This window comes from Paracoccus sp. NFXS7 (assembly GCF_040148865.1).
GTDB lineage: Bacteria > Pseudomonadota > Alphaproteobacteria > Rhodobacterales > Rhodobacteraceae > Paracoccus > Paracoccus marcusii.
Genome location: NZ_JAKEKV010000002.1, coordinates 110,847 through 221,066, shown reverse-complemented (window position 1 = coordinate 221,066; position 110,220 = coordinate 110,847). Strand labels below are relative to the sequence as shown.

The 110,220-nt window shown below is 69.1% G+C and carries 113 protein-coding genes, 1 tRNA gene and 2 riboswitches (1 of these 116 cut by a window edge); of the genes, 61 read left to right on the top strand and 53 right to left on the bottom strand.

Annotated features, from left to right (window positions below):
• Positions 1-903: a LysR substrate-binding domain-containing protein gene (locus tag LZ686_RS05780; protein ID WP_349547242.1), complete on the top strand. Its 903-nt coding sequence runs from the start codon at positions 1-3 to the stop codon at positions 901-903.
• A gap of 514 nt (positions 904-1,417) precedes the next feature.
• On the opposite strand, the gene LZ686_RS05775 is transcribed toward LZ686_RS05780, so the two are convergent.
• From LZ686_RS05775 to LZ686_RS05760, 4 genes are all read right to left on the bottom strand, one after another.
• Positions 1,418-2,815 (bottom strand): FAD/NAD(P)-binding protein, encoded by a 1,398-nt coding sequence (locus LZ686_RS05775; RefSeq protein ID WP_349547241.1) that lies wholly within the window; start codon positions 2,813-2,815, stop codon positions 1,418-1,420.
• A gap of 33 nt (positions 2,816-2,848) precedes the next feature.
• A complete protein-coding gene (locus LZ686_RS05770) occupies positions 2,849-2,983 on the bottom strand; it encodes a hypothetical protein (RefSeq protein WP_255351417.1) in 135 nt (44 codons plus the stop codon).
• 26 nt (positions 2,984-3,009) lie between these two features.
• Positions 3,010-3,609, bottom strand: a complete 600-nt coding sequence (locus tag LZ686_RS05765; protein ID WP_330449242.1) for an RBBP9/YdeN family alpha/beta hydrolase — start codon at positions 3,607-3,609, stop codon at positions 3,010-3,012.
• 86 nt (positions 3,610-3,695) lie between these two features.
• Positions 3,696-4,178 (bottom strand): Lrp/AsnC family transcriptional regulator, encoded by a 483-nt coding sequence (locus tag LZ686_RS05760; protein WP_349547240.1) that lies wholly within the window; start codon positions 4,176-4,178, stop codon positions 3,696-3,698.
• A 194-nt stretch (positions 4,179-4,372) separates the two neighbouring features.
• Here LZ686_RS05760 and LZ686_RS05755 point away from each other — a divergent pair, with 194 nt between their 5' ends.
• The 8 genes from LZ686_RS05755 (at position 4,373) to LZ686_RS05720 (ending at position 9,547) form a co-directional block, all read left to right on the top strand.
• Entirely contained in the window at positions 4,373-4,837 is a 465-nt protein-coding gene (locus LZ686_RS05755; protein ID WP_349547239.1) for an RrF2 family transcriptional regulator, read from the top strand.
• Positions 4,838-4,985: 148 nt separating this feature from the next.
• On the top strand, positions 4,986-5,198 hold the full coding sequence (locus LZ686_RS05750) for a hypothetical protein (RefSeq protein WP_304614938.1): 213 nt from the start codon (positions 4,986-4,988) through the stop codon (positions 5,196-5,198).
• Positions 5,199-5,215: 17 nt separating this feature from the next.
• A complete protein-coding gene (locus LZ686_RS05745) occupies positions 5,216-5,341 on the top strand; it encodes a hypothetical protein (RefSeq protein WP_349547238.1) in 126 nt (41 codons plus the stop codon).
• A gap of 23 nt (positions 5,342-5,364) precedes the next feature.
• Positions 5,365-6,339 (top strand): sulfate ABC transporter substrate-binding protein, encoded by a 975-nt coding sequence (locus LZ686_RS05740; protein WP_349547237.1) that lies wholly within the window; start codon positions 5,365-5,367, stop codon positions 6,337-6,339.
• A complete protein-coding gene (gene cysT / locus LZ686_RS05735) occupies positions 6,336-7,175 on the top strand; it encodes a sulfate ABC transporter permease subunit CysT (protein ID WP_349547236.1) in 840 nt (279 codons plus the stop codon). Before LZ686_RS05740 ends, cysT begins: the two co-directional genes overlap by 4 nt.
• Positions 7,168-8,028, top strand: coding sequence for a sulfate ABC transporter permease subunit CysW (cysW, locus tag LZ686_RS05730; RefSeq protein ID WP_349547235.1), 861 nt, complete (start codon positions 7,168-7,170; stop codon positions 8,026-8,028). Before cysT ends, cysW begins: the two co-directional genes overlap by 8 nt.
• 13 nt (positions 8,029-8,041) lie before the next feature.
• Positions 8,042-8,761 (top strand): sulfate/molybdate ABC transporter ATP-binding protein, encoded by a 720-nt coding sequence (locus LZ686_RS05725; protein ID WP_349547234.1) that lies wholly within the window; start codon positions 8,042-8,044, stop codon positions 8,759-8,761.
• A gap of 159 nt (positions 8,762-8,920) precedes the next feature.
• Positions 8,921-9,547 carry a TetR/AcrR family transcriptional regulator gene (locus tag LZ686_RS05720; protein ID WP_052715251.1) on the top strand — a complete coding sequence of 209 codons (627 nt, stop codon included), beginning with the start codon at positions 8,921-8,923 and terminating at the stop codon, positions 9,545-9,547.
• Here LZ686_RS05720 and LZ686_RS05715 read toward each other — a convergent pair whose 3' ends face one another.
• Complete coding sequence (locus LZ686_RS05715; RefSeq protein ID WP_349547233.1) at positions 9,548-9,985, bottom strand: DUF1810 domain-containing protein; 438 nt, start codon at positions 9,983-9,985, stop codon at positions 9,548-9,550. It abuts the gene before it with no gap.
• A 162-nt stretch (positions 9,986-10,147) separates the two neighbouring features.
• Between LZ686_RS05715 and LZ686_RS05710 the strand changes: the two genes are divergently transcribed.
• From LZ686_RS05710 to LZ686_RS05680, 7 genes are all read left to right on the top strand, one after another.
• Positions 10,148-10,630 carry a DUF421 domain-containing protein gene (locus LZ686_RS05710; RefSeq protein ID WP_349547232.1) on the top strand — a complete coding sequence of 161 codons (483 nt, stop codon included), beginning with the start codon at positions 10,148-10,150 and terminating at the stop codon, positions 10,628-10,630.
• 65 nt (positions 10,631-10,695) lie between these two features.
• Positions 10,696-11,622: a LysR family transcriptional regulator gene (locus LZ686_RS05705; protein ID WP_148911120.1), complete on the top strand. Its 927-nt coding sequence runs from the start codon at positions 10,696-10,698 to the stop codon at positions 11,620-11,622.
• A gap of 105 nt (positions 11,623-11,727) precedes the next feature.
• Positions 11,728-12,717: a tripartite tricarboxylate transporter substrate binding protein gene (locus tag LZ686_RS05700; protein ID WP_349547231.1), complete on the top strand. Its 990-nt coding sequence runs from the start codon at positions 11,728-11,730 to the stop codon at positions 12,715-12,717.
• Positions 12,718-12,802: 85 nt separating this feature from the next.
• Positions 12,803-13,303 carry a tripartite tricarboxylate transporter TctB family protein gene (locus tag LZ686_RS05695; RefSeq protein ID WP_045982583.1) on the top strand — a complete coding sequence of 167 codons (501 nt, stop codon included), beginning with the start codon at positions 12,803-12,805 and terminating at the stop codon, positions 13,301-13,303.
• 9 nt (positions 13,304-13,312) lie between these two features.
• Entirely contained in the window at positions 13,313-14,806 is a 1,494-nt protein-coding gene (locus LZ686_RS05690; protein ID WP_349547230.1) for a tripartite tricarboxylate transporter permease, read from the top strand.
• A gap of 3 nt (positions 14,807-14,809) precedes the next feature.
• A complete protein-coding gene (locus LZ686_RS05685) occupies positions 14,810-15,670 on the top strand; it encodes a shikimate dehydrogenase family protein (RefSeq protein WP_349547229.1) in 861 nt (286 codons plus the stop codon).
• Positions 15,667-17,544, top strand: a complete 1,878-nt coding sequence (locus LZ686_RS05680) for a bifunctional sugar phosphate isomerase/epimerase/4-hydroxyphenylpyruvate dioxygenase family protein (RefSeq protein ID WP_349547228.1) — start codon at positions 15,667-15,669, stop codon at positions 17,542-17,544. Before LZ686_RS05685 ends, LZ686_RS05680 begins: the two co-directional genes overlap by 4 nt.
• A gap of 27 nt (positions 17,545-17,571) precedes the next feature.
• Here the strand turns inward: LZ686_RS05680 and LZ686_RS05675 are convergent, their stop codons facing one another.
• From LZ686_RS05675 to LZ686_RS05655, 5 genes are all read right to left on the bottom strand, one after another.
• Entirely contained in the window at positions 17,572-17,772 is a 201-nt protein-coding gene (locus LZ686_RS05675) for a hypothetical protein (protein WP_127897629.1), read from the bottom strand.
• A 127-nt stretch (positions 17,773-17,899) separates the two neighbouring features.
• Entirely contained in the window at positions 17,900-18,883 is a 984-nt protein-coding gene (locus tag LZ686_RS05670) for a Csu type fimbrial protein (RefSeq protein ID WP_349547227.1), read from the bottom strand.
• Complete coding sequence (locus LZ686_RS05665; protein WP_349547226.1) at positions 18,826-21,225, bottom strand: fimbria/pilus outer membrane usher protein; 2,400 nt, start codon at positions 21,223-21,225, stop codon at positions 18,826-18,828. Before LZ686_RS05665 ends, LZ686_RS05670 begins: the two co-directional genes overlap by 58 nt.
• Before the next feature lie 25 nt (positions 21,226-21,250).
• Positions 21,251-21,964, bottom strand: a complete 714-nt coding sequence (locus tag LZ686_RS05660; RefSeq protein WP_349547225.1) for a fimbrial biogenesis chaperone — start codon at positions 21,962-21,964, stop codon at positions 21,251-21,253.
• Positions 21,965-21,975: 11 nt separating this feature from the next.
• A complete protein-coding gene (locus LZ686_RS05655) occupies positions 21,976-22,467 on the bottom strand; it encodes a Csu type fimbrial protein (protein WP_349547224.1) in 492 nt (163 codons plus the stop codon).
• 331 nt (positions 22,468-22,798) lie between these two features.
• Between LZ686_RS05655 and LZ686_RS05650 the strand changes: the two genes are divergently transcribed.
• Positions 22,799-23,695, top strand: a complete 897-nt coding sequence (locus tag LZ686_RS05650; RefSeq protein ID WP_347917712.1) for a GAF domain-containing protein — start codon at positions 22,799-22,801, stop codon at positions 23,693-23,695.
• Between the two features lie 15 nt (positions 23,696-23,710).
• Here LZ686_RS05650 and cobF read toward each other — a convergent pair whose 3' ends face one another.
• From cobF to cbiE, 6 genes are all read right to left on the bottom strand, one after another.
• On the bottom strand, positions 23,711-24,451 hold the full coding sequence (gene cobF / locus LZ686_RS05645; protein ID WP_349547223.1) for a precorrin-6A synthase (deacetylating): 741 nt from the start codon (positions 24,449-24,451) through the stop codon (positions 23,711-23,713).
• Positions 24,448-25,113 (bottom strand): energy-coupling factor ABC transporter permease, encoded by a 666-nt coding sequence (locus LZ686_RS05640; RefSeq protein WP_252928663.1) that lies wholly within the window; start codon positions 25,111-25,113, stop codon positions 24,448-24,450. The genes cobF and LZ686_RS05640 overlap by 4 nt, the downstream gene beginning before the upstream one ends.
• 31 nt (positions 25,114-25,144) lie before the next feature.
• A riboswitch (cobalamin riboswitch) is annotated at positions 25,145-25,359 on the bottom strand.
• 21 nt (positions 25,360-25,380) lie between these two features.
• Entirely contained in the window at positions 25,381-26,718 is a 1,338-nt protein-coding gene (locus tag LZ686_RS05635) for a cobyrinic acid a,c-diamide synthase CobB (RefSeq protein ID WP_349547222.1), read from the bottom strand.
• Positions 26,715-27,482 (bottom strand): precorrin-4 C(11)-methyltransferase, encoded by a 768-nt coding sequence (gene cobM / locus LZ686_RS05630; RefSeq protein ID WP_349547221.1) that lies wholly within the window; start codon positions 27,480-27,482, stop codon positions 26,715-26,717. Before cobM ends, LZ686_RS05635 begins: the two co-directional genes overlap by 4 nt.
• Positions 27,479-27,802, bottom strand: coding sequence for a cobalamin biosynthesis protein (locus LZ686_RS05625; RefSeq protein ID WP_349547220.1), 324 nt, complete (start codon positions 27,800-27,802; stop codon positions 27,479-27,481). The genes cobM and LZ686_RS05625 overlap by 4 nt, the downstream gene beginning before the upstream one ends.
• Entirely contained in the window at positions 27,784-28,980 is a 1,197-nt protein-coding gene (gene cbiE / locus LZ686_RS05620; RefSeq protein ID WP_349547219.1) for a precorrin-6y C5,15-methyltransferase (decarboxylating) subunit CbiE, read from the bottom strand. Before cbiE ends, LZ686_RS05625 begins: the two co-directional genes overlap by 19 nt.
• Between cbiE and LZ686_RS05615 the strand changes: the two genes are divergently transcribed.
• Positions 28,979-29,716, top strand: a complete 738-nt coding sequence (locus LZ686_RS05615) for a cobalt-precorrin-6A reductase (protein ID WP_349547218.1) — start codon at positions 28,979-28,981, stop codon at positions 29,714-29,716. The two genes, cbiE and LZ686_RS05615, sit on opposite strands and share 2 nt — an antisense overlap.
• Here the strand turns inward: LZ686_RS05615 and cobJ are convergent.
• From cobJ to LZ686_RS05580, 7 genes are read right to left on the bottom strand one after another with little or no spacing between them, the layout of a single operon-like run.
• Positions 29,692-30,420 carry a precorrin-3B C(17)-methyltransferase gene (cobJ, locus tag LZ686_RS05610; protein WP_349547217.1) on the bottom strand — a complete coding sequence of 243 codons (729 nt, stop codon included), beginning with the start codon at positions 30,418-30,420 and terminating at the stop codon, positions 29,692-29,694. The two genes, LZ686_RS05615 and cobJ, sit on opposite strands and share 25 nt — an antisense overlap.
• Complete coding sequence (gene cobI, locus LZ686_RS05605) at positions 30,417-31,154, bottom strand: precorrin-2 C(20)-methyltransferase (RefSeq protein ID WP_349547349.1); 738 nt, start codon at positions 31,152-31,154, stop codon at positions 30,417-30,419. The genes cobJ and cobI overlap by 4 nt, the downstream gene beginning before the upstream one ends.
• Positions 31,154-31,783 (bottom strand): precorrin-8X methylmutase, encoded by a 630-nt coding sequence (locus tag LZ686_RS05600; protein ID WP_349547216.1) that lies wholly within the window; start codon positions 31,781-31,783, stop codon positions 31,154-31,156. The genes cobI and LZ686_RS05600 overlap by 1 nt, the downstream gene beginning before the upstream one ends.
• A complete protein-coding gene (cobG, locus tag LZ686_RS05595; protein ID WP_349547215.1) occupies positions 31,783-32,871 on the bottom strand; it encodes a precorrin-3B synthase in 1,089 nt (362 codons plus the stop codon). Before cobG ends, LZ686_RS05600 begins: the two co-directional genes overlap by 1 nt.
• Positions 32,868-36,041, bottom strand: coding sequence for a cobaltochelatase subunit CobN (cobN, locus tag LZ686_RS05590; protein WP_349547214.1), 3,174 nt, complete (start codon positions 36,039-36,041; stop codon positions 32,868-32,870). The genes cobG and cobN overlap by 4 nt, the downstream gene beginning before the upstream one ends.
• Positions 36,041-37,084 carry a cobalamin biosynthesis protein CobW gene (gene cobW, locus LZ686_RS05585; RefSeq protein WP_349547213.1) on the bottom strand — a complete coding sequence of 348 codons (1,044 nt, stop codon included), beginning with the start codon at positions 37,082-37,084 and terminating at the stop codon, positions 36,041-36,043. The genes cobN and cobW overlap by 1 nt, the downstream gene beginning before the upstream one ends.
• 2 nt (positions 37,085-37,086) lie before the next feature.
• Positions 37,087-37,497, bottom strand: a complete 411-nt coding sequence (locus LZ686_RS05580; protein WP_349547212.1) for a DUF1636 family protein — start codon at positions 37,495-37,497, stop codon at positions 37,087-37,089.
• 95 nt (positions 37,498-37,592) lie between these two features.
• A riboswitch (cobalamin riboswitch) is annotated at positions 37,593-37,818 on the bottom strand.
• 40 nt (positions 37,819-37,858) lie between these two features.
• Between LZ686_RS05580 and cobO the strand changes: the two genes are divergently transcribed.
• The 3 genes from cobO (at position 37,859) to LZ686_RS05565 (ending at position 40,680) form a co-directional block, all read left to right on the top strand.
• A complete protein-coding gene (gene cobO / locus LZ686_RS05575) occupies positions 37,859-38,488 on the top strand; it encodes a cob(I)yrinic acid a,c-diamide adenosyltransferase (RefSeq protein WP_349547211.1) in 630 nt (209 codons plus the stop codon).
• A 101-nt stretch (positions 38,489-38,589) separates the two neighbouring features.
• The gene (gene otsB, locus LZ686_RS05570) at positions 38,590-39,312 is read left to right on the top strand and encodes a trehalose-phosphatase (protein WP_349547210.1); all 723 of its coding nucleotides are present in this window, start codon (positions 38,590-38,592) and stop codon (positions 39,310-39,312) included.
• Positions 39,313-39,321: 9 nt separating this feature from the next.
• Entirely contained in the window at positions 39,322-40,680 is a 1,359-nt protein-coding gene (locus LZ686_RS05565; protein WP_045981574.1) for an alpha,alpha-trehalose-phosphate synthase (UDP-forming), read from the top strand.
• 246 nt (positions 40,681-40,926) lie between these two features.
• On the opposite strand, the gene aroQ is transcribed toward LZ686_RS05565, so the two are convergent.
• From aroQ to LZ686_RS05540, 5 genes are read right to left on the bottom strand one after another with little or no spacing between them, the layout of a single operon-like run.
• The gene (gene aroQ / locus LZ686_RS05560) at positions 40,927-41,355 is read right to left on the bottom strand and encodes a type II 3-dehydroquinate dehydratase (RefSeq protein ID WP_042250123.1); all 429 of its coding nucleotides are present in this window, start codon (positions 41,353-41,355) and stop codon (positions 40,927-40,929) included.
• 39 nt (positions 41,356-41,394) lie between these two features.
• A complete protein-coding gene (locus LZ686_RS05555; RefSeq protein WP_349547209.1) occupies positions 41,395-42,861 on the bottom strand; it encodes an asparaginase domain-containing protein in 1,467 nt (488 codons plus the stop codon).
• Between the two features lie 34 nt (positions 42,862-42,895).
• Positions 42,896-43,951, bottom strand: coding sequence for a histone deacetylase family protein (locus LZ686_RS05550; RefSeq protein WP_349547348.1), 1,056 nt, complete (start codon positions 43,949-43,951; stop codon positions 42,896-42,898).
• 8 nt (positions 43,952-43,959) lie between these two features.
• Entirely contained in the window at positions 43,960-44,502 is a 543-nt protein-coding gene (locus LZ686_RS05545; protein ID WP_127897650.1) for a DUF924 family protein, read from the bottom strand.
• Positions 44,503-44,513: 11 nt separating this feature from the next.
• Positions 44,514-45,446 (bottom strand): pirin family protein, encoded by a 933-nt coding sequence (locus LZ686_RS05540; RefSeq protein WP_349547208.1) that lies wholly within the window; start codon positions 45,444-45,446, stop codon positions 44,514-44,516.
• Between the two features lie 153 nt (positions 45,447-45,599).
• Between LZ686_RS05540 and LZ686_RS05535 the strand changes: the two genes are divergently transcribed.
• Complete coding sequence (locus tag LZ686_RS05535) at positions 45,600-47,096, top strand: VOC family protein (RefSeq protein WP_349547207.1); 1,497 nt, start codon at positions 45,600-45,602, stop codon at positions 47,094-47,096.
• A gap of 67 nt (positions 47,097-47,163) precedes the next feature.
• On the opposite strand, the gene LZ686_RS05530 is transcribed toward LZ686_RS05535, so the two are convergent.
• The 3 genes from LZ686_RS05530 to LZ686_RS05520 are packed head-to-tail and all read right to left on the bottom strand — an operon-like array spanning position 47,164 to position 49,420.
• Complete coding sequence (locus tag LZ686_RS05530; protein WP_349547206.1) at positions 47,164-47,919, bottom strand: VOC family protein; 756 nt, start codon at positions 47,917-47,919, stop codon at positions 47,164-47,166.
• Positions 47,916-48,470 (bottom strand): NADPH-dependent FMN reductase, encoded by a 555-nt coding sequence (locus tag LZ686_RS05525; RefSeq protein ID WP_349547205.1) that lies wholly within the window; start codon positions 48,468-48,470, stop codon positions 47,916-47,918. The genes LZ686_RS05530 and LZ686_RS05525 overlap by 4 nt, the downstream gene beginning before the upstream one ends.
• Positions 48,471-48,487: 17 nt before the next feature.
• Positions 48,488-49,420 (bottom strand): ring-cleaving dioxygenase, encoded by a 933-nt coding sequence (locus tag LZ686_RS05520; RefSeq protein ID WP_295167589.1) that lies wholly within the window; start codon positions 49,418-49,420, stop codon positions 48,488-48,490.
• A gap of 120 nt (positions 49,421-49,540) precedes the next feature.
• On the opposite strand from LZ686_RS05520, the gene LZ686_RS05515 reads away from it, so the two are divergent.
• The gene (locus LZ686_RS05515; RefSeq protein WP_127897656.1) at positions 49,541-50,515 is read left to right on the top strand and encodes a LysR family transcriptional regulator; all 975 of its coding nucleotides are present in this window, start codon (positions 49,541-49,543) and stop codon (positions 50,513-50,515) included.
• Complete coding sequence (locus LZ686_RS05510; RefSeq protein ID WP_045981566.1) at positions 50,512-50,700, top strand: hypothetical protein; 189 nt, start codon at positions 50,512-50,514, stop codon at positions 50,698-50,700. Before LZ686_RS05515 ends, LZ686_RS05510 begins: the two co-directional genes overlap by 4 nt.
• 19 nt (positions 50,701-50,719) lie before the next feature.
• Here the strand turns inward: LZ686_RS05510 and LZ686_RS05505 are convergent, their stop codons facing one another.
• Positions 50,720-52,324, bottom strand: a complete 1,605-nt coding sequence (locus LZ686_RS05505; protein ID WP_349547347.1) for an alpha-glucosidase — start codon at positions 52,322-52,324, stop codon at positions 50,720-50,722.
• Positions 52,325-52,441: 117 nt separating this feature from the next.
• Between LZ686_RS05505 and glgB the strand changes: the two genes are divergently transcribed.
• Genes glgB through LZ686_RS05475 form a run of 6 tightly spaced genes read left to right on the top strand, consistent with a single transcriptional unit; the run spans position 52,442 to position 63,696 of the window.
• Positions 52,442-54,625 (top strand): 1,4-alpha-glucan branching protein GlgB, encoded by a 2,184-nt coding sequence (gene glgB / locus LZ686_RS05500; RefSeq protein WP_349547204.1) that lies wholly within the window; start codon positions 52,442-52,444, stop codon positions 54,623-54,625.
• Between the two features lie 22 nt (positions 54,626-54,647).
• Positions 54,648-55,907, top strand: coding sequence for a glucose-1-phosphate adenylyltransferase (gene glgC / locus LZ686_RS05495; RefSeq protein WP_148911153.1), 1,260 nt, complete (start codon positions 54,648-54,650; stop codon positions 55,905-55,907).
• Positions 55,907-57,331, top strand: coding sequence for a glycogen synthase GlgA (gene glgA / locus LZ686_RS05490; RefSeq protein ID WP_502921987.1), 1,425 nt, complete (start codon positions 55,907-55,909; stop codon positions 57,329-57,331). Before glgC ends, glgA begins: the two co-directional genes overlap by 1 nt.
• Positions 57,328-59,412: a glycogen debranching protein GlgX gene (gene glgX, locus LZ686_RS05485; protein ID WP_349547202.1), complete on the top strand. Its 2,085-nt coding sequence runs from the start codon at positions 57,328-57,330 to the stop codon at positions 59,410-59,412. The genes glgA and glgX overlap by 4 nt, the downstream gene beginning before the upstream one ends.
• Complete coding sequence (locus tag LZ686_RS05480; RefSeq protein ID WP_349547201.1) at positions 59,409-61,283, top strand: amylosucrase; 1,875 nt, start codon at positions 59,409-59,411, stop codon at positions 61,281-61,283. The genes glgX and LZ686_RS05480 overlap by 4 nt, the downstream gene beginning before the upstream one ends.
• The gene (locus LZ686_RS05475; protein WP_148911157.1) at positions 61,261-63,696 is read left to right on the top strand and encodes a glycogen/starch/alpha-glucan phosphorylase; all 2,436 of its coding nucleotides are present in this window, start codon (positions 61,261-61,263) and stop codon (positions 63,694-63,696) included. The genes LZ686_RS05480 and LZ686_RS05475 overlap by 23 nt, the downstream gene beginning before the upstream one ends.
• Before the next feature lie 37 nt (positions 63,697-63,733).
• Here the strand turns inward: LZ686_RS05475 and LZ686_RS05470 are convergent, their stop codons facing one another.
• Together LZ686_RS05470 and LZ686_RS05465 are read right to left on the bottom strand one after the other, a co-directional pair.
• Positions 63,734-65,089: an NCS1 family transporter gene (locus tag LZ686_RS05470; protein ID WP_045981559.1), complete on the bottom strand. Its 1,356-nt coding sequence runs from the start codon at positions 65,087-65,089 to the stop codon at positions 63,734-63,736.
• 33 nt (positions 65,090-65,122) lie between these two features.
• Positions 65,123-65,821, bottom strand: a complete 699-nt coding sequence (locus LZ686_RS05465) for an aspartate/glutamate racemase family protein (protein WP_349547200.1) — start codon at positions 65,819-65,821, stop codon at positions 65,123-65,125.
• A 130-nt stretch (positions 65,822-65,951) separates the two neighbouring features.
• On the opposite strand from LZ686_RS05465, the gene LZ686_RS05460 reads away from it, so the two are divergent.
• Positions 65,952-66,626, top strand: a complete 675-nt coding sequence (locus LZ686_RS05460) for a GntR family transcriptional regulator (protein ID WP_139597903.1) — start codon at positions 65,952-65,954, stop codon at positions 66,624-66,626.
• Here LZ686_RS05460 and LZ686_RS05455 read toward each other — a convergent pair.
• The 7 genes from LZ686_RS05455 to LZ686_RS05425 form a co-directional block, all read right to left on the bottom strand.
• Positions 66,623-67,360 carry an ABC transporter permease gene (locus LZ686_RS05455; RefSeq protein WP_273744163.1) on the bottom strand — a complete coding sequence of 246 codons (738 nt, stop codon included), beginning with the start codon at positions 67,358-67,360 and terminating at the stop codon, positions 66,623-66,625. The genes LZ686_RS05460 and LZ686_RS05455 overlap by 4 nt on opposite strands.
• A complete protein-coding gene (locus tag LZ686_RS05450; protein WP_127897667.1) occupies positions 67,357-68,292 on the bottom strand; it encodes an ABC transporter ATP-binding protein in 936 nt (311 codons plus the stop codon). The genes LZ686_RS05455 and LZ686_RS05450 overlap by 4 nt, the downstream gene beginning before the upstream one ends.
• Positions 68,289-69,428: an ABC transporter permease gene (locus LZ686_RS05445; RefSeq protein ID WP_349547199.1), complete on the bottom strand. Its 1,140-nt coding sequence runs from the start codon at positions 69,426-69,428 to the stop codon at positions 68,289-68,291. The genes LZ686_RS05450 and LZ686_RS05445 overlap by 4 nt, the downstream gene beginning before the upstream one ends.
• Complete coding sequence (osmF, locus tag LZ686_RS05440) at positions 69,428-70,333, bottom strand: glycine betaine ABC transporter substrate-binding protein OsmF (protein ID WP_349547198.1); 906 nt, start codon at positions 70,331-70,333, stop codon at positions 69,428-69,430. Before osmF ends, LZ686_RS05445 begins: the two co-directional genes overlap by 1 nt.
• 185 nt (positions 70,334-70,518) lie before the next feature.
• Positions 70,519-71,103, bottom strand: coding sequence for a DUF1190 domain-containing protein (locus LZ686_RS05435; protein WP_252928086.1), 585 nt, complete (start codon positions 71,101-71,103; stop codon positions 70,519-70,521).
• A 19-nt stretch (positions 71,104-71,122) separates the two neighbouring features.
• Positions 71,123-72,349, bottom strand: a complete 1,227-nt coding sequence (locus LZ686_RS05430; RefSeq protein WP_349375588.1) for a glutathionylspermidine synthase family protein — start codon at positions 72,347-72,349, stop codon at positions 71,123-71,125.
• 126 nt (positions 72,350-72,475) lie between these two features.
• Positions 72,476-72,551: transfer RNA gene (locus LZ686_RS05425), tRNA-Lys, on the bottom strand.
• Positions 72,552-72,646: 95 nt separating this feature from the next.
• Between LZ686_RS05425 and dapF the strand changes: the two genes are divergently transcribed.
• From dapF to dxs, 6 genes are all read left to right on the top strand, one after another.
• Positions 72,647-73,474 carry a diaminopimelate epimerase gene (gene dapF, locus LZ686_RS05420; RefSeq protein WP_349547197.1) on the top strand — a complete coding sequence of 276 codons (828 nt, stop codon included), beginning with the start codon at positions 72,647-72,649 and terminating at the stop codon, positions 73,472-73,474.
• Positions 73,471-74,724 carry a tRNA (N(6)-L-threonylcarbamoyladenosine(37)-C(2))-methylthiotransferase MtaB gene (gene mtaB / locus LZ686_RS05415; RefSeq protein WP_349547196.1) on the top strand — a complete coding sequence of 418 codons (1,254 nt, stop codon included), beginning with the start codon at positions 73,471-73,473 and terminating at the stop codon, positions 74,722-74,724. Before dapF ends, mtaB begins: the two co-directional genes overlap by 4 nt.
• Before the next feature lie 122 nt (positions 74,725-74,846).
• Entirely contained in the window at positions 74,847-75,758 is a 912-nt protein-coding gene (locus LZ686_RS05410) for a histone deacetylase family protein (RefSeq protein ID WP_349547195.1), read from the top strand.
• The gene (locus tag LZ686_RS05405; RefSeq protein ID WP_045982791.1) at positions 75,758-75,994 is read left to right on the top strand and encodes an exodeoxyribonuclease VII small subunit; all 237 of its coding nucleotides are present in this window, start codon (positions 75,758-75,760) and stop codon (positions 75,992-75,994) included. The genes LZ686_RS05410 and LZ686_RS05405 overlap by 1 nt, the downstream gene beginning before the upstream one ends.
• Positions 75,994-76,857 (top strand): polyprenyl synthetase family protein, encoded by an 864-nt coding sequence (locus tag LZ686_RS05400; RefSeq protein ID WP_349547194.1) that lies wholly within the window; start codon positions 75,994-75,996, stop codon positions 76,855-76,857. The genes LZ686_RS05405 and LZ686_RS05400 overlap by 1 nt, the downstream gene beginning before the upstream one ends.
• Before the next feature lie 26 nt (positions 76,858-76,883).
• Positions 76,884-78,809 carry a 1-deoxy-D-xylulose-5-phosphate synthase gene (dxs, locus tag LZ686_RS05395; RefSeq protein ID WP_349547193.1) on the top strand — a complete coding sequence of 642 codons (1,926 nt, stop codon included), beginning with the start codon at positions 76,884-76,886 and terminating at the stop codon, positions 78,807-78,809.
• A 27-nt stretch (positions 78,810-78,836) separates the two neighbouring features.
• Here dxs and fliP read toward each other — a convergent pair whose 3' ends face one another.
• Genes fliP through fliF form a run of 4 tightly spaced genes read right to left on the bottom strand, consistent with a single transcriptional unit; the run spans position 78,837 to position 81,935 of the window.
• The gene (gene fliP / locus LZ686_RS05390; RefSeq protein WP_405045252.1) at positions 78,837-79,544 is read right to left on the bottom strand and encodes a flagellar type III secretion system pore protein FliP; all 708 of its coding nucleotides are present in this window, start codon (positions 79,542-79,544) and stop codon (positions 78,837-78,839) included.
• Positions 79,544-79,801 carry a FliM/FliN family flagellar motor switch protein gene (locus LZ686_RS05385; protein ID WP_349547192.1) on the bottom strand — a complete coding sequence of 86 codons (258 nt, stop codon included), beginning with the start codon at positions 79,799-79,801 and terminating at the stop codon, positions 79,544-79,546. The genes fliP and LZ686_RS05385 overlap by 1 nt, the downstream gene beginning before the upstream one ends.
• The gene (locus LZ686_RS05380; RefSeq protein WP_349547191.1) at positions 79,789-80,361 is read right to left on the bottom strand and encodes a hypothetical protein; all 573 of its coding nucleotides are present in this window, start codon (positions 80,359-80,361) and stop codon (positions 79,789-79,791) included. Before LZ686_RS05380 ends, LZ686_RS05385 begins: the two co-directional genes overlap by 13 nt.
• On the bottom strand, positions 80,358-81,935 hold the full coding sequence (fliF, locus tag LZ686_RS05375; protein ID WP_046000673.1) for a flagellar basal-body MS-ring/collar protein FliF: 1,578 nt from the start codon (positions 81,933-81,935) through the stop codon (positions 80,358-80,360). Before fliF ends, LZ686_RS05380 begins: the two co-directional genes overlap by 4 nt.
• Before the next feature lie 117 nt (positions 81,936-82,052).
• Here fliF and LZ686_RS05370 point away from each other — a divergent pair, with 117 nt between their 5' ends.
• The 13 genes from LZ686_RS05370 to LZ686_RS05310 all read left to right on the top strand — a co-directional run bounded on the left by LZ686_RS05370 (position 82,053) and on the right by LZ686_RS05310 (position 92,986).
• Entirely contained in the window at positions 82,053-82,529 is a 477-nt protein-coding gene (locus tag LZ686_RS05370) for a flagellar basal body-associated FliL family protein (protein WP_349547190.1), read from the top strand.
• The gene (locus LZ686_RS05365; protein WP_046000675.1) at positions 82,526-82,876 is read left to right on the top strand and encodes a hypothetical protein; all 351 of its coding nucleotides are present in this window, start codon (positions 82,526-82,528) and stop codon (positions 82,874-82,876) included. The genes LZ686_RS05370 and LZ686_RS05365 overlap by 4 nt, the downstream gene beginning before the upstream one ends.
• Positions 82,869-83,411, top strand: coding sequence for a MotE family protein (locus LZ686_RS05360; protein ID WP_349547189.1), 543 nt, complete (start codon positions 82,869-82,871; stop codon positions 83,409-83,411). The genes LZ686_RS05365 and LZ686_RS05360 overlap by 8 nt, the downstream gene beginning before the upstream one ends.
• Positions 83,412-83,422: 11 nt before the next feature.
• Positions 83,423-84,289: a flagellar motor stator protein MotA gene (gene motA, locus LZ686_RS05355; protein WP_349547188.1), complete on the top strand. Its 867-nt coding sequence runs from the start codon at positions 83,423-83,425 to the stop codon at positions 84,287-84,289.
• A complete protein-coding gene (locus LZ686_RS05350) occupies positions 84,289-84,564 on the top strand; it encodes a hypothetical protein (RefSeq protein ID WP_052714842.1) in 276 nt (91 codons plus the stop codon). The genes motA and LZ686_RS05350 overlap by 1 nt, the downstream gene beginning before the upstream one ends.
• Complete coding sequence (locus tag LZ686_RS05345) at positions 84,561-86,660, top strand: flagellar biosynthesis protein FlhA (protein WP_046000676.1); 2,100 nt, start codon at positions 84,561-84,563, stop codon at positions 86,658-86,660. Before LZ686_RS05350 ends, LZ686_RS05345 begins: the two co-directional genes overlap by 4 nt.
• Positions 86,657-87,415: a flagellar biosynthetic protein FliR gene (locus tag LZ686_RS05340; protein ID WP_349547187.1), complete on the top strand. Its 759-nt coding sequence runs from the start codon at positions 86,657-86,659 to the stop codon at positions 87,413-87,415. The genes LZ686_RS05345 and LZ686_RS05340 overlap by 4 nt, the downstream gene beginning before the upstream one ends.
• Positions 87,416-87,425: 10 nt before the next feature.
• Positions 87,426-88,487: a flagellar type III secretion system protein FlhB gene (gene flhB, locus LZ686_RS05335; RefSeq protein WP_148911171.1), complete on the top strand. Its 1,062-nt coding sequence runs from the start codon at positions 87,426-87,428 to the stop codon at positions 88,485-88,487.
• Entirely contained in the window at positions 88,481-88,852 is a 372-nt protein-coding gene (locus LZ686_RS05330; protein ID WP_045982803.1) for a hypothetical protein, read from the top strand. Before flhB ends, LZ686_RS05330 begins: the two co-directional genes overlap by 7 nt.
• Positions 88,853-88,920: 68 nt before the next feature.
• Entirely contained in the window at positions 88,921-89,964 is a 1,044-nt protein-coding gene (gene bioB, locus LZ686_RS05325; RefSeq protein WP_046000679.1) for a biotin synthase BioB, read from the top strand.
• Positions 89,965-89,979: 15 nt separating this feature from the next.
• Complete coding sequence (locus tag LZ686_RS05320; protein WP_349547186.1) at positions 89,980-91,113, top strand: 8-amino-7-oxononanoate synthase; 1,134 nt, start codon at positions 89,980-89,982, stop codon at positions 91,111-91,113.
• Positions 91,110-91,760 carry an ATP-dependent dethiobiotin synthetase BioD gene (gene bioD, locus LZ686_RS05315; protein ID WP_349547185.1) on the top strand — a complete coding sequence of 217 codons (651 nt, stop codon included), beginning with the start codon at positions 91,110-91,112 and terminating at the stop codon, positions 91,758-91,760. The genes LZ686_RS05320 and bioD overlap by 4 nt, the downstream gene beginning before the upstream one ends.
• Positions 91,757-92,986 carry an adenosylmethionine--8-amino-7-oxononanoate transaminase gene (locus tag LZ686_RS05310; protein WP_349547184.1) on the top strand — a complete coding sequence of 410 codons (1,230 nt, stop codon included), beginning with the start codon at positions 91,757-91,759 and terminating at the stop codon, positions 92,984-92,986. Before bioD ends, LZ686_RS05310 begins: the two co-directional genes overlap by 4 nt.
• Here LZ686_RS05310 and LZ686_RS05305 read toward each other — a convergent pair.
• The 3 genes from LZ686_RS05305 to leuC are packed head-to-tail and all read right to left on the bottom strand — an operon-like array spanning position 92,972 to position 96,007.
• Positions 92,972-93,985: an endonuclease/exonuclease/phosphatase family protein gene (locus tag LZ686_RS05305; RefSeq protein ID WP_349547183.1), complete on the bottom strand. Its 1,014-nt coding sequence runs from the start codon at positions 93,983-93,985 to the stop codon at positions 92,972-92,974. The genes LZ686_RS05310 and LZ686_RS05305 overlap by 15 nt on opposite strands.
• Positions 93,976-94,581: a 3-isopropylmalate dehydratase small subunit gene (leuD, locus tag LZ686_RS05300; RefSeq protein ID WP_046000684.1), complete on the bottom strand. Its 606-nt coding sequence runs from the start codon at positions 94,579-94,581 to the stop codon at positions 93,976-93,978. Before leuD ends, LZ686_RS05305 begins: the two co-directional genes overlap by 10 nt.
• Before the next feature lie 7 nt (positions 94,582-94,588).
• Positions 94,589-96,007, bottom strand: coding sequence for a 3-isopropylmalate dehydratase large subunit (leuC, locus tag LZ686_RS05295; protein ID WP_045982810.1), 1,419 nt, complete (start codon positions 96,005-96,007; stop codon positions 94,589-94,591).
• Between the two features lie 357 nt (positions 96,008-96,364).
• On the opposite strand from leuC, the gene rsfS reads away from it, so the two are divergent.
• The 6 genes from rsfS (at position 96,365) to LZ686_RS05265 (ending at position 101,922) form a co-directional block, all read left to right on the top strand.
• Positions 96,365-96,730: a ribosome silencing factor gene (gene rsfS, locus LZ686_RS05290; protein WP_045982838.1), complete on the top strand. Its 366-nt coding sequence runs from the start codon at positions 96,365-96,367 to the stop codon at positions 96,728-96,730.
• A gap of 9 nt (positions 96,731-96,739) precedes the next feature.
• Positions 96,740-97,207, top strand: coding sequence for a 23S rRNA (pseudouridine(1915)-N(3))-methyltransferase RlmH (rlmH, locus tag LZ686_RS05285; protein ID WP_045982811.1), 468 nt, complete (start codon positions 96,740-96,742; stop codon positions 97,205-97,207).
• 94 nt (positions 97,208-97,301) lie between these two features.
• Complete coding sequence (gpmI, locus tag LZ686_RS05280) at positions 97,302-98,816, top strand: 2,3-bisphosphoglycerate-independent phosphoglycerate mutase (protein ID WP_349547182.1); 1,515 nt, start codon at positions 97,302-97,304, stop codon at positions 98,814-98,816.
• Complete coding sequence (locus tag LZ686_RS05275; RefSeq protein ID WP_295167721.1) at positions 98,813-99,982, top strand: murein hydrolase activator EnvC family protein; 1,170 nt, start codon at positions 98,813-98,815, stop codon at positions 99,980-99,982. Before gpmI ends, LZ686_RS05275 begins: the two co-directional genes overlap by 4 nt.
• Before the next feature lie 16 nt (positions 99,983-99,998).
• Positions 99,999-101,420 carry a S41 family peptidase gene (locus tag LZ686_RS05270; RefSeq protein ID WP_127897689.1) on the top strand — a complete coding sequence of 474 codons (1,422 nt, stop codon included), beginning with the start codon at positions 99,999-100,001 and terminating at the stop codon, positions 101,418-101,420.
• Positions 101,421-101,424: 4 nt separating this feature from the next.
• Entirely contained in the window at positions 101,425-101,922 is a 498-nt protein-coding gene (locus LZ686_RS05265) for an RNA pyrophosphohydrolase (protein WP_273744184.1), read from the top strand.
• Here the strand turns inward: LZ686_RS05265 and bluB are convergent.
• From bluB to LZ686_RS05245, 4 genes are all read right to left on the bottom strand, one after another.
• Complete coding sequence (gene bluB / locus LZ686_RS05260) at positions 101,919-102,593, bottom strand: 5,6-dimethylbenzimidazole synthase (protein WP_349547181.1); 675 nt, start codon at positions 102,591-102,593, stop codon at positions 101,919-101,921. The genes LZ686_RS05265 and bluB overlap by 4 nt on opposite strands.
• Positions 102,590-103,858 (bottom strand): lytic murein transglycosylase, encoded by a 1,269-nt coding sequence (locus LZ686_RS05255; RefSeq protein WP_045982817.1) that lies wholly within the window; start codon positions 103,856-103,858, stop codon positions 102,590-102,592. The genes bluB and LZ686_RS05255 overlap by 4 nt, the downstream gene beginning before the upstream one ends.
• A gap of 118 nt (positions 103,859-103,976) precedes the next feature.
• Positions 103,977-104,309: a DUF8846 family protein gene (locus tag LZ686_RS05250; RefSeq protein ID WP_349547180.1), complete on the bottom strand. Its 333-nt coding sequence runs from the start codon at positions 104,307-104,309 to the stop codon at positions 103,977-103,979.
• A 3-nt stretch (positions 104,310-104,312) separates the two neighbouring features.
• Positions 104,313-105,059: a DUF421 domain-containing protein gene (locus LZ686_RS05245; RefSeq protein ID WP_349547179.1), complete on the bottom strand. Its 747-nt coding sequence runs from the start codon at positions 105,057-105,059 to the stop codon at positions 104,313-104,315.
• A 113-nt stretch (positions 105,060-105,172) separates the two neighbouring features.
• Here LZ686_RS05245 and LZ686_RS05240 point away from each other — a divergent pair, with 113 nt between their 5' ends.
• The gene (locus LZ686_RS05240) at positions 105,173-105,643 is read left to right on the top strand and encodes a YbaK/EbsC family protein (protein WP_349547178.1); all 471 of its coding nucleotides are present in this window, start codon (positions 105,173-105,175) and stop codon (positions 105,641-105,643) included.
• 52 nt (positions 105,644-105,695) lie between these two features.
• Positions 105,696-106,532, top strand: a complete 837-nt coding sequence (locus LZ686_RS05235) for an aldo/keto reductase (protein WP_349547177.1) — start codon at positions 105,696-105,698, stop codon at positions 106,530-106,532.
• Here the strand turns inward: LZ686_RS05235 and LZ686_RS05230 are convergent.
• Positions 106,520-107,314 carry a hormone-sensitive lipase gene (locus tag LZ686_RS05230; protein ID WP_349547176.1) on the bottom strand — a complete coding sequence of 265 codons (795 nt, stop codon included), beginning with the start codon at positions 107,312-107,314 and terminating at the stop codon, positions 106,520-106,522. The two genes, LZ686_RS05235 and LZ686_RS05230, sit on opposite strands and share 13 nt — an antisense overlap.
• 61 nt (positions 107,315-107,375) lie before the next feature.
• Here LZ686_RS05230 and kynU point away from each other — a divergent pair, with 61 nt between their 5' ends.
• The 3 genes from kynU to LZ686_RS05215 all read left to right on the top strand — a co-directional run.
• Positions 107,376-108,563: a kynureninase gene (gene kynU, locus LZ686_RS05225; protein WP_349547175.1), complete on the top strand. Its 1,188-nt coding sequence runs from the start codon at positions 107,376-107,378 to the stop codon at positions 108,561-108,563.
• Between the two features lie 70 nt (positions 108,564-108,633).
• Positions 108,634-109,698 carry an efflux RND transporter periplasmic adaptor subunit gene (locus tag LZ686_RS05220; RefSeq protein ID WP_148911184.1) on the top strand — a complete coding sequence of 355 codons (1,065 nt, stop codon included), beginning with the start codon at positions 108,634-108,636 and terminating at the stop codon, positions 109,696-109,698.
• Positions 109,695-110,220 carry the beginning of an efflux RND transporter periplasmic adaptor subunit gene (locus LZ686_RS05215; protein ID WP_349547174.1) on the top strand. It continues 575 nt past the right edge of the window, so only the first 526 of its 1,101 coding nucleotides appear in the window; it begins with the start codon at positions 109,695-109,697; its stop codon lies off the right edge, out of view. The genes LZ686_RS05220 and LZ686_RS05215 overlap by 4 nt, the downstream gene beginning before the upstream one ends.

Genomic DNA, 110,220 nt, shown 5'->3' with positions numbered 1-110,220 from the left:
ATGATTATGCATCCCGGCATCAAGCTGCGCCATCTGCGGGTCTTTCTGGACATCGCGGCCCGCGGCAGCCTGACCGCGTCGGCGCGGGCGCAGGGCATCACCCAGCCCGCGCTGAGCCGCACCCTGGCCGAGCTGGAGACCCTGCTGCAGGTGCCGCTGTTCCGGCGCGAGCGGCGGCGGCTGGTGCTGACCGATGCGGGCACGCTGCTGCGCACCCATGCCGCGGCTGCGCTGCAAATGCTGGAGAGCGGGGTCGCCGCGCTGCATCCGGTCGCGGGGACGGACAGGTTGCGGGTGGGCATCCTGCCCACGGCGGCCACGCGGCTGTTCCCGCGCGTGGCGCTGCGCTTTCGCGAGATGCATCCGCATGTGACCCTGTCGGTCGAGACGGGGCCGCATCCGCATCTGATCCGCCTGCTGCGCGAGGGCGGGATCGACCTGATGATCGGGCGCATGCCGGCCGCCGCCGACATGGCGGGCCTGCGCTTCGATCACCTCTACGAGGACCAGATCGCGCTGGTGTCCCGCGCCGGGCATCCGTGCTGGGGCCAGCCGGTGCGTGATGTCCTGTCGATCTGCCCGGTGATCCTGCCGCCGCAGGACGCGCTGATCCGCCGGGCGGTCGACGATTACCTGCAGGCCCGCAACCTGGCCGGGCTACATCCCGCGTTCGAGACCGCGGCCCTGGCGGTGGGTCGGGGCATCCTGGCGGCATCGGACGCGCTGTGGTTCATCTCGCAAGGCGTGGTCGGGGACGAGCTGGACCGGGGCGCGCTGATCCAGTGGCCGACCGATGCAGGGTTCCTGACCGGCGCAGTCGGCCTGACGCGCCGGCAGGTCGGGCCGGAGAATGCGATGCTGGACGTGCTGACGCGCCTGGCGACAGACGGGGCACGGACCTAGGCAGGATCGCGGGCGTCATGATTGTGCATGTCTTGCGGCGATGTCCCACGGCATGGGGCATGGTCGACGACGGCACGCGCCGGTGGCCTGCAACCCTCGACCTCATTGACCGCCCCCTGCGCATCAATGTTCTGAGGTGCTGCGACTGCGATTGCGGTCCACCGGCGGTCTTTGCGCTGTTTGTTGGAAGGTTCGGTGCTGTCAGCGCGGTACGCAATGCCTTTGGCTGCATCGTCATCTGGTGCGCTGCGCGATCGAGGCCGATTTTTCCCAGTCTATCGCGGAGCACGGCACAACTGGCGGTTCGGACGCTTCCTCAAGCCAGGCTTGCTTGTGGCTTTGTCTGTCGTGACTTGGCCGTACGGCACCACGATCTGTCTTTGTCCATGCCGGGCAAAACGGCCAGTCACCTGCCGACAGGTTCGCCCTTGCAGACCCACAAACGAGATGTCCGATACGAGGGCCTCCCCCCTGAGCAGTCCATGCCGCAGGGCGACGGGCCCTACCGTGGGTTTCAGGGTGCCGCTGTGGCCGCTTGCCGGTGCGGGGCCACGTCGCGGATCAGCGCAACGGCCAGCGTTTGGGCCTGGTCGCGGATGTCGGGGATGGCGGTGATCTCCCAGAAGGCTGCGCGGGATGCAGGCCCGATGACGCGGATGCGGGGGTCCGGGCGGCCGTCGGCGCCGATCAGGGCGCAGTCGGCCGCGACATCCAGACCGATCCGCACGGGATCGATGCGGGCGCGGCCGGTGGCCAGCAGGTCGGCGACCAACGGCGTCGCGTTGGCCCGCGGGTCGCGGCGGATGCCGCGGCAGTCGACGATGCGCGCCGCATCGAGCGTCAGGATACGATCGGCCCCGCGCGGGCGCCAATGCGCGCGCAGGATCGCGCCGTCCCGGCTGGCCCCGTCGAAGCGGCCCGCCAGCTGCCGCATCTGGCCGCTGTCCAGCGCGCGATGCAGGATGGCCGCGCTTTCCGGGGGCAGGCGGTGGCGGTGCACCTCCCACCAGGGGGCGGCGTGGCGCAGGAAGCGGGCGCGGTCCGCCACGGACATGGCACGCCACAGGGCCGGCAGGTGCGGGCGGGCGCCGTCGACCGCGTCGCGCCAGGTGCCGCCCTGCGCCTCGGCCCTGGCGGCAAGATCGCGCAGCCAGGACAGGACAAAGCTGACGGGCGCGCCCAGGGGCACCTCGGCCCGGGTGATCGACAGGGGCGCGCCCGTGGCATGCACACGCGGCAGTTGGGCACGACGTGACAGGGCCACGATTTCCCCGCGGTGGCCGTGGGACAGCAGGCTGATGGCCTGGTCCACCATCGACAGGCCGGACCCGATGATGACCACGCGCCCGCCCTGGGGCGGGGGGTCGGCCTGCTGCCAGGCGCCGTGGACCAGGCCTGTCGGGTCCGGTTCGGGCAGGGCATGGCCGGTGGCCAGCACGGCCCGGTCGGCGGGAACGACCTGGCCGTCGTCCAGATGCGCCGCGACCCTGGCCCGCGTGGTGACCAGCCGGATGCATGTCGCGCGCAGACAGCGCAGCCGTCCGTCGGCCGACAGCGGCGCCAGCAGGTCGGTCATGTAGGCGCCATAGGTCGCGCGGCCCACGAAGCAGGCGCCCGTCGCGCCGTCTCCGCGCGCGGCCAGCCAGCGGCGGAAATGGTCGGGATCGTCGGGAAAGGCGCTCATGTTGGCGACGCGGGTGTTCAGCAGATGGCCCGGATCGATGGTCGAGTAGGCGACGCCACAGCCCAGCATGTGCCGCCCCTCGATCACGGTGACACGCAGGGGCGTGGCCGGGTCGCGCAGCAGATGGGCGGCCAACAGGACGCCGCTGGCGCCGCCGCCGATGATGACGACATGGGGCAGATGGGCCGCATGGGGCGCAGACGTGTCGGCCAGGGGGATGGTCTTCATGGCGGGCTCCTTCGCTTGGCTGCGGGGGCGGTCCTAGAGGGCGGCGATCAGCAGCCCCGTCCACAGGGCCAGGCTGGCACCGATCAGCGTGGGGACGATGCGGTCGGGGCGGTCGGTGTCGCGGGGATGGGTGCGGCGCAGATAGGCCTCGGTCTGGATGTCGAACATGGCAACCTCGGGTCCGGTGATGGGGGTCAGGCCAGCCGTCGGGCGGGCAGGGACAGGGGGGCGGGGCGCGCGCCGAACAGGCGCCGCAGGACCCCGGGTCGTGCGGTGCGCGCCAGCAGGTCGTCGCGCAGCGACTTGCCCGCGGGCCAGGGGCCAAAGCCCGATGCCGCATTGACATGGCCCGCATGGCCGATGTCGTGCAGGTGCGCGCCCCAATGCGCCGCCAGCTGTCGGCTGTGGTCGAAAGCCATCCACGGGTCGTTGCGGCTTGCCACCAGCGTCGCGGGCACGTCGAACCGTTCGCGCGGCAGGGCACCGAAACCGCGGGTGCGGTCCGAGGTGGCCGGATCGGCAGGCGCGACCAGCAGCGCGGCGCGCACCCGCAGCCCGGGCCAGCGGGCCAGCAGATGCGCGATGGTCACCGCGCCAAGCGAATGGCCGACCAGGATGCTGTCGGGATGGGCCATGATGTGGACGGCCAGCGTGGCCTCCCAGACCTCGCGGACGGGACGGCCCGTGTCACCCATGTCCAGCAGCATCGCGTTGGGATCGGTGCGCGCCCACCAGTCCTGCCAGTGCGGCGCAGGAGAGCCGTCGAGGCCGGGGACGATCAGGGTCTTGGTCATCGGATGTCTCCTTTTATCTCGCATAAGACTACAAGGATGGTCGTGTATTGCGATTCCAAAGATCACCCCGAAAAGGGAACAGGGTTCTATCGGTCGCGGGTGTTGACGGGATAGGCGGTGGTGTGGCGCAGCCGTTCCATCGCGAATTGCGATGTGACGTTCTTGATCGCTACGGCGTCGGTCAGCGCCCTGTAGAAGCGGTCATAGGCGGCCATGTCCGGCACCGCCACGCGCAGCAGATAGTCGATGTCGCCGGCCATCCGCCAGGCTTCCATGACCTCGGGCAGGGCGTCGATGGCGCGGGCAAAGGCCGTGCGCCAGTCGGTGCCGTGGTCCGGCGCCTCGATGCCGACGAAGACGGTCAGGCCGAATCCCAGCATCGCCGGATCGGCTAGCGCCACGCGCCCGGTCAGCACGCCGTTGGCCTCCAGCTTCTGGATACGCTTCCAGCAGGGGGTCTGGGACAGGCCGACCTTGTCGGCAATCTGCGCGATGGGGGTGGTGGCGTCGGCCATCAGCGCCGCGACGATCTTGCGGTCGATCAGATCCAAGGGCGGATTTTGGGTCATCAGGCGATTCCTTTCGCCGTCAGCATGCCTCAATAGGATATAAAGTCTAGCGCTTTTGTCGTTATTATTGGGCGCGTCCGCGACCGAGGAGCAACAAGCGCGGGTAAAAACCCCGTGGATTGGTCGTCTTTTCTTTTCCACGGCGGCGATCCGCCTTATATCCGATGGACACCAACGCATTCCGGGGCCCGGCCATGATCACCCAAAAGATGAAGTACGCGCTGAAGGCCCTTCTGGTGCTGGGCGACGAGGCACGCAGCCCGCGTCCCGAAGCCTTGACCATCGAGGCCATCGCCAAGCGGTCGGGCACCCCCAAGCGGTTCCTGGAGCAGATCCTGCTGGAGGTGCGCAATGCCGGTGTCGTGGCCTCGATCCGTGGACGGTCCGGGGGGTACATGCTGATCAAGCGCCCCGAGGATGTGTCGATTTCGGAACTGCTGCGGCTGATCGACGGACCGATCGCGCCGCTGCCGTGCCTGTCGCGACGCGCCTATCAACGCTGTGAGGATTGCACCGATGAAGCCGCCTGCCGCCTGCGTCGCGTGTTTTCTGAGGTGTTCTGGTCCTATCTCATCCTGATCGAATCCCTCAGCCTGGCCGACATGCTGGGCACGCCCGATGTGGCGCAGGCGGTGCTGCAGGACAGCGCGCCCGCCTGAGCCGACCGCGATCGGGCGGTTTCGAAGAATAATCATCTCTTTTCACGACCGAATTAGGCGTGTTTCTTCTGTTGATAAACACGAGTTTCCCTGTCGTTATTACGGTATCGAACCGCCGCATGCGGCCCGAACCGAAAGGGATGACCCGATGACCTCGACCCAACCCCTGACCCAAGGCCGCCCGGCGCTGTGCGCCGTGACGTTGATCGACCGCCGCACCGGCCGCCCGCACCGCGTGAACGGTGCGGCCCTGGTCGCGCTGAGCCGCGACCCCCACGGCGCCGCGGCCGAACTGCTGGCCGGTCGCGACGCCCGCCTGTGGGATGCCCGCATCCAGCCGCTGCCCGCCAGCGCCCGCTGACCCGGACAGGCCGGCCCATGGCCCCGATCGCAGCCAGCATCCCCGCGCAGACCGCCGGCCCGGACGCGGCCACGGCCCCCCAGACCCGGCGCACCGCGCCTGGCTGGTGGCTGACCGGCCGTCTGACGCCTACCGGCATCTGACCCATCCCATCACGAGGACCATCATGTTCATCCGCCCCGCCATCCTGTCGCTGCTGCTGCTGGCCCCCGCCGCCCAAGCGCAGGATCTGCTGAACGTCAGCTATGACCCCACGCGCGAGCTCTATCGCGACGTCAATCAGGCCTTTGCCGCCCATTGGCAGGCCCAGGGCCATGATGCCCCCCGGATCGAGACCAGCCACGGCGGGTCGGGCGCGCAGGCACGATCCGTGATCGACGGCCTGAACGCGCAGGTGGTGACGCTGGCACTGGCCAGCGACATCGACCAGATCGCCGCCGCCGGAAAGCTGCCGGCCGACTGGCAGTCGCGCCTGCCGCACAATTCCAGCCCCTATACCTCGACCATCGTGTTCCTGGTGCGCGACGGCAATCCCAAGGGCATCCAGGATTGGGGCGACCTGACCGCCGAGGGGGTCGAGGTGATCACGCCAAACCCCAAGACGTCAGGCGGGGCGCGCTGGAACTATCTGGCGGCCTGGGCCTGGGCCCAGAAGAACGGCCACGATCCGGCCGAGTTCGTGGGCCAGATCTTTGCCAACGTGCCCGTCCTGGACACCGGCGCGCGCGGCTCGACCACGACCTTTGCACAGCGCGGCATCGGCGACGTGCTGCTGGCTTGGGAGAACGAGGCCTATCTGGCGCTGGCCGAACTGGGCGAGGATCAGTTCGACATCGTCGTGCCCAGCCTGTCGATCCTGGCCGAGCCGCCGGTCGCCCTGGTCGATGGCAACATCGCCGACGACGCGCAGCGCGAACTGGCTAGCGCCTATCTGGACTACCTCTATACCCCCGAAGGGCAGGCCCTGGCCTTCAAGCACTATTACCGTGCATGGGACGCCAGCGCCGCCGACCCCGAGGACGTGGCCCGTTTCCCGAAGCTTGAGCTGGTGAGCATCGACGACTTGGGCGGTTGGGCCAAGCTGCAGCCGGAACATTTCGGCGATGGCGGAATCTTCGACCAGATCTATGTGGCGAAATGAGCGGCCGACCCCTCATCAGCCGCACGGCGATGCCCGGTCTCGGCCTGTCGGCCGGGATCACCCTGTTCATGCTGACGCTGGTGGTGTTCCTGCCCATCGGCGCGCTGCTGTGGCAGGGCGCCCAGTTCGGGCCCGCCGCCATCTGGGACACAATCAACCGCGAGCGGGTCTGGGCGGCGCTGTGGCTGTCCTTTCGGCTGTCCTTCCTGGCGGCCTGCTTCAACCTGATCTTCGGGGTGATCCTGGCCTGGGTTCTGGTCCGCTACCGCTTTCCGGGGCGGCGCATCATCGATGCCGCCGTCGATCTGCCCTTTGCCCTGCCCACCGCGGTGGCGGGCATCGCGTTGACCGCGCTTTACGCGCCGAACGGAGTGCTTGGCAGCCTGGCCGGTGATCTGGGCTGGCGTATCGCCTATACGCAATGGGGCATTTGGCTGGCCTTGGTCTTCGTAGGACTGCCCTTCGTCACCCGCACCGTCCAGCCGGTGATCGAGGAGATCGAGACCGAGGTCGAGGAAGCGTCCGCCACGCTCGGCGCGTCACGCTGGCACACCCTGCGCCATGTGATCGCACCGATGCTGATGCCCGCCGCGCTGACCGGGTTCGCGCTGTCGCTGGCGCGTGCGGTCGGCGAATACGGGTCGGTCATCTTCATCGCGGGCAACATCCCGCTGCGCACCGAGATCGCCCCCCTGCTGATCGTGATCCAGCTGGAGGAGTACAATTACGGCGCCGCCGCCGCGATCGGCCTGGCGATGCTGGCCATCAGCTTCGCCATGCTGCTGGCGATCAACCTCATCCAGATCTGGTCACGCCGGAGGATCGGTCATGTCTGACGCCACCCACGCCTTCCGCCGCGCGACCGAGGAGGCCCCCCTGGCCCGGTGGGCGCTGATCGCCGTCGCGGTGGGGGGGCTTCTGCTTCTGGTCGGGGCGCCGCTGGTCGCGGTCTTTGCCGAGGCCCTGTCGCGGGGCTGGGCCGCCGCGGTGGAAGGCCTGGCCAGCCGCGACGCGCAGGCCGCGATCCGCCTGACGCTGCTGATCACCGCCATCGCCGTGCCGCTGAACGCGGTCTTCGGCATCGCGGCCGCCTGGTTCATCACCAAGTTCGACTTTCGCGGCAAGGCCTTCCTGATCACGCTGATCGACCTGCCCTTCAGCGTCAGCCCGGTCGTGGCGGGGCTGTGCATCGTGCTGCTGTTCGGGGCGAATTCGGCCATCGGCGGCTGGCTGGTGGCCAGCGGATACCCGATCGTCTTCGCGGTGCCGGGCATCGTCCTGGCCACGGTCTTCGTGACCTTCCCCTTCGTCGCGCGCGAGCTGATCCCCGTGATGATCGAGCAGGGCCGCGCCGAGGAGGAGGCCGCGCTGACGCTTGGCGCGTCGGGCTGGCGGGTGTTCCGCACGGTGACGCTGCCCAACATCCGGTGGGCGCTCCTCTACGGCACGCTGCTCTGCACCGCCCGCGCGATGGGCGAGTTCGGCGCCGTGGCGGTCGTCTCGGGCAAGATCCGCGGTCAGACCGCGACCATGCCGATCACCATCGAGATGTTTTACAACGAATACCTGTCGGTCGCGGCCTTTTCCATGGCGGCGCTGCTGACGGGGTTCGCGCTGCTGACGCTGATGCTCAAGACCGCGCTGGAACTGCGCCATGCCGACGCGCTGTCGGCCACCCGCCGCCATTAGGGAAGGAAAACCCATGCATATCCAGATCGACGAGATCGCCAAGGAGTTCGGGACCACCACCGCGCTGCACCCGGTGTCGCTGTCCATCCCCTCGGGCGCGCTGGTGGCGCTGCTGGGGCCGTCGGGTTCGGGCAAGACCACGCTCTTGCGCATCCTGGGCGGGCTGGAATTCCCGACCTCGGGGCGGGTGCTGTTCAACGGCCGGGACGCCACCGGCATGACCGTCCAGGACCGGCGCGCGGGCTTCGTGTTCCAGTCCTATGCCCTGTTCCGCCACATGACGGTGTTCGAGAACATCGCCTATGGCCTGCGCGCCCGGCCCCGCGCCAGCCGCCCCCCCAAGGGCGAGATCGAGCGGCGGGTGCTGAAGCTGCTGGACCTGATCCAGCTGCCCCAGATCGCCGACCGCTATCCGACGCAGCTGTCGGGCGGCCAGCGCCAGCGCGTGGCCCTGGCTCGCGCCCTGGCGATCGAGCCGCGCATGCTGCTTCTGGACGAGCCCTTCGGCGCGCTGGACGCCAAGGTCCGCAAGGAGCTGCGCCAGGGTCTGCGCGACATCCATGACGAGACCGGGCTGACCACCATCTTCGTCACGCATGACCAGGACGAGGCGATGGCGCTGGCCGATCTGGTCGTCGTCATGTCCATGGGCCGGATCGAGCAGATCGGAAAGCCCCAGGACATCCGCACCCGCCCTGCCACCGCCTTCGTGCGCGAATTCGTCGGCGTGTGACGGACGCCCGCCGCGGGTCGATGTCCTGTCGGTGGCGGGTGGTCAGGTGTCGCGAATGCCGCTGCCGCCTCTTGCGAAATGCGGCCAACTCTGCTTGCAGTTGCGCAGACAAAATGCGGTTCGCGATGCTGCGATGACGGACAGGACACAGAGGCTGCGATGACCGGGACGACCCTGCGTGGCAACGTCTATGCGAACGCCATCGAGGCGCTGACAGAGCTTGCGGCGCGCAACGGCGCGGTCCCGTCGATCCAGGAGATCGCCGACCACATGGGCGTGTGCCGGGACCGGATCGACCAGCTGTTTCCCAGCATCCAGCATCTGTTGGTCGCGATGGCCGAAAGCGCGATGATGGTGCTGAACCAGACGCTGATCGACTGTGTCGCGGCCGCCCGCCGCGACGATCCGGTCGCGCAGTTCCTGGCCATCGCGAACGGCTATGTCGAATGGGCGCATCGCCATCCCCGCGAGTTCCGGATCGTCGGGTCGATGCCCGCCGGCAATTTCGAAGGCAACGAACGCCTGATGCGCTATGAGGCGTCGATCCACGAATTGATGATCAGGCTGCTGCAGCGGGCGCAGGCATCCGGGCTGATCGCGCGGGACCAGGATCTGGTGACCTTCGTTTCTGTCGCGCACACCTTTGCCTATGGGGTGGCCAGCAAGATGCTGTTGGGCGATCTGGCCCGCTGGAACCCCGGATCGTCCGACATCGAGGCCGCCCGGACCAACATGCGCGTCTTCATCCTGCACCTGTTGCGCCCGTCGGGTCAGGCGGTCGCGTGACTAGGCGTGCAGCCGCCGCGCCGTCACGGGGCAGGGCCGACCGTCGAAGAAAGTGTCCAGAATCGTCGTGAAGAACGCGGGGCCATCGACGGCGAACAGCGTGGCCGACGACCGCAGCTTGCCCGCGTCTATGGTGCCGAAGATCGCCTCGGCCGACCGGTCGTCATGGGCCAGAACGGCCTGCGCGCAGGCGACCAGGCGCGGACCAAGCAGCGGGTGCGCCAAGTACCGCCGCGCCTCGTCGCGGTCCGCTATGCCGTACAGGCGGGACATCGCCGACTGTCCCAATCCGCGCAGTTGCGGAAAGATGAACCACATCCAGTGGCTTTCCTTGCGGCCCCGCTCCAGTTCGGACAGCGCGACGGCATAGACGCGGTCCTGCGCGGCGACGAACCGATCGAGGCTTTCGGGGTCCTGTGCGGGCGAATGACGGGTCATGGGGGTGCTGCCTTTGGGTTTCGGACGGGACATCAGGACAACGCCCCGACCGGCCTGCCGGGTTCACCTGGCCCGGGCGGATGTTCGATGGGCATCGGCCTAAGGCGAACCGATCCGTTCCCGCCACGTTGGACCCTGCAACGTGATGATGGAGGGGATCGGATGGATTGGGGCGCAATGTTCTTTCAGGGCTGGGAAGGCATCGTGCGGACGCTGCTTGTCGGCACCTTGGCCTATGTCGTGCTGGTGGCTTTTCTGCGCATCGCCGGCAAGCGCAGCCTTGCCAAGCTGAACGCCTTCGATTTCGTAGTGACGGTCGCCCTGGGCTCGATCCTGGCCAGCATCCTGCTGCAGGAATCCATCGCGCTGGCCGAAGGGGCCACGGCGATCGGCCTTCTTCTGCTGCTGCAGTTCATCGTCACCTATGGGTCGGTCCATTCCGCCACCTTCGCCCGGCTGATCCGGTCCGAGCCGAGCCTGCTGGCCCGCGACGGCCGGTTCTGCAGCGCCACGATGACCCAGCAGCGGCTGACCGAGGACGAGATCATGGGCGTCGTCCGGTCGGCCGGGGCGCGCGACATCGCCGAGGTCCGCTTCGTCATCCTGGAGGCCGACGGCACCATCAGCGTGTCGCTGCAGTCGTGAGGGCGACCGGCGCGGGGCGCGATCGGAACCTTGCAATGCGCGCCTTTCCGCCCGAAGCATAAGCGATGAGAGAGCTTACCCTGCGCCAGGTCGAGGTCGTGCGCGCCGTCATGATCGCCGGCACGATCCAGGGTGCCGCCGATCTGCTGAACGTGTCCGCACCCGGGATCAGCCGGCTGATCAAGCATACCGAAAGCGGCCTTGGCATCCGGCTGTTCGAACGCAAGGCCGGGATCTTCGTCCCCGCGACCGAGGCGCATGCGATCTTTGCCATGCTGGAGCAGGTCCACCGGCAGATGGACAACCTGAACGTTGCGGTCAGCGCATTGCAGAAGGGGCATCAGTTTACGCTGTCCTTCGCATCCGCGCCCTCGATCGCGCAATTCATCGCGGCGCGGGTCATCCGCGGGCTGCGGCAGCGGTTCCCCGATCTGGACATCGACCTGGACATCCTCAAGATCGAGGAGACGCTGGACTATCTGCTGCTGGAAAAGGGCGAGGTGGTGATCATGTCGTCGCACCTGGACAATCCCGGCATCCAGTGCACCCCCATCGGCGAGGGCCGGATCGTGGCCATCATGCCCGAGGGGCACGTGCTGGCGCAGAAGCTGGCCGTGTCGATCCACGATCTGGTCCAGTATCCGTTCATCGGCGTCGATCCGTCCGACCCCTATGGCAAGACCCTGGCGCGGCCCTTCGACGATGCCGGCCTGACCCCACGTCACGCGATGCGCGGGCGGTTCGCCCAGACCATCGTCAGCCTGGTGCGCCACGGCCTGGGCGTCGCGGTCATCGACGAATTCTCGGTGGCCGAGGTGTACATGGCCGGGCTGGTCCGCCGGCCGCTTGTCGAGCCCGCGACGATCACCGCCTGGTCGGTGCAGAAACGGGGGCGCCAGCTGTCCAGCTTTGCCGAACAGACCGTGACCCTGTTCCGCCGCGAACTGGGCCGGGCGCGGGCACGCGAGAGGTGGGACCAGCCAGCCGATTAACGTCAGGTTACGTTCCGCGTTCAATCGGTATTTGCGGTTAGCCCTGCGATCTGAGATGCATGGGCGACGGCCCAGGAGGATGGGCGCTGATCTGAGGGAGGAACGATGCGACATTTTGTTTACGGCGCGGCCGTGGTGCTGGGTCTGGCGATGCCTGCGATGGCCGAATACCCCGAACGCGACATCCAGGGCATCATCCAGTGGGGTGCCGGCGGGTCGACCGACACGGTCAGCCGTTCTGTGACGCCGCATGCCGAGGAGATCCTGGGCGCCAAGGTGATCCTGCAGAACGTGACCGGCGGCGTCGGGGCCATCGGCCTGAACCAGGCAGACCGCGGGGATGCCGACGGCTATACCCTGCTGTTCGGGGCCGAGAACCCGCTGCTCTACAAGGTCATGGGTCTGGGAGAGAAGGACTACTCGGACTTCGTGCCGATCAACGTCATCGCGCGCGGCATCCCCATCCTGGTCGCCCAGCCCGATGCGCCCTTCGACACCTTCCCCGAGATGATCGCCTATATCAACGAGAACCCGGGAGAGGTCCGTTTCGGTTCGACCGGGCCGGGCGGCCTGCCGTCTGTGGTCACGGCGATGATCAACGACAAGACCCCGATCGAGGTGACCGCCGTGCCCTATGACGGCGACGGCCCGGCGCTGACCGCGCTGCAGGGCGGGGCGATCGACGTGATGCCCGCCGTGCTGGGCGCCGCGCTGGAGCCGGTGCGGGCCGGCAACCTCAAGGCAATCGCGATCTTCGACACCGAAGGCGTGCCGCAGCTGCCCGACGTCCCGGCGATCACCGACACGAACCCGGAATTCGCCGACCTGCTGCCCTGGGGTCCGTTCTTCGGCATCTTCGTCAAGGCGGGCACCCCTGACGAAATCGTGGCCAAGCTGACCGACGCCTATGGCCAGGCCACGCAGAACGCCGACTTCCTGTCGATGATGGAGGGACGCGGCTTCCGCATGCTGTCGCTGACCGGCGCCGAAGCCCAGGAGTTCCTGGACGGCTGGCAGAGCCAGACCGCCTGGATCCTGTACGACGCCGAGATCGCCAAGAACTCGCCCGAAGATTTCGGCATCAGCCGTCCCTGATCCGTCCCGATCATCGCCGCCCCGTCCGACCGGGGCGGCATCCCAAGGTCCGCGCAAGTCACAGGTCCGACGGAGGGACCCATCCATGGAACCGACCCCCAAACGTCGTCCGGGCGAACTTGTCTTCAACATCGCCGTCATGCTGGCCAGCTTCGGCCTGCTCTATTCCGCCTACGGCATCTCGGGCTTCGAGGCGCTTTCGGCCCCCGGCGCGGTGCCGATGGCCACCACCGCGATCATGGCGGTCTGCGCGATCATCATCCTGGTCCAGACGCTGCGCAAGGGCACGGGCGGCGGGCAGACCATGGCCGCCGACATCCTGCCGCTGATCGTGATCGTGACCATCGCGATGATCGCCGCTTATGCGGTGCTGCTGCGGCCGCTTGGCTTCCTGCCGACCTCGGTGCTGTTCCTGCTGGTGATGATCCGCTTTCTGTCGCGGCGCGGATGGGGTTTCTGCCTGGCGGTGTCGGTGGGCACCGTCTTCGTGATCTGGATCATCTTCCGCCTGATCTTCGCCGTCCTGATGCCCCAGGGCATCATCCCCGAGGGACGCATCGTCTCTGCCATCACGTCGCTGTTCTGAGGGCGCATCATGGACATCCTGTCGAACCTGCTGATCCCGATCGTCAATCTTGACCTGCTGATGCTGATCGCCGTGGGGACCTTCGCGGGCATCTATGTCGGCGCGATCCCCGGCCTGTCGGTGACGATGGCCGTGTCGATCCTGATCTCGTTCACCTTCTCATGGGAGGTCTATCCGGCGCTGGCGCTGATGATCGGCATCTATATGGGCGGCGTCTATGGCGGGTCGCGCACCGCGATCCTGCTGAACATCCCCGGCGCACCATCGGCCATCGCCACCGCGCTGGACGGATTTCCCATGGCCCAGCAGGGCCGCGCCGGAGAGGCGATCGGCATCGTGACCGTGGTCTCGTTCATCGGCGGCTTCATCGGCATCTTCGCCCTGGGCGCCTTTGCACCGCTGCTGTCGGATTTCGCCATCGGGTTCCAGCCGCGCGACTTCATGCTGCTGGCGATCATGGGCATTCTGCTGGTCGGATCGCTGTCGGGCGACAGCCTGGTCAAGGGCATCTTCGCGGGCGCCCTGGGCATCGGCGTGGGCGCGGTGGGCATGGACCCGCTGACCATCCAGGACCGGTTCGTCTTCGGCATCTCGGAACTGCGGGGCGGGATCTCGTTCGTGGCGGTGATGATCGGCCTTTTCGGCGTGTCCGAGGCGCTGATCCAGCTGCACAGCATCCACACCCCGGCCGTGCGTCAGAAGATCACCGGCATCATCCCCAGCTGGTCCAAGGTGCGTCGGCACCTGCCGCTTGGCCTGCAGACCTCGACCATCGGCACTGTCGTGGGGGCCCTGCCGGGCACCGGCGGCGACATCGCCGCGCTGATGGCCTATGACCACGCCAAGCGCGTCACCCGCAACCCCGAGACCCCCTTTGGCAAGGGCGCCATCGAAGGGCTGGTCGCCCCCGAGACCGCCAACAACGCCGCCGTGGGCGGGGCGTTTATCCCCATGCTGACGCTTGGCATCCCGGGCGACGCGGTCACCGCGATCATGATCGGCGCGCTGTTCATCCACGGCCTGAACCCCGGCCCGATGCTGATGATCGAACAGCCCGACATGTTCTGGTTCATCGTCAGCTCGCTGGCGCTGGCCAACGTGTTCATGCTGATCCTCGGCCTGACCGGGATCCGCCTGTTCGTGCGCATCGTCGAACTGCCGCGTACGGTCCTGCTGCCGGTCATCATGGTGCTGTCGATCGTCGGCGCCTATGCGGTCAACAACAGCCTGACGGATGTCTACTGGATGCTGGGCTTTGGCGTGCTGGGCTATTTCATGCGGCTTTACGGCTATCCGCTGGCGCCCATCATCCTGGGGGTGATCCTGTCGCGGCTTCTGGACGACAACTGGCGCCGGGCCATCATCAGCGAGCGCGAGGATTTCGGCGCGATGGTGATGGGCATCTTCACCAGCCCGCTGTCGCTGTGCCTGTTCCTTGCGGTCGTGATGATCCTTGTCACCAACACGCGGTGGTGGGCCCGGCGGCGCGCCCGCAAGGCCTGAGCAATGAAAGACCTGACCATGACCGACACGATCCTGCTGGGCCTGATCGGCGACAACATCGCGGCCTCGCAGTCGCCCCGCCTGCACCGCTTGGCGGGCCTGCAGAACGGGCGCCGGGTGCGCTATGACAGCCTGATCCCCGCGGTCGAGGGGCTGGACTTCGACGCCCTGTTCGCCCGCTGCGCGGCGGGGGGCTATCGCGGCATCAACGTCACTTATCCCTACAAGGAGGTCGTGGCGGGGCGGCTGCGCATCGACGATCCGCTGGTCAGGGCGATCGGGGCCTGCAACACGGTGCTGTTCGACCCGGAAGGGCCGCGCGGCTTCAACACCGACTATTCCGGCTTTGTTGCGGCCTATCGGCGCGTGCGGGGCGAACGGGCGCCGGGGGCCGTGCTGATGATCGGCGCGGGCGGTGTGGGGCGCGCGGTGGCCTTCGGCCTGATCGCCTTGGGCGCAACCGAGATCCGGCTGGCCGATCGCGACGCGGCCAAGGCAGACGGCCTGGCCGATGCGCTGCGCCACGCCGCGCCGGGGCTGGTCGTGCGGACCGGCACCGATGCGGCGGCGCTGGCGCCCGGCGCGCAGGGGCTGATCAACTGCACCCCCGTCGGCATGGTCGGCTATGGCGGCACGCCCTTGCCCGCCGATCTGATGATGGGGGCGGAGTGGGTCTTCGACGCGGTCTATACCCCGGTCGACACGCCGTTCCTGCGCGATGCGGGGGCAGCGGGTCTGGACGTCATCTCGGGATACGAGCTGTTCGTGGGGCAGGGCGTGGATGCCTGGGCCATCTTCACCGGCCTGCCCTTGGACGAGGCGCGCCTGCGCGACGATCTGGCGGCCGGGCGGGACGCGCGATGAAGACCTCGATCGCCACCGTGTCGCTGTCGGGCAGCCTGACCGCCAAGCTGGCCGCCATCGCCGAGGCCGGGTTCGACGGCATCGAGATCTTCGAGCAGGATTTCCTGGCCTCGGACTTCACCCCGGCCGAGGTCGGGCGCATGGTCCGCGACCACGGGCTGGAGATCACGCTGTTCCAGCCCTTCCGCGACTTCGAGGGCCTGCCCGAACCGCATCGCAGCCGCGCACTGGCCCGGGCCGAACGCAAGTTCGACCTGATGAACCAGCTGGGCACCGACCTGATGCTGGTCTGTTCGACCGTCCATCCGGCGGCCATCGGCGGCATCGACCGCATGGCGCGCGATTTCCGCGACCTGGGCGATCTGGCGGCCCGCCACGGCATCCGCGTGGGCTTCGAGGCGCTGTGCTGGGGCCGCTTCGTGAACGACCACCGCGACGCCTGGGAGGTGGTGCGCCGCGCCGACCACCCGAATGTCGGCCTGATCCTGGACAGTTTCCACACGCTGGCGCGCCGGATCGACCCGGCCTCCATCCGGGCCATTCCGGGCGACCGGATCTTCTTCGTGCAGCTGGCCGATGCGCCGGCCATCGACATGGACCTGCTGTACTGGTCGCGGCATTATCGCAACATGCCGGGCGAGGGTGATCTGGACGTGACCAGCTTCATGCAGGCGGTTGCGGCGACGGGCTATGCCGGACCGCTGAGCCTTGAGATCTTCAACGACCAGTTCCGGTCGGGCCTGCCGCGCATGGTGGCCAAGGACGGGCATCGCAGCCTGATCGCGCTGATGGATCAGGTGCGGCGTGTCGAACCGGCCGCCGCCCCCGACCTGCCGCGCTTTCCCGCCCCGGCCCCGGTCGAGCGGATCGAATACATCGAATTCGCCACCAGCGCGGCCGAGGCCCCCACGCTGGAGACGCTGCTGTCCACCCTTGGCTTTGCGGCAGGGGGGCGCCATGTCTCCAAGCCGGTGACGGTCTGGCGTCAGGGCGGCGTGAACGTGCTGGTCAATTCCGACCCCTCGGGCTTTGCCCACAGCGCGTACGTGACCCACGGGACGACCGTGTCGGAAATCGCGCTGATGGTCCCCGATGCCCGCGCCGCGTATCAGCGCGCGACCGCGCTTCTGGCGCGGCCGCTGGTCCAGGAGACGCCGCCGGGACAGCTGGCAATTCCCGCGATCCGGGGCGTCAGCGGCAACGTGATCCGCCTGCTGGATGCCACGTCGGACCTGGCAGGCATCTGGCAGGTCGATTTCCGTGCGACGCCCGCGCAGGCCGGGGCCGGGATCACCGGGATCGACCATATCGGCCAGACCATGGCCTATGATGAGATGCTCAGCTGGTCGCTGTTCTACACGTCGATCTTCGACGCGCAGAAGGCGCCCATGGTCGATGTCGTGGACCCCGACGGGCTGGTGCGCAGCCGGGCGGTCCAGTCGGGCGGGCTGCGGGTGACGCTGAACGGGGCCGATGCGCGCCATACCCTGGCCGGCCGGTTCATCGAGGACAGCTTCGGCGCCTCGGTCCAGCATGTAGCCTTTGCCAGCGACGACCTGTTCGCCACCGCCGCCGCCTTGGCGGAACGCGGTTTCGCCACGCTGCGGATCGGCGCCAACTACTATGACGACATCCAGGCCCGGTTCGGGCTTGATCAGGGCTTCGTTGACCGGATGCAGGCGGCATCGATCATGTATGACGAGGATGAAGGCGGACAGTTCTTCCAGCTGTACAGCGAACCGCGCGCCGACGGCTTCTTCCTTGAGATCGTCCAGCGGCAGGGCAACTATGCGGGCTATGGCGCGCCCAATGCCCCGTTCCGCATCGCCGCGCAGAAACGCGCCGCCCGTCCCGCCGGAATGCCGCGCCACTAGCGTCGCGGCGGCCGCGGCTCACAGGCGTCAGCGCAGCGCGACGTTGCGCAGCAGCTGGATCTGCGTGACCGTCTCGACCACCCGATAGGTGGTCGCGCGGTTGCGATGCAGCACCGTCAGCGAGGTCAGGCCACCCACCGTTTCGTGCGTTTCAAAGTCCGTGTCGCGGTCGAAATCGATAGCCCGCGGTTGCAGCGTGTCGGGATCGGTCAGGATCATTCGGGGCATGGCATGTCCGTCTTCGCAAAGGCTGGGCACTGTCGGTCGGCGCAGGTAAACTGCATCGTTCATCCTTTGGTTGCATCATGCCAGCCCGGATCAGCCAATTTTCGCCGCTGCCCGATCCTTGGACAGATCAATAGGTGACCGTGACCACGACGGTATCGGAATAGGCACCGGGCGGGGGCGTCGGCTGCGGGGGCACGCGGCCATGGACCGTCACGGCGCGCGAGACCCCGGTCCCCGCATCCGTCGTGGCCAGGCCGTCCGCGATCAGCCCCCATGGCTGTGTCCGGGCCGCGTCGCGATACAGCTGATAGCCCACGCGATGTCCCGCCAGATCGCGCATCTGCCGGCCGCCGATCCCCGCCGCCTGCTGCCCGTGACCCAGCCCCAGGCTGTAGCTGGTTCCCGCGGTGCAGGTCACGCGCACCTGGCTGGTCGCATCGACCGGCCGGTCCAGCAGGCCATGCTGACCAAAGTCCAGATCGTCGGCGACGACGCGGCAGTTCGGGCGAACCTGGGCCTGCACCATGAAGGTGAACCCGGTGACGCGCGTGTCGCATCCCAGAACCGGCCGGCATGTCTCGGTCGTGGCGCGGACATCCAGCGGCTGACGCGAAAATGTCGCGCTGTAGGCACCCGGAACGGCCGCGTTCTGCGCGCCGGGGACGCGGGCATAGACCGGCACGTTCATGCCCGTCGTCGTCAGCAGCGACAGGACCGAGCTGCCCGTCAGGACCACGGGCTGCCCGCCATGCGTTCCCTGACTTCCTCCGAAGATCGTCGTGTGGGTCGGGTTCTGGTACAGGTCATAGGCCAGGCTGCTGCCCGACGGCCCCCCAAGGCGGCGCAGGCTGCCGAACAGGCCCGCCGAACCGTCGCCCAGTTCGATCGTCACCGTGATCGAGTTCAGCAGCCCCAAGAAGGTCGAGCAGTTGACCGCGATGTTGCCCGTAGCGGTGGTCGGGCTGCTACCCAGGACATCGACGGGCCCCAGCACGATGTTGCTGGCCGAGAAGGTACAGCTTTGCGCCCGGACCGGCGCGGCCAACCCAAGGGTCAGCAGACCTGCGGCCAGGAACAGCAGGATGGCACGCCGGAAGGGGGCAGGGGCCATAGGCATGGCACCTTCTGCAGATGGGTCAGCACACCGGGTTCGTCGACATAGGCGACCTCGGCGCGGCAGCGCCGCCCGTCGGGATAGGACACCGCGATCACATTGGTCTCCTGCATGCCGGACAGGAACGTCTCTCCGTCAAATCCGACCAGGTTGTCGCCGCCGTCATCGTTCAGCACCACCCGTCCTCCGACCTCCAGCGGCTGGCCCTGGCCGTCGACCAGCCCGATCAGCGCCTCGCGCGTGCTGGTCTGCACGCCAAAGGTGACCGTCGCCCCCGACCGGTGGGCCGGGCGGACGACCCGCTGCGTGGCATCGGCGGCCGCATCCAGCGGCAGCCCAAGCGGGTCGATGGAGATCGCGTTGCCCTCGTAGGCGCGCAGGTCGGGGACCAGAATGCGGCCCGACCGCCCGGTGCGGCCGACGGTGCGGTTCTCGGCGCTGACCTCGACCCCGGGTGCGCCGGCATCGACGACGGCAAAGGCGTCCTGGACCGGGCGCGACAGAAAGACGCCACCGCCCGACGCGACGATCGCTCCGTCGACCCGCAGGCCCACGGCCTGGGCGCCCGACTGGCTGCGCGCCGCGACCTCGACCCGACCCAGCTGGTTCTCGTATCCCGCATCGGCCCGGATCGAGCGCCCGTCCCCCTGGTCCGCCTGCACCCGCCAGTTCCAGCGCGGGATGTCGCCCGCGCGTTGGCCGCTGATCTGCGCATAGTGACGCCATCCGCCCTGGCGGCGTTCGGACTGCATCCCGGCATAGTGCCGGGTTCCCAGGGGGATCTGCAGCTGGACCCCCGCGGTCGTGTCGCGCCGCGATCCGCGCAGCGATGTCGCGCTCAGCGTCACGCTGCTGTCGCCCCACAGCCTCCGGCTGAAGGACAGGCCCAGGGCGGTTTCGCGGGAGACCGGGCCGGGCGCACGGATGTCGGAAAGAAACAGGCTGGCGCCGCTGCCGATCCGGCTGTCCAGCGGCATCGACAGGCTTACCTGGGCGATCTGGCGGGGAAAGCCGTATCGGTCGGTGCGCGCGCCCCGTGGGGTGGCCGACACGGCGGCGACGTCATCGAACCGCCCCTGGGTCCGCATCAGCCGGCCTGACAGGGCGGCGGGGCCGATCGACAGGCTGGTCGACAGATCCAGCAGCGCGCCGCTGCCCCTGTCGGACCGGCTGCCGGCCAGGCCAAGGCTGGCCGTGCCCAGATGGCCGATCCGGACCACCGCCCCCGCCCCCGCCATCTGCAGGCCGCGCCCGCCTTCGGCATGGGCCGACAGGGTCAGCGCGTCGGTCACGCCATAGCGCAGCGTGCCCACGCCGAAGATGTCGTCGCCATAGCGATCGCCTGGCGTGCCGATGCCCAGCCTGGGCCGCCCCACGGACAGCGCGAAATCGGCAAGCCCCGGTTTCAGCAGCAGGTCCGACATCAGGAAGGGCAGATCGACCTGCGTCTCGCGGCCCGTCACGTCGCGCACGACGACGCGCGCCACCCCCGACCCCCCGCTCAAGGGCAGGTCGCGGATGCTGAACGGGCCGGCGGGCACCTCGGCGGAATAGGCCCGGATCGAATCCGAGAAGACCTCGACCGTCGAGGGCAGGGCCGCGCTGCCCTCGAACCCGGCCAGCGGGATCGTGACCAGATCGGGCTGCAGGCCGAAATTGCGCTCGACCATGGCGCCGCCCATGCGGACCGGCCTGGCCCAGGAGGGACCGCGTGACGCGATGTCCCCGACCTGGACCTGCATCGCGCGCCCGGGGAACGAACTGCGCCAGCTCGTCTCCAGCCGCCGGTACCGGTGCGATCCGTCCCCGTCCGGCGCGACGACGAATGCGTGGTTCAGCACCCCCAGGGGCATGAACAGCCGCCCGTCGACGCTGCCCGAGACCAGCTGGCCGCCGGCCCCCGCATCGCCGCGCCAGGTCTCGACGTTCAGCCCATAGTTCAGCACCACGCCATAGCCCTGATCGACCGCGGGTCCGGCATCGTCGCCGGGCGGGGTGTCCTCTGCCGGGGTACCGGCGTCAAGTTCGTGGGGCGCTGCGATGTCGGGCGGGACGATGAAGCGGATCGTCTGGTCGGGCGCGACCAGACGCCAGCCAAGGCCGGGGATCTGGTCCAGCCTGACCTCTCCGGTCACGGCATCACCGGCCAGGATGCCGCTGGTGCGCAGGTCCTCGGCATCCGCGCTGAGGACGCCGTCGCCCACGTCGGTGAAGCGGGCGATCAGGTTCCTGGGCTGGCCGTTCACGAACACCTCCAGGTACAGGTCCTGCCCCGCCTCGGGTGGCGGGATGTTCTGGGCCCCCGCCGGTCCGCAGCACAGCGACGCAAGGACGGTCATGACCAGCCACCCTCGGCCGATGCGCTCAGCGCATGGGGACATCGACGTCCAGCGCCCCCAGGTTGGTCGCGGTCGACAGCCGCGCCGAACCGCCCAGCTGCCCTGCCGGCGCGATCGGCCATTCCATCGACGATCCGCCCAGCACGTATCCCAGCAGGCCGGGATGGCGCACCGTGGCGCCGTTCGGCGCGCTCAGCGTGACGTCGGCGATGCGCAGGCGGCTGTCCCCGGTGTTCTGGGCCACCAGATGTGTCGCGCCCCCCGATCGGCGCAGCGACCAGCGGACATCGGCGGACCGTACCCCGGCATCGGCAAAGAACACCGGGATGCGCAGTTCGGGGGCAAAGGCCACGGCGCCCGCCTGTCTGCGCGACTGGTCCGGGATCTCGTTCAGGATGACGCGATAGGCCTCCTCTCCGCTGACCGGGGTGCGCGCGACGCGGACGACGCGGATCGTCTGCGTCGCGCCGGGTGCAAGCTGGATCGCGGGCGGGCTGACCACGACATCCGCGCTGCGTTCCAGGCTGTCCTGGGCACCGGGCTGCAGCCAGCGGAAGACGCGCGACTGGACGGTGATCGGCTGGCTGCCTTCGTTGCGCAGGGTCAGGGTGGTCGCCGCCCCGGGCGCCGGAACCTCCAGCAGCACCGGAGAGACCCTCAACCCCTGCGCCGCGGCCCCCACCGCCAGGCCAAGCGACATCGATACGGCCAGAAGGCCGCCTGCAAGGAATCCACGCATGGTCTGGCCTTTCAGTAGGTGACGGTCACCGTGACGGTATCGGTATAGGTTCCTGGCGCAGGCGTCGCCTGTGCCAGGACCCGGCCGAAGACCGTGAAGGATTGCGCGTCGCCCGTCCCCGTCGCGGGCTGGGTGTCCGCGCCCACGGCATTGCCCCAGTTCGTCACCCGCCCGGCGTCCTGGAACAGGGCATAGGCGATCGTCTCTCCGCCCGACGTCATCTGGCGCACGCTGGTCGTGGCCCCTGCGCCCAGCCCTTCGTTCAGGCCGATGTCATAGGGGGTGGTGTCGGTGCAGGTGACCTCCATCGTGGCCGCGGCATCGACATCCGTGCCAAGCACGCCCTGGGTCCCGAAATCCAGCGTCTCGGTCGAGGTGATCTCGCATTCGGCGACGATGGTGATCCGGACGTCGAAGCTGTCCGTCGTCACCGTCTGCGCCAGGGGCGCCGTCGCCGAAAGGGCGATCACGCCTAAGATCGTCGGAAAAATTTCCTGTGTCATGATGGTTCATATGCTCCAAAATTCGAGAACGCCGATCCGAAGTTTTGCAGACTAAGCAAAAAGCACATCTTAAAGGTGTATTAAGAAGTATCGGGCACAGTGATTTCGCGTCAAACTAAACCTTCCAGTGTGTAACCTTGATTTTGCTCAAATTCCCCATATCCGCGGATCGCCCCGCGGACCCATGCCTTATCCCTGGCCGCGGCGGTCATTGCCGTCGCAGTCCGGGTATCGAAAGAATTCGGTCATGACCTTGAACTGGAAACGTGCGGGTGACCCTGGCGCCGGATCCGCCGCCACAGATGGCACCCCGCGACGGGACTTGTCCGGCATGGACGTTCCGCCGACCGATTCGGGCCTGATCCGTCTCTACGAAAACGGCGTGCTGCGTCCGACGCGGACGCCGGTCTTCGACCGCGTCGTCGAGCAGGCGCGGCGGATATTCTCATGCCAAGCCAGCCTGCTGACGATCATCGACGAGGCGAACGACCGCCAGTTCTTCAAGGCCGAGGCGGGCCTGATGCTGACCGCGGACGAGGATCGCGTCACGTCGCTTGCCTATTCCTTCTGTCGGATCGTCGTCGCGAATTCCGCGCCGCTGGTCATCGCGGATGCCCGGATCGACCCGCGGTTCAGCGGGCATCTGGCAATCGGCAGGTTCGGCGTGGTCGCCTATCTGGGCGTGCCGGTCAAGGATGAGACGGGCAGGGCCATCGCCGCCCTCTGCGTCGCCGAAAGCAGGCCGCGGGACTGGACGTCGGCCAATGTCGAGGTGCTGCAGGCCTTTGCGGAAGGTGTCTCGACCCAGATCAAGACGATGGTCCTGTCCGAACGGATGCGGACCGCCATCGGTCAGGAACCGGGCGGCGCCTCGGCCCTGCCACAGCCGACCAGCGCGGTCCTGACCTATCACCATGCCCCCGACGGGACCGAGACGATCGACGCGGCGACCGCGGAGACGCAGCAGATCTGGGGCATCCCGGCCGCCGAATACATGGCGCGGTTCGGCGATGTCTTCGCCTTCTGCATGGTCGAGGATTATCCGCTGGCCCGCGCATCGTTCGGAAACTCTGCCGCTGGAATGATCCCGTGGCACCATCGCTGGCGCATCCGTCTGCCTGACGGTCAGGTCAAGTGGCTGGAGGGGCATGGGCTTCCCGCATCCGGTCGGAACGGCGGGCTGACATGGGACTGCACGATCAACGACGCGACCCGCCTGACATCCTGACGTCCCGCGCGCCGGTCACGCTGCATCGTCGCGGGCCAGCAGATAGCAATCCATGATCCAGCCATGCGCGGCCCGGGCGGCGGCGCGTGCCGCCTCGATCCGCGGTCCGGCCTCGGTCAAGGGGCCCGCCTCCAGCAGTTGTTCGGGCATGCCCAGATAGGCGCCCCACCAGATCTGCAGGCCCTTCGGGGGCAGCGTCGCAAAGGCGCAGGTGCCGTCCAGCATCACCACGACCCGGTCGGCGTCGCCGGGAAAGCCCGCGTCGCGCAGCCGCCGCCCGGTGGTGATCCGCACCTCGGATCCCAGGGCGTTCAGCGGAATGGCATGGGCAGCGCACAGGGCCTGGATCGCGGTGATTCCCGGGATCACCCGTGCGCGCCAGTCCAGACGCGCGGCAATGCGCAGGCTGCTGTCATAGAGCGACGGGTCGCCCCAGACCAGCATCGCCACCGTCCCGCCCTGCGGCAGCGCCGCCGCGACGGCCGCCGCCCAAGCTTGCGCGATGGCATCATGCCATTGGTCGACGGCCTCCAGATAGGGCAGGTTTGCATCGCGCACCGGCAGGTCGATCTGGGCCACGGCGCCGCCGGGGCGGTGGCGGTCCAGCATCGCGCGGCGCAGATGGGCCAGATCCTCCTTCCCGGCGCCCTTGCGGGGGATCAGGACCAGATCGGCCTCCTGCAGGGCGCGGACGCCCTGCAGGGTCAGGTGGTCGGGATGGCCCGTGCCGGCCCCGATCAGCACCAGATCGATCATGCGTAGAGCCGGGGCGTCACCAGCCCGCTGCCGCGCAGGCCGCGCGCCGCCTTGGCGCCCGCCAGCGCGGCCAGATCGACCAGCGGCTCGACCACGATGACCAGCAGATAGGCCGCGCCGAAGGACAGGACCCCCGCCGTCGCACCGGCGCCCTGACCATAGAACGCCCAGAACGCGACCCAGGCCACGATGCCCCCCTGATAGGCCGCCGACAACGCCAGCGCCTGACCATAGCGCAGGTCCACATAGGCGGTGTCCGGCGCAATCACCCGCCGCGCCACCGCCTGCAGCGCGAATAGCGGCACCAGCAGTGTGGTCACGTTCATCCCGTATTGCGGCAGATCGAACGGCGCGAAGAACAGTCCCTGGATCAGCAGGCCCAGGGCCAGCCCGATCGCCGCCGGCGCCGCGCCCAGGATCAGGAACAGCGTCGATCCCAGGATCAGGTGCACCTCGGACACGCCCACGGGCGCGGTGGGCAGGACCTGGAAGAACACGAAGGTCGCGGCCGTCGCCAGCGCCCCGCGCGCCGCCAGCGACGCCCCGCCCTGCGCGCGCAGGGCCTGGGCCGCCAGCCTCAGCGCGTAAAGCCCGGCCGTGGCGGCCGTGGCATAGCCCAGTATCAGCTTGGCGCCGGTGACGACGCCCTCTTCGATGTGCATGTCATCCTCCTGTGGCCGTCCACCCGACGGCATGGGGTTGCCTGACATGGCCGGTTTCCTGGCTTGCGGGTCCGGGCGCGGCGTCGGCCTTCCCGGATCGCTCCAGTGGCATGGGTGACGCGCGCTCTCCGCATACAGTCGCGGGGGCGGCCGGGGCTTCGGGTGCCGCGATTGGGTCCACCCTTCCCCGTTCCCGATGAAGCCCGGCGTTTCACGCCTGACGGGCACCATTCAGACGGTCAGATAGACGGGATCGCAGGGCCTGCGTCAAGTCGCGGCCGGGGCGATCAGGTGAAAGAACGTGCCGGTCACATGCCCGCCCCCGGACATCGTCCGGTGGCTGCCGGTTTCCTCCACCGCGGCGCCGGTCGCGTCGGTCACGCGCGCCAGGGGTGCATCGGGCTGGGACAGGATCGAGGCATAGTGGAATTCATGCCCCCGCAGCGCCGTGCGACCCAGTCCCGGCAGGGCGGTCAGCGGATCGGCGCGGCGGTACCCCAGATGCATCCGGCGTTTGGCATAGCTGGTCTCCAACCCCAGAAGCCCCAACATCTGGTGTCGCTTTCCAGCAGCGTCCACCAGACCTGCCCCAAGCGCCATGTATCCCCCGCATTCCCCATGCACCGGCCGCGTTCCCGCAAAGCGGTGCATGGCCGTGCGGAACCCGTCGCAGGCGGCCAGCCGGGGCGCGTGCAACTCCGGGTATCCGCCTGGCAGCCAGCAGCAGTCGGCGCTGTCATCTGGCCCCTCATCCGCCAGCGGAGAGAAGGGCAGGATCGTGGCCCCCGCCCGCCGCCACGCCTCCAGCACATGCGGATAGACGAAGCTGAAGGCCGCGTCGCGGGCCAGCGCGATCCGCCCGCCGGGGGGCGTCAGCGGTCGGGGCGCAGGCGCCTCGGGCAGGGCGCGATGCGCGGCGGCTGCGATGATCGCCTCCAGATCGCAATGCGCCGCGATGAAATCGCCCGCATGGTCCAGGATGGCCTGCAGGCCCGCCGTCTCCTCGGCCTGGATCAGGCCCAGATGGCGTTCGGGAAGGGTGATGGTGCCCTGACGCGGCAGGCTGCCCAGCACGCGGATGCCCGCCTCATCCATCCCCTCGCGGATCAGCCGGTCATGGCGCGGCGAGGCCACGCGGTTCAGCACCACCCCCGCGAAGGGCAGGTCGGGGCGCAGCGTGGCAAAGCCCCGCGCCGTGGCCGCCGCCGACTGTGCCTGCCCGCTGACATCCAGGATCAGCACCACCGGCCAGCCCATCATGTGGGCGATCTCGGCGCTGGAGCCGATGCCGGTTTCCCCCTTCGTCGCGACCCCGTCGAACAGGCCCATCGACCCCTCGGCCAAGACCAGATCGGCGTTCGCCTGGCCGGTCGCATGAGCGATCAGGCGCCCCGGCTCCATCGCCCAGGCATCCAGGTTGAAGCTGGCCCGCCCCGAGGCCGCGAAGTGGAACCCCGGATCGATGTAGTCGGGCCCCGACTTGAAGGGCTGCACCACCAGCCCGCGCCTGCGCAGCGCGGTCAGCAGGCCCAGCATCAGCATCGTCTTGCCGGTCCCCGATGCGGGGGCCGAGATCATCAGGCCCGGCGTCAGGGGGCGCGTCATTCAGGAAACCTCGGCGCGTTGCCCACGGGGCGATAGCGGCGGTCGTAATCGGCGGCGTAAAGACGGCTGTCTTCGAACCCCTCGCCCGCCAGCGCGGGCCCGACCAGGATCAGCGCGGTCCGGTCGATGCCCTGCGCGTGCACGGTGGCCAGCGTCGCGCGGATCACCCGCTGGTCCGGCCAGCTGGCCCGCCAGACCACCGCCACCGGGCAATTAGGGCCGTAATGCGGGGTCAGATCGGCCACCACCCGATCCAGCGCGTGGATCGACAGGTGGATCGCCAGCGTCGCCCCGGTCGCGGCGAAGGCCGCCAGCGTCTCGCCCTCGGGCATGGTCGAGGCGCGCCCCGGCGTGCGGGTCAGCACCACCGACTGCGCCAGACCGGGCAGGGTCAGCTCCGCCTGCAGTGCGGCGGCGGCGGCGGCAAAGCTGGGCACGCCCGGCGTCACGTCGAAGGGGATGTCTAGCGCCCGCAACCGGCGGATCTGTTCGCCCATCGCGGACCAGACCGACAGATCGCCCGAATGCAGCCGCGCGACATCCTGGCCCGCGACGTGCGCCGCCTGCATCTCGGTCATGATCTCATCAAGCGACAGCGGCGCGGTGTTCACGATGCGTGCGCCGGGCGGGCAATGGGCCAGCAGGGCGGCGGGCACCAGCGACCCGGCATAGAGGCAGACCGGGCAGGCCGCGATCAGGTCGCGGCCGCGGAGCGTGATCAGGTCGGGCGCGCCGGGGCCTGCGCCGATGAAATGGACGGTCATGGAACCTCTGCGATGGCGATGGTGACGGGACCGAAGGTCCGACGCGGATGGGTCAGGCGGCCGCCCGCCCCAATGGCGGCGGCCTCGGCCACCGATCCGGTGCCGAAGGCGGCCAGGATTCGGGGCGATTGCGTGGGCGTGGCGATGCCCGCCACGGCGACCAGATGCAGCGGCAGGCTGTGTGCATCGGCCAGCGGACGCAGTTCGGGCGCGCATTCGGGAATGGTGGCCAGCGCGTCAGCACCGCCTGCGGCCTCCAGCGCGGCCAGCAGCGCGGGCAGGGGGGTGCCGGGGCGGCAGCCTATTCCGGCGATGCGCATGTGACGCTCCATTGCACGATCGGGCGGGCGGGGGTCCAGCCGCGCATCCGGCCCAGGGGGGCGGCCTCGGCGATGTCGATGCGCAGCAGCCGGCCGCCGTGATCCGCGTGCCAGCGGGTCAGCAGCGATTCCGTCTCCAGCGTCACGGCATTGGCGACCAGCCGCGCGCCGGGGGGCAGGCGTGCCCACAGCGCCTCCAGCAGCGCCTGCGACGCGCCGCCGCCGACAAAGATCGCATCGGGGGTGTCGGAGGGCAGCGCCTCGGGCGCCGACCCTTCGATCACCGTGATCCGCCCGCCCAGGCCGAAGGCATCGATATTGGCGCGGATGGTGGCGATCCGGTCGGCGCGCGGCTCGACCGTCACGGCGCGGCCCCCGGCCAGAGCCCATTCCACCGCGACCGATCCCGAACCGCCGCCGATGTCCCACAGCACCTCTCCCGCGCGCGGGGCCAGGGCCGCCAGGGTCAGCGCGCGGATGGGCGATTTGGTGATCTGCCCGTCATGGGTGAAGAGCGCGTCCGCCCGCCCCGGCACCGCAGGCAGGCCGAAGCCGCGCGGCAGATCCGCCCCGTCGATGGCCACAGCCACCGGCGCCGCGCAGGTCAGCGCAAAGCCGTCGGCCTGGGTAATGCGGACCCGTTCGGACGGCCCGCCAAGACGCTCCAGCACCGTCAGCCACGCGGCCCCCGTGCCCTGTTCGACCAGCCATCGGGCCAGCGCGGCGGGCGCGTCGCCATCGCGCAGCGTCGCGATGATCCGGCAGCCGCGCGCCAGATGCGGGCGCAGCCGCGCGAAGGGCGCGGCATGCAGGCCCAGGGTCACCACCTCCTCCAGCCGCCAGCCAAGGCGCGCTGCGGCCAGCGACAGCACCCCCGGCGCGGGCAGGGCGTGCCATTCGTGGTGCTCCAGCGCCGCCGCGATGCTGCCCCCCGCGCCGCACCAGAACGGATCGCCCGAAACCAGCGCCGCCACCCGCCGCCCCCGCAGCGCCAGCAGCGGCGCCAGGTCGAAGGGCACCGGCCAGGCCCGCCCCCGCGCGCCCACCCCCGCCAGCGCCAGGTGGCGCGGGCCGCCAAAGACGATCTCGGCCGCCGCCAGCGCGCGCAGGCTTGCGCCGGGCAGGCCGTCCGGTCCATCTTCGGTGATCCCGATGATCGTCAGCCAAGGGTCAGACATGCGACGCATCCTGCTGCTGGGCGGCACGAGTGAGGCCAGCCGCCTGGCCGCCCTGCTGGCCCGCGCCGGTGTCGCGGCGGTCTTCTCCTATGCCGGACGGACCGAGGCGCCCATCGTCCAGCCCCTGCCCACCCGGATCGGCGGCTTCGGCGGGGCCGAGGGGATGGCGCGCTATCTGCGGGACCAGGACATCGGCGCGGTCATTGATGCGACCCATCCCTTTGCCGCCCAGATCAGCCGCAATGCGGATGCCGCCTGCCGCGCGGCGGGGGTGCCGATGCTGATGCTGCGCCGCCCCGCCTGGCCGGTCGATCCCGGTTGGAGCCGCGTCCCGGACATTGCGGGCGCGGTCGCGGCGCTGCCCTGCGCGCCCACCGGCGTGTTCCTCGCCATCGGCAGGCAGACCCTGGCGCCCTTTGCCGCCCTGCCGCATCGCTGGCTCTTGCGGCTGGTCGATGCGCCCGATGCGCCCCCCTTGCCCGGCGCGCGGGTCGTGCTGGCGCGTGGCCCCTTCACGGCCAAGGGCGACCGGGCGCTGATGCAGGCGCATGGCATCACCCATCTGGTCGCCAAGAACAGCGGCGGTGCGGGGGCCAGCGCAAAGTTGGACGCGGCGCGTGATCTGGGCGTGCGGGTCGTGTTGATCGACCGACCGGCCGCGCCGGACCGGCCGCAGGTCGCCACGCCGGAACAGGCGCTGGACTGGCTGCATCAGACCGCCCCCCGCGGGGTATAGACCCACCGCCCCACGTGCCGCGTGGCGCGGTTGCCGACCAAGACGACGGTGCGCATGTCGGCCATCTCGGGCGTGGCCTCGGCCAGCGTGACCACGCGCAGCGCCTCGTCCGGCGTGGTGACGGCGCGGGCAAAGATCATCAGGCGCTCGGGTTCGCATTCCTCGCGCAGCACCTCCAGCACGCGGGCAAAGCCTGCGGGTCGACTGGCCGAGCGCGGGTTGTAGAAGGCCATCGCGAAATCGCCCCGCGCCGCATGGCGCAGGCGGTGTTCGATCAGCGCCATGGGCTTGAGGTTGTCCGACAGGTTGATCGCGCAGAAATCATGGCCCAAAGGCGCGCCCGCCCGCGCCGCCGCCGCCAGCATCGCGGTGATGCCGGGCAGGATGCGGATGTCCGGATCGCCACCGTCGGCCTCCAACGCCTCGAACAGGGCGGAGGCCATGGCGAAGACGCCCGGATCACCCGAGGAGACGATGACCACCCGCCCGCCCTGCGCCGCCAGCGACAGGGCATGGCGGGCGCGGTCCAGCTCCACTCGATTGTCGCTGGCGTGCAGCGTCAGGCCGGGTCGCGTCGCCACCCGCGCGACATAGGGGATGTAGCCGATCACGTCGGTTGCCTGGTCCAGCGCGGCGGCGACTTCGGGCGTCACCATGGCGTCCGACCCCGGCCCCAGCCCCGCGACGGCGATCCAGCCGCTCATTCCGCCACCCGCGCCATGGGGCGCCGCCCGTGACCATGGACCAGCAGGATCGCGAAGTAGGGGCAGTCGTCATCGGCCACCTCGCGCAGCGGCTGGATGCGCTGGCCGGGCATGGTGCCGCGTTCGATCAGCCAGGCGTCCGCCAGACGCCCAGATGCCGCCAGCGCGCGGCGCAGCTTTGGCAGGTTGCGGCCGGTCTTCATCACCACCAGCGCGTCGCTGCCCTGCATGTGGCGGATCAGGTCCGCCTCGGGCAGGGTGCCCATCAGCACGGTCAGCACGTCATCGCCCCACGTCATCGGCTGGCCCACCGCGTTCCAGCAGCCGACCATGCCGGGAATGCCGGGGATCACCTCGACCTCGGCCAGTCCCTGCAGGCGCACCTGCAGATGCATGAAGCTGCCATAGAGGAACGGATCGCCCTCGCACAGGACCACCACGTCGTCGGTCTGGGCCAGCTGCGCCAGGCGCGCGGCCCAGAGGTCATAGAACCCCGCCAGCGCGTCGTTGTAGTCGGGATGATCGAAGGGGATCTCGGTCGTGACCGGATACTCCATCGGATATTCGACCGCATCGGCGGTCAGCATCCCCTGGACGATGCGCCGCGCCTGACCGGGCCTGCCGGGCTTCCTGAAATAGGCGATGTGGCGCGCGGCGCGCACCGCCCGGTCGGCCCGGACCGAGATCAGGTCCGGATCGCCCGGCCCCAGACCTGCGCAGATGATGCGTCCCATCATTCCCTCCGGCTGGCCAGCGCGTTGATCGCGGCGACGGTGATGGCCGACCCGCCCAGCCTGCCGCGGACGACGACCGACGGCGCGGGCGGCGCCGCCATCAGCGCGTCCTTGGACTCCGCTGCGCCGACGAAGCCCACGGGACAGCCGATGATCGCGGCGGGGCGGGGGCAGGCGGGGTCCTCCAGCATGTTCAGCAGGTGAAACAGCGCGGTGGGCGCATTGCCGATGGCCACGACCGCCCCCGCCAGATGCGGCCGCCACAGCTCCAGCGCGGCGGCGCTGCGGGTGTTGCCCAGGTCGCGCGCCATGTCCGGCACACGCGGGTCGCGCAGGGTGCAGATCACCGCGTTGTCGGCGGGCAGGCGGGCGCGGGTGACGCCCTCGCTGACCATATGCGCGTCGCAGAGGATCGGCGCACCGGCGGCCAGCGCCGCGCGGGCGGCGGTCGCCATGCCAGGGGTGAAGGCCACGTCGCGTTCCAGCCCCACCAGGCCCGCGGCATGGATCATGCGGACGACGACGGGTTCCTCGTCCGCGTCGAAACGCGCCAGATCGGCCTCGGCCCGGATGGTGGCGAAGGACTGGCGATAGATCGCGGCGCCGTCCCTTTCGTAGTCATGGGGCATCACAGAACCTTCGGCAGTTGATCGGGGTGCAGGCCGCGCAGGGCGGCGGGGTCATGGGCGCGGCCATGGCGGATCAGGTCGAACCCCTCGGGCGTCGCGGTCAGCGTAAGGTCGGCGGCACGCGGCCAGCCGCAGCCCTTGGCGCAGCCGCTGACATGCAGCACCGCATCCGCCGGGATCAGCGGCGCCAGCGCCCGCGCCAGGGGGCGCGTCGCGGCACGCCCCTGCGGGCAGGCGGGCGCGCCGGGACAGGCGCGCAGACGATTGCGCGGATCGCGGGGGTCCAGGATCAGACCCTCCAGCGCGGGCAGGTGGCGGACCCCCTCGACCAGCAGCATCCGCCACGGCGTCAGGCGCAGCGGTGCCAGGCGCCCAAGGCGACGCAGCGTGTCGGGGGTGATCTGGCCGAATTCCAGCGCGACCAGCAGGCCTTGCGGATGCGGCCCCGGCTGCGGCGGCGCTGCGGGTCGGGGGGCGGGCAGGGTGGCGCCGGGGGGCTGCACCCGCGCGGTCAGCGCAGCCATGCGGCCCCGCCCTTCGGGCGCGCCGCCCTGATCCAGAAACCAGCGCGCCAGCGCCAGCGCATCCTGCGGCCCGCGATAGGGCGCGGCGCGGTCCATGCCGTCGGCGCGGAGCGTCGGGCCGGCCTCGATGCGGATGTCTGCCGGGTCGCGGGTCAACACGGGTGCCGGGCCGGTATCGACCGCAAAGCCGAACTTGGCGGGCAGGGTCAGGTCGCTTGCGGCCAGCGCCGCCGCCAGATCGGCGGCCAACGCATCGGCCACGGCATCTGCAAAGGGCGTGACCAGGATGTTGCGGCGCGTCTCGGTGGCGATGTCAGGGTCGATCAGCCCGTGCGGGCGCAGCGCCGCGATCAGGGGCGCATGGGTTGCGGGCGTCACCCCGCGCAGCTGCAGGTTGGCGCGGCCCGTCAGCTCGATCACGCCGTTGCCATGGGTCTGGGCGGCATCGGCGATGGCCTGGGCCTGGGCCGCGTCCAGACGTCCGCCGGGGGGGCGGATGCGCACCACCCAGCCGTCGCCCGACTCCATCGGCTGCAGCGCACCGGGGCACCAGCCGCGGATCATGACAGCCCCGCCATGATCGAGTTGCGCCGCGTGACCCACAGGCCCGCATCGTGCAGCCGCTGGAACAGATCGCGCATCGCGGCCAGGGCGGCGGGGTTCGCGTCCTGCATGAAGGCCACGATCTCGCGGCGGCCCAGGGTCGCATCGTGATAGAGGTCGAACAGATGCGCGGGCACCGCCCCCGCCAGATGCGCGAAGGCCGCCATGTGATCCAGCGTCGCCGCGATCTCGGCCGCGCCGCGATAGCCGTGGCGCGTCATGGCGTCGGCCCAGGCCGGATCGGCGGCGCGGGCGCGGGTGGTGCGGGCGATCTCCTCGGTCAGGGTCCGGGCGCGGGGGCGGTCGGGTTGCGTGGCGTCCAGATGGTAAAGCGCGGGCGCATCCGCCCCGATCCGTGCCATGGCGGCGGCGAACCCGCCCTCATGCGCGGCGTAATCGGCGGCCAGCAGCAGGTCGGTCTCGGGCAGGTCCTGCGCGTGGACGAAACTGTCGGCGCGGGTCAGCCGCGCCTCCAGCGCGGCGCGGTCCTCCTGGCTGGCGCCATCCGCGCCGATCGCCCAGCTGGAGGCGGCGATCCAAGCCTCGCCCGCCGCCTGCCGCGCGGCATCGGTGAATTCCGTGGGCGCGGTGCCCATTCCCAGCCCGTATTGCCCCGGCTGCGGGCCAAAGACCCGCGCGCCCCCGGCATAGGGGTTCTGGTCGGGCGCCTCATCCCGCGCGGCCAGCGTGGCGGCCCCGGTCTGAAACAGCTGCGCCAGCACCGGGAACACGTCGCGGAAGAGGCCCGAGACCCGCAGCGTCACGTCGATCCGCGGACGGCCCAGCAGGGCCAGCGGCACGACCTCGACCCCCGAGACGCGGCCCGACCCGGCATCCCAGACCGGCTTCAGCCCGGCCAGATGCAGGGCCATGGCGAATTCCTCTCCGGCGGTGCGCATCGTCGCGCTGCCCCAGAGGTCCACGACCAGCCCGCGCGGCCAGTCGCCGTGATCCTGCAGGTGGCGGCGCAGCAGCTCCTCGGCCAGCTTCACCCCCTGCGCATGGGCCGAGGGCGTGGGCACCGCGCGCGGGTCCACGCTGAAGAGGTTGCGCCCCGTGGGCATCACGTCCGACCGCCCCCGATTGGGCGATCCAGACGGACCCGGCGGCACGAACCGCCCGGCCAGCGCGGCCATCAGCCCGTCGCGTTCGGCCTGGCCACAGGCGCCGCTGCCCCAGACATGCAGCCCCTCTCCGTACTGGCTTTCCTTGATATCGCAGACGAATCGGTCGATGCGGGTGATCGCCTCCGCCGCGCTGGCGTCAGAGGGGATGCCCAGATCGGCCTCGACCCCCAGGGCGCGCGCCTCGTCCCGGATCGCGGCGATCAGGCGGTCGCGGCGCGCGGGGTCCAGCCCGTCGGCGGTGGAATATTCGTCCAGGGACCGCTCCAGCCCCGCCATGCCGGGAGGCAGGGCCGCGTCCCGCATGGGGGGCGGCATATGGCCCAGGGTCACCGCCCCGATGCGGCGTTTCGCCTGCGCGGCCTCGCCCGGATCGTTGACGATGAAGGGATAGATCACCGGCATCGCTCCCAGCAGCGCCTGCGGCCAGCAGTCGCCCGACAGCGCCACCGCCTTGCCCGGCAGCCATTCCAGCGTGCCATGCGCGCCCATATGGATCAGCGCCTGCGCGCCCTGCTGCGCCAGCCACAGATAGAAGGCCACATAGGCATGGCGCGGCACGCGGGTCAGGTCGTGATAGCTGTCCGCCCGCCCCGCGCGGTGGCTGCGTTCGGGCTGCAGCGCCAGGATCACTGGCCCGTGCCGGCTGGCGCGCATGTGGAACGCCCCGCCCCGGCAATCGGGATCGGTCTCGGGTGGCCCCCAGGCCGCGTGCAGATCGTCCTGCAGCGCCTGCGGCAGGCGGGCCAGCGCCGCGCGGTAATCGTCCAGCGGCCAAGCCAGGGTGCCGTCCGGCAGCGCGGGCAGGTCCGTGCCCAGCATCGCCCCCACCGCCTGCGCGGATGCCGGCGCGTCCAGCCCCACGGCATGGGCCTGTTGCCAATCGCGCCCCGGATAGGTCGACAGCACCATCGCCACGCGCCCCGCCCCCTGCGCCAGCGCCTGCCAGGCGGCGATGCGGTCGACGGCCCGGGCCAGCATCGGCCCATCGGGCCGATGCACGAAGCGCGAATATTGCAGGTCCGGGTCGCGCGGGCTGACCGCCTTGAAGCTGATGAGGCCCGCGAAGATGCGGCCGTCGACCTCGGGCAGAACGACGTTCATCGCCAGGTCCGACGGCGACAGCCCGCGTTCGGCCGCCAGCCAGTCGCGGCGGCGGTTGGTGGACAGGGCCACCTGGAACACCGGGCAGGACCAGCTGTCGAACGGACCCGCATTCCCCCCGGAAAACCCGGTCGCGTTCACGACCAGCGCGAGCCCGCCCGGCAGGGCACCGGCCAGCCAGTCGCCCAGGCCCGGCGCCTTGAGCGACGGGGCAAAGACGCCCATCGCCGCGATGCCCCGCGCCCGCAACGCCCGGATCAGTGCGTCGATGGGCGCCACATCCGCCGCCGCCAGCCAGCTGCGATAGAAGGTGACCAGCGCCGCAATAGGGCCCGGATCGGCGACCACCCCCCGGTTGGGATCGTAGAACCCCATCGCGGGCAGGGTCTTGACCCCCGGCACGGGCGCGGCCTGCAGGCCCGATGCGATGGCCATCTGCGCCAGCGCCGCCTGCGCCGCGACCGCGCCGCCTTGGTCGCAATGCCGCCGCAGCACGCGCAGGACCGAGGGGGGAACGGTCGAGATCTCCTCCAGCCGTAGATCGTCGCGGCCGTCCGCTGGCAGCACGGCCAGCGCGATGCCGCGCCTGCGCGCCAGGTCCTGCACCGACGCCAGGCCATAGGGCCAGTAAGCCTCGCCACCGATCAACCGGATCAGGATGCCGCGCGCGCCCGACAGGGTGTTCTCGACATAGGTGTCGACCGAGACCGGGTGCCGCAGTGCCACCAGGTTGCACAGCCGCGTGGGCGGAAGCCCCCCCGCCGCGCGCCGCCAGCCTTCCGCAAAGGCCCCCAGGTCGCTGTCCGAAAAGGACAGGACCACCAGATCGCCGGGGGTCTGACCGGGATCATAGGGGGCGTCAGACTTTTCAAGCCCGACCTGTTCGCGGAAGATGACATGCATCAGGCGGGGACACCCTCCAGCACGGCGCGGATCGCGTCGGGGTTCACGTCGTCATGCTCCGCGATCACCACAAGGCGCGACCGGCGCGGGGTCTGGCCCCACGGGCGGTCGTACTGATGGCGCACCCGCGAGCCCACGGCCTGCACCAGAAGGCGCATGGGCTTGCCCGCGACGGCGACATGGCCCTTGACGCGCAGCACGTTCTGCTCGGCGGCCAGACGGGCGATGCGGGCGGCCAGATCGGCCGGGTCGGTAATCTCGGGCAGGTCGATGACGACGGTGTCGAAATCCTCATGCTCGTGGTCTTCGGCGCCGTCGTGATGGCTGGGGCGGGCGTCCAGGTCGTCCTCGGCGGCCTTGCCCAGGCCCAGGATCAGGCGCGGATCGACCGCGCCCTCGGTCACGGTCAGAATGGGCAGGGGGCGGGGCAGCTCGGCCTCGATCGCGGCGCGGGCGGCGGCGACGCCCTCCGGTCCGGCCAGATCGGCCTTGGTCAGCAGGATCACGTCGGCGCAGGCGATCTGATCCTCGAAGACCTCGGACAGGGGCGTCTCGTGGTCCAGGCCGGGGTCGGCGGCGCGCTGCGCGTCCACCGCCGCCACGTCGGGGGCGAAGCGACCTGCTGCCACGGCCTCGGCATCGGCCAAGGCGATCACGCCGTCCACGGTGATGCGCGAGCGGATGGCGGGCCAGTCGAAGGCCTTGAGCAACGGTTTCGGCAGCGCCAGCCCGGACGTCTCGATCAGGATGTGGTCCGGGCGGGCGGGAAGCGCCATCAGCGCCTCCAGCGTGGGGATGAAGTCGTCGGCGACGGTGCAGCAGATGCAGCCGTTCGACAGCTCGACGATATTCTCGGCCGGGCAGGAGGCGTCGGCGCAACCCTTCAGGATCTCTCCATCCACGCCCATCGTGCCGAATTCGTTCACGATCACCGCAAGGCGCAGCCCCTGGGGGTTGGCCATCAGATGGCGCACCAGGGTCGTCTTGCCCGACCCCAGAAAGCCGGTGATCACGGTGACGGGGGTCTTGATAAGGTCGATCATGGTCACTCCTGCGACAGGGTATGCGGGGGGATGCGGGCAAGGCTCTGTTTGCGGAAGACGGCGGGGCGTTCGCGCCACGGCACGATGCCGTCGGCGGTTCCGGCATAGGCGCGCGCGCCCGACAGGATGTCGGCGGCGTCGTCCAGCGTCAGGCGGCCATAGACATAGGACCACTTGCCCGGCGCGGACAGCGCGACGGAACAGCCCTGCGAACAGGCGGAAAGGCATTCGACGGGGCGGATCTCGACGCCGTCGGGGGCGGTGCGGGACAGCAGGTCGTGCAGCCGAGCGCCAAGGCGCGGCGTGTCCAGGCCAAGGGCATCCGTCCTTGCGGCATCGGTCCCTGCGGCATTGGGAACCGGGTCGGGCACGGTGCCGCGACAGGTGGTGCAGACATGCAGAACGGCGCGCATCGCGGCCCCTTCCTTGTTGCGGCAAGGGGCGTCCGAGAGGAGGCGGCACGGGGCATCCGGCCATCACCTGCCGGTCGCGAAACACCCCGTTCGCCCGTCATCGTCAGGTGCTGGCAGGTCTCCCGGCTTGCGGATCCAGGGGCGGATGCCCCGACGGTCGTCCCACCTTCCCAGCCCCAATCGGGGCCAGTGGATCGGGCGACCTCTCCGGTCACGGTCGCGGGGGCGGCTGCGCTTGGGGTCGCGGGTCTGATGACCCGGGGCCTTGTCGCATTCCCTCTTCGCCTGTCATAGACAGGAACCAACACGCCCTCACCCAAACCCCCGCACCCGCCGTTTGTCAACCGCAAGGAGCGACCCGATGACGCAGACCGACCCGATTTCCGCCGAGGATCAGGACCGCCACGCCGCCAAGATGGCCAAGAAAAAGGCCGCCCGCGACCGCATGATGGAGACCAAGACCGGCGAAAAGGGCCTGATCATCGTCCATACCGGGCCGGGCAAGGGCAAGTCGTCATCGGGGTTCGGCATGATCATGCGCTCCATCGCGCACGGGATGCCCTGCGCCGTTGTGCAGTTCATCAAGGGCGCGTGGGACACGGGCGAACGCACGCTGCTGACCACGCATTTCACCGACATCTGCCAGTTCCACGCCATGGGCGAGGGCTTTACCTGGGAGACGCAGGACAAGTCCCGCGACATCGCCATGGCGCAGGCCGGATGGGCGCGCGCGCAGGACCTGATCCGTGACCCGGCCATCCGCATGGTCCTGCTGGACGAGATCAACATCGCGCTGCGCTATGGTTATCTGGACGCGGCCGATGTGGTGGCCTTTCTGCAGGCGGAAAAGCCCGCCATGACCCATGTGGTGCTGACCGGGCGCGGCGCCCCCGACGCGCTGATCGAGGCCGCTGATCTGGTGACCGAGATGACCCAGATCAAGCATCCGTTCCGGTCTGGGATCAAGGCGCAGGCCGGGGTCGAATACTGACGCGCGCCGGTCGGCGGTCAAAAAACCTCACGCGGCGGTGAACCCTCGGGGGGAGTCACGGGTTCCCTTTGGTATATCCCAATCGCCGGAGCCCGCCTGACGTGACCCCACCCCCGCTTGCCCCCGACGCCGCGCTGTTTCTCGATTTCGATGGTTGCCTGGTCGACATCGCCCCCCGGCCCGATGCGGTCGTTGTCACGCAGGCGCTGCGCGACCGGCTGGCGGCGCTGTACCGGCGGCAGGGGGGTGCGGTGGCGCTGATCTCGGGGCGCGACGTGGCCGACCTGCGCGGACATATGGATGGGTTCGAGGGCATCGTGGCGGGCAGCCACGGCGCCGAACTGTCGCTGCGCCCCGGCCGCATCCAGACCCTGCACCGGGTCGATTTCGACGCGGGCCCCCTTCATGCCGCGGCCTATGCCGCCGCCGCGCCCCATCCCGCCCTGTTGGTCGAGGAAAAGCCCCATGGCGTCGCACTGCATTATCGGGACGCCCCCGATCTGCGCGCCTTTGTCGAGGAGGTGATGCAGGATCTGGCCGACCGGAACCCGCACCTGGTGCTGCAGCCCGCCAAGATGGCGGTCGAACTGCGCCCCGGCGGCGTCGGCAAGGACAGCGCGCTGGCCCATCTGATGACGCTTGAGCCCTTTGCCGGGCGCGTGCCGGTCTTTGCGGGCGACGATACCACCGACGAACCCGCCATGGCCGAGGCGCAGGCCCGCGGCGGCTTTGCCATCAAGATCGGCGACGGTCCCACCGCCGCGCATCACCGATTGTCCGACCCTGCCGCGCTGGCCGCCTGGCTTGACGCATCGCTGAACTGAGGAATGCCCATGTCCACCGAACCGCGCCTGATCGTCGTCTCGAACCGCCTGCCGCTGGGGGACGACCCTTCGGGCGGGCTGGTGGTGGCGCTGGAGGATGCGCTGCGCAGTTCCGGCGGGGTGTGGGTGGGTTTCTCGGGCGAGGTGACGGACGATCCCGCGCCCGACCTGCAGGACCATCCGGGCGCGGCATTCCAACGGCTGTCCTTTGACCTGACCCCGCAAGAGCATGACGAATACTATCTGGGCTATTCCAACTCCATCCTGTGGCCGCTGTGCCATGGGCGCCCCAACCTGATGCGCATCCGGCCCGAATACCTGGATGGATATGCACGGGTGAACCAGCGCATCGCGCGGATGCTGCTGCCGGTCCTGCGCCCCGACGACCGGATCTGGGTGCAGGATTATCACCTGTTCCCGCTGGCCGCCGAACTACGCGCCCTGGGGGTGGAAAACCCGATCGGCCATTTCCTGCACATCCCCTTTCCGGGTCCGGCCGATTGCGCGGCCCTGCCCAACCCCGCGCAGCTGTTCGACTGGCTGTCCCATTACGATCTGCTGGGGTTCCAGGCCGAACGCGACCTTGGTGCCTTTGCCGAAAGCGCGCGCCAGCTGGCAGACGGCGATCAGGTCGCGCCGGACCGCTTCCGGCTGTCGGGACGCATGGTTCGCACGCAGGTCTTTCCGATCGGCATCGACGCCGCGGCCTTCATCACCGAGGCAGCAGACGCCCCCGACAGCGACCGCATGCGCCTGCTGACCGGGGCCAAGATGATGATCGGTGTCGACCGGCTGGATTATTCCAAGGGCATCCCGCAGCGGTTCCGGGCCTATCAACTGCTGCTGGAAAAGATCCCCGACCTGCACGAGAAAATCTCGTTCCTGCAGATCGCGCCCCCGACGCGGGGCGAGGTCGAAGCCTATCAGGACATCCGGGAGGAGACCGAACACCTAGCCGGACGCATCAACGGCCAGTTCGCGACGTTGAACTGGACGCCGATCCGGTTCATCCATCGGCCGTTTCCGCGTCCCGTGCTGGCGGGGCTGTACCGGCAGGCGCGCATCGGGTTGGTCACGCCGCTGGCCGACGGGATGAACCTGGTCGCCAAGGAATACGTCGCCGCCCAGAATCCCGACGATCCGGGCGTGCTGATCCTGTCGCGCTTTGCCGGGGCCGCAGAGACCATGGCCGAGGCGCTGATCATCAACCCCCACGACCCGCACGATCTGGCCGTCGCGATGGCCCAGGCGATGCGGATGTCGCAAGCCGAACGCCGCGACCGCCATGCCGCCCTGCTGGAAGGCGTGGTGGACCACGATGTCGCCTGGTGGTCGCGCACCTATCTGGAGGCGCTGACGGCGCGGTGATTCGCGCGGGGTGTGCCCAAGGATCGGGCAATACCCTCAAATTGCGCCCGGTCCCGTGGCAGCGCACGTCCCGGTTGACCAAGCGGCGCGGCCTGCGGTGACAGGGGCGCGGGTCCGGCGCATGGTGGACCTATGAAGCAGATGCTTCGTGGCGTCCTCCTCCCGGTCCGGCCACGGACACTTCGGAAAGCCGCCGGTCCTGCCGCCCCCCTCCTCCCTGCGGCCAGGTCCGGCGGTCTTTTCGTCTCAGCCGATCAGGCCCGCCACGTGGCGCAGGGCCGCGGCATAGCCGTTCAGCCCCAGCCCCGCGATCACCCCGTCGGCGCGCTTTGACACGAACGAATGGTGGCGGAACGCCTCTCGCTTGTGGACCTGGCTGATATGGACCTCGATCACCGGGCCGTCGAAGGCGTTCAGCGCATCCAGCACCGCGACCGAGGTATGGGTCAGTGCCGCCGGGTTGATGACGATGGCCGCGGCTTCCAGCCGGGCTTCGTGGATCCAGTCGACGATCTGGCCTTCCCAGTTCGACTGCAGGAAGCGGATGTCATGCGGGGCGGCGGCCTTGCGGCACAGCGCCTCGAGATCGGCCAGCGTCTCGTGGCCATAGACCTCGGGCTGGCGCTGGCCCAGCAGGTTCAGGTTCGGACCGTTCAGGACATGGATCAGCGGCATCGGGGTCTCCTTGCTGGGGCTTGCTAGCGCGGGCGGGTGTCAGCCCGCAAGCGCGGTGACGGGGGCGGCGCGATGGGCGGAGTCGATCATGCGCAGCGCCGGAGGATCGTCCGACAGGATCGCCACCGCGCCGGGGGCGGGGGGGCCGGACCACAGCACCGCCCCGTCGTGACCGATCAGCGCCAGCCGGTCGCCCTGCATCCGCAGCACGCCAGGCCCCGGCGCTTGCCACAGGACCGCGCCGCCCCGCATCAGCAGCGGCCCGGCATCGGGGTCGTTCTCCAGCCGCACGGGGCCGCAGGTCAGCACCTGTCCGGGCCACAGCGGGCCGTCCATCCGGTCGGTGGGCGCACATTCCCCGGTCAGCCCGCGCGCCAGCAGGGCGGCCAGCGTGGCGCGGTCCCACCCGTGATGGGGCGCCGCTGCGGTCAGGACCACCATCTTGGCCAGCGCCGCGACGGGCGTCATGTCGCCCCCCGCGACGGCGCCTGTCGCCGCGATCCAGGCCCCGGCGGCATAATCGAACGCGCCAACCTGCCCGCCGATCACGCGGCTGGCGATCAGCACGGGCACGTCCGCATCCGCCAGCACCTGGGCCATCGCGCCATCTCCTGCGGGGACATTGCCGGGGCCGAACCCCTCCAGCAGCAGGCCGGTCGCGTCCTGGTCCAGCGCCGCGCGCACCTGCTGCGCCAGCATCGGGGCGGCGGCGCGGTGATCGGCGGGCACGGCCGTGATCTGCACCACGCGCTGATCGTCGATGCAGGCCTGCACCGCGTCCAGCTGGGCCATCGCCCGCGCATGGGCCGCGGGCGCGTCCAGCGCAAGGTCGGGCGCGGCGGGGCCGGGCAGGGGCGCGACCGTGCCCCGGCGGATGCCGATGCCGCGTTCCGCCAGGGGCGCCAGATGCGGGCTGTCAAAGGCCTTGAAGCGTGTCGTCGACACCTTCAGTGCGCGGCACCCGCGCAGCAGGCGTCCGTCGAAGAAGATCGCGACCTCGGGCAGGCGCAGGCGGGCGCAGGACAGTGCGCCGGTCAGGTTGGCCAGGGCATCGCTGCCCGCGTTCAGGACCAGCCCGGCGGGGGTGTCGGTGAACAGCGGCAGCTGTGCGCCCGTCAGGATCACCGGCTTGGACAGCGCCGCGCGGGCCAGCCCCAGATCGTCGAAGACGTTCAGCAGCAGGGGCAGCGCCGCGCCGGTGTAATCCATCGTGTCGGTGCCGTGCAGGATCACGAAGGCATCGTGGTCGGCATAGAGCGCCAGCACCCGCCGCGCGATCCGGCACCAGTCGGACGGGCGGAGGTCGGTGCTGTCCAGCGTTCCGGGCCCGTCATCCGAAAACCGCAGTCCCGTGTCGAAATGCAGCACGTCCCCCGGCAGGGCCGCCGCCAGCGCCGGCCCCAGAAGATCCTGCGCGGCGCGGGCAAAGCGGGCCGCCGCCATGGGGGCCAGCGGCTGGCCCGTGCTGCTGATCGTGCCGCCCGTGTTGATGATGCAGATGCGCATGAGGGTCCCCCGTTCCCGGACCGCTATAGAACGCTCAGGCGGTGCCGATCCAGCCCCGCAGAAAGCTGGCAAGGTTGTGTGTCAGATCCTCGGACAGATAGCCGCCCTCCTGGACGATGACGGTGGGCAGGCCCGCGGCGCGGATGCGGGCGGCGGCGCGGGCGAAACCCGGGGTGGTGACGCGCAGCCCGCGAAACGGGTCGTTCTCGTGCGCGTCCAGCCCCAGGGCCAGGACAAGCGCGCCCGGCGCGAAACCCGCGATGCGGTCCAGCGCGCGGTCGATGGCGTCCAGCCAGACGGCATCGTCTGATCCCAGGGGCAGCGGCAGGTTCAGGTTTGTGCCGGCCGGCCCCACTTCATGCGCATGGCCCAGATAGAAGGGATAGAACGCGTCCGGATCGACATGAACGGACACGGTCAGCACGTCGGCACGGTCAAAGAAGACCTGCTGCGTGCCGTTGCCGTGATGGACATCGATGTCCAGGATGGCGACGCGGTCATGCACCGCGCGCAGGGCCTGCGCGGCGATGGCGGAATTGTTCAGGAAACAGTGCCCCGCCGCGGTGTCTGCATCGGCATGGTGCCCCGGCGGGCGGCACAGCGCATAGGCCGCGCCCGCCCCGTCCAGCACCGCGTGGGTGGCCGCCAGCGCGGTGTCCACCCCGCGCAGCGCCGCCGCATAGGTGTGCTGCCCCAGCGGACAGCCGGTATCGGCCATGTGCCAGCCTGCCCGCCCGGTGATCCCCGACGGATAGGTCTGGTCGGCCTTCTGCGGATGCAGGTTGGCCACGACCTCGGCCCCCGCTCCGGGGGCCGTCTGCCATTCGTCCCATGCGGTTTCCAGAAAGTGCAGATAGCGCGCCGTGTGAACCGCGTGCATGGGGGTGCGGTCGGCCACCGGCGGATCGGTCGCGGTCAACCCCGCGGCGGCGATGCCCGCCAGCAGGCGGTCCGCACGTTCGGCGGTTTCCTTGTTCGCCATCGGCACCCCGCGCAGCATCCAGAACCGGGGATCGTGGGCGGCGGTGTCGGGTGCGTAAAAGCAGGGCAGGCTGTCCATGCGGCGCAGGCTAGGACGCCCGCGCCGCATCGGCAAGATCAGAAGCCGCTATGCGTCTTCAGGAACTCCGCCTCCTCGGGGGTGCTGTCGCGGCCCAGGATCGCGTTGCGATGCGGAAAGCGGCCGAAGCGTTCGACGATGTCGCGATGCTCGCGCGCGAAATGCAGCGAATGGTCGTTGCCCAGGTCTTCGTACAGCGCCACCGACCGGGTCTGGTCGGCCAGATCCTCGCTGTGCATGAACGGCAGGTAGAAGAACTGCCGCCGGTCGGGGGCCTGGCCCACGTCATGGCCCATGTCCAGCGCGGTCCGCGCGTGGCGCAGCGCCAGGTCGTTCGATTCGAAGCTGCGCGGCCCGCCGCGATAGATGTTGCGCGGGAACTGGTCCAGCACGATCACCAGAGCCAGCGCGCTGTCGGGCGCGTCCATCCAGTCGTCCAGCCGCCCCGCATGCGCGGCCTCGTAGGTGTCGCTGAAACGGGCGGCGATGTCGCGGTCGATGTCGTCCGACTTGGCGAACCAATAGGGGCGCATCTGGTCCGAAAACCAGAACTCCAGCACCTCGTGGGGGGTCTTGGGCATGTGTCTCTCCGTCACGGCAAGGGGATGTGTTCGTCGCGGTCGCCCGGCGGCAGGTCGAACCGTCCTTGCCCCCAACGCGCCTCGCGCCATTCCTGTTTCGCGGCCTCGATCCGTTCGCGCGACGACGCGACGAAGTTCCACCAGATGTGGCGCGGCCCGTTCAGCGTGGCACCGCCAAGCGCCATCAGCCGTGCGCCCCGGTCGCCCGCCGCCACCGTGATCGCGTCGCCGGGGCGGAACACCATCATCTGGCCGGCCTGGAATTCCTGCCCGGCGATGCTGACGCTGCCCTCGGTGATGTAGATCCCCCGATCCTCGTGATCGACGGGCAGGGGAAAGCGGGCGCGGGCGGCAAGCGTCACGTCCAGATAGAACGTGTCGGAATGCATCGTCGCGGGCGCTGTCTCGCCATAGGCGCGGCCCAGGATCAGCCGCGCCTCGATCCCCTGGTCGCGGATCTCGGGCAGGGCGTCCGCCGCGTGATGCTCGAAGCTGGGGGCGATGTCCTCATGCGTCTCCGGCAGGGCGATCCAGGTCTGGATCCCCAGCAGGCTGCTGGGCCCGGCGCGCACGGCCTCGGGGCTGCGTTCGGAATGGGTCACGCCACGGCCTGCGACCATCCAGTTCAGCGCGCCGGGCGTGATGATCTGATCCGCGCCGGTGCTGTCCCGATGCTGAAAGCTGCCGCGATACAGATAGGTGACCGTGCCCAGCCCGATATGGGGGTGCGGGCGCACGTCGATGCCCTGGTCGGTCAGGAATTCCGCCGGGCCCATCTGGTCGAAGAAGATGAACGGCCCCACCATCTGGCGTTTGGGGGCGGGCAGGGCGCGGCGCACCTCGAACCCGCCCAGGTCGCGGGCGCGGGGGATGATCAGTGTCTCGATGGCATCGGCGCCGACGGCGTCGGGGCATCCGGGGGTCAGGGCGGGGTTCCAGCTCATGGCGTTCTCTCCTGTGCTGTTCCCAAGGGTGGGGGTTTGCGGGCCATCGGGCAAGCGTGCAGGCGTTCGGTTCGTGCGAACGCCGGGTTGCGCACGACCCCCGTGGCGCCGAACGACCGCCACGGGCATGTTGGATCCTGAAAGGAGGTCGCCATGACGGGACTTCATCACGTGACGGCCATCACGCGCGACGTGCAGGCCAATGTCGATTTCTGGATGGGCTTTCTGGGCCTGTCGCTGGTCAAGCAGACCGCGGGGTTCGAGGATGCCGAACAGCTGCATCTGTTCTATGGCGATGCCACGGGCGAGCCCGGGTCGCTGGTCAGCTTCCTGGTCTGGCAGGACGGCGGGCCCGGTCGCGTGGGACACGGACAGGTGGCCGAGATCGCCTTGGCCATCCCCCGCGCGCGGATCGGCGACTGGCTGACCCGCGCCATGCAGCGCGGCTTGCGCGTCGAGGGGCCGGTCCGCGAATTCGGTGCGCCGGTCCTGCGCCTGCGCGACCCGGACGGGATCATCGTCAAGCTGGTGGGCGGGGACATCCCCGATACCGGCTGGCCCGCGGCCCCCGCCCGCCTGCAGGGCGTGACCCTGTGGTCGCAGGACGCCCCGGCCACGGCGGCGTTCCTGGCGCGCTTCGGCTATGCCCCCCAGGGCATCGAAGGCGGCGTGACGCGCCTGGCATCAAGCCGCGACGCGATCGACATCCGCGACACGGCAGGGTTCGTGCCGGGCATTCCGGGAACCGGTGTGATCGACCATGTCGCCCTGCGCGTGCCCGATGTCGCGGCGATCGACGCGCACCGGGCCGCCCTGAGGGATGTGACGGTCCATGATCGGCTGTACTTCACCTCTCTCTATGTCCGCGATCCTGCGGGCATCCTGATCGAACTGGCGACCGACGGTCCAGGCATGGCCGTGGACGAGGACGACCTTGGCCGGACCCTGAAGGTCCCGCCGCACATGACCGACGACACCGACCTGCGGCTGCGCCTGCCGCAATTCGCCCGCCCGGGCGAGGAAAGGACCCCCATGCGCGATCTGCCCTTCATCCACCGGATCCACACCCCCGACGATGCAGACGGGTCGGTGATCCTGCTGCTGCACGGCACCGGCGGATCGGAATCCGACCTGATGCCGCTGGCGCATCGCATCGCGCCGCGCGCCACCCTGCTGGGCCTGCGCGGCCGGTCGACCGAGGAGGGCGTCGCCCGGTTCTTCCGGCGCCTGTCGATGGCCAGCTTTGACCAGGACGACATCCGGTCCGAAGCCGCGGCCTTTGCCGGCTTCTGGGAGGGTGCGATGGCGGCCTATGGCCTCGACCCCGCGCGGCTGATGGTGCTGGGCTATTCGAACGGCGCAAACTTTGCGGGGGCGGTGATGGCGCTGCATCCGGGGCTGATCGCGCGGGCGATCCTGATCCGGCCGATGCTGGTGCTGGACCCGGTGCCACGGGCCGACCTGTCGGGGGTCCGGGTTCTGACGCTGCAGGGGGCGCGCGACCCCTATGGGCATTACGCCCCGGCGCTGAACGACTGGCTGGCCGCAAGCGGGGCCGATCTGGACGCCCGCACGATCGCGGCGGGACACGAGATCGCCCCCGAGGACCTGGCCGCGGCCAGCGCCTGGATGGCCAGCCCCGGGGCATGAAAAAGCCCCGCCTCCGGTCTTGGCCGGAGGCGGGGCGCACTGGTCAGACTGTGTACGGCGCTATAACTCAGACAAATTCGAACCGGTTCCCGAACGGGTCCGCCACGGCCGCCGATTTCTCCGGAAATCCGGTCAAGGCGACGTGATCCAGCCCGGTCCGGCCGTTGGGGCGGGGACCGGCCCCCCGGCTGTTCCAGACATTCGCGGCCAGATGGTGGTGATAGCCGTTCCAGCCGTACCAGCCCCCGCCCGGCGCATCATGGGTGCGCGTCAGGCCAAGCGTGCCCTGCATGAAGTCATCGGCCGCGTCCATCGCCCCGACCTGCAGGTGGACATGGCCGATTTGGGTCCCGGCGGGCGCGCCCTGCCAGGGCCCGTCCGCGGCGGCCGCAAGATCGTTCAGGTCCAGCCGTTCGGTGACCATCCGCACGCGGTCGCCGTCGCGGGTCCAGTCCGAGGCAGGCCGGTCGCGATAAATCTCGATGCCGTTGCCTTCGGGGTCGTCCAGATACAGCGCCTCGCTGACATCGTGATCCGATGCGCCGGTCAGCCGCACGCCCGTATCGGCGGCATGGCGCAGCCAGCGGCCCAGGGCCGCGCGGTCGGGCAGCAGGAAGGCGGTGTGGAACAGGCCCGCGTCACGCGGATCGCGCGGGATGGCGGCGGGATCGCCCGACAGGCGGATCAGCACCTGCCCGCCCGCGCCCAGATCGCGCTGTGCCCCGTCCCCGCCCATCGGCTCCAGCCCAAGCGCGGTCTGATAGAACCGCGCCATGCCGGGCAGGTCGCGCACGGTCAGCGCGACATGGGCGATGCCGGTCATGACCGGCCGCTGCCGATCGAGCCGGCAAAGCCCGCCACAAATTCGGCCAGCCTTTCGCGGGTCTTGTCGTCCGTCAGGTTGCCCTGGTCGTCGAACAGATCGCCCGCGCGCGACACCATCAGCCGTCCTTCCCACCACGGGCGGGTGGCCAGCATCCGCAGCACCGGCAGCCAGTGCGACTGCGCATGCGCGGTTCCGAAATTGCCTGGAGAGGCGCCGATGACGGCCACGGGCTTGCCCTTGAAGACGGCCATGCCCTGGCCGCGCGACATCCAGTCGATGACGTTCTTCAGCACGCCCGGCACGCCGTTGTTGTATTCAGGGCTGACCAGCAGCAGCCCGTCCGCGGCCGCCAGCTGGTCGGTCAGGGTCGTGACCGCGGCGGGAATGCCCGACGCGGCCTCCAGGTCGCCGTCATAGAGCGGCACCTGCGCGATGTCGCCGATGGTGATCGTCACACCCTCGGGGGCGGCCTCGGCCGCCGCCCGAAGCAGGCCGGAATTCAGCGATGCCCGACGCAGGCTGCCGGAAAGTCCCAGGATCGTGGTCATCGCGTCTCTCCTTGCGTTCAGGCCAGGGGTTTCAGCCCGGCCTCGATCTGCTGGCGCTTGCCCTCCAGGAAGGGGGGCAGGGACAGGCCCTCGCCCATCGTCTCGAAGGGTTCGTCCACGTCGAAGCCCGGCCCGTCGGTCGCCAGTTCGAACAGATTGCCGCCGGGCTCGCGGAAATACAACGACCGGAAATAGAACCGCTCGACCTCGCCGCTGCTGGGTACGCGGAACCGGGCCACGCGGTCGGTCCAGGCGGTCAGGGCGGCGGTATCGGGCACGCGGAAGGCCACGTGATGCACCCCGCCCGCGCCCTGGCGCGCCTGCGGTAGGCCGGGCTGGACCGCGACATGCAGTTCGGCCGCGGCACCACCCTCGCCCATCTCGAAGACATGGACCTGGCCCTGGCCATCGGGGCTGGCATAGTCGCGCACCAGGCGCATGTTCATGACCTGGGTCAGCACGGCCTGGGTCGGGGCCAGTTCGGGAACCGAGATGGTGATCGGCCCCAGCCCGCGAATCTGGTGTTCGGCGGGCACGTCGCTGCGATCCCAGGGCTGGCCCGCCGGGGTGGGGGCGGCGATCAGGCGCAGGCGCTGACCCTCGGGGTCCTCGACATCCAGGGTCGGGCGGCCGTCCAGCGTGGTGATCTTGCCGGCCAAGCCCGACAGGCGGTCGGCCCAGTAATCCAGGCTGTCCGCGCCCACGCGTAGCCCCGTCCGGGTGATCGCATTCGTGCCGCGACGTTCGGGCGCGGCGGGCCAGTCGAAGAAGGTGATGTCGGTGCCGGGGCTGCCCGCCCCGTCCGCGAAGAACAGATGATAGGCCGAGGTGTCGTCCTGGTTCACGGTCTTCTTGACCCGGCGCAGGCCAAGGGTCTGGGTATAGAACTGGTTGTTGCCCCGCGCATTGGCGGTGATCGCCGTCAGGTGATGGATTCCGGTCAGCTGCATGGCAGGCTCCTTTCCTTGCTTGAAGGGAATATGGCGCAGGCGGGGCGTTCGCGGCACCCACGCGCGCGGCAACGCCGCGTTCGGTTCTTGCGAACGACCGGCGGCGTGCTAGGGTGCGCCATGACCTGGACGATCACGGATATCCGGACCTTTCTGTCGGTGCTGGATGCGGGCAGCATCTCGGGTGCCGCGGCGCGGTCGGACCTGTCGAAATCCGTGGTCAGCAAGCGGATCACCGATTTCGAGGCCGCGTTGGGCGTCGCGCTGTTCACCCGGCATGCCGGGCGCATCGCGCCCACCGACAGCGCGCTGTCCCTGGCCGAACGGTTGCGCCCGGCGCTGGCCGAACTGGTCGCCGCCACCGAAAGCGCCGCCGCGCCCGAGGCCGCGCTGCGCGGGCGGCTGGCCATCGCGGCGCCGATGAGTTTCGGCATCCGCCACCTGGGCCCGGTGATCGCGGGTTTCGCGCGCGCCCATCCGGGGCTGGAGATCGTGCTGGATTACGATGACCGGCATATGGACCTGGGGCGGGCGGGGTTCGATCTGGGGCTGCGCATCGGGCATCTGAAGGACAGCAGCCTGATGGCGCGCCGCCTGTGCGAGGATCCGCGCGCCCTGGTGGCCAGTCCCGATTACCTGGCGCAGCACGGCGCGGTCGGGGCGCCCGGCGATCTGGCGGGGCACGAGGTCATCGGATACCTGAACGCGCGGCTGGCCGAGATCTGGCCCTTTGGCGCCCAGGTCGCGCCGCCCCGGCAAAGCCGGGTGTCGGCCAACAACGGCGAGGCGATGCGCGATCTGGCCATCGGCGGGTTGGGCCTAGCGCTGCTTCCGCTGTTTATCGTTCATGACGCGCTGCGCGACGGGCGGCTGGTGCAGGTGCTGCCGGACCTGGCGCAGGACCCGCTGCCGATCAGCGTGGTCTGGCCGCCGATCCGGCCGCTGCCCCGCAAGACACGCGCCTTTGTCGATCACATCGCGGCGGCCTTTGCCGAGGACCCGCCATGGCAGCGCGGCCTGGTGCGTCCCGCGACGGCCGGGGGGCCAGCCCCCCGGACCCCCCGCCCCCCCAAGCCCCTGGAAGGTGTGCCATGAAGCTGGTAGATCCCGATGCGCCGTTCTTTCGCCCGCTGTGGGTGCGGGTGATCTGCGTGATGCTGCCACTGATCTGGGCGGGGGTGGAGCTGTGGTCGGGCAGTCCTGCCTGGGCCATGCTGTTCGGGGCCGCGGGGATCTATCTGGGGCTGGCCCTGTTCGTGTGGCGGCGGCCGGAGCCCTGAGGCCCCAGCCACCCGTATCTTAGGCGGTCAGCGCCGGCACACCCGTCAGCCAGGCGAAGCCGTTCGCCGGCAGGTGCAGCGTGCCGCCCTCCAGCGTGGCGTTGACCGGGCCGCTGAGGTCGGTATCGCCCGCGACCGCCACCGACAGGGGCGTGCGCGACAGGTTGAACACCGCCGTCAGCGCCTGCCCGTCATGGTCGCGGCGGAAGGCCAGGATCGGTTCGGGCATGTCCAGGAAGGCGGTCTTGCCGAAGCGCAGCGCATCGGACGCCTTGCGGAAGGCGATCGTGCCGCGATAGGCGGCCAGCACGCTGTCGTTGCTGTTCTGCTGATGCGCCACGGCGCGGACCGCCTGGTCGTCCTTGACCGGCAGCCAAGGCGCCGCGTCCGAGAACCCCGCATGCGGTTCGCCCTGATCCCAGACCATCGGCGTGCGGCAGCCGTCGCGGCCCTTGACCTCGGGCCAGAAGCGCAGGGCAGGTGGGTCGGTCAGTTCCTCATAGACCAGGGTCGTCTCGGTCTGGCCCAGCTCCTCTCCCTGATAGAGGCAGATCGTGCCGGGGAAGGACAGCAGCATCGCCGCCGCCTGCCGTGCCAGCGCCTCGGGGGATTGCGCATGGTCGGCCCAACGGGACACGTGCCGGATCACGTCGTGGTTCGAGAAGGACCAGCAGGAATGGCTGTCCGGGGCATGATCGTGCACGCCCTCGATCGTGTGCCGGAAATGGCGCGCGGTGAAGTCGGGGCTGAGCATCTCGAAGCTGTAGCACATGTGCAGGCGGTCATCGCCCTGGGTATAGTCGCCCATGATGTCGATGGCGGTCTGGCCGCCGTCGCCGACCTCTCCGACCATCATGCGAGCGTCGTATTCGTCGGTCAGCGCGCGCATGCGTTCCAAGAAGGCGATGTTCTCGGGCTGGTTCTTGGAATGGACGTGGCGCTGAAAGCCGTAGGTCTCGGGGCCCTTGTGGTCGGGATTGGGCGGGTTGTCGCGCAGCTTGGCGTCGTGGAAGTAGTAGTTGACCGTGTCCAGCCGGAACCCGTCGACGCCGCGATCCAGCCAGAAACGCATCGTGTCCAGCAGGGCGTCCTGGACCGCGGGGTTCCACATGTTCAGGTCGGGCTGCTCGATCAGGAAGTTGTGCAGGTAGTACTGGCGCCGGCGCGGCTCCCATTCCCAGGCCGGGCCGCCGAAGACGGAGGGCCAGTTCGTGGGCGGCGTGCCGTCGGGCTTGGGGTCGGCCCAGACATACCAGTCGGCCTTGGGGTTGGTGCGGTCGCGGCGGCTCTCCTCGAACCAGGGATGCTTGTCGCTGGAATGGCTGATGACCTGGTCGATGATGACCTTCAGGCCCAGCGCGTGCGCGCGGGCGACCATGGCGTCGAAATCGGCCATGCTGCCGAACAGCGGGTCGACGCCGGTATAGTCGGACACGTCATAGCCCATGTCCTTCTGCGGCGAGGTGAAGTAGGGCGACAGCCAGATCGCATCCACACCAAGGCCCGCCACATGGTCCAGCCGGCGCGTGATGCCCGGCAGGTCGCCGATGCCGTCGCCGTCACTGTCCTGAAAACTGCGGGGATAGATCTGATAGATCACCGCGTCGCGCCACCATTCCGCCATCATCGATACCTTTCCAGAAAATCCTGTCGTCGCGGATGACTATAGCGGGATCAAAAAGGAGGTGTTAGCGTTAACCAGACGATTGCCCGAATCTGTGATCGGGCTAAGGTGGGCCGCATGGACAAAAGCAAGAATCCTCCGCATGTTAGCCCCGAAGATCAGGCCCTGCTGGCCCAGGGGCGATGTTCGCAACCGTTTTCAATTCTGGGACCGCGCCCGTTCGGCGACGGTCAGTGGCTGACCGTCTATCACCCTGACCTGGCCGCACTGTCGGCCGTGGGGCCCGATGGAGAGACGGATCTGCCGCGCGTGGCGGGCGATCTGTTCGCCGGCCCGATCCCGGCCGGTCCCTATCGGCTGAAGGCCCGGTCGGGCGGCGGCGTCGAATGGACCTTTGACGACCCCTATCGGTTCGCGCCCGTGCTGGGCGAGATGGACCTGCACCTGCTGGCCGAAGGCACGCACAAGCGGCTGTGGCAGGTGCTGGGCGCGCATGTGACCACCCATCAGGGCGTCGCAGGGACCCGCTTTGCGGTCTGGGCGCCCAATGCGCGGCGGGTGTCGGTCGTGGGCCAGTTCAACGGGTGGGACGGCCGACGTCATCCGATGCGCCGCGTGGGCCAGGGGTTCTGGGAGATCTTCCTGCCCGGCCTGGGCGAGGGCACCCTCTACAAGTACGAGGTTCTGGACGCCCATGGCGGGGTCATGCTGAAGGCCGACCCGGTGGGTTTCGGCAGCCAGCATCCGCCCGAGAAGGCCAGCGTGGTGCGCGACATCACCGGCTATGGCTGGAAGGACGCCGAATGGATGGCGCGGCGCGCGCGGGCGCAGGATCGCCGCGCCCCCATCAGCATCTATGAGGTCCATCCGGGCAGCTGGCGGCGCAAGTACGACGATGGCGGGCGGCCGCTCTCCTATCAGGAGATGGCGCGGGATCTGGTCGCCTATGCCAAGGACATGGGCTTCACCCATCTGGAGCTGATGCCGGTCAGCGAATTTCCGTTTGACGGGTCATGGGGCTATCAGCCGGTGGGCCTTTATGCGCCGACGATCCGGTTCGGCCCGCCGCATGAGTTCCGCGACCTGGTCGATGCGGCGCACCAGGCGGGGCTGGGGGTGCTGCTGGACTGGGTGCCGGGGCATTTCCCGACCGACGCGCATGGCCTAGCCCGCTTCGACGGGACCGAGCTTTACGAACATGCCGACCCGCGCGAGGGGTTTCATCAGGACTGGAACACCCTGATCTATAACTATGGCCGGATCGAGGTGCAGAATTTCCTGACCGCGAACGCCGTCTATTGGCTGGACGAATACCATATCGACGGGCTGCGCGTGGATGCGGTGGCGTCGATGCTGTACCGCGACTATTCCCGCAAGGCTGGCGAATGGGTGCCCAACAAGGATGGCGGGCGCGAGAACTACGAGGCGATCGCGTTCCTGCAGCAGATGAACATCGAGGCCTATGGCGAACAGCCAGGCATCATGACCGTGGCCGAGGAGAGCACCTCGTTTCCCAAGGTCTCGGCCCCTGTCCATGCTGGGGGCCTGGGGTTCGGGTTCAAGTGGAACATGGGGTGGATGAACGACACCCTCCGCTACATGAGCCGCGATCCGGTGCATCGCCGCTATCACCACGACCTGATGAGTTTCGGGCTGATGTATGCGTTCACCGAGAACTTCATCCTGCCGATCAGCCATGACGAGGTCGTTCACGGCAAGGGCAGCCTGCTGCACAAGATGCCCGGCGACGAATGGCAGCAGTTCGCGAACCTGCGCGCCTATTACGGCTTCATGTGGGGGCATCCGGGGAAAAAGCTGCTGTTCATGGGCTGCGAGTTCGGCCAGCCCGAGGAGTGGAACCATAACGGAGAGCTGAACTGGCACGCCGCCGGCCAGCCGATGCACCAGGGCGTGCAGGCGCTGGTGCGCGACCTGAACGGCCTTTACCGCGACACCCCCGCCCTGCACGTCAAGGATGCCGAGCCCGAGGGGTTCCAGTGGATCGCGACCGATCCCGCGCAGTCGACCTATTCCTGGATCCGGCGTGGCGATGCGGGCGATCCGCCGGTGGTGGTGGTCTGCAACTTCACCCCCGTGCCGCGCCCCGGTTTCCGCATCGGCGTGCCGCAGGCGGGGCGCTGGCGCGAGGCGGTGAACACCGATGCCACCGCCTATGGCGGCAGCGGCATGGGCAATCTGGGCGGCGTCGTGGCGGACGGGGAACCGCAGGACGGTCAGCCGGCTTCGATGGCTGTGACCCTGCCGCCCCTGTCCGTGGTGATCTTCGTGGCGGCAGGCTGAAATCATGAGGGAGGAGAGGACCATGGTGGAAACGCAACGGCTGACGCGCCGGGCGATGGCATTCGTGCTGGCGGGGGGCCGGGGCAGTCGCCTGAAGGAGCTGACCGACCGGCGCGTCAAGCCCGCCGTCTATTTCGGCGGCAAGACCCGCATCATCGACTTTGCCCTGTCGAACGCGATGAATTCCGGCATCCGCAAGATCGCCATCGCCACGCAGTACAAGGCCCACAGCCTGATCCGGCATTGCCAGCGCGGCTGGAACTTCTTCCGGGCCGAACGCAACGAGTTCCTGGACATCCTGCCCGCCAGCCAGCGCACGTCCGAGGACCATTGGTACCGCGGCACGGCCGATGCGGTCACCCAGAACATCGACATCGTGGACGATTACGACGTCGACTACATCGTCATCCTTGCGGGCGACCACATCTACAAGATGGACTACGAGATCATGCTGCGCGAGCATGTCGAAAGCGGCGCGGACGTCACCGTGGGCTGCCTGACCGTGCCCCGGATGGAGGCCACGGCCTTTGGCGTGATGGACGTGGACGCCACGGGCCGGATCGTGTCCTTCCTGGAGAAGCCCGCCGATCCGCCCGCCATGCCGGGCGAGCCGGACAAGGCGCTGGCGTCGATGGGCATCTATGTCTTCAACTGGGCCTTCCTGCGCGACCTGCTGCTGCGCGATGCGCAGGACCCCAATTCCAGCCATGATTTCGGCACCGACCTGATCCCCGACATCGTCAAGAACGGCAAGGCGATGGCGCATCGGTTCGACACGTCCTGCGTGCGCGAGGCGCATGCGCCGGCCTATTGGAAGGACGTGGGCACGGTCGACGCCTTCTGGCAGGCCAACATCGCGCTGACCGACTTTACCCCGGACCTGAACCTGTGGGACCGCGACTGGCCGATCTGGACCTATTCCGAAAGCGTGCCGCCCGCCAAGTTCATCCATGACGAAACGGACCGCCGCGGCCTTGCCGTGTCATCGATGGTGTCCGGGGGATGCATCATCTCGGGGACCGAGGTGCGCAATTCGCTGCTGTTCACCGAGGTGCACACGAACAGCTATGCGGTCCTGGATCACGCGGTGGTGCTGCCCTACGTGACGGTGAACCGCCATGCCCGGCTGCGCAACGTCGTCATCGACAGCCGCGTGGTCATCCCCGAGGGCCTGATCGTCGGAGAGGACCCCGAGGCCGATGCCCGCTGGTTCCGCGTCAGCGAGGGCGGCGTGACCCTGATCACCCAGGACATGCTGGACCGAAGGGCGGCATCCCTGTGATGCGGGTGCTGTCGGTCGCCTCCGAGATCGCCCCTCTGGTCAAGACCGGGGGGCTTGCCGACGTCACGGGCGCGCTGCCCGCCGCCCTGGCGGGCGTGGGCGTCCACATGCGCAGCCTGGTCCCCGGCTATCCCGCGGTGATGGCCGCACTGCAGGAAGCCGAGGCCGTTCATGCCTTCGACGACCTGTTCGGCGGGCCCGCGGTCCTGCTGCAGGGGCGGGGCGCGGGGCTGGACCTGCTGGTGATCGACGCACCCCATCTGTATGGCCGCCCCGGCAACCCCTATCTGGGCCCCGACGGGCGCGACTGGCCGGACAACCCGGAACGCTTTGCCGCGCTGTCCTGGGTGGGCGCGCATGTCGCGGCCCATGGCGCGACCGGATGGCGCCCCCAGGTGCTGCACGGTCACGACTGGCAGGCGGGCTTCATGACCGAATACCTGCCGCGCATGGGCGGGGTCGATGTGCGGACGGTGCTGACCATCCACAACATCGCCTTCACCGGGTCGACCGATCCGGGGCGGCTGCATTCGCTGCGCCTGGACCCCGCGCGGTTCTACAGCGAGGGATACGAGTTCTGGGGCGGCATCTCGGCGCTGAAGGCCGGGCTGATGGGCGCGGACGCGCTGACCACCGTGTCGCCCAGCTATGCTGACGAATTGATGACGCCCGAATTCGGCATGGGCCTGGACGGGGTCATGCGCCACCGGCAGGCCGCCCTGACCGGCATCCTGAACGGCATCGACGAACAGGCCTGGGACCCGGCGACCGACCCGGCCATCGTTCCTTTCGCCGACCCGGCGGGCAAGGCCGCCGCCAAGGCCGCGTTGCAGGCGGAGCTGGGCCTGCCGCAGGCGGAGGGGCCGCTTTGCGTGATCGTGTCGCGGATGACCCATCAGAAAGGACTGGACCTGGTGCTGGAGACGCTGCCCGCGCTGATGGCGGCGGGCGGTCAGCTGGCGGTCCTGGGGTCGGGCGATCCGGGCCTGGAACAGGCGTTCCGGCAGGCGGCGGCGAACCCCAACGTGGCCGTGCGCATCGGCTATGACGAGGCGTTCTCTCATCGGCTGATCGCCGGGGGGGACGCGATCCTGGTGCCGTCGCGGTTCGAACCCTGCGGGCTGACGCAGATGTACGGACTGCGCTATGGCACCATCCCGGTCGTCGCGCTGACCGGCGGGCTGGCCGACACGGTCATCAACGCCTCGCCCGCGGGGCTGGCGCGCGGCGTGGCCACGGGCATCCAGTTCGCGCCCGTCACGGCGGTGGCGCTGCGCGGGGCGCTGATGCGGCTGGCGACCCTTTACGCGGACCGGGACACCTGGTTCCGGATGCAGGCCAACGCCATGGCCCATCCCGTCGGGTGGGGGCAGTCGGCCCGTGCCTATGCCGATCTCTATGCAAGGCTGACCCATCCGTCATGACCCAGACCATCGCGATGACCGCAGGGCGCCCCACGCCCCTGGGTGCGACCTTCGACGGCGCGGGGGTGAACTTTGCGGTGTTCTCTCAGCATGCCGAACGCGCCGTGCTGTGCCTGTTCGACGAACGCAACCGAGAGACGCGGGTCGATCTGCCCGAACGCGAGGGCCATGTCTGGCACGGCCATGTCGAGGGGCTGCGCCCCGGCCAGAAATACGGCTTTCGGATGCACGGCCCCTATCGCCCCCACGAAGGGCATCGCTTCAACGCGCGCAAGCTGTTGATCGATCCCTATGCCAAGCGGCTGACAGGACGGCCCGCCGCGCATGACGCGTTGATGGGATACCGGGTCGGGCATCACGATGCCGACCTGTCCTTCGACCGCCGCGACAGCGCGCAGCACATGCCGAAGTCGGTGGTCGTGGACCCCAGCTTCGCTTGGGGCGACGACCGTGCCCTGCACCGGCCCCTGTCGGAGACGGTAATCTATGAGGCGCATGTCAAAGGACTGACCGCGGGGCGCACCGATATCGGGCATCGCGGCAGCTATCTGGCGATGGCGTCCGAGCCCGTCCTGGATCACCTGACGCGGCTTGGCGTCACCGCGATCGAGCTGCTGCCCGTCCATGCCTTTGCCGACGACCGCTTTCTGACCGACAGGAAGCTGACGAATTTCTGGGGCTACATGTCCTATGGGTTCTTCGCGCCGGAACCGCGGTACATGCAGACGGGCGACATCGCCGAATTCCAGCAGATGGTCGCACGGTTCCACAAGGCCGGGATCGAGGTGATCCTGGACGTCGTCTACAACCACACTGCCGAAGGGAACGAACTGGGCCCGACCCTGTCGTTCCGCGGGCTGGACAACGCGTCCTATTACCGTCTGGCCGAGGATCGGCGGTTCTATGTCAACGATGCGGGCACCGGCAACGTGCTGAACCTGGACAGCCCCTTCACGCTGCGGCTGGTCATGGATTCGCTGCGATACTGGGTCGAGGTGATGCATGTGGACGGGTTCCGCTTTGACCTGGCATCCGTGCTGGGGCGCACGCGCGGCGTGTTCGACCGCGACGCGCCGCTGTTCCGCGCCATCCGCCAGGACCCGGTCCTGAACCGCGTCAAGCTGATCGCGGAACCTTGGGACATCGGGCCGGGCGGATACCAGCTGGGCGCCTATCCGGCGCCCTTCGCGGAATGGAACGACCGCTATCGCGACCAGATCCGCGGGTTCTGGCGGGGCGATCCGGGCCTGATCGGCAAGCTGGCCAAGCGGGTCGCGGGATCGGCCGCGCGGTTCGACCATGACGGCCGTCCCGCGACCAGTTCGGTGAATTTCGTGGCCGCCCATGACGGCTTCACGCTGATGGACACGGTCAGCTTCAACGACAAGCACAACGAGGCCAACGGCGAGGAGAACCGCGACGGCCACAACCACAACCTGTCCGACAACATGGGCGCCGAAGGCCCGACCGACGATCCCGCGATCACCGCCGCGCGCGACCGCCGCCGCCGCAACCTGATCGCCACGCTGATGCTGTCCCAAGGCACGCCCATGCTGCTGGCCGGCGACGAGCTGGGAAACAGCCAGGGCGGCAACAACAACGCCTATGCCCAGGACAACCCGACGGGCTGGGTCGACTGGGACGGCGCGGACCCGGCCTTCCTTTACTTCGTGCGCCGCGTCATCGCGTTCCGGCGCGCGCATCCGATCCTGCGGCAAAAGCGTTTCCTGCACAGCCAGCCGCGCGAACAGGACGGGCTGCCCGACCTGTTCTGGCGCCGGGCCGATGGCGCGCCGATGACGCCCGACGACTGGAACGACCCCGACCGCCGCCTGCTGGCGGCCGAGATGCGCATGGCATCCGGCACGCCCGCCTATGCGGCCCTGCCGGGAGCGGTCTTCCTGGTCTTCAACAACGGCCCCGAGGCGCAGGTCCGCCTGCCCGACGCGCCCGACGGCCGCTGGCGCCGCCGCCTGGACAGCGCGCGGGACGACGACCCGGACCTGCCTGCCCAGGACCTTGAACCCATCGCCGCCGACAGCGTCGCGGCCTTCGTGCTGACCACCCCGAGCGTATCATGACCCAAGCCCCCTCGATCTTCGACATGCGCCTCGCGCGCAGCGCGCCCGACCTGTGGCCCATGCTGGAACGCCTGTACGGCGACCGCCCCGATTACGACGCCTTCTGCGCCGAGCTGGAGGCCGCGCTGCGCGAGGGCTGGGCCGCGCGTCCCGCCGACCTGAAGCGCCTGGACCTGATGCGCGACCTGGAGCCCGACTGGTTCCAGCGGTCTGGCATGGCGGGCTATGTCTTCTACATCGACCGCTTTGCGGGGACGCTGTCCGGGGTGCATGGCCGGCTGGATTACCTGCGCGATCTGGGCATCAGCTATGTCCACCTGATGCCCTGCCTGATGCCGCGGCCGGGCGACAGCGACGGCGGCTATTCGGTGATGGACTATCGCCAGATCAACCCGGCCTTCGGGCGCATGGCCGACCTGACGCGGCTGGCGGGCAGTCTCCGCGAACGGGGCATGTCGCTGTGTGTCGATCTGGTGCTGAACCACACCGCGCAGGAACACGAATGGGCGCGGCGCGCGGCGGCGGGCGATCCGGAATACCAGGACATGTACCTGATGTTCGACGACGACACGCTGCCCCGCGCCTATGAAGCGTCGCTGATCGAGATCTTTCCCGAAACCGCGCCAGGCAGCTTCACCCATCACCCGGAATTCGGCAAATGGGTCTGGACCACGTTCAACGCCCATCAATGGGACCTGAACTGGGCCAATCCGCGGGTGTTCCTGGAGATCGTGCGGATCATGCTGAACCTGGCCAACAAGGGCATCGATGTGCTGCGCCTGGACGCGGTGGCCTTCATGTGGAAGCGCATGGGCACCACCTGCCAGTCCCAGCCTGAAGTCCATCTGATCCTGCGCGCTTTGCGCGCCTGCACCCGGATCGCGGCCAGCGCGGTGATCCACCTGGAGGAGGCCATCGTCGGCCCGGCCGAGATGCTGACCTATTTCGGGCGCGGCGAGCATGACGGGCGCGAGGGGAACCTCTGCTATCACAACAGCCTGATGGTCCAGTACTGGTCAGCCTTGGCCACGCGCGACACGCGGCTGATGACACATGTGCTGCGCACGCATTTCCCGCGCGTGCTGACGAACGCGACCTATGCAACGTACATCCGCTGTCACGACGACATCGGATGGGCGATCACGGATGAGGATGCCGGGGCCCTGGGCCTGTCGGGGGCGGCGCATCGCGCCTTCCTGTCAGATTTCTATGACGGCAGCTATCCGGGCAGCTTCGCCCGCGGCGTGCTGTTCCAGGAGAACCCCGAGACGGGCGACAAGCGCATCGCCGGCAGCTTTGCCGCACTGGCGGGGCTGGAGGCCGGTCTGGCCGCGGGTGATCCGCTGGCGGTCGACCGGGCCGTGGACCGCATCCTGCTGGGCCATGCGCTGATCGCGTCCTTCGGCGGCATCCCCCTGATCTACATGGGGGACGAACTGGCGATGGTGAACGATCACGGCTATCTGGACGTGCCCGAGCATGCCCATGACAGCCGCTGGATCAACCGCCCCGCCATGGACTGGGACCGCGCCGCCCGCGCAAGCGCCGACCCCGCCACGCCCGAGGGCCGCGTCCTGCACGGCACCCGCGCCATCCTCGCCGCGCGCCGGTCCTGCGACCGCCTGCATGGCGGGCATCCGACCGAAATTCTGGACTGCGGCAACGCCGCGCTGCTGGCATTCGCACGCCGCGCGCCCCAGGGCGGCATTCTGTGTCTTTTCAACTTCACGGAAAGCTGGCAACAGGTCAGCGGCGACTGGTTGCGCTTTCAAGGCGTGACGGACATGCGCGACATTCTGTCGGACGCGACGGTGACGCTGCATGACGACATGCTGGCATTGCCACCCTATGGCCGCGTCTGGTTGTCCTGATTTTTCCCTGCGCAAGAGGCGGAATGTGACCCAATCCCTGTCGGCACAGGATCTGCGCGATCAGATCCTGCATCACCTGACCCACACCCAGGGCCGCGGCCCGGAATTCGCAACCGTTTTCGATTGGCGCCTTGCCGTCAGCTATACGGTGCGCGACCTGATGGTCGGCCCCTGGGTCGGCGCCATCCGTGCCGCCCGCGATCAGGGCGCCAAGCGGGTCTATTACCTGTCGATGGAGTTCCTGATCGGCCGCATCCTGGGCGATGCGATCATCAACCTGAACCTGGAGCCCGCCATGGGCGAGGCGCTGACCCTGCTGGGTCTGGACGAGCAGGTGATCCTGGACGACGAGCCCGACGCGGCCCTGGGCAACGGCGGGTTGGGGCGTCTGGCGGCGTGTTTCATGGAATCGCTGTCGTCGCTGTCCTGCCCGGCCTTCGGCTATGGCATCCGCTATGAGCACGGCCTGTTCCGCCAGCGATTCGAGGGCGGCCAGCAGGTCGAGACCCCCGAGGATTGGCTGAACCAGCCGCATCCGTGGGAATTCGTGCGCATCAACTACAGCTACGAGATCGGGTTCAAGGGTCATGTCGACACGGTCGACGGCCATGCCGTCTGGCATCCGGGCGAAAGCGTCGTGGCGCGTGCCTATGACACGCCGGTCATCGGCTGGGGCGGGGACTGGGCCAACACGCTGCGGCTGTGGGGGGCGCATCCGACGACGCTGCTGGACCTCAAGCGCTTCAACGCGGGCGATCACACGGCCGCGGCCGAACCCGAGGCGCTGGCCCGCACGCTGTCGCGCGTTCTTTATCCCGACGACACCACGGAATCGGGCAAGGAATTGCGCCTGAAGCAGGAATATTTCCTGACCTCGGCCGCGTTGCAGGACATCCTGGCGCGGTTCCTGGCCGAACATGGCGACCTTGAGATCCTGCCAGACAAGGTCGCGATCCAGCTGAACGACACCCACCCCGCCATCGCGGGGCCCGAGCTGATCCGCCTGCTGATGGACGTGCATGGCCTGGCCTTCGACCGCGCGCAGGACCTGGCGCGGCGGACGCTGAACTATACCAACCACACCCTGCTGCCCGAGGCGCTGGAGCGGTGGTCCACCTGGCTGATGGGCCGCGTGCTGCCTCGGCACATGCAGATCATCCAGATGATCGACGAGGATCACCGCAAGACCACCAACCGCCCCGCCCATATCGGCATCGTGCATGGCGACCAGGTCCACATGGGAGAGCTGGCCTTCATCATGGCGGGCCGCGTGAACGGCGTGTCCGCGCTGCACACCGATCTGGTCAAGGACACGGTCTTTGCCGACCTGCACAAGCTGCATCCCGACCGGATCGTGAACCAGACCAACGGCGTGACGCCGCGCCGTTGGCTGCGCATGTCGAACCCGGCGCTGACGCGGCTTCTGGACGACACCATCGGCACCGGCTGGACCAAGGACCTGGACCAGCTGGCGGGACTTGAGACCCATGCCGGCGACGCGACCTTCCTGGAGCATCTGCGGGGCGCCAAGCGCGCCAACAAGGTCGCCCTGTCCGACGGGTTGCTGGCAGGGCTGGGCGTCAAGGCCGACCCGGACGCGATCTTCGACGTCCAGATCAAGCGCATCCATGAATACAAGCGCCAGCTGCTGAACGTGCTGGAGGCGATCGCCCTGTGGAAGCGCATCCATGACAGCCCGAACGGCGACTGGACGCCCCGCGTGAAGATCTTCGGCGGAAAGGCGGCGCCGGGATACTGGCTGGCGAAGTCGGTGATCCACCTGATCAACGACGTGGCCGCCAAGATCAACAACGACCCGGTCACGGCAAAATACCTGCAGATCGCCTATCCGCCGAACTACAATGTCTCGATGGCCGAGGACCTGATCCCCGCCGCCGATCTGTCCGAACAGATCAGCACAGCGGGCAAGGAGGCGTCCGGCACCGGCAACATGAAGTTCACCATGAACGGCGCGCTGACCATCGGCACGCTGGACGGCGCCAACGTCGAGATCCGCGAGCATGTGGGCCCCGAGAACTTCTTCCTGTTCGGCCTGACCGCCGAGGAGGCCGCGGCGGAAAAGGCCCGCCCCGGCCATGCCCGCGCCGCGATCGAAGCGTCCGAGGACATGAAGATCGCCCTGCAGCTGATCGCCGAAGGTCAGTTCGGCCGGGCCGACAGCTATTACACGCTGCTGGACCGGACTTGGAACGACGACCCGTTCCTGGTGGCGTCCGATTTCGACAGCTATTTCGCGACGCAGCGGGCGGTGGACCGGGCCTATGCCGACCATGCGGCCTGGGACCGGATGGCGGCCCTGAACATCGCGCGGTCTGGGTTCTTCTCGTCCGACCGAACGATCCGGGGATACATGCGCGACATCTGGCACGCGGTGCCGGTCGTGCCCGCATGATGCGAAAGGCCCCCGTCACCGGGGGCCTTTTTTCCTGTCAGGCGCGGAAGCGCTGTGCCGATGGCAGGTACTGCATCAGCAGCCAATATGTGACCCCCGCCGGGATCAGGCTGGCATACCAGCTGATGCCCGAAAAGATCAGCGCGACGATCACGCCCACCACGGTCGCGATGACCGCCGCCGGGTTCCAGCCGCGATAGGGGCCGTCGGCATCGTAATGGTGGTCAAGGTTCAGGGTCTGGCGGCGGATCACGTAATAGTCGACCACCAGGATCGCGAAGATCGGCCCCAGGAAGGCGCTGTAGGTCTGGATGAACAGGCCCAGCCCCGCCGCGGATTCGTCGCGCACCAGCAGCCAGGGGAAGGTCGCGAAGGCCAGAAGGCCCACGATGACGGCGGCCGATTTGAACGACAGCTTGAACACGTCCATCATCGCATAGGCGGGCGGCACCACGTTGTTCAGGATGTTGGTCGTCACCTGCGCGAAGGCGATGAACAGCAGCGTCACCACCAGCAGGATCGGGTTGTCCACCGCGCTGGAGAAGACCTTGATCGGGTCGACCTCTCCGGTGGCCGAGGACACCATCAGGCCGATCATTCCCATGAACAGCGTCGCGGGCAGGATCGAGTTGGCATAGATCACCACCTGCCGCACTGATCCCACGCGGTGCTGCAATTCGCGCGAATAGTCCGACACGTTCAGCATCATCGTGGAATAGACGCCCAGGAACAGCATCGTGGCCCCCCAGAACGGCGCGCCCCAGGTGCCTTCGGCCTGGATCAGGTTGGTGCTGATCTGGTCGCCATACTGCCCGATCACGCTGAAGAACATGTAGATCAGCGCGCCGATGATGAACACGGCGCCGATGTTCTCCAGCCACTTGATGCCGTGGAAACCCAGCACAGACAGGGCGATCTGCAGGAACTGGAAGCCTATGAAGAACACCCAGATGTTGGAGTAGCCGAACATCGTCTCGGAGACCAGGTTCAGGGCGCCGGCGCCGATCCAGCTTTGAAAGCCGTACCAGACGATCGCCGGGACCGATCGCACCAGCGCGGGCAGCCGCGTCCCGGCAAAGCCGAAGGACGACCGGGCCTGCACCATGAAGGGGATACCGTACTTGTGGCCCGCGCGCCCGTTGATCATCAGCGCAAGGCCGATGACCGTGCAGCCGATGGCGATGGCCACGACGGTCTGGATCAGGTTCAGCGTGCCCACCAGCCCCGATCCGACGGTGAAGGTGCCGATGCTGACGCAGCCGCCCAGCCAGGCGAACAGGTAGGACCAGGGGTCCATGATGCGGGTGGTCTGCGGGGCAAGGCTCTCCTCGCCCGGTCTCTTGTCGTCCAGGGCATGTGGGGCGTGATCGGCGATCGTTCCGGTATGGGTCATGGGGATACTCCCTGTATGGAGATGGCGGATTTCTTATTTTTGGATCGGGTGCGCATAGGCCCCGATCTTGGAGGTCAGCAGCCCGGCGGCGACCAGCGCCTCGGCGAACTTGGTGGCGACGGTCACGCCGTCGATGACGGGAATCCCCGTCTCGTGGCTCAGCCATTCGGTCAGGTCGGACATGCCGGCGCATCCCAGAACGACGGCTTCGCAGCGGTCCTCCTCGATGGCGCGCAGGATTTCGGCACGAACCAGCTGCCGTGCATTCGATCCGGGCTCTTCCAGGGCCAGCACCGGAATTTCCGCCGACCGGACGCGACGGCACTGGTGGTCAAGGCCGTACTTGCGCACCAATTCCTCGATCACCGGGACGGAGCGGGGCAGGGTGGTGACGATGGAGAACGACGTGGCGATCATGCTGGCGGCCTTGATGCCCGCCTCGCAGATGCCCAGCACGGGGCCGGTCGCGACCTCGCGGCAGGCACCGATGGCGGGATCGTCGAAACAGGCGACCACGATGGCGTCGGCACCCTCGGCCTGGGCCTGCTGCACCTCGCGCAGCAGGTGGGCGGCGGACATCACCTCGTCGAAATGGCCCTCGATGCTGGCGGGGGCGCCATGGGCGGTGCGGCCCTCGACATCGGTGCCGGGGGCGGCCACCGCGCGGGCCGATGCCAGGATCTTGTCGGTCATCGATGCGGTGGAGTTGGGGTTGATCACGACCAGCTTCATTGGCGTCTCCGTGTTCCTGAGTCGCCCTATTGTTATCACGAATTGTTAACAATCTATAATCATATTTTTCTGCCGTCTTTCCAGGCGGAACAATGTTGCGAAGGCCCAAGGAAGGTGCAAATTGGAGACCATGGACAAGCCCTTGGAAACACTGATCGTGGACAGCATCCTGGACGCCATCGCCGATCAGCGGCTGCGCGCGGGGACCAAGCTGGGCGAACAGGCGCTGTCGGATATCTTTGCCTGCAACCGCGCCCATGTGCGGCGTGCGCTGTCGATGCTGACCGGCTGGCAGGTCGTGGATCACCTGCCCAATCGCGGCGCCTATGTCGCGACGCCCACCCCACAGGATGCGCGCGACGTCTTCCAGGCGCGCCGTGCGATCGAGACGACGATCTGCCGCAATGCCGTCCGGCTGGCCGACGCGCAGGACCTGGCCGACCTGCAGGCGCATCTGGCAGCCGAGGATGCGGCCCGCGGGCAGGACAACCGCCCCGCCGCCATCCGCCTGTCGCGCGGGTTTCACATCCTGCTGGCGCGGATCGGGCGCAACCCGGTGCTGACCCGCTATCTGGACGAACTGACGATGCGGTCGTCGCTGATCATCGGCCTGTACGCCCAGGGCCACGCCACGCTGTGCGCCGAGGATGAGCATGCGAACATCGTCGCGGCCATTGCCGCGCGGGACGAGGGGCGGGCCCTGTCCCTGCTGGACACGCACCTGCGCCATATCGAGGCGGGGATCCGGTTCGACGACGCGTTGCCTGTGACGGGCGCGCTGTCGGCGGCGCTGCGGGGGCGCTAGCGGTCCAGGCCGGTGCGGCGGGCGGCGATCCGTTCCAGCGCCTGAAAGCCTTCGTGGATCAGCACCGCGATGATGCCGACGACCAGCCCGCCCTGCAGGACGAAGGCCGTGTTCGACGACAGCAGCCCCGCGATGATCACCTCGCCCAGGGTGCGGGCCGCGACGGTCGAGCCGATCGTGGCCGTGCCAAGCGAGATCACCGCCGTCAGCCGCATCCCCCCCAGGATCACCGGCAGGGCCAACGGCAGGTCGACCTGCCACAGCCGCTGGCGATGGGTCAGGCCCATGCCGCGCGCGGCCTCGGCCACATTGGCGGGCTGGGTGGTCAGGCCTGCCAGGGTGTTCTCGAACACCGGCAGCAGGCCATAGAGGAACAGCGCCACCAGGGTTGGCCCGGCGCCGAACCCCATGATCGGCACGGCCAGTGCCAGCACCGCCACGGGCGGAAAGGTCTGGCCTACGCTGGTGATCGTGCGCGCCAGTGGCAGGAACTCGCGCCCCGCGGGCCGCGTCACCAGCACCGCCAGCACCAGCGCCACCACGGTCGAGGCGATGACCGCCAGCCCGACCAGCGCCAGATGCGACAGGGTCAGCGACCAGAGCGGGGTCTGGGTATAGATCGCGGGCGCATTGTTGCGGGTGAAGGGTTGAAAGACCGGCGCGAACCAGCCCGGCGCGATCAGGAAGGCCAGCAGCAGAACCGCGGCCATGGCCAGCAGGATGCGTCCGATCATTCCGCCGCCCGCGCCTGCGGGGCGGCCTGGGCGCGCAGGGCAGCCAGGGTGATGACGCCGCCGCCCTCGACCGGCAGGGCGTCGCGCCCGCTCCACAGGCATTCGGCCAGCGCGTCGCGCAGGGTCGCCTCGCGCGGCAGGGCGGGGCCGTCGGCCTGGCCCTCGCGCGCCAGGGCATGGGCCGGGGTCAGCGACAGCAGGTGGAAGGGTCGCTGATCCAGCCCGATCAGATCGCGCACGAAGGGCGTGGCGGGGGCGGTCAGAATCTCGGACGGGGGGGCGTATTGGACCAGGCGGCCCTTGTCCATGACGGCGATGCGGTCGCCCAGGGTCACCGCCTCCTCCATGTCATGGGTGACCAGGATCAGCGTGGTGCCAAGCCGGCGCTGGATGTCGCGCAGGTCGGCCTGCGCCTTGGCGCGGATCACCGGGTCCAACGCGCCAAAGGGCTCGTCCATCAGCAGCAGGTCGGGCTTCGCCGCCAGCGCACGGGCCACGCCCACGCGCTGCTGCTGGCCGCCGGACAGCTCATGGGGCATGCGGTCGCGGAACTGGTCGGGCGCCATCTGGAACAGCGTCAGCAGTTCGTCCACCCGGTCGCGTATCGCGGCCTGGTCCCAGCCCAGCAGGCGCGGGACGGTGGCGATGTTCTGGCCCACGGTGCGATGCGGGAATAGCCCGTGGCCCTGGATCGCATAGCCGATGCGGCGGCGCAGCAGATGGGGCGCGACCTCGCGCGTGTCCTGCCCGTCGATCAGCACGCGACCGCTGCTGGGTTCGACAAGGCGATTGATCATGCGCAACAGCGTCGTCTTGCCCGACCCCGATGTGCCGACGAGCGCCGCGATCTGGCCCGGTTCGACCGTCAGGCTGACATCGTCGACCGCGGCGCGGCCGTCATAGATGCGGGTCAGGTTCTGGATGTCGATCATGCGGACCTCCGGCTGGAACGCACCAGCAGATCAAGAGCGATGCCGGCGGTCAGCGCCAGCGCGATGGTGGGCAGGGCGCCCAGCAGGACCAGATCCATCGCGGTCTGGTTCAGGCCCTGAAAGACGAAGGTACCGAAGCCGCCGCCGCCGATCAGCCCCGCAATGACCGCCAGCCCGATATTCTGGACCAGCACGATCCGCACCGCCGCCAGCAGCACCGGCAGCGCCAGCGGGATCAGCACCTGCGCCAGCAGCTGCGTCCGCGTCAGGCCCAGGCCGATCGCGGCCTCGCGCGTGGCAGGGTTCACGCCGGTCAGCCCGGTCAGCGTGTTCGACACGACCGGCAGCAGCGAATAGAGAAACAGCGCGACCAGCGCCGGGAACAGGCCGATGCCCGCCACCCCCGCCTGCGCGGCGCCGGGCACATTGGCCGCGATCCATCCAAAGACGGGGATCATCACCCCGAACAGCGCCAGCGACGGGATCGTCTGCAGGATATTCAGCACTGACAGAACCGGCCCCCTCAGCTGCCGCGCCTGATAGAGCGCCACCCCAAGCGGCAGCCCGATCAGCAGCGCCAGCGCCAGTGACCCAAAGGCCAGCGTCAGATGCGCCCGCGCCTCGCGCAGGAAGATGTCCTGACGCGCGGCGTATTCGCGCATGACGGACACCCCGTCCAGCGCGCCCGATCCCAGGATCGCGCCGATGGCGACGACCGCCCCTACCAGGATCAGCCAGCGCAGCCACAGCGCCGGGTTCATCCGCGCCAGCGCATCGGCCAGCATCAGGGCGAACGCCAGTGCCATCAGCCAGAACCCGACCGATGGCGCGACGCGGGCCAAGGTGTTGTCGGGCGGGGTCAGATGCGTCGCCGCCGCGCCCAAGGCCAGCAGCACCGCCAGCAACGCCGCCGCACCAGCCCCAAGGCGCAGCGCGGGCGGCCAGCGCAGGCAGCCCGCAACCAGCACCGCGGCCAAGGCCACGGTCAGGATCAGTCCCTGGGGCAGGGCGGCGGTCAGGGACAACCCCTCGCCCAGCACGATGCGGTTCGGCTTGAACTGCACCAGCGGCAGGGCCAGCCCGGCCAGACCGATCACCGCAAACAGCAGGCCGGGCCGGTCCAGCCGCGCGCGCATCAGTCCAGAAAGCCCGCTTGGGTCAGGTGGTCGCGCGCGACGGTGGCGGCGGGTTCACCGCCGATCTGGATGCGGCCGTTCAGCTCCTGCAGGGTCTCAAGGTCCAACGACGAGAAGATCGGCGCCAGGATGTCGGGGATCTCCGGATGCGCCTCAAGAACCTCGGCGCGGATAATAGGAGCGGGCTGATAGACGGGCTGCACGCCCTTGTCGTCCTCCATCACGACCAAACCGGCGGGCGCAATGCCGCCATCGGTGCCATAGACCATCGCCGCGTTCACGCTCGAGGTCTGCTGCGCCGCCGCCGCGATGGTCGCGGCCGTGTCACCGCCCGACAGCTGCACCAGCTGGTCGGGGCTCATGGTGAAGCCATAGGTTTCCTGGAACGCCGGAAGCGCCGCGGCCGAAGTCACGAATTCGGTCGATGCCGCCAGCTTGACGTCGCCGCCCCCCGCGATCCATTCGCCCATCTGGGTCATGGTCTGTAGGTCGTTTTCGGTCGCGACGTCCTGGCGCAGCGCGATGGCCCAGGTGTTGTTCGCGGGCGAGGGTTGCAGCCAGACGATATCGTTCTGTTCCAGATCCAGCTCGGCCACGCGCTTGTAGCCGGCTTCGACATCCTTCCAGACATCGCTGTCGGCCTCGTTGAAGAAGAACGCGCCGTTGGCGGTGTATTCCGGATAGATGTCGATCTGCCCCGAGGTGATCGCGTCGCGCATGATCGGGGTGCCGCCCAGCTGCAGGCGATCCTGCACCGGCAGGCCCGCATCCTGCAGCGCCAGCAGGATCATGTTGCCCAGAAGGCCACCCTCGGTATCGATCTTGGAGGACACGGTGATGTCCTGGGCACCGGCGGCGCCGCCGAGGCCGATCAGCAGCGCGGCAAGGGGGGTAAGGGCTTTCATGCGGATCTCCTGTCGCGCGGACGGCATTGTTGGGCTCGACAATGCAAATGCCCGCGCGGCGATTTGGTTCCGGCATGGATGGGTAGGATCCTGTCGTCCCGCCCATGGCGATCCGACCGACCGGGGCTGACCCGTGCCGCACCGGATGCCGGTCGTCCGTCGGTCACGGACGCGCCGGCCCGGCCTCAGCCGCCGATGCTGCGCCCCGCGCTGGACCCGCCGAACCCGCCGCGCGACGCGGCCGTGGCCCGCGTCATCGGCGCCTGTCCCGCGGTCGGCGCGGGCCGCGTGAAGTTCTGCGACGACATCGACGCACGCCCGGCATTGCTGCCGAAATTGGTGGTGCCGGCGGCGTTGGTGAAGCCGCCCTGCGCATTGCGGTACATCGGCTGCGAGGCCGCCATCCCGCCGCCCGCGCGACCCAGCATGCTGCCGATCAGATAGCCCGCCAGCAGCGGCATGAAGATGCTGCCCGACCCGCCCTGCGACACCTGCTGATCCTCGGACCCGCAATTGCCGGCACCGTGCTGCTCCTCGCAGACGGCCAGGCTGTCATAGCGGGGCGCGGCCTCGACATGCAGGGCCTCGGCCTCGGCAAAGGCCTGGCTGCACTGATCGGCAGTCACCAGGCCGCCGTTCACCGCCGCCGCCTGGCAGCTGGCAAGGTCCGGAAAGGCCTGCGCCTCGACCTGTTCGTCCCGGCAGCCCGCGACGGTGAAGGCGGCCGCCCCCAGAATGGTCAGGGCGACGGTCCGTGAACGTGTCCTCATGGAAATCCTCCTTGGCGGGTCAGCCCGCGATGAAATGCGGCTTGAAGCGCGACAGGTCCTGGGTGATGCGGGCGCGATCCTCTCGGATGCCGATGCCGGCGCAGGCATCGCCCACGATCCAGGCACCGATGACCGGGCGGAAACCCTCGAATTCGGGCAGGGGGTGATAGGCCTGCACGATCCGCGCATGCCCGTCGTAATCGTGGTTGTCCGACGCCTCGGTGACCGCGCCGTTCTCGACGATGACGACGCCCGCGCCTTCGCGCGAGAAGATCGGCTTGACCACATGGGCGGCGCGGAACTGGTCGGCCACGCGCCCGAAGGCCTGGGCCACGGACGGGTCGGGCTGGCCGTCCTCGACCAGGGCGGGGGCCACGTCGTCGGCGAAGAAGGCGGGCAGCAGGTTCGGGTGACCCTCGAACATCTCCCACAGGACGGGCAGCAGGCCCTTGTTCGACACGACGGCCTTCCACGCAGGCTCAAGGAACATGCAGCCCGACCCCGCGATATGGCGGGCATAGTCGTCGGCCAGCAGGTCCTCCCACGGATACAGCTTGAACAGCGTGCCGATCACCCGATCCTCGGCGTCCAGGAACTGGCCCTTCTTGCTGACGGCCAGCTTGTCCAGGTCGGTGTAGTGCGCACCCATCCCGGCCTCGCGCGCGGCCCAGGCCATCGATTCGACCGTGGCGTAATCCTCGGCGTTGTTCGCGACGGCGGTGAAGTGGATGTCGGTGTTCGGCGCGAACAACTCGCGGAACCGCTCGACCAGCGCCTCGTGGATGCCGTTGAACTGGTCGGCCCCCGTGGGCAGGTGTCCCGCCGCCAACTGATCCTCCAGCCACTGCCACTGGAATGCCGCCGATTCATACAGCGAGGTCGGCGTGTCGGCGTTGTATTCCAGCAGCTTGGCCGGACCGGTGCCGTCATAGACCAGATCCATCCGCCCATAGATCGCGGGCTCGGACCGCGCCCAGCTGTCGGCGATCAGCGCGTGATGCGCCTGCGGGATGCCCAGACGCGTCATCAGCGCGGGGTCGGCCACGATGCGGTCGACCGCCTGACGCACCATCGCGTGCAGTTCGGTCGCGGGGCCTTCCAGGTCGTCTTCGATCTGGGCCAGCGTGAACTGATAGGCGGTGGTTTCGTCCCAATAGGGCTCGCCATGCATATGGGCGAAGGTGAAGCCGACATCGGCGGCCTTGGCGGCCAGGTCGGGGCGTTCGGGAAGGGTGATCTTGCGCATGCCCAAGATGTAGTCGCTGCGCGCCGCGAGGACCAGTGCCCCGGATGTCGCGCGCGGGTGAAATCCCCTGCATCCGCCACGGCGATCGCCGCGGGCGGCCGGTGATCTGCAGATCGGAGGATACAGTGGTGAGCCCAACAGGATTCGAACCTGTGACCCACTGATTAAAAGTCAGTTGCTCTACCAACTGAGCTATGGGCCCATCACGAGGCGGTTCCTAGGGGGGGTGGCCGGTGGCGTCAAGCAGAAAAATCAACCCATCTGGCGGAATCCGTCCGTGCGGCCTATATCGCGGCCATGACGCATTCTCATTCGACCGGGCTGCCCTTCCTCAAGATGCACGGGCTGGGCAACGACTTCGTGGTACTGGATCTGCGCGGCGGGTTGGCCCGGCCGGACGCGGGCCTTGTCGCGCGCATCGCGGACCGCCATCGCGGCGTGGGTTTCGACCAGCTGGCCGGGGTCGAGGATTGCGGTGATGCGGATGCGCGACTGGTGTTCTGGAACGCGGACGGGTCGCTGTCGTCGGCCTGCGGCAATGCGACGCGCTGCATCGCGCGCTGGCTGATGGACCAGACCGGGGCGGCGTCGCTGCGCCTGCGGACCGATCACGGCATGCTGCTGGCCGAGGACGCGGGCGGCGGGCTGACCCGTGTGAACATGGGGCCGCCGGTCCTGGACTGGCGCGCGATCCCCTTGGCGCGGGACGTGGACATCGATCATCTGCCCATCGCGGGTGATCCGGTCGCGACCGGCATGGGCAATCCGCATGTGACCTTCTTCGTCGAGGACGCCGACGCGGTCGATCTGGACCGTTTCGGCCCTGACCATGAGCATCACCCGCTTTATCCCGAACGCACCAATGTGGAGGTCGTGCAGGTCCTGTCGCGCGACGCGATCCGGCTGCGCATCTGGGAACGCGGAACCGGGCCGACGCTGGCATCCGGGTCGTGTTCCTGTGCGGCAGTGGTGGCGGCGGCGCGGCGCGGGCTGACCGAGCGGCGCGTGAGGGTGCATGTGCCCGGCGGGCAGCTGTTGATCGACTGGCGCGAGGATGGCGTCTGGATGGAGGGGCCGACCGCCATCGTCTTCGAGGGGCGCCTGACGCCTGCGTGGCTGGCATGAGCGCGCCGGTCTTTTCCACCCTGGGCTGTCGCCTGAACGCCTATGAGACCGAGGCCATGCGCGAGATGGCCGAGGCCGCGGGCCTGTCCGGCGCGGTCGTGGTCAACACCTGCGCCGTGACCGCCGAAGCCGTCCGCAAGGCCCGCCAAGAGATCCGCCGCCTGTCGCGCGAGAATCCCGGCGTGCCGGTCATCGTCACCGGCTGTGCCGCCCAGACCGAACCCGAAACCTTTGCCGCCATGCCAGAGGTCACCAAGGTCATCGGCAACCATGAGAAGATGCAGCCCGCCACCTGGGCGTCCCTGCGCGCCCCCGACCTGATCGGCGAGACCGAGAAGGTGGTCGTGGACGACATCATGTCGGTGCGGGAAACCGCGGGCCACCTGATCGACGGGTTCGGGCGGCACCGGGCCTATGTGCAGGTCCAGAACGGCTGCGATCACCGCTGCACCTTCTGCATCATCCCCTATGGCCGCGGCAATTCGCGGTCGGTGCCAGCAGGTGTGGTGGTCGAGCAGATCAAGCGTCTGGTCGGGCGCGGCTTTAACGAAGTCGTGCTGACCGGGGTGGACCTGACCAGTTGGGGCGCGGACCTGCCGGGCACGCCGCGGCTTGGCGATCTGGTCATGCGCATCCTGCGGCTGGTGCCGGACCTGCCGCGCCTGCGGATCAGCTCGATCGATTCGATCGAGGCGGACGAGAACTTGATGCTGGCCATCGCGACTGAACCGCGCCTGATGCCGCATCTGCACCTGTCGCTGCAGGCGGGCGACGACATGATTCTGAAGCGGATGAAGCGCCGCCATCTGCGCGACGATGCCATCGCCTTCTGCGAAGAGGCGCGGCGGCTGCGTTCCGACATGGTCTTCGGCGCCGACATCATCGCCGGCTTTCCGACCGAGACCGATGCGATGTTCGACAATTCACTGAAGCTGGTCCAGGATTGCGGCCTGACCTTTCTGCATGTCTTCCCCTATTCGGCGCGCAAGGGCACGCCCGCGGCGCGCATGCCCGCCGTGCCCGGTCCCGCGATCCGCGACCGGGCCGCGCGGCTGCGGGCGGCGGGCGATGCGGCCTTGCGCACACATCTGGAGGCGCAGGTCGGGGTTGCGCACCGGGTGCTGACCGAAGGGCCGCGCCTTGGCCGGACCGAACAGTTCACCGAGGTTGCCTTTGACAGCGACCAGCCCGAAGGGGCGCTGATGACCCTGACCGTTGCGGGGCATGACGGGCAACGGCTGACAGTCTGACAGGGGGGGCATGGGGGCGCTGCCCCCGCCCTGCGGGCTCCCCCGGGGTATTTTCGCAACGGAGAAATGGCGGGTTGCCGGGATGCGCGGGGGCTTCTAGCCTGCCCCTTCGGAGGAGATGAATGACCGTGATCCTGTATTCCCATGACAGCGCCCGCCGCCACGTGACGCCCGATGGCCACCCCGAGCAGGTGGCCCGACATGATGCCGTGATGGCCGCGCTGGAGGGGCTGGCGCTGGACCGGCGCGAGGCGCCCGTGGCCGAGGATGCCGAGGTGCTGCGCTGTCATCCCGTCCGCTATCTGCAGGGCCTGCGCGATGCAATGCCGCAGACGGGGACCCGCCAGATCGACGCGGACACGCATCTGTCGCCCGGCAGCCTGGAGCCTGCGCTGCGTGCCGTGGGTGGGGCCTGTGCGGCGGTGGACGCTGTTCTTGCCGAAGAGGCGCGGCGGGCCTTCGTCGCCCTGCGCCCGCCGGGGCACCATGCCGAGGCCGAGGTCTCGATGGGGTTCTGCCTGTTCGGCACTGTGGCGATCGCGGCGAAACGCGCGCTGGATCATCACGGGCTGGAGCGGGTGGCGGTTCTGGATTTCGACGTGCATCACGGCAACGGCACGCAGGCCCTGCTGTGGGACGAGGCGCGGGTGCTGTTCGTCAGCAGCCAGCAGTTTCCCCTGTGGCCGGGCACCGGGGCCGCGTCCGAGCGTGGCGCGCATGGGCAGGTGGTGAACCTGCCGCTGCCGCCCGGATCGGACGGGGCGCTGGCTTTGTCGGAATGGCAGGGCGCGCTGGACCGGATGCGGGAGTTTTCGCCGCAGCTGGTGCTGATTTCCGCCGGCTTTGATGCCCATCGCGACGATCCGCTGGCGCAGCTGGAATGGGACGACGACGATTATGCCGCCCTGACACGCGCGATCCTGGACGCGGCGGGAAAGGCCCCGGTGGTATCCTGCCTGGAAGGTGGTTATGACCTTCGGGCCTTGGGTCGCAGCGTGCGGGCCCATGTCGATGTGCTGATGGAGGCCGACTGATGAGCGATATCACCACCCTCTCGTTCGAGGAGGCCATGCGCGAGCTGGAGGCCACGGTCGGCAAGCTGGAGACCGGAGAGGCGACGCTGGAGGAATCGATCGCGCTGTACGAACGCGGCGCCGCCCTGCGCGCGCATTGCGAGGCCCGCCTGCGCGAGGCCGAGGAGCGGGTCGAGAAGATCACCTTGGCCGCCAACGGCCAGCCTGCCGGCACCACCCCCGTCGAGGGCCTGTGATGCAGGACCGCCTTGCGCGTGTCCGCATCGAGGTTCAGGCCGAGCTGGATCGCGCCATCACGGCGCTGCCGCCCGGCGATCTGCGCGATGCGATGGCCTATGCGGTCAACGGCGGCAAGCGCCTGCGTGCCTTTCTGGTGATGGAATCGGCACGCCTGCATGGGGTGTCCGACGATGCCGCCCTGCCGGTCGCCGCGGCGGTCGAGGCGCTGCACGCCTATAGCCTGGTCCATGACGACCTGCCGGCGATGGACGACGACGACCTGCGGCGCGGTCAGCCGACCGTCCATGTCAAATGGACCGATGCGACCGCGATTCTGGCGGGCGACGCGCTGCAGACGCTGGCGTTTCAGCTGTTGACCGATCCGCGCATCGGCGCGCCCGAAGCGCAGGTGCGGCTGGTGTCCGCGCTGGCGCAGGCGTCGGGGGCGGCGGGCATGGTCTGGGGGCAGGCGTTGGACATCGCCGCCGAAACCGCGGGCACGCCGCTGGACCTGGACGCGATCACCGAATTGCAGGGTGGCAAGACCGGCGCGCTGATCCGCTTTGCCGCGACCGCAGGGCCGCTGATCGCGGGCGACGATCCCGCGGCGCTGGACCGCTATGCGATGGCCCTGGGCCTGGCCTTCCAGATCGCCGACGACATCCTGGACGTGACCGGCGATGAGGCCGTGACCGGCAAGCGCGTCGGCAAGGATGCCGGGGCCGGCAAGGCGACCTTCGTGTCGCTGCTGGGCCTGGACGGCGCACAGGCCGAGGCGCGGCGTCGTGTCGCCATGGGAACCGATGCGCTGTCGCACTATGGTGATGCCGCCGGGAACTTGCACGATCTCGCGCGTTTCGTTATCGAGCGCGACACTTGAACGCCCGCCCCGGAGGAGGGCCAGCCATGACCGATCGACCCAAGACGCCGATTCTGGACCGCGTTAGCCTGCCGTCGGATCTGAAGACCCTGACCGACGCGCAACTGCGCCAGCTTGCCGACGAGCTGCGGGCCGAGACCATCAGCGCCGTCAGCGTGACCGGCGGCCATCTGGGCGCGGGCCTGGGCGTGGTCGAACTGACCGTGGCCCTGCACGCGGTCTTTGACACGCCGCGCGACAAGCTGATCTGGGACGTGGGGCATCAGTGCTATCCGCACAAGATCCTGACAGGGCGGCGCGACCGCATCCGCACGCTGCGCATGGGCGGGGGCCTTGCGGGGTTCACCAAGCGGGCGGAAAGCCCCTATGACCCGTTCGGGGCGGGGCATTCGTCGACCTCGATCAGCGCGGCCCTGGGTTTCGCGATGGCGCGGGAACTGGGCGGCGACCCGGGCGATGCGATCGCGGTCATCGGCGACGGCGCCATGAGCGCCGGCATGGCTTACGAGGCGCTGAACAATGCGGGCCATGAGGGCAAGCGCCTGTTCGTGGTCCTGAACGACAACGAGATGTCCATTGCGCCCCCGGTCGGCGCCATGTCCTCCTATCTGACGCGCCTTTATGCGGGCGGGCCGTTCCAGGAGCTGAAGGCAGTGGCCAAGGGCGCCGTCGGCATGCTGCCGGACGCCCTGCAGGAGGGCGCGCGCCGCGCCAAGGAGATGCTCAAGGGCATGGCCGTGGGCGGAACCCTGTTCGAGGAACTGGGCTTTTCCTATATCGGGCCGGTCGACGGTCACGACATGGAACAGCTGCTGCCCCTGCTGCGCACCGTGCGGGCGCGGGCCGACGGTCCGGTCCTGATCCACGTCGTGACCAAGAAGGGCAAGGGTTATGCCCCGGCCGAGGCGGCCGCGGACAAGGGCCATGCCACCGCCAAGTTCGACGTGATCACCGGCGTGCAGGCCAAGGCGAAATCGAACGCGCCCAGCTATACCGCCGTCTTCGCGCAGGCGCTGATCGATCAGGCGGGCCGCGACGATCGTATCCTGGGGGTGACCGCCGCGATGCCGGACGGGACCGGCCTCAAGCAGTTCGCGCAGCGCTTTCCGCGCCACTGCTTTGACGTGGGCATCGCTGAACAGCACGCCGTGACCTTTGCCGCCGGTCTGGCCGCGGGAGGCATGAAGCCTTTCGTTGCGATCTATTCGACTTTTCTGCAGCGCGGCTATGACCAGATCGTGCATGACGTCGCGGTCCAGAACCTGCCCGTCCGGTTCGCCGTCGACCGTGCCGGGCTGGTGGGCCAGGATGGTCCGACCCATTCCGGCGCCTATGACACCGCCTTCCTGGCCAATCTGCCTGGATTTGTCGTCATGGCCGCCGCGGACGAGGCCGAACTGGTCCACATGGTAGCCACGGCCGCCGCACATGACAGCGGCCCCATCGCCTTCCGCTTTCCGCGCGGAGAGGGCACCGGGGTCGAGATGCCCGAGCGCGGGCAGGTCCTGCCCATCGGCAAGGGCCGCGTGATCGCGGAGGGCAAGGGCGTCGCCATCCTGTCCTTCGGCACGCGCCTGTCCGAGGTGATGACCGCGCGCGAGGCGCTGATGGCGCGGGGCATCACGCCCACGGTCGCCGACGCGCGCTTTGCCAAGCCGCTGGATCGTGACCTGATCCTGGCCCTAGCCCGCGATCACGAGGCGCTGATCACCATCGAGGAGGGCGCCGTCGGCGGTTTCGGCAGCCATGTCGCCCATCTGCTGGCCGAGGAGGGCGCCTTCGACAAGGGGCTGCGCTTCCGGTCGATGGTCCTGCCGGATGCGTTCGTCGACCACGACGCGCCGCGGGCGATGTATGACAGCAGCTGCCTGAACGCCCAGCATATCGAGGACAAGGTCCTCTCCGTGATGGGCGTCCAGTCGTTGGCCGCGCGGCGCACCGACCGCGCCTGATACCTTTCGGCTGATCCCCTAAGGGGGTCAGCCGGGCGCATAGCTGCGCACCAGCGCGCCCGCGATCATTCCCCATCCGTCCACGACCACGAAGAACGCCAGCTTGAAGGGCAGCGACACCACCACCGGGGGCAGCATCATCATGCCCATCGACATCAGCACGGCCGCCACGACCAGGTCGATGATCAGGAAGGGCAGGGCGATCAGGAACCCGATCTCGAAGGCGCGCTGGATTTCGGACAGCATGAAGGACGGGATCAGCACCGACAGGCGGTCTGCGGGGCCGGTGCCGGGCGCGATCTCGGCCAGGTTGGCAAGGGTGTCGGGGTCGGTGCGGGCCGCCATGAACCCCTCGAACGGCACGATGCCGCGCTGGAAGGCCTCGGCGATGCCGATCTGACCCTGCTGCAGGGGCAGGCCCGCGACGGTCCAGGCCTCACGCAGGACCGGGTCCATGATGAACCAGGTCAGAAAGATCGCCAGGCTGACGATCAGCATGTTCGGCGGCGATTGCTGCAGGCCGATCGACTGGCGCAAAATCGACAGGACCGTCACGATGAACGGAAACGCGGTCACCATGATCGCGATGCCCGGCGCCAGCGACAGCGCCGTCAGCACCAGGACCAGCATCACCGCATTGTCGCCCAGCCCGGCGCCCAGGGCGCCGCCCAAGTCCTGCGCCCACAGGGGCGAGGGCAGCAGGGCCGCGACCGCGACAAGGGCCGCGGCGCGGATCACGCCGCCCCCGTCGCGCCCAGGACGCGCACGCACAGCCGGTCTTCGGTCGATCCGTCGCCGGTCAGCTCGCCCCGCGCGATGACCTTGTCACCCACGCAGATCTCGACCCCGTCCTCGATCGCCTGGTCCAGGACCAGGATGTCGTCGGCGCGCATTGAGGACAGCTGCGAGACGGTCTGGCGCGTGCGGCCAAGGCGGATAGTCACCTCGACCTGGATGGTGTCGGTGTCGATCAGATGCTTCAGTGCGTCCATGTGCTGTCCTCCTGGGTGATTTCCGCGATCAGGGCGCGGATGTCGCCCGCGATGCTGTCGGGGGTAAAGTCGATGTGGCCGCCCTGCAGCGACACGGTGATCAGGTCCTGCGGGACCGGGGCGATCTCGATGCCCTCAAGGCCGGCCTGGGCCAGGCAGCGGCGGACCATGTCGGCCAGCCGGTCGCTGCAGGCGATGCACAGGCCCACGGGGGTCGCGCGCTGCGCCAGATGGGTCAGCTCTGCCTGCAGGGCCTCCTCCAGCCGGCGCGACGCCAGGGGCGGGGCCATCAGGTCCAGGACCTGATGCAGGATCGGCGCCAGCGCATCGACCGCCTCCTGGCGCATCTGGCGGCGGCGGGTCTCGTCCGCGGCCAGACCGGCGGCGACCTGTTCCAGGCTGGCGCTCAGGGCGCGCAGCTGGTCGTCCTGGGCCTGCGCGCTGGCCTGCGCCACGCCGTCGGCAAAGGCCTGGTCCAGGTCGGCCTGCGTGTAGGTCACCTCGACACGCGCCGCGACCGCGTTCGAGAAGGACTCAAGCTTGAAGAGGGCCAGGCTCAATTCACCTTCTCCTTGTTGTCGATCCATCCCGACAGGATCTTGACGCTCTCGTCATGACGGTCCTTCATCATCGCCTTCAGGCGGGCGACCGGGTCGGCAGGGGGCAGGGCCAGCTGGTCCAGCCCCGGAAACTCGATCGGCACGATCCGCGGGTTGTCCGGAGAGGGCTCGTCGTCGATCATGCCCGTCAGCCCGCCCATCATCGGGGGCATCGGCGGCAGGCTGTTGTCCAGCATCGGTGCAGGGGCGGGCGCGCGATTGCGCATCATCGGGCGCAGGACCATCACGATCACGGCCAGCGCAAAGACGCCGATCAGCGCGATGCGCGCCAGATCGTTCAGCGCCAGCCGATCAAGGAAGCCCGGCGTGGCCAAGGTGCCATTCTCGCCCAGCGTGGCGAAGGGCAGCGACTTGACGGTGATCTGGTCACCGCGCGCCTCGTCATAGCCCACGGCAGAGGCGACCAGCTCGCGCAGCGTCTGCAGTTCGGCCTCGGACCGGGGGGTCAGGGTGGTCTCTCCGTCGGCACCGGCCTGCGGGACGCCGTTCACCAGGACGGCGACGGTCAGGCGGCGGGTCGATCCGGGCTGGCGCTGAACCTCACGCGTGGTGCGGCTGACCTCGAAATTGGACTGGGTCCGGTTCTCGGCGCGGCTGCTCTGGCTGGTGTCGCCCGGCTGTTCCGTGGCATCGGGCAGGTTCGAGGCCGCGGTGACTGCGCCCTTTCCGGTCGAGTTGCTCTCGTCCGTCGTCTCCTCGGTCACGGTCGAGATCAGGGCGCGGGCCTCGGGGTCATAACGCTGTTCGGTCAGCAGTTCGGTTTCGGTCAGCAGGTCCAGGTTCAGTTCGACGATGGCGTTTCCGATACCGACATGGGGCTCCAGGATGCGTTCGACGTTGCGCTTCATCTCGGCCGCGCGGTCGGCTCCTGTCTGATCCTCGGTCGCGGCGATGATCCCGCGCTGCGAATCGATGACAGTGACGCGGTCGGGCTGCATGCCCGGTACGCCCGACGACACCAGGTATTTCAAGGCTGCGGCCTGTTCGCGCGTGATCGTGCCCCCATTGGTGGTCAGGGTGACCGAGGCGCTGCCGTTCTGGTCGCGGCGGTATCCGCGTCCGGTCTCGATCGCCAGGTGGACGCGGGCGGTCTGGACGTTGGGCAGGGCCAGGATGGTGCGCGCCAGCTCTCCCTCCTTCGCGCGCCAATAGGCGGCGTCGAACATCTGCGACGTGGTGCCAAAGCCCGACATGCCGTCCAGCAACTCGTAGCCGGTGCTGCCGGCGGCGGGCAGGCCTTCGGCGGCCAGATCCATGCGCAGGCGGTCGCGCTGATCGGCGGCGACATAGATCGAGTCGCCCCGCACCTCGTAGGGAACGCCGGCGCGTTCGATGCCGGCGATGACCTCGCCGGCCTGGGCGCTGTCCAGCCCGCCATAGATCAGGGCCATGCTGGGGCGGCTGGCCATCCAGCCGAACCCCGCGATCACCAGGAACGTCCCCAGAAAGGCCGCCCCCAGGATCATCCGCTGTCGAGAGCTTCGCTCGTTCCAGTAGTCCTGCAGTTTTTGCAAAACCGTTCCTTTCGAATCATCGCGTCATGGTCGTCTGACCCTGAAATGACATGGGCCACGTTAAGAATTGGTTAGTCGCAACCTGATATTTCGGTCTGGTCAGGACGGAGAATCACGATGACCGACATTGTTGCGGCGGCACCCGAAAAGCCGCGCGGAAAGAAGGGGTTGCTGATCCCGCTGGTGGCGACGCTGGTCCTGGGCGGGGCGGGATTCGCATCCAGCTATCTGGGTTTCTGGTCGCCCTCCGGCATGCTGTCGGGCCCCGAGGAGCCGGTCCAGTCGACCGAGCACATGAGCGTCGAGTTCATCGACATCCCCACCATCGAGATCGTCATCCCGGGCGGGCGGGCCCGCAGCCTGGTCCTGTCCGCGACGATCGAGACCGACACCACCCACAAGGCCGAGGTGAGCCACCTGATGCCGCGCGTGTCGGACGCGTTCACGACCTTCCTCTCGGGCGTCGATCCGGCGGCCTATGACAAGCGCGGCGTCCTCGAGGTGATCCGCGCCGAACTGGTCACCCGCACCCGCTTCGTCCTGGGCGAGGAGCCGGTCAAGGACCTTCTGATCACGGAGTTTCGATTCAAATGACGCTGGAACAACTGATGCAGATCCTGCTGCTGGCGGCCTGCCTGGGGCTTGGCGTCTTCTGCGCCACCCTGGCGCGGCGCCTGCGGCGGATGAACAACCTGGAAAGCGGTCTGGGGGGCGCGATCGCCGTCATGGCCGCCGAGGTCGACCGCCTGGAACGCGCCATCCGGTCGGCCCGCGACGAGGCCACCGCCGCCAGCGAGCGCCTGGCCGAGGAAATCGAGACCGCACGCCGCGAACGCGCCATCTGGGATCTGCGGCAGCGCATCGGCGCCGCCGCCTCCGAGGCGCCGCAGCCGATGCCTTCGGGTCGCCGCCTGCGCAAGCGCGAGGTGTCCCATGGCTAGGCATCTGCTGCCCGCGCTGACATTGCTGTTCGCCCTGCCGGCCGGTGCGATGATCTGGCAGGGCCAGAACCTGTCGGGGGTGTTTGCCGCCGTGGCCGCGCCCACCGACCTGCTGGACGGCTGCGGCGATGTCCCCGAGGCCGTGGCCCTGGCCGAGGAGCTGCGCGACCGTGCGCTGCGCATAGAACGCTACATGGAATCCATCGACGCACGGAAGGCCGAGCTGGCGCAGGCGGAAAGCACCCTGCGCGAACGGCTGGCCGAGCTGCGCGCCCAGAAGGGCAGCATCACGGCCCGCCAGGACGGCGCGACCCAGGCCGTGCGCACCGACATCGACCGGCTGATCGCACTTTATGACCAGATGAAACCTGCCGAGGCAGCCGCCATCCTGACCAACCTGCCCGCCGATTTCGCGGCCGAGATCCTGATGCGCGTCCAGCCCGAGGCCGGCGCTCGCATCATCGCCGCGGTCGAGCCGCGCCAGGCCGCCCTGCTGACCGCCCAGATGGGCGCGCGCAGCGTCCGCAACCCATAAGGAACCCCGCAATGTTCGGTTTCGTCGGAATATTCCTTACGATCGCCATGGTGTTCGGCGGCTACCTGCTGGCCGGCGGCAAGATGGGCGTCATCCTGCATTCGCTGCCCTTCGAGATGATGATGATCATGGGCGCCGCCGTCGGCGCCTATCTGCTGGGCAACGACAGCCATACGCTGAAGGCCACCTTGGGCGGGCTGATCCGCGCCTTCAAGGGCCCGAAATGGAACGCCCAGGATCATCAGGACGTGCTGTGCCTGATGTTCCAGCTACTCAAGATTGCCAAGGAGAACCCCGTCGCGCTGGAACAGCACATTGAGAATCCGGGCGAATCACCGATCTTCACCGCCTATCCCAAGCTGGCGGCGGATCATCATGTCGTCTCGCTGATTGCCGATACGCTGCGTTCGGCCAGCCTGAACTATGACGATCCCTACCAGGTCGAGGACATGCTGTCCCGCCGCATCGCCGTCCTCAAGGAGGAGGAGATGCACGTCCCCCACGCGCTGCAGAACATGGCCGACGCGCTGCCCGCCCTGGGGATCGTCGCGGCGGTTCTGGGCGTGATCAAGACCATGTCCTCGATCGATCAGCCGCCTGCGGTTCTGGGCAAGATGATCGGCGGGGCGCTGGTCGGTACTTTCCTGGGGGTGTTCCTGTCCTATGGCTTCGTGGCGCCGCTGGCCAACCGGCTTGGCGCGGTCGTCAAGCAGGACCTGGGCTTTTACGAGGTCGTCAAGTCGGTACTGGTCGCAGGCCTGCACCAGCACGCCACCACCCTGTGCGTCGAGGTCGGCCGCCAGACCGTGCCCGAACATGTGCGCCCCAGCTTCGACACGCTGGAAGGCGCCCTGAGAGAGCTGAAGAAGGCGGCGTGATGACCCGGATCGGCCTGCCGCTTCTGATCGCCTGCCTGGCTGCTGGTCCGGTCGCCGCCGCTGGGCTGGACGGCTTTCGCCGCACCGCCGACGAATGGCTGCTGACCGGACAGGGGCTGCCGCGCGATTATCGCGTGACGCTGCTGCAGATGGACAGTGCCGACCGGCTGCAGGCGATCGCCTATCTGCGCCGCATCGGATTGTTGACGGAACGTCCCTGGTCGCTTGACGACCTCCTGCGCCCCGCGGCCACCAGAACGGAGCCCCGCGAATGACCCCCATCGCCGCCCTCTCGGGCAAGTCCACCAAGATCCTGGACGCGCCCCTGCTTGTCACGGGCGGCCTTGTGCTGGTCGTCATATCGATGGTGATCCCGCTGCCGGCCGGCGTGCTGGATTTCGGCATCGCCATCTCTATCGCCACCGCCGTGATGGTGCTGGTCATGGCCTCGCTGGTCGAGAAGCCCACCGACTTTCAGGCGTTCCCGGTCCTGCTGCTGGTCAGCCTGGTGATCCGGCTGTCGCTGAACGTATCGTCGACCCGACTGATCCTGACCGAAGGGCAGAACGGCAAGGAGGCGGCGGGTTCGGTCATCAACGGCTTTGCCGAGTTCGTGGCGGGGGGGTCGATCCTGGTCGGGATCACGATCTTTGCGGTGATCTCTGTGGTGAACTTCATGGTCATCACCAAGGGCTCGGGCCGTATGGCCGAGGTCGCCGCCCGCTTTGCGCTGGATTCGCTGCCCGGCAAGCAGCTGGCCATCGACGGCGATCTGAACGCCGGTGCCATCGACCACCAGGAGGCGAAGCGCCGCCGCATCCAGGAACAGCGCGAGATCAGCTTTTTCGGGTCGCTGGACGGCGCGTCGAAGTTCGTCAAGGGCGACGCGGTGGCGGGGATCGTCATCACGCTGATCAACCTGTGCATCGGTCTGGTCGTGGGCATCACGATCCACGGAATGCCTCTGGGAGAGGCGGCGGCGACCTATTCCCACCTGACGGTTGGGGACGGGCTGGTCAGCCAGATCCCGGCGCTGATCACCTCGATGGCGGCGGCGCTGTTGCTGTCGCGGGGCGGGGCCACGGAAACCACCGCGGGCCTGATGTCGACCGAGTTCGTGCGCAGCTGGCAGCCGGCGGCGATGGTCGCTGCGGCGATGGTGGTGATCTCTCTCGTGCCGGGGATGCCGAAGCCGCTGTTTCTGGGGATCGCGGCGGGGATGGGCTTTATGGCCTGGCGCATCGCGCAGAAACGCCGCATCGCGGACGAGGCGCTGCCCGACCTGCCCTTGGGCGACAGCGCGATCAAGCCCGCCGCTCGCATAGGGGATGTCCTGGACACCGACGACATCAGCGTCGAGATCGGGTCGGACCTGATCGTGACCGCGCTGGACCAGGCGCGGGGCCTGGGCAGCCGCATCAGCAACCTGCGCATCCACATCGCCCGCAGCTTCGGCCTGATCCTGCCGGATGTGCGCATCACCGACACCGACGATCTGCCGCCCGGCGATTATCAGATCCGCATCCACGGCGTCATCCGCGGTCGCGGCACCCTGCGCCCGGCCGAGATCCTGGCGCTTGGCCCGGATGCCGTGCTGGCCGATCTGCGCGGCGTGGCGGTCCGCGAGCCGGTCTATTCCAGCCCGGCCCGCTGGATCCATCCGACCGACCAAGAGGACGCGGCGACCATGGGCGCCACCGTCGTGACCCCGATGGAAGTGCTGTCCACGCATCTGATGGAGGTGGTCAAGGCCAACCTGCCCGCACTGCTGACCCTTGGCGCGATGCAGCGCCAGATCGAGGAACTGAAGACCCTGTCCGACACGGGCCGCGCCGAACGCTATCGCAAGTATTTCGACGCGATGATGCCGGAAAAGGTGACGCCCGAGACGCTGCTGGCGATCCTGCGCGCCCTGCTGGAGGAGCGGATCTCGATCCGCAACCTGCCGCTGATCGTGGATGCCATCTGCGAGTTCCGCAACGTGGAATCGGCCGAGACGATCTATGAGCTGGTGCGCAAGCGCCTGCGCGGCCAGATCACCCAGCAATATTCGGACGAGGCCGGTCGCGTCGCAGCCCTGCAGCTGCATCCCGCCTGGGAGGCGGAGTTCGTGCGCGCCGATGCCGAAACCGGACGTGCGGGAGGCGGGGCGATGACCCCCGCCATGTCCAAGAAGCTGGTCGAGGCCACCCGCCGCGCGCTGTCCCTTGCTGAACCCGTCGCCCGCACTGTGCTGGTCGCGCCCGACCACCGGCGCCGCATGGTCCGCGCGGTGCTGGGGGCCAACGGCATGGCGGTCCCGGTCCTGGGTCTGGAGGAGATCGATCCCGCCGCCGAACTGCGCCTGCTGGGCACCGTCGAGGCCGCATGATGTGGGACCAGCTGCAGGCCATCGTTCCGGGGTTGGACTGGGCGCTGGTGCTGGTCTATGTCCGCGTGCAGGCCTGCGTGGTGGCCCTGCCAGGCCTGGGCGAACGCGTGATCTCGGCCCGCGTCAAGGTGGCGATCGCGCTGGCGCTGGCGCCGCTGCTGTCGGGCATCGCGCCCGGCCCGCAGATGCCCGAACAACCCCTGGGCATGATCGCGCAGGTCGGGGTCGAGATGGTTCTGGGCTTTGCCACGGGCATCATGCTGCGGCTGCTGACCATCGCCATCGACATCGCCACCACGGCCATTGCCGCGACCGCGTCACTGTCCCAGATCATGGGCATCCAGAACGAGATGTCGCCCCATCCCATCGGCAACATGCTGCACCTGGCCGGCATGGCGGTCCTGATGGCCATGGGACTGCCGGTCATGATCGTCGAGCTGATCGCCGACAGCCTGCGTCTCTGGCCGCCTGCGGACCTGCCCCAGGTCGAGGGACTGGTAATGGCCGTCGTCCGCATGGTGACCGACAGCTTCTGGCTGGCGATGATGCTGGCCGCGCCCTTCACCTTGGGCGGGTTCCTGTACCAGGCGCTGTCGGGGGTCATCAACCGGGTGATGCCCGCCCTGCCGGTCGTGTTCATCGGCGCGCCCGCCTCCATCCTGCTGGCGCTGATGGGGTTGGTGATCCTGGCGCCGCTGCTGGTCAGCATCTGGGCCAACGCGGTCATGGGCTTCATGCTGCCGGCACTGCCATGAGGGACCGCGGATGAGCGAGGATACCGACGACAAGCAGTTCGAGGCCACCGACCAGAAGCTGCAGCGTGCGCGCGAAAAGGGCGACATTCCGCGATCGACGGAATTGAACGTCACGATGATGTATCTGGGGGCATTCCTGGCCTTTTCAGTCATGGCGGGCTTTGCGGTGCGCCAATGGATGGCCATGGCCACGCGGGCGCTTGGCGCCGAGGGCTGGTCGGACAGCGGGCCGGCACCGATCGCGCGCGGCCTGGCCGCCTATGCCGCGACCGCCACGATCGGCTTGGCCGCGCTGGTGATGGGGGCGATCCTTCTGGGGCTGATCGCCACGCGGGCGCTGATCTTCTCGCCCCAGAAGCTGGCCTTCGACATCAAGCGCATCAACCCGGTCAAGAACGCCGCGCAGAAGTTCGGCAAGGACGGCCTGGTAACCTTTGCCTTTTCCCTGGGCAAGGCCGGGCTGGTCTGTGCGGGGGGGTGGTTCCTGTTCGCATCGCTGCTGGACCGGATCGCCGCCGCGGCGATGGCGGACGGGCAATGGGTTGCGGCGCTGGGCTCGATCCTTGGGCAGGTGCTGATGCTGGGGCTGGTCGTCTCGATCGTCTTCACCGTGCCGGACATGCTGTGGAAGTGGTTCGACCACCGACGCAAGAACCGCATGAGCCGCCAGGAGATGCAGGACGAGTTCAAGGATTCCGAAGGCGACCCGCACATGAAGGGCGCCCGCCGCCAGCGCGCGGTCGACATCGCGATGAAGCAGATGCTGGCCGACGTGCCCACCGCCGACGTCATCATCGTCAACCCGACCCATTATGCCGTCGCCCTGAAATGGTCGCGGGGGTCCGGCCGTGCCCCGGTCTGCGTGGCAAAGGGCACCGACGAGGTCGCCGCCCGCATTCGCGCGAAGGCGACCGAGGCGGGCGTGCCCATCTGGTCCGACCCGCCCTGCGCCCGCGCCATCCACGCCCAGGTCAAGGTGGGCGAGGAGATCGACCGCGCCCATTTCGCCGCCGTCGCCGCCGCGATCCGCTTTGCCGAGAAAATGCGACAGAAGGCCCGTTCCGGATGGTAGACAAGATCAAGCAGCTGCAGCAGCTGGAACGCATCGCGCGGCTGAAGGCCGAGCGTCAGCTCAAGACCTTTGCGGCGTTCAATGCGCACATGACCGTCGCACGCCAGCGCATCGATTCGCTGCAGGCCACGCTGGCGCAAAGCTATGACAGCACCGCCCCCCTGACCCTGCCCGAGGCGCGCATCGCCAACGCCCAGGCCGGGCGTGCCGCACGAGAGCTGCGCCATGCCGACCAGGAGCTGCAGCGGATGCTGCCCCGGTTCCAGATCGCCCGCCAGCAGGCGGCGCGCGAATTCGGCCGGGCCGAGGCGCTGCTGGGCCTGGGACAGGACGAGGCGGAACGCCGCCGCAAGGAGAAATACTGAGCCGTCGGCGGCATTGGACAGGCTGCGACCGGAATGCTAGGCACGGTGCCAAGCCACGGGGAAGAGCCATGCTGCACAGCGATCCGAACACCGACAGCCACCGCAAGATCTGGACCGCCGAGGGCGCGCGCGCCGTCTTTGACCTGCCGCTGATGGATCTGCTGTTTCAGGCGCAGACCGTGCACCGCCAGCATTTCGACCCGAACCGCGTGCAGCTGAGCCGCCTTCTGTCGATCAAGACCGGCGGCTGCCCAGAGGATTGCAGCTATTGCAGCCAGTCGGCCCGCCATGCGTCGGGCCTGTCGGCATCCAAGCTGATGGAGGTCGAGCGCGTGCTGGCCGAGGCGCGCCGCGCACGCGACGCCGGTGCCACGCGCTATTGCATGGGCGCCGCCTGGCGCAGCCCCAAGGCACGCGACATGCCGCAGATCATCGCCATGGTCGAGGGCGTCAAGGCCCTGGGAATGGAGACCTGCATGACCTTGGGCATGCTGGATGCGGACCAGTCGCGCCAGTTGGCCGATGCCGGGCTGGACTACTACAACCACAACATCGACACGTCCGAGGCGCATTACGGCAACGTCATCACGACCCGCAGCTTTGCCGACCGGCTGGATACGCTGGATACCGTCCGGCAGGCCGGGATCAAGGTCTGCTCGGGCGGCATCCTGGGTCTGGGCGAGGGGCCGCAGGACCGCGTCGACATGCTGGTGACGCTGGCCAACCTGCCGGTCGCGCCGGAAAGCGTGCCGATCAACATGCTGATCCCGGTCGAGGGCACCCCGCTGGCCGACGCCGCCCCGGTGGACCCCATCGATTTCGTGCGCATGATCGCCACCGCGCGCATCATGATGCCGCGCAGCCATGTCCGCCTGTCCGCCGGCCGCACCGCCATGTCGGACGAGATGCAGGCGATGTGCTTCTTTGCCGGGGCCAATTCGATCTTCGTGGGCGACACGCTGCTGACCAAGGACAACCCCGAGGAGGAAAGCGACATGCGCCTGTTCGCCAAGCTGGGCCTTCAGCCCATGCAGGCGCACGAACATCATCCCGACGCAGCGCGCCGGGCCGAATTGCTGGCCGCCGACCCCGCCATTCCGATCCTGCGCTAGGGCCGGGGCCGCGGCTTGGACCGGCTGGCGACCTATCGACGCGACCTGCAGGGTCTGGCGGGCGATGCGCGGCTGCGCAGCCTGGCTGAGCGCCGGGGGATCGACTTTTCGTCGAACGACTATCTGGGCCTTGCGCAAAGCGACCGGATGCGGGCCGCGGTCGTGCGGGCGCTGGATGCGGGCGTTCCGGTGGGCGCGGCGGGGTCGCGCCTGCTGCGGGGCAACACCGATCGGCAGGCCGGGTTCGAGGATGCCGCCGCGCGGTTCTTCGGCGCCGAGGCGGCCTTGGGCTTTGGTGGGGGCTATGTCGCGAACTTTGCGGTCATCACCACCCTGCCGCAGCGGGGCGACCTGCTGCTGATGGATGCGCTGGCCCATACCAGCACGCATGAGGGGGCGCGGGCCGGGCGCGCCGAGGTCGCCAGCTTTCGCCACGGCGATGTCAGCCACGCCGAGGATGTGATCACCGCATGGCGCCGCGCGGGCAACACGGGTGCGGTCTGGATCGCGGTCGAGAGCCTTTACAGCATGGACGGGGACCGGGCGCCGCTGGACGACCTGATGCGGCTGGCGGACGCGCACGGCTTTCTGCTGATCGACGAGGCGCATGCGACGGGTGTCTTCGGTCCCCGGGGGCGGGGACTGGCCCACCACCTGGAAGGGCGCGACAACGTCGTGACGCTGCATACGCTTGGCAAGGCCCTGGGCGGGTCCGGTGCGCTGATCTGCGGGGCGCGGGTGCTGATCGATTTCCTGGTGAACCGCTGCCGGCCCTTCATCTTTGCCACCGCGCCGTCGCCGCTGATGGCGGCCGCGGGGCTGGAGGCGCTGGCGATGCTGCAGGACGAACCGTGGCGTCAGGCGACCTTGGCCGGCCATGTCGTGGCGTTCCACGACCAGATGGCGCGCCGCCTGCCGCAGGTTCCGCTGAGCGGCAGCCAGATCGTGCCGCTGATCGTCGGACCCAATGCCGAAACCATGGCGCTGGCCGCACAGGTGCAGGCGCGCGGGTTCGACGTGCGCGGCATCCGCCCTCCGACGGTGCCCGAGGGCACGTCGCGGCTGCGGGTGTCGCTGACGCTGAACGCCACGCGCGCGGATGTGCTGCGGCTGGCCGAGACGCTGGAGGACCTGTGGCCCGATTTGTGATCACAAGCACCGGCACCGATGTCGGCAAGACGGTCTTCGCGGCCGGGCTGTGCGGGCTGATCGAGGCAGAGTACTGGAAGCCGGTGCAGTCGGGGCTGGCCGGGAACGTCGAAAACGACGCTATTTCCGCTGCCCGTGGGGATTCCGCCCAACCCGGCACCGACCGCGCCGAGGTCGAGCGGCTGTCCGGCGCCCGGACCCACCCCGAGGCCGTGCTGCTGCCCCAGCCCCTATCGCCGCACCGGGCGGCGGAACTGGCGGGCGTCAGGCTGGACCCGGCGGGCTGGACGCCACCCGATGCCGCGAGGCTGGTGATCGAGGGGGCGGGCGGCGCACTGGTGCCCGTCACGCGGCAGGTGCTGTTCGCGGACCTGTTTGCGCGCTGGCAGGTGCCGGTGATCGTCGTCTGTGCCACGGGGCTGGGCACGATCAGCCACAGCCTGACCGCGCTGGAGAGCCTGCACGCGCGTGGCGTGCCGGTGCATGGCGTGGCCTTCGTCGGGCCTGCGAATGACGACAACATGGCGACCATCGGCGATCTGGGTCGGGTCAGGGTGCTGGGACGCCTGCCTTTGCTGGACCGGCTGGACAGGGACAGCCTGACCGCCGCGATGCGGGCCGCGTTTAGCGCAGGGGACTTCGCATGAGCGCCGTCTGGCATCCGTTCTTTCAGCATGGCACCGAACCGGCCCCGCCCCGGGCGGTCGGCACCCAAGGCGCGCATATCCTGACCGATCGCGGCCCGCTGCTGGACGGGATCAGCAGCTGGTGGGTGGTCACGCATGGCCACAATCAGCCCCAGATCGTGGAGGCCATCCGCGAGACCGCCGGACGGCTGGACCAGGTGATCTTTGCAGGGCTGACCCATGATCCGGCGGAGGAGCTGGCCGAGGCGCTGGTGACAATGACGCCCGCGGGGCTGGACCACGTGTTCTACAGCGACAGCGGATCGACCGCGGTCGAGGTCGCGTTGAAGATGGCCCTGGGCTATTGGCGCCACGAGGGCGACGGCCGCCACCGCATCGCGGTGATCGAGGACAGCTATCACGGCGACACCATCGGCACGATGAGCGTCGGAGAGCGGGGGGTCTTCAACGCCGCCTATGACCCGCTGATGTTCGGGGTGGACCGATTGCCCTTTCCCGAGGGCGACGGTGCCGCGACGCTGGCGGCGTTCGAGGCGCTGGCTGCCAGCGGGCGGATGGCGGCGATCATTCTGGAGCCGCTGGTGCTGGGCGCGGGGGGGATGCGGATGTACGCCCCCGCGGTTCTGGCCGGGCTGCGGGCGATCTGCGACCGCCACGACGTGCTGATGATCGCCGACGAGGTGATGACCGGATGGGGCCGCACCGGGCGGTTGTGGGCCTGCGATCATGCGGGCGTCGCGCCCGATATTCTGTGCACGTCCAAGGGGTTGACCGGGGGCGTGGTGCCGCTGGCGGCGACGCTGGCAAGCGGGCGGATCTTCGACGCGCATCGCTCGATCGACCGGCGGCGGACCTTCTATCACTCCAGCAGCTATACCGCGAACCCGATCGCCTGCGCGGCGGCGCTGGCGCAGGTGCGGCTGTGGCAGGCCAGCCCGATGCAGGCGCGGCTGGACGCGCTGACCGCCATGCAGGCCGACCGGCTGGCGCGGCTGGACGGGCGGTTCACCAACATCCGCCAATGCGGCACCATCGCCGCCGCCGACCTGGTCGTGCCACAGGGCGGCTATCTGTCCGAAGTCGGGCCGCGGATGCGGGCGCATTGCATGGATCGCGGCGTGCTGCTGCGTCCCTTGGGGAACACGGTCTATGTGCTGCCGCCCTATTGCGTGACGGGGGGCGACCTGGATGCGGCCTGGGAGGCCGTCACCTCATTTGAGGTCTAGGTCGACCCAGACCAGCCTGCGATGCGAGGCCAGCGCCACGGCCTCTGCCAGCGGATCGTCGGGCGCGGGCCAGACGACACCCGACGCCAGCACCGACAGCCCCTGCGCAGGCAGGACGTAGTCCAGTCGAAGGTTGCCCGGCGCGCGGTCGTATTCCGCCGTATCCAGCGCCGGGTCGCCCCGCTGGCCGGCATTCGGGCCGGTCTGCGGTGGTTGCCATGCGCCGCGGGGCCGGGAGTCCTGGGTAACGGCGGCCAGCGCCGCCAGCGTGGCCGGATCGCCGTCGCCGTCCTGCGGATCGACGTTCAGGTTGCCCAGGATCGCAAAGGGCGCGTCGGGAAGGTGGGTCAGCCAGAAGGTGACCTCGTCATGGTTGCGGGCGGGATTGCGGTCCTCGAAGGCGGGCGGCGTCGCGGCCAGTGCCAGCAGGTGCAGCGGCCCCGCAGGCGTGTCCAGCGCCACGTCCCAATGCGCCGTGCTGGACAGGCGCTGGATGTCGGCATGGGGGCTTTCGGGCATCCGGTTGCCCGGCAGGTCGCGCCACAGCGTCGCGCTGTGATCGGTGACGCCCGCGATGGGCAGGCGCGACAGCACCGCCAGCCCTGCCTGTCCGGTGAAGGCGCCATAGCCTTGCGCATCGCGGGGCTGGCCCGCGCGCCCGTCGCCATCCAGGTCAACCCCCGTGGCCATGCCGCGGTTGGACTGCGTCGCATGATGATGCGGCATCGCATGACCCTGTTCGGCCAGCAGGCCCGCGAATGCGGTCAGCGCGCGGTTGTCGAGGTCCCAGTCCAGCCCGGTCAGCAGGATCGCATCGGGCGCGGCATGGGCGATCACCTGCGCCGCGGCCACAACCTGCGGATCGTGGGCCATGATGTCGCGCAACAAAAGACCCGGCCCGTCGCGCGACAGGCCGGGGTCCCAGGTGGCGATGCGCAGCGGATCGGCCGCCGCCGGGCCCGCCAGCAGCATGGCCAGGGCAAGGGCCCTTAGACCCAAGGGCGGGCCTGGGCCATCTGCGTCTCGAACGTGTCGATGGCGGGGGCCTTTTCCATCGTCAGTCCGATGTCGTCCAGGCCGTTCATCAGGCAATGCTTGCGGAACGGGTCGATGTCGAAGCCGTATTCGGTGCCGTCCGCGCCGGTCACGGTCTGCGCGTCCAGATCGACGGTGATGCGGGCGTTCGCGCCCTTTTCGGCATCGCGCATCAGCGCGTCGACCGCATCCTGGGGCAGGACCACCGGCAGGATGCCGTTCTTGAAGCAGTTGTTGAAGAAGATGTCGGCAAAGCTGGTCGAGACGACGCAGCGGATGCCGAAATCCAGCAGCGCCCAGGGGGCATGCTCGCGCGAGGAGCCGCAGCCGAAATTGTCGCCCGCGATCAGGATCTGGGCGTCGCGATAGGCGGGCCGGTTCAGGACGAAATCGGGGATCTCGTTCCCGTCGCGGTCATAGCGCATCTCGTCGAACAGGTTCACGCCCAGGCCGGACCGCTTGATGGTCTTCAGGAACTGCTTGGGGATGATCATGTCGGTGTCGATGTTGACCAGCGGCATGGGGGCCGCGATGCCAGTCAGGGTGGTGAACTTGTCCATGATGTCCTCAGGCCGGTTCGTGCGCGAATTCGCGGATGTCGGTCAGGCGTCCGGTGACGCCGGCGGCGGCCGCCATCGCGGGGCTCATCAGGTGGGTGCGGCCCTTGTAGCCCTGGCGCCCCTCGAAGTTGCGGTTGCTGGTCGCGGCGCAGCGTTCGCCGGGCTTCAGCTGGTCGGGGTTCATCCCCAGGCACATCGAGCAGCCGGCCAGCCGCCATTCAAAGCCCGCGTCGATGAAGATGCGGTCCAGCCCTTCCTCCTCGGCCATGGCGCGGACCAGGCCCGATCCCGGAACGACCATGCCGCGCACGCCCGGCGCCAGCTTGCGCCCGCGCAGCACGTCGGCGGCCGCGCGCAGGTCCTCGATCCGGCCGTTGGTGCAGGATCCGATGAAGACCGCGTCGATGGCGATGTCGGTCAGCGGCGTGCCGGCGGTCAGGCCCATGTAGTCCAGCGACCGGCGCGCGGCATCGACCTTGCCGCCCGCAAAGCTTTCCGGGTCGGGCACGGATGCCGTGATCGGCAGCGCGTCTTCGGGGCTGGTGCCCCAGGTGACGGTCGGCGCGATGTCCTCGGCGCGGATGGTCAGGACCTTGTCGAAATGCGCGCCGTCGTCCGAGAACAGCGTCTTCCACCAGGCGACGGCGGCCTCCCATTGGGCGCCCTTGGGCGCATGGGGACGGCCCTTGACGTAATTGAACGTGACCTCGTCCGGGGCGATCAGGCCGGCGCGGGCGCCGCCCTCGATCGCCATGTTGCAGATGGTCATGCGGCCTTCCATCGACAGGTTGCGGATCGCCTCTCCGCAATATTCGATGACATGGCCTGTGCCGCCTGCGGTGCCGGTCTCGGCGATGATGCGCAGGACGATGTCCTTGGCGGTCACGCCGGGCGCCAGGCGTCCGGTGATCTCGACCTTCATGTTCTTGGACTTGCCCTGGATCAGGGTCTGGGTGGCCAGCACATGCTCGACCTCGGACGTGCCGATGCCGTGGGCCAGCGCGCCGAAGGCGCCGTGGGTTGCGGTATGGCTGTCGCCGCAGACGACGGTCATGCCGGGCAGGGTCCAGCCCTGTTCGGGGCCGACGATGTGCACGATGCCTTGGCGGATGTCGTTCACCGGGTAATAGACTACCCCGAATTCGCGGGCGTTGCGGTCCAGCGCATCGACCTGGATGCGGCTTTCCTCGTTGTCGATGCCGGTCTGACGGTCCAGCGTGGTGGGCACGTTGTGGTCGGGCACGGCGATGGTGCGTTCGGGCGCGCGGACCGGGCGGCCGGTCATGCGCAGCCCCTCGAAGGCCTGCGGGCTGGTCACCTCGTGGACCAGGTGGCGGTCGATATACAGAAGGCAGGTGCCGTCTTCCTGGCGGTCCACCACATGGGCGTCCCAGATCTTGTCGTAAAGCGTGCGTGCAGGGGTCATGGCTGAGGTCTTTCGGCTGTGATGCGGGAAGGGTGACGGGCGGGCAGCCGTCAGCCCTGCGCGGTCACGCCCAGCATCTCGCCGTAGAAGCGGCCCGGCAGGCGCGCGCGGTCATGAATGTCGAAATAACGCATCATCGGGCCAGATTAGGCCAGCATCCGCCTGCTGGCAAGCGCGCGCATGTCAAGGAAAATGCCGCGAGAGATTGAGACGGGCCGAAAAGATGCTATGTTGGGGGAACCCCTGCGCCGGGGGCTATCGGCGCGCGGACCGGAGGACTACACCCTGTCACAAGACGCCCCGTCGGCCGGTCGGCCGACCTCGACCCAGCAGACCAGCCAGCATACCAGTGACGACATGCTGGCCTTGGTGCTGAATTCCCTTGATGACGACAAGGCCGAGGAGGTCGTCAGCATCGACCTGCGCGGTCGCACGGCCATTGCCGACCACATGGTCATCGCCTCGGGGCGCAGCTCGCGTCAGGTGGGCGCTATCGCGGAGAAGCTGGCCGAGCGCGTAAAGCAGGTCACCGGCCGCAGCCCGCGGATCGAGGGCAAGGATGCCGGCGACTGGGTGCTGATCGACACGGACGACGTGATCGTCCACGTGTTCCGCCCCGAGGTCCGCGACTTCTATCAGCTGGAAAAGATGTGGCTTCCCGCCGATGCGCTGGCCCGCGTGCGCGAACCCGCCCAACCGTCCAGCTATCAGCCGCAGGACTGATCCGCCGCGATGCGGATCGACATCGCCGCCGTGGGGCGGCTGAAGACCGGCCCCGAGGCGGCGCTGGTCGCCGATTACCTGCAGCGATTTGCCAAGACCGGCCGCAGCCTGGGGCTGCCGGCCGTGTCCGTCGTCGAGGTCGAGGATCGCCGCGCCGGCACCATGGCCGCCGAGGCGGAGCTGCTGTCCCGCGCCATCCCGCCCGGCGCAGCGGTGGTGATGATGGACGAGCGCGGCGATCAGCCGACCTCTCCCGAATTCGCCGCGCGGCTGGCGGACTGGCGCGACCAGGCGCGCGACGTGTGCTTCGTGATCGGCGGCGCGGACGGGCTGGACCCGTCGTTGCGGGCGCGGGCCGACTGGCAGATCAGCCTGGGCCGGATGGTCTGGCCGCATCTGCTGGTCCGCGTGATGCTGGCCGAACAGCTGTACCGCGCCGCCACGATCCTCGCCGGGTCGCCCTATCACCGGGCATAGGGGGCACCGGGCATAGGGGGGCACCGGGCTTGGGCGGGCTTGGTTGCCGCCGCCGCCCGCGAGGCGTAAGTAAGGGCAAAACCGCGAGGCTCCGATGACCAAACCCGTGATCCTGTGCATTCTGGACGGCTGGGGCCAGTCCACCCGACCCGAACAAAGCGCCCCGGACCGGGCGGCGACCCCGAATTTCGACCGTCTGATGCGCGACTGTCCCCATGCGACGCTGGTGACGCACGGTCCCGACGTGGGCCTGCCGCGCGGCCAGATGGGCAATTCCGAGGTGGGTCACACGAATATCGGCGCCGGACGCGTGGTCGCGATGGACCTGGGCGCGATCGATCTGGCGATCGAGGATGGCAGCTTTGGCCGCAACGCGCCGCTGCTGGCGTTCATCGACCGGCTGAAGGCCACCGGCGGGACCGCGCATCTTCTTGGTGTCGTCTCGGATGGCGGTGTTCACGGTCATATCGTCCATGTGCTGGCCGCGGCCCGCGCGGTGGCGCAGGCAGGCGTGCCGGTGGTGATCCACGCGATCACCGACGGTCGCGACGTGGCCCCCGATTCGGCACCGGGCTTCCTGGCCACGCTGCAGGACGGGCTGCCCGCAGGGGCGCAGATCGGCACGGTGATCGGTCGCTATTACGCACTGGATCGCGACAGCCGCTGGGACCGGGTGCAGCGCGCGTTCGACGCCGTCGTCGCCGGACAGGGAGAGGCCGCGCCGGACGCCGCGTCCGCCATCGCCACGGCCCATGCGCGCGGTGAGATGGACGAGTTCGTGCCGCCCTTCGTCATCGGTGGCTATGCGGGTGCGCGGGATGGTGACGGGGTCTTTTGCCTGAACTTCCGCGCCGACCGCGCGCGTGAAATCCTGTCTGCCCTGGGCGATCCCGTCTTCGACGGCTTTGACGCCGCCGCACGCCCGGCCTGGGCCGCGATGCTGGGCATGGTCGATTACTCGACCCGCCATGACAGCTTCATGCAGGCGGCCTTTCCCAAGCGGCAGGTGCAGAACACCCTTGGGGCCTGGGTCGCGGCCAAGGGCCTACGCCAGTTCCGCCTGGCCGAGACCGAGAAATACCCCCACGTGACCTTCTTCCTGAACGGCGGCAAGGAAACGCCCGAACCGGGCGAGGATCGCCACATGCCGCAAAGCCCCAAGGTCGCGACCTATGACCTGGCGCCCGAGATGGCGTCCGTCGAGGTCACCGACAGGCTGGTCCAAGTGATCGGTCAGGGCTACGATCTGATCGTGGTGAACTATGCCAACCCCGATATGGTCGGCCATACCGGCGATCTGGACGCGGCCGCCCGCGCCTGCGAGGCGGTGGATCGCGGCCTGGGCCGGATGCTGGCCGCGCTGGACGCGGTCGGGGGGGCGGCGGTGATCTGCGCCGATCACGGCAATTGCGAACAGATGATCGACCCGGTGACGGGCGGGCCGCATACCGCGCACACGCTGAACCCGGTCCCGGTCATCGTCTATGGCGCGCCGGGCGTCACGGGTCTGCGCGACGGACGCCTGGCCGATCTGGCGCCGACGGTCCTGGCGCTGATGGGGCTGGATCAGCCCTCCGACATGACCGGGGAAAGCCTGATCGTCCGATGAGAACCCGCCTTGCCCTGGCGCTCTGCGCCGCCCTTACCGGTCCGGCCTTTGCGCAGACCACCCCCGCCAACCAGGCGGTCGCGGATGCCGAGGCCGCCGCGGCCCTGCTGCGCGCGGCCATCGGCCAGCTGGCCGAGGCGGTCAGCGCCGACGACCAGGTGGTGGCCCTGACCGAGGTCATTCGCGGATACGAACTGGGCCTGGCCGCCCTGCGTGGCGGCCTGCGCCAGGCCAGCGGCCGCGAGGCCGAGCTGCGCGATCGGTTCGAGGCGCAGCGCGACCAGCTGGCGCGCGTCCTGGGCGCGATGACCGCGCTGCAACAAAGCCCCGAATCGACGATGCTGCTGCATCCGGCGGGGGCGCTGGCCAATGCGCGGTCGGGGATGATCCTGTCGGGCGTCACCCCCGGCCTGCGGGCCGAGGCCGAGGCCCTGCAGGCCGATCTGGACGAGATCGCCACCGTCCGCCAGCTGCAGTCGAACGCCGCCGGCATGCTGGGCAGCGGCCTGGACAGCGTCCAGGAGGCCCGCCGCCTGCTGGCCAGCGCCGTGACCGACCGCAGCTCGATGCCCGCGCGATATGCCGAGGACCCCGAGGAGCTGCAGGCCTTGCGCGCCGCCGCGCAGAGCCTGGACGATTTCGCGACCGGCATCGCGCGGATGGAGAAGGACGTGGGCGCGCCCATGGACGATTTCGAGGGCGCGCGTGGCAGCCTGGCCCTGCCCGTGGTGGGGACCGTGCTGCGCCCCTATCGGGAGCCGGACGCGGCGGGGGTCAGCCGACCGGGCTGGGTGATCGCCACCGCCCCCGCGGCGCTGGTGCAGACGCCCTGGCCTGCGACGATCCGCTATCGCGGGCCGTTCCTGGATTACGGCAATGTGATGATCGTCGAGCCCGCGCGCGGCTATCTAATGATCTTCGCAGGCCTGTCCCAGGTCTTCGGAGAAGTGGGCGACGTTTTGAAGGCGGGCGATCCGGTGGGCTTGATGGGGGGCGCGGAAGCCCCCGCCCAGGAATTCGGATCGCAATTCGTCGCCGATGCCGCCCAGGGCGCCGAGGCCGGACGCAGCGAGACGCTGTATCTGGAACTGCGCCAGGGCAATGAAACGCTGGACCCCGCCGACTGGTTCGTGCTGAATCCCGTCGTCGACCCGCAACAGGACTGAGGCAGGAAAGACCGCCATGAGACATTATCTGATCGCAGGCCTGGGGGGCGTTCTGGCCGGAGCCCTGGCCACCACCCAGATCGCCGGTCCGCTGCTGGCGCAGGAGACGGCCGAGGGGAATGCCTCAGTCTATCAGCAGCTGGAGCTGTTCGGGAACATCTTCGAGCGCATCCGCACCGACTATGTCGAGGCACCCGAGGACAAGGAGCTGATCGAGGCCGCCATCAACGGCATGCTGACCTCGCTTGACCCGCATTCCAGCTTCCTGTCGGCCGACGATTATTCCGACATGCAGACCCAGACCCGCGGCAGCTTTGGCGGCCTGGGGATCGAGGTCAGCCAAGAGGAGGGCCTGGTCAAGGTCGTGGCCCCCATCGACGACACGCCCGCCGCGAATGCGGGCATCCAGCCGGGCGACTTCATCACCCATGTGAACGGCGAATCGCTGCTGGGCCTGCCTTTGGACGACGCGGTCGAGATGATGCGCGGCCCGATCGGGTCCGAGATCACCATCACCGTCCTGCGCGAGGGCGAGAGCGAGCCGTTCGACCTGACCATGTCGCGCGACACGATCAAGCTGACCGTGGTGCGCAGCCGCGTCGAGGGCCATGCGGTCGTGCTGCGGGTGTCCACCTTCAACGACGAGACCTATGACACGCTGCAGGCGGAACTGAAGAAGGCCGTCGAGGAAGCCGGCGGCATCGACCGGGTCACCGGTTTCGTGCTGGACCTGCGCAACAACCCCGGCGGCCTGCTGAACCAGGCGATCAGCGTCAGCGACGCCTTTCTGGACGCCGGAGAGATCGTCAGCACCCGCGGCCGCAACCCGGACGAAAGCGAACGCTGGAACGCCGAGGCGGGCGATCTGGCCGAGGGCAAGCCGATGGTCGTGCTGATCAACGGCGGTTCGGCCAGCGCGTCGGAAATCGTCGCGGGCGCCTTGCAGGACCACCGCCGCGCCATCGTCGTAGGCGAGAAGTCCTTTGGCAAGGGTTCGGTCCAGACGGTCATGCCGGTGACCGCTGACAGCGCCATCCGCCTGACCACGGCGCGGTACTTCACCCCGTCGGGCCGGTCGATCCAGGCCCTGGGCGTGCAGCCCGACATCCTGGTCGCCCAGCCCGCCCCGGCCCCAGAGGTCGAGGAGGAGGAAGCCCGCAGCAACAGCGACTTCAGCCGGTCCGAGGCCGACCTGCGCGGTGCGCTGGGCAATGATGTCAGCGACGAGATGCGCAAGCAGATGGAGGAGGAGGCCGCCGAGGTCGAGGCCACCGCCGCGCTGCGCGAGGAGGACTATCAGCTGGCCTATGCGGTCGACGTGCTGAAGGGTCTGGCCGCGGTGAACTTCCGCGCCGACCAGGTGCCTGCCGCGGAGACGCCCGCGGTGACCGGCGAAGGTGCGGGCGAGGGGGCCGAGGCCGCCCCGGACCAGGGCTGATCCGATGGACGGACGCATGGGGCCGGGCGGCCTGCCGTACCGGCCCTGCGCCGGCGTGGTGCTGATCGACGACCGGGGCCTGGTCTTTGCCGGGCGCCGGATCGACCGCAGCCCCGACCAGCCGCCTGCGTGGCAGATGCCCCAGGGCGGCATCGACGAGGGGGAAACCCCGCGCGAGGCCGCGCTGCGCGAGCTGACCGAGGAGACGGGCATCGACCCGTCGCTGGTCGAGGTGCTGGACGAGACGCCCGACTGGGTCTTCTACGACCTGCCGCCCGAGATGGTCGGCCGGATCTGGAAGGGCCGTTATGGCGGGCAGTGCCAGAAATGGCTAGCGCTGCGGTTCCTGGGCCAGGACACCGACATCCGCATCGATACCGCCCATCCCGAGTTCGACCAATGGCGGTGGATGCGGGCCGAGGACGTGCTGGACAGCATCGTGCCCTTCAAGCGCGCGGTCTATGCCGAGGTGCTGGGCGCGTTCCGCCCTCATCTGGCCTAGGGCGCGGGCCAGCGATCCTCCAGGATCAGGTCGTCCAGCGGCAGGCGCGCCGCCCAGCCCCGGCTTTGCAGTTCGGGCTGGCGGTACAGTTCGGTCACATGACCGATGCACAGATAGGCCACCGGCACGACATGGTCGGGCAGGTGCAACAGACCGCGAAGGTCGTCAGGCCGGAAGATGCTGACCCAGCCCACCCCGATGCCTTCGGCCCGCGCGGCCAGCCACAGGTTCTGCACCGCGCAGGCCGTCGAATAAAGGTCGGTCGCCGGATCGTGGGTGCGGCCCAGCACATGGTCGCCGCCGCGCGTGCGGTCGCAGGTGATGCACAGGTTGACCGGGGCCTGCAGGATGCCCTCCAGCTTCAGCGACGAATAGAGCGCCTTGCGGTCGGGAAAGCGGGTCGCGGCATCGGCATTGGCGGATGCGAAGGCATCGTGGATGCGCCCGCGCAGCGCCGCGTCGCGGATCAGGATGAAGTTCCAGGGCTGCGACAGCCCGACGGACGGCGCGTCATGCGCCGCCTGCAGCAGGCGGCGCAGCGTCGCGGGATCGACCGGGTCGGGGCGGAACTGGCCCCGCACGTCGCGGCGTTCGCGGATCGCGCGATAGACCGCCGCGCGCTCCGCGTTCGAAAACGGCCCCGCCGGGGCAAGGCCGCTGGCATCGGTCACCGGCGCAGCTGGTCCAGCAGGATCGAGGTCGGATAGCCGTCCGGCGTCACGCCGATGGACCGCTGGAAGGCAGAGACCGATTCCATCGTCGCCGATCCGAACAGGCCGTCGATCTCTCCCTGATAAAAGCCGCGCTGTGCCAGGCGCTGCTGGATCTCCTGACGTTCGGCGGTGGACAGGGTGCGGTCCTGGCGCGGCCAGGCGCCCTGGATACCCGGACGGCCCGCGATGCGTTCCGCCAGATAGGACACGCCCAGGGCGTAGTTGTCCGAGTTGTTGTAGCGCAGGATCGACCGGAAGTTGTCGGTGATGAAGAACGCGGGCCCCCGCGCCCCCGCCGGCATGATGATCGAGCCGTTGCCCGCCGGCAGCCCGCCGCCCGACATTGTGCGCACGCCCTGTGCCGACCAGTCGCCGGCCGACCGCCGGGTGCCCTTGCCGATCAGGCCCATGTTGAAGTTCGCGGGCAGGCGGACCTCGGCGCCCCAGGTCGCGCCGCGCTGCCAGCCGCTGCGCGCCAGATAGGCTGCGGTCGAAGCCAGCGAATCGGTCGGGTCCTCGGACCAGATGTCGCGGCGGCCGTCGCCGTTGAAGTCGACCGCGTATTCCAGATAGGAGGTCGGCATGAACTGGGTATGCCCCATCGCGCCCGCCCAGCTGCCCAGCATGTGCTGGGGATCGGTGTCGCCCGCCTGAAGGATCTGCAGGGCGGCGATCAGCTGGTTCTGGAACATCTCTCCGCGGCGGCCGTCATAGGCCAGCGTCGCCAGCGACGGGATGATCTGCATCCGGCCGCGGTTGGCGCCGAAGTTCGATTCCATCCCCCAGACCGCCAGCACGATCTCGCGCGGGACGCCGTACTGCGCCTCGATCCGGGCCAGGACGGGCGACAGCTGCGCCAGCTTCTGGCGGCCGGTGGTGATGCGCACGTCCGACACGGCGCTGTCCAGGTACAGCCAGACGGGGCGCGAGAATTCGGCCTGGCGGCGGTCCAGGCGGATCACCTCGGGGTTGTAGCGGGCCAGCGCCATGGCGCGGTCATAGGTCGGGCCCGACACGCCCGACGACAGGGCGCGGGCGCGGAACTGCTGGACGAACCGCTGCAGGCCGGCCTCGTCGCCGGGATTGGCGGGGGGGATCGGGGTCACGGTCACATCGGCGGGCGCGCGGGGGCCGCCTGCGGCGGGCATGCGCGACATCGGCGATGCACAGGCGGCCAGCGCGCCGATCAGGGTGGTGGACAGAAGAATGCGGGAAAAGCTCATTATGGATCGCCTGTTTTGGACTGCCGAGGTTTCTTGGCCCGGATCTTGATGGCCCGGATTTGGTCTTCTGCGTGCAGTCTAGACGAACCACTCCCGCTTGGGTAGGGCGCGGGCGCGCTTAGTGCAGCAGTGATTCCGGGTCCGGCGTGGTCCCGAACCAGGGCGTCATCTGCGCGATGATGACCGAGTTTTCGGCCAGCGCCCGGTCCATCAGCGTGCGTTCCGCCTCGTCGATCTCGTGGCCGTCGGCCAGACGCTCGTCCAGCGTGCCGTAGCCGGTGACGTCCAGAGGGGCCATGTCGGCCTGCTTCAGGATCGCCACGGTTTCTCTCACGGCCTCGGGTTCGTCGTTGGCCGGGGCATAGCAGACCAGCCCCGCCCCGGTGGCGCCCTTGGGCAGACCGTCGCCCTTCCGCCTGCCCAGCTCGATGACCAGCGTGAAGACCTTCATGGCTTACTCCATCGGTTTTGCGCCGCCCTGGGCGCTTTCGGCCCCTTCGGGCCATTCGGGGGCCTGCCACATGCGGTTGCCGCATTCGGGGCAGGGAGCACGGGTGGCGATGATCTGCGCGCCCGCGGACGCGCCGCACATGGCACAACATGTCTGCCCGTCCATCGCAAGCGCCTTTGCGGGCGGGGGCGGGCCGTTCACCAGATGTTCGGGCGGCAGTAGCGATAGGCCGGGCTGCAGCTGCGACCGGCGAAAGACGGACAGTCCGCCGCCCGCCTCCAGATAGGCGGCGCGCAGCTCTCCAAGGTTGCCGACGCCGGCCAGGCGCAGCATCGCCTTGATCTCGGCCAGGCCCAGGTCGCGCTGCGATGCCGCCTCGGGCAGGATGCGCCCGTCCAGGACCAGCGCCACGGGGCGGCCGTCGATGATGCGCTTGGCCCTGTCAAACCGCACGATCAGCCGGTCCAAGACCTTGTTCAGCCCGACGACCACGGTGATGACCGCCATCGCCGCCAGCAGCGGCACGTCGGGATAGAACATCGCGTCGCCCACGGCGGACCCCAGGGCGATGACCAGCAGGAACTCGACCATCGACAGCTGCGCCACGCCGCGCCCGCCGATCCAGCGGATCATCAGCAGCGCATAGACATAGACCAGCACGGTGCGGACCAGGATCTCGGCATAGAACAGGGGTGGATGCTCGCCCAGGAACATCCGGGCAAGATCGAAGGGGATGACCGGTTGGTCCATGAAAGGCCTTTCGCGGCAGTGAATGCTGCACAGCCTATAACCGTGCCCGAACCGAGGGGTTCCGCCGCCCAGTCCCGCCCGCTAGGGTCCGCGCAGCAGCAGGGGGGCATGCCATGAGCGACAGTCTGGAGCGGGTCCGCGCGGCCCTGGACGCGGCCGGCGTCGCGGTCGACATCCGCGAGATGCCGGGCAGCACCCGCACCGCCGCCGAGGCCGCGGACGCGGTCGGCTGTGCGCTGGACCAGATCGCCAAGTCGATCATCTTTCACGGCCAGGACAGCGGAGCGGTGCTGCTGTTCCTGACCGCGGGCGGCAACAGGGTCGATCCCGACAAGGCCGCGACGCTGGCCGGAGAGCCGTTGAGCCGGGCCGATGCGGCGCTGGTGCGGGCGCGCACGGGGTTCGCCATCGGCGGCGTCGCGCCGGTGGGGCATCTGTCGCCGGTCAGGGCCTTCCTGGACCCGCGCCTGGCCGAATTCGCGCAGGTCTGGGCGGCGGCGGGCACCCCGCGGCACGTCTTTGCCATCGCGCCCGACCGGCTGCAGGCCGTGACCGCCGCACGGACCGGTGATTTTGTCGCATGAACCCCACGGCGGGTCCGGGGCGTTGGGACGCGACATCTGAAAGGAAGCCCCGATGACCCAACCCATGATGACCCTGAACGACGGCCGGACCATGCCCCAGCTGGGCACCGGCATCTGGCAGATCGAGGATGCTAAGACCCCCGAGGTCGTGGCCGAGGCGCTGCGCATCGGATACCGGCTGATCGACGGCGCGGCGGCCTACAAGAACGAAGCCGGGATGGGCCGGGGCATCCGCGACAGCGACGTGGTCCGCGACCAGATCTTCGTCACGTCCAAGCTGTGGAACGATGCGCAGGGGCATGACGCCGCGCTGCGGGCCTTTGACGCGACGATGGAGCGGTCGGGACTGGATTATCTGGACCTGTACCTGATCCACTGGCCGTTGCCGGCGATGGACGCCTATGTCGACAGCTGGAAGGCGCTGATCCGTCTGCGCGACGAAGGGCGCGTGCGGTCCATCGGCGTCGCGAATTTCCACGAGCCGCATCTGCGTCGCCTGATCGACGAGACGGGCGTCGCGCCCGCGCTGAACCAGATCGAGCTGCACCCGTCGCTGACGCAGGAGCGCATGCGGGCGGTGAACAAGCAGCTTGGCATCGTCACGCAAAGCTGGACCCCCCTGGGCCGCGGCGACAGCTTTGACGCCCCCGCGATCCGCGACGCGGCGGCGCGCACGGGGCGGACGGTGGCGCAGGTGATCCTGCGCTGGCACATCCAGCATGGGCTGTCGGTCATTCCGAAATCGGAAAAGCCCGAACGGCTGGCCGAGAATTTCGACGTGCTGGACTTTACCCTGACGCCCAAGGAGATGTCGGCCATCGACGCACTGGACCGCGGCCATCGCACCGGGCCGGACCCGGACACGTTCGACTATCGTCAGCCGCTGTAACCCAGCAGGCGACGCATCAGGGGGCTGGCGGGGTCCGCAAGTCCCTCGATCACGTCGAAATGGTGGCGGCCGGGGTCGATAACGCATTCGGTCGCCGCGCCCAGCCCCGCCCAGGCATTCGCCAGCAGCCGAGCATGGCGGATGAATTCAGGCCTTTCGGCCCCTCCGACCCAAGTCGTGACCGGGATGCCCGTGCAAGGTTCCAGCAGGGCGGGGCTTTCGGATGCGGCCTCGGCCGCGTCCAGGCGTAGGGTGTCGTTCATCGCCGTGCGCATCAGCGGGCGCAGGTCGGTCAGCGGAGAGATGGGCACGCAGGCGGTGACCCGCGCGGCAACCGTCTCGGACAGCACCCCCGGACAGATCATCCGCGCCGCCAGATGCCCGCCCGCCGAATGACCGGTCAGCGCGATGGGCCCTGCGATGCGACCCGCCGCCTCTGCGATCTGCTCCGCGACGATGCAGGTCATGTCGGCGATGCGCGCGTCCGGCGCCAAGGGATAGCCCGGCATGGCGCAGGCCCATCCCGCCGCCAGTGCACCGCCCGCCAGATGCGACCACAGCGTCGGGTCGAACCGCATCCAGTAGCCGCCATGGATGAACACCATCAGCCCGCGCGGGTCTCCCTCCGGCAGGAACAGATGCCCCCGGCCCAGATCCTGCGGCGGATTGGCGGCGCGGAAGGCCGCCGCCGCCTCGGTCCAGCGGGGGACATAGGTGTCGGCATGCGGGATATGCGCGCCGTTGGCATAGGCGTCGTCCCAGTCGGTGATCTGATACAGCATGGTTCCCCCTCTTTCGGGCAGCCAATCGCGGCGCTATCGTCGCGTCAAGAGGGAGCCCATGATGACCGATTTCACCAAGACCCGCGCCGCGTTCCACCTGCCGGACGGCATGACCTATCTGGACGGCAATTCCCTGGGGCCGATGCCCCGCGCCGCCGCCGACCGGGTCGCGACCATGATGGCCGACGAATGGTCGGAGATGCTGATCACCGGCTGGAACAGGGCGGGCTGGTATGTCCAGCCGCGCAAGGTCGGCGATCGCATTGCCCGGCTGATCGGCGCGGGGGATGGCCAGGTGGTCATGGGCGATACGCTGTCCATCAAGGTGTTCCAGGCGCTAAGCGCGGCCCTGGCCCTGCGGCCCGACCGCCGGGTGATCCTGTCGGACAGCGGCAATTTTCCGTCGGACCTGTACGTGGCCGAGGGGATCGCTCGCGCCCTGGGCGCGACCCTGCGCGTCGTGGCCCCCGAAGAGGTCGAGGCGGCCATCGGTCCCGATCTGGCCGTGCTGATGCTGACCGAGGTCGATTACCGCACCGGCCGCCGTCACGACATGCCCGCCCTGACCGCCCGCGCGCATGACGCCAGCGCGCTGGCCATCTGGGATCTGGCCCATTCGGCGGGGGCGGTGGACGTGGACCTGCTGGGGTCGGATGCCGATTTCGCGGTGGGCTGCACCTATAAATACCTGAACGGCGGTCCGGGGGCGCCGGCCTTCATCTGGACCCATCCGCGCCACGCCGAACAGGCCGAGCCGATCCTGCAGGGCTGGATGGGCCATGCCGCGCCCTTTGCCTTCGACCAGGAATACCGCCCCGCGCCGGGGATCGAGCGGATGCGCGTGGGCACGCCCCCCGTCATCGCGCTGAGCGCGTTGGAAGCGTCGCTGGACATCTGGGACACGGTCGACATGGCCGCGCTGCGCGCGCGATCGATCGAACTGACCGAGGCGTTCATTGCGGGGGTCGAGGCGCAGTGCCCCGACCTGGTCCTGAACAGCCCACGCGACCCGGCGCGGCGCGGCTCTCAGGTCGGGTTCCGCCATCCGCAGGGCTATGCGGTGATGCAGGCACTGATCGCGGCGGGGGTGGTCGGCGACTTTCGCGCGCCCGACGTGCTGCGCTTTGGGTTCGCGCCGCTTTACAACGATCTGGACGACGTGTCGCAGGCGGTCGCGACCTTGGCGCGAATCCTGCGCGACGGCAGCTGGGACAGTGCGGAATTCCGTCGCAAGGCCGCGGTGACCTAGGGTAAGGGGGCTTTCCAAGGCGGCCAAAACCGTCGACAGATTGAGCCACAGATGTCGTGGATCGGTTCCGATGTTCAAGCTGCTGCCCCTTGCCCTTGCCATGATGATTCCCGCGCTTGCGGCGGCCCAGGCCGCCCCCGACGATATCCGCGTGCGCATCGTGACCGCCCGCACCCAGCCTCTGGACCTGGACATGCAGCTGTCCGGAGAGATCGAGGCCGTCGACACGTTGGAGCTGGGCTTTCGCCAGGGCGGCCGCGTGACCGAGGTGCTGGTGGCCGAGGGCGACCGCGTCGTCGCGGGCCAGCCCTTGGCCCGGCTGAACGCGGTCCAGCAGGATCAAGCGCTGAACGTCGCGCTGGCGGGCTTGGCCGCCGCGCGCGCGGGCAGCGACCAGGCCCGTCAGGCCCGCGACCGCGCCGATGCGCTGCTGGCGCGGGGGGTCGGCACGCGGGCGGCGGCCGATCAGGCCGAACAGGCGCTGTCCCAGACCCAGGGGGCGCTGGAGCGCGCGGAAACCGCGGTCGAACAGGCGCGGCGCGCCGTCGACGATGCCGTGCTGCGGGCGCCCGAAGATGCCGTCGTGACCGACAAGTCGGTGGCCCCCGGCCAAGTGGTCGCCGCCGCGCAGCCGGTGCTGACGCTGGCTGCGCTGTCGGGGTTGGAGGCCGTCTTTCACGCGCCCGACGACCCGCTGCTGCACGACATCCTGGGCCGTGACGTGCGGATGGAGACGCTGGACGTCGACCGTCCCGACATGGTCGGCACCGTGACCGAGATCGCGCCCCTGGTCGATCCGCAGACCGGCACGGTGACCGTGCGCGCGCGGCTGCTGACGCCCAATGCCGGGATCGTCCTTCTGGGCGCGTCGGTGCGCGGGCATCTGAGCATGGCGATGGAAAAGGGCGTGGTCGTGCCTTGGACCGCCCTGATGCGGTCGGGCGACGATCCGGCCGTCTGGGTGGTCGACGATGACGGGCGCGTGGCGCTGACCAAGGTGGTCATCAACCATTTCGCGGACAGCACGATCTTCGTCTCCGAGGGCCTGTCCGACGGACAGCGGGTCGTGGGCGACGGGGCGCAGCTGCTGTATCCCGGCCGCCGGGTCCAACCGGTCGCGGAGGGCGTGCAATGAGGGCACTGATCCTGGCCGGCGTGCTTGCGCTGGCCTGCGGGCCGGCCGCGGCACTGTCGCTGCCCGACTGGCTGGGCCTTGGCGGTCAGGCCGAGGAGCCCGCGGCCCCGCCGCGCCCGGTGGTCAGCGTGATCGTGGACGATCGCGGCCTGGACGCGCGCTGGATCCCCGGCGTGGTCGAGGCGCGAACTCAGGTCCAGCTGGGCTTTCAGACCCTGGGCCGGATGATCGCGCGGCCCGTCGATCTGGGCGATCAGGTGGCGGCCGGCGATCTGCTGGCGCAGCTGTCCACGGACGATCTGGCCGCGACAACCCGCGCCGCGCGCGCCGCCGTCGATGCCGCGGACGTGCAGGACCGCACCGCGCGCGCGACGCTGGAGCGCACGCAGGCGCTGGCGGCGCGCAACGTCGCCTCGAACGCCCAGCTGGAACAGGCCCAGCAGGAGGCCAGCGCCGCCGCCGCCGCGGTCGAGCAGGCCCGCTCGCAGCTGCTGCAGGCCGAGGATGCCGAAGGGTTCGCCA

Coding starts and splice junctions, on each gene's coding strand:
- LZ686_RS05250 (WP_349547180.1), bottom strand. CDS start 104,309: ATGAAGGTCTTCACGCTGGTCATCGAGCTGGGCAGGCGGAAGGGCGAC.
- LZ686_RS05450 (WP_127897667.1), bottom strand. CDS start 68,292: ATGATCGACATCCAGAACCTGACCCGCATCTATGACGGCCGCGCCGCG.
- LZ686_RS05635 (WP_349547222.1), bottom strand. CDS start 26,718: ATGACGCGCCCCCTGACGCCGGGCCTGATGATCTCGGCCCCCGCATCG.
- glgC (WP_148911153.1), top strand. CDS start 54,648: ATGGTGGAAACGCAACGGCTGACGCGCCGGGCGATGGCATTCGTGCTG.
- cobF (WP_349547223.1), bottom strand. CDS start 24,451: ATGATCGATCTGGTGCTGATCGGGGCCGGCACGGGCCATCCCGACCAC.
- LZ686_RS05690 (WP_349547230.1), top strand. CDS start 13,313: ATGGACATCCTGTCGAACCTGCTGATCCCGATCGTCAATCTTGACCTG.
- LZ686_RS05745 (WP_349547238.1), top strand. CDS start 5,216: ATGGCCCCGATCGCAGCCAGCATCCCCGCGCAGACCGCCGGCCCGGAC.
- bioB (WP_046000679.1), top strand. CDS start 88,921: ATGCTGCACAGCGATCCGAACACCGACAGCCACCGCAAGATCTGGACC.
- LZ686_RS05520 (WP_295167589.1), bottom strand. CDS start 49,420: ATGCAGCTGACCGGAATCCATCACCTGACGGCGATCACCGCCAATGCG.
- LZ686_RS05725 (WP_349547234.1), top strand. CDS start 8,042: ATGCATATCCAGATCGACGAGATCGCCAAGGAGTTCGGGACCACCACC.
- LZ686_RS05675 (WP_127897629.1), bottom strand. CDS start 17,772: ATGCCCCGAATGATCCTGACCGATCCCGACACGCTGCAACCGCGGGCT.
- LZ686_RS05525 (WP_349547205.1), bottom strand. CDS start 48,470: ATGACCACGATCCTGGGACTTTCCGGCAGCCTGCGTCGGGCATCGCTG.
- leuD (WP_046000684.1), bottom strand. CDS start 94,581: ATGGACAAGTTCACCACCCTGACTGGCATCGCGGCCCCCATGCCGCTG.
- LZ686_RS05405 (WP_045982791.1), top strand. CDS start 75,758: ATGAGCGATATCACCACCCTCTCGTTCGAGGAGGCCATGCGCGAGCTG.
- LZ686_RS05655 (WP_349547224.1), bottom strand. CDS start 22,467: ATGACACAGGAAATTTTTCCGACGATCTTAGGCGTGATCGCCCTTTCG.
- dxs (WP_349547193.1), top strand. CDS start 76,884: ATGACCGATCGACCCAAGACGCCGATTCTGGACCGCGTTAGCCTGCCG.
- LZ686_RS05370 (WP_349547190.1), top strand. CDS start 82,053: ATGACCGACATTGTTGCGGCGGCACCCGAAAAGCCGCGCGGAAAGAAG.
- LZ686_RS05670 (WP_349547227.1), bottom strand. CDS start 18,883: ATGGCCCCTGCCCCCTTCCGGCGTGCCATCCTGCTGTTCCTGGCCGCA.
- LZ686_RS05665 (WP_349547226.1), bottom strand. CDS start 21,225: ATGACCGTCCTTGCGTCGCTGTGCTGCGGACCGGCGGGGGCCCAGAAC.
- LZ686_RS05245 (WP_349547179.1), bottom strand. CDS start 105,059: ATGGACCAACCGGTCATCCCCTTCGATCTTGCCCGGATGTTCCTGGGC.
- motA (WP_349547188.1), top strand. CDS start 83,423: ATGTTCGGTTTCGTCGGAATATTCCTTACGATCGCCATGGTGTTCGGC.
- rlmH (WP_045982811.1), top strand. CDS start 96,740: ATGCGGATCGACATCGCCGCCGTGGGGCGGCTGAAGACCGGCCCCGAG.
- aroQ (WP_042250123.1), bottom strand. CDS start 41,355: ATGCCGCTGATCCATGTCCTGAACGGTCCGAACCTGAACCTGCTGGGC.
- dapF (WP_349547197.1), top strand. CDS start 72,647: ATGACGCATTCTCATTCGACCGGGCTGCCCTTCCTCAAGATGCACGGG.
- LZ686_RS05435 (WP_252928086.1), bottom strand. CDS start 71,103: ATGAGGACACGTTCACGGACCGTCGCCCTGACCATTCTGGGGGCGGCC.
- glgX (WP_349547202.1), top strand. CDS start 57,328: ATGACCCAGACCATCGCGATGACCGCAGGGCGCCCCACGCCCCTGGGT.
- cbiE (WP_349547219.1), bottom strand. CDS start 28,980: ATGTCTGACCCTTGGCTGACGATCATCGGGATCACCGAAGATGGACCG.
- LZ686_RS05330 (WP_045982803.1), top strand. CDS start 88,481: ATGGTAGACAAGATCAAGCAGCTGCAGCAGCTGGAACGCATCGCGCGG.
- LZ686_RS05400 (WP_349547194.1), top strand. CDS start 75,994: ATGCAGGACCGCCTTGCGCGTGTCCGCATCGAGGTTCAGGCCGAGCTG.
- LZ686_RS05680 (WP_349547228.1), top strand. CDS start 15,667: ATGAAGACCTCGATCGCCACCGTGTCGCTGTCGGGCAGCCTGACCGCC.
- glgA (WP_502921987.1), top strand. CDS start 55,907: ATGCGGGTGCTGTCGGTCGCCTCCGAGATCGCCCCTCTGGTCAAGACC.
- LZ686_RS05700 (WP_349547231.1), top strand. CDS start 11,728: ATGCGACATTTTGTTTACGGCGCGGCCGTGGTGCTGGGTCTGGCGATG.
- LZ686_RS05750 (WP_304614938.1), top strand. CDS start 4,986: ATGACCTCGACCCAACCCCTGACCCAAGGCCGCCCGGCGCTGTGCGCC.
- LZ686_RS05430 (WP_349375588.1), bottom strand. CDS start 72,349: ATGCGCAAGATCACCCTTCCCGAACGCCCCGACCTGGCCGCCAAGGCC.
- LZ686_RS05695 (WP_045982583.1), top strand. CDS start 12,803: ATGGAACCGACCCCCAAACGTCGTCCGGGCGAACTTGTCTTCAACATC.
- gpmI (WP_349547182.1), top strand. CDS start 97,302: ATGACCAAACCCGTGATCCTGTGCATTCTGGACGGCTGGGGCCAGTCC.
- LZ686_RS05715 (WP_349547233.1), bottom strand. CDS start 9,985: ATGACCCGTCATTCGCCCGCACAGGACCCCGAAAGCCTCGATCGGTTC.
- LZ686_RS05455 (WP_273744163.1), bottom strand. CDS start 67,360: ATGATCGGACGCATCCTGCTGGCCATGGCCGCGGTTCTGCTGCTGGCC.
- LZ686_RS05765 (WP_330449242.1), bottom strand. CDS start 3,609: ATGACCAAGACCCTGATCGTCCCCGGCCTCGACGGCTCTCCTGCGCCG.
- LZ686_RS05545 (WP_127897650.1), bottom strand. CDS start 44,502: ATGCCCAAGACCCCCCACGAGGTGCTGGAGTTCTGGTTTTCGGACCAG.
- LZ686_RS05470 (WP_045981559.1), bottom strand. CDS start 65,089: ATGACCCATACCGGAACGATCGCCGATCACGCCCCACATGCCCTGGAC.
- LZ686_RS05365 (WP_046000675.1), top strand. CDS start 82,526: ATGACGCTGGAACAACTGATGCAGATCCTGCTGCTGGCGGCCTGCCTG.
- LZ686_RS05220 (WP_148911184.1), top strand. CDS start 108,634: ATGTTCAAGCTGCTGCCCCTTGCCCTTGCCATGATGATTCCCGCGCTT.
- LZ686_RS05760 (WP_349547240.1), bottom strand. CDS start 4,178: ATGACCCAAAATCCGCCCTTGGATCTGATCGACCGCAAGATCGTCGCG.
- LZ686_RS05540 (WP_349547208.1), bottom strand. CDS start 45,446: ATGAGCTGGAACCCCGCCCTGACCCCCGGATGCCCCGACGCCGTCGGC.
- LZ686_RS05535 (WP_349547207.1), top strand. CDS start 45,600: ATGACGGGACTTCATCACGTGACGGCCATCACGCGCGACGTGCAGGCC.
- flhB (WP_148911171.1), top strand. CDS start 87,426: ATGAGCGAGGATACCGACGACAAGCAGTTCGAGGCCACCGACCAGAAG.
- LZ686_RS05565 (WP_045981574.1), top strand. CDS start 39,322: ATGTCCACCGAACCGCGCCTGATCGTCGTCTCGAACCGCCTGCCGCTG.
- cobJ (WP_349547217.1), bottom strand. CDS start 30,420: ATGAGCGGCTGGATCGCCGTCGCGGGGCTGGGGCCGGGGTCGGACGCC.
- LZ686_RS05475 (WP_148911157.1), top strand. CDS start 61,261: ATGGCCGCGTCTGGTTGTCCTGATTTTTCCCTGCGCAAGAGGCGGAAT.
- leuC (WP_045982810.1), bottom strand. CDS start 96,007: ATGACCCCTGCACGCACGCTTTACGACAAGATCTGGGACGCCCATGTG.
- LZ686_RS05265 (WP_273744184.1), top strand. CDS start 101,425: ATGGACGGACGCATGGGGCCGGGCGGCCTGCCGTACCGGCCCTGCGCC.
- cysT (WP_349547236.1), top strand. CDS start 6,336: ATGAGCGGCCGACCCCTCATCAGCCGCACGGCGATGCCCGGTCTCGGC.
- cobM (WP_349547221.1), bottom strand. CDS start 27,482: ATGACCGTCCATTTCATCGGCGCAGGCCCCGGCGCGCCCGACCTGATC.
- LZ686_RS05410 (WP_349547195.1), top strand. CDS start 74,847: ATGACCGTGATCCTGTATTCCCATGACAGCGCCCGCCGCCACGTGACG.
- LZ686_RS05230 (WP_349547176.1), bottom strand. CDS start 107,314: ATGCTGTATCAGATCACCGACTGGGACGACGCCTATGCCAACGGCGCG.
- cobG (WP_349547215.1), bottom strand. CDS start 32,871: ATGATCCGCGGCTGGTGCCCCGGTGCGCTGCAGCCGATGGAGTCGGGC.
- LZ686_RS05705 (WP_148911120.1), top strand. CDS start 10,696: ATGAGAGAGCTTACCCTGCGCCAGGTCGAGGTCGTGCGCGCCGTCATG.
- cysW (WP_349547235.1), top strand. CDS start 7,168: ATGTCTGACGCCACCCACGCCTTCCGCCGCGCGACCGAGGAGGCCCCC.
- LZ686_RS05505 (WP_349547347.1), bottom strand. CDS start 52,324: ATGGCGGAATGGTGGCGCGACGCGGTGATCTATCAGATCTATCCCCGC.
- LZ686_RS05640 (WP_252928663.1), bottom strand. CDS start 25,113: ATGCACATCGAAGAGGGCGTCGTCACCGGCGCCAAGCTGATACTGGGC.
- kynU (WP_349547175.1), top strand. CDS start 107,376: ATGACCGATTTCACCAAGACCCGCGCCGCGTTCCACCTGCCGGACGGC.
- LZ686_RS05580 (WP_349547212.1), bottom strand. CDS start 37,497: ATGCGCGCCGTTCTGCATGTCTGCACCACCTGTCGCGGCACCGTGCCC.
- LZ686_RS05240 (WP_349547178.1), top strand. CDS start 105,173: ATGAGCGACAGTCTGGAGCGGGTCCGCGCGGCCCTGGACGCGGCCGGC.
- LZ686_RS05600 (WP_349547216.1), bottom strand. CDS start 31,783: ATGCCCCATGACTACGAAAGGGACGGCGCCGCGATCTATCGCCAGTCC.
- LZ686_RS05685 (WP_349547229.1), top strand. CDS start 14,810: ATGAAAGACCTGACCATGACCGACACGATCCTGCTGGGCCTGATCGGC.
- LZ686_RS05625 (WP_349547220.1), bottom strand. CDS start 27,802: ATGCGCATCGCCGGAATAGGCTGCCGCCCCGGCACCCCCCTGCCCGCG.
- LZ686_RS05740 (WP_349547237.1), top strand. CDS start 5,365: ATGTTCATCCGCCCCGCCATCCTGTCGCTGCTGCTGCTGGCCCCCGCC.
- LZ686_RS05515 (WP_127897656.1), top strand. CDS start 49,541: ATGACCTGGACGATCACGGATATCCGGACCTTTCTGTCGGTGCTGGAT.
- cobO (WP_349547211.1), top strand. CDS start 37,859: ATGACGCAGACCGACCCGATTTCCGCCGAGGATCAGGACCGCCACGCC.
- LZ686_RS05340 (WP_349547187.1), top strand. CDS start 86,657: ATGATGTGGGACCAGCTGCAGGCCATCGTTCCGGGGTTGGACTGGGCG.
- rsfS (WP_045982838.1), top strand. CDS start 96,365: ATGCTGGCCTTGGTGCTGAATTCCCTTGATGACGACAAGGCCGAGGAG.
- LZ686_RS05235 (WP_349547177.1), top strand. CDS start 105,696: ATGACCCAACCCATGATGACCCTGAACGACGGCCGGACCATGCCCCAG.
- LZ686_RS05555 (WP_349547209.1), bottom strand. CDS start 42,861: ATGCGCATCTGCATCATCAACACGGGCGGCACGATCAGCAGCACGGGC.
- cobI (WP_349547349.1), bottom strand. CDS start 31,154: ATGGGACGCATCATCTGCGCAGGTCTGGGGCCGGGCGATCCGGACCTG.
- LZ686_RS05350 (WP_052714842.1), top strand. CDS start 84,289: ATGACCCGGATCGGCCTGCCGCTTCTGATCGCCTGCCTGGCTGCTGGT.
- LZ686_RS05385 (WP_349547192.1), bottom strand. CDS start 79,801: ATGGACGCACTGAAGCATCTGATCGACACCGACACCATCCAGGTCGAG.
- LZ686_RS05550 (WP_349547348.1), bottom strand. CDS start 43,951: ATGCGGCGCGGGCGTCCTAGCCTGCGCCGCATGGACAGCCTGCCCTGC.
- LZ686_RS05660 (WP_349547225.1), bottom strand. CDS start 21,964: ATGCGTGGATTCCTTGCAGGCGGCCTTCTGGCCGTATCGATGTCGCTT.
- LZ686_RS05270 (WP_127897689.1), top strand. CDS start 99,999: ATGAGACATTATCTGATCGCAGGCCTGGGGGGCGTTCTGGCCGGAGCC.
- cobN (WP_349547214.1), bottom strand. CDS start 36,041: ATGCATGTCATCTTCCGCGAACAGGTCGGGCTTGAAAAGTCTGACGCC.
- LZ686_RS05255 (WP_045982817.1), bottom strand. CDS start 103,858: ATGAGCTTTTCCCGCATTCTTCTGTCCACCACCCTGATCGGCGCGCTG.
- LZ686_RS05775 (WP_349547241.1), bottom strand. CDS start 2,815: ATGAAGACCATCCCCCTGGCCGACACGTCTGCGCCCCATGCGGCCCAT.
- mtaB (WP_349547196.1), top strand. CDS start 73,471: ATGAGCGCGCCGGTCTTTTCCACCCTGGGCTGTCGCCTGAACGCCTAT.
- LZ686_RS05710 (WP_349547232.1), top strand. CDS start 10,148: ATGGATTGGGGCGCAATGTTCTTTCAGGGCTGGGAAGGCATCGTGCGG.
- osmF (WP_349547198.1), bottom strand. CDS start 70,333: ATGAAAGCCCTTACCCCCCTTGCCGCGCTGCTGATCGGCCTCGGCGGC.
- LZ686_RS05310 (WP_349547184.1), top strand. CDS start 91,757: ATGAGCGCCGTCTGGCATCCGTTCTTTCAGCATGGCACCGAACCGGCC.
- LZ686_RS05445 (WP_349547199.1), bottom strand. CDS start 69,428: ATGCGCGCGCGGCTGGACCGGCCCGGCCTGCTGTTTGCGGTGATCGGT.
- LZ686_RS05755 (WP_349547239.1), top strand. CDS start 4,373: ATGATCACCCAAAAGATGAAGTACGCGCTGAAGGCCCTTCTGGTGCTG.
- LZ686_RS05650 (WP_347917712.1), top strand. CDS start 22,799: ATGGACGTTCCGCCGACCGATTCGGGCCTGATCCGTCTCTACGAAAAC.
- LZ686_RS05530 (WP_349547206.1), bottom strand. CDS start 47,919: ATGACCGGCATCGCCCATGTCGCGCTGACCGTGCGCGACCTGCCCGGC.
- LZ686_RS05360 (WP_349547189.1), top strand. CDS start 82,869: ATGGCTAGGCATCTGCTGCCCGCGCTGACATTGCTGTTCGCCCTGCCG.
- glgB (WP_349547204.1), top strand. CDS start 52,442: ATGGACAAAAGCAAGAATCCTCCGCATGTTAGCCCCGAAGATCAGGCC.
- LZ686_RS05465 (WP_349547200.1), bottom strand. CDS start 65,821: ATGAAGCTGGTCGTGATCAACCCCAACTCCACCGCATCGATGACCGAC.
- LZ686_RS05345 (WP_046000676.1), top strand. CDS start 84,561: ATGACCCCCATCGCCGCCCTCTCGGGCAAGTCCACCAAGATCCTGGAC.
- LZ686_RS05615 (WP_349547218.1), top strand. CDS start 28,979: ATGCGACGCATCCTGCTGCTGGGCGGCACGAGTGAGGCCAGCCGCCTG.
- LZ686_RS05720 (WP_052715251.1), top strand. CDS start 8,921: ATGACCGGGACGACCCTGCGTGGCAACGTCTATGCGAACGCCATCGAG.
- LZ686_RS05510 (WP_045981566.1), top strand. CDS start 50,512: ATGAAGCTGGTAGATCCCGATGCGCCGTTCTTTCGCCCGCTGTGGGTG.
- LZ686_RS05770 (WP_255351417.1), bottom strand. CDS start 2,983: ATGTTCGACATCCAGACCGAGGCCTATCTGCGCCGCACCCATCCCCGC.
- LZ686_RS05275 (WP_295167721.1), top strand. CDS start 98,813: ATGAGAACCCGCCTTGCCCTGGCGCTCTGCGCCGCCCTTACCGGTCCG.
- LZ686_RS05480 (WP_349547201.1), top strand. CDS start 59,409: ATGACCCAAGCCCCCTCGATCTTCGACATGCGCCTCGCGCGCAGCGCG.
- cobW (WP_349547213.1), bottom strand. CDS start 37,084: ATGATCGACCTTATCAAGACCCCCGTCACCGTGATCACCGGCTTTCTG.
- LZ686_RS05460 (WP_139597903.1), top strand. CDS start 65,952: ATGGACAAGCCCTTGGAAACACTGATCGTGGACAGCATCCTGGACGCC.
- LZ686_RS05780 (WP_349547242.1), top strand. CDS start 1: ATGATTATGCATCCCGGCATCAAGCTGCGCCATCTGCGGGTCTTTCTG.